Source organism: Algoriphagus chordae (genome assembly GCF_003254055.1).
Classification (GTDB): domain Bacteria; phylum Bacteroidota; class Bacteroidia; order Cytophagales; family Cyclobacteriaceae; genus Algoriphagus; species Algoriphagus chordae.
This window is the reverse complement of record NZ_QKZT01000007.1, coordinates 114,713-230,055: the sequence shown is the minus strand read 5'-3', so window position 1 is coordinate 230,055 and position 115,343 is coordinate 114,713. Positions and strand designations below refer to the sequence as shown.

The following is a 115,343-nucleotide window of genomic DNA, read 5'->3' as shown; positions in this document are numbered from 1 at the left end:
TGTGGTTGTCTAGCCACAATTTGTCTAATAAAATGAGCACGTTCAGGTCTAGGTCCCACCACGGACATATCACCTACCAAGACATTGAAGAACTGTGGAAGCTCATCCAAGTGTGTTTTTCGCATGAAATTACCCCATTCGGTAACTCTAGGATCATTATCCGTAGTTAATTGGGGACCATTTACCTCAGAGTCTACAATCATACTTCGGAACTTAACAATGTAAAATGGCTCCCCATTTCTACCTATTCTTTCTTGTTTATAGAAGACAGGGCCTTTAGAAGTAAGCTTTGTAATCAACATTAAGGTAAGGAAAAGCGGTAAACCGGCTAGGATTGCTACCGAAGAAAATAAGATGTCAAATGATCTCTTAATAAATCTTGTGGTCAATTCTATACCCTCATTCACAGTTTGTGAAACAGAGCTTCTTGAGATGTTAGTCAAAGAAAATAGATCAGGGATAATCCGCCCCGACTGGTAGCCTTTAAAAACAATCTCTTGTTGGTGTGATGAATTACGTGTCATTGGTCTAGTCTTTTAATCAAATAATGTGGTGCTAGGTAATATCCAATTGGAGTGCCAAGCGGAAATATGCCTATATGAACGGATAGGAGGCTTTTTAAGAAAATGTTAACATTAATTATGTGGAGGCAATCCACACATCGAGCGAATTTTTACCTAATGAGGAAGAATTAGGTGCGGCTCCAATAAGCTTTTGTCATAGAAAATGACTTGCGAAGTCCAACTGGGAGAGATAGGTAGTTTAGTCCCAATTTATAGCCAACCAATTTTGCCCCTGTTGCGATCAGGCATTTAGGGATTAATAAAGGGTTGTGCTTAAAAGTATAAGTGAGTTCTGATTTGAGATATTTGAATCCTTCACTTTCTGCTCTGCCGAAGTTTTCAAAAATCCATTGATTATTGACATGGAATACTCCGATGTCAAAATATCTTTTGAATTCCTCAGTGGCAGAATAGTCATGCGAGTGGTGTATTTTGGAGGCTGAAAGGTACGCCATTTTCCATCCATTTAGCAACATCTTCCCAGCAATTAATACATCTTCACCGAGAATAGATCCAACAGGAAATCCCCCCACTTCAAAAAAAGCGGTTTTGCGATAAGCTGCGAATGAGTTGGAGCAAGAAATAGTCTTGATTCCATAGCGGTCAGCATCTTCCAAACTCTTCACTTTGGACTCTGCTGGGTAGTTGAACAGCCTTGCATGCGTCTCTAAGACCTTTGCATTTTTATGCGGAAGTTGGCGGCCATAGACCATTCCAAGTTCTGAGTTTTCTTCTATGGCCTGCACCATCACCTCAATAGCATTTGGTTTCGCAAGGATCGCATCTTGGGTGAGAAAGACAAATATATCAGCGTCAGAATAACGCTCAGCAGCCATTTGTCTTGTGCCACCATGATCAAAATCTTTCTTGTCAATCTGAATCAAATCACAAGCTTTCTCATTGATCAAGTCTAGAGTGCCGTCCGTCGATCCTGAATCTATAATGACTAATCTCGAAATGGGATAGTTTTGCTTAGCCACGCCGTCAAGTACCTCTTTCCAGATAGGCCCAGCATTTAGCGTGGGAATGAAAAGATTGACTTTCATCTGATTGCTGATTTCATTCTTTTGTAGCTTAGTCATCTATTTCTACCTCCCCGTAATAAGCTTCCCCTAAGGTTATTTTCTCGTTTTTCACACTTGCTTTTCCCTTACCCACAAATAGTACTGCAGTAGAATTGGCAATCCCGATATGCTCATTTCCTTCCATTGTCAGATGATCAGGAAAGTGAGTGCGAAAAGTTTGATTTTCCTCTCCACCAGCAATAGATTTGAGGGTGTTATCCTTCACAGCGAGGTTTTTTGAGCTATCGTCAAAAATGGCTGTGTTGAAGGAATGGATTTGATTATGAATGATATGGACGTTTTTAGCAGTTTTTCTAAGGACAATCGCGGAAGCATGAAGACTTTCGATTTCGTTGTCTTCGATATATGCATCATCCGCATTCACAATTAGAATTGCCGGATTTGTTGAGGTATTCTTAATCTTATTTGCGCTTAGATGCATTTGGCCTTTCAGGTTGAAATTGAAGGAGCCATTAGAAAAACTATTGTTTTCTACTAGAAACTCATTCACTTGTATTCCATTAGGTAAGGATAACGACCCAAGTTCATTGTAACTAAGTTTGATCTTTTGAGCCTTAGTATTTGCGATCAAATTGATGCTGCTGAATCGGTTCTTTACTAAATGAAGCTCCTCTAGATCGAGAGTGATCTCTACCTGATTATCCGCCCAGTTTTCCTTTGCCATAATCAGCCCACAGCTCTCGATATAGATTGCAGGACGATTATTTCTATATGCTTCATTATTGTAGAGCAGGACATTCGACACGTTTATCAGTGTAGCTATACCCGATCCATCTGGTGTGGATTCTCCTTTCACAAAACCATTTCCACAGGTAATGTTCTCGATAATTATACATTCAATATCTTTTGCCTTTTCCTTGGATCGATTGTTAATATCAATCGCATCGGATGCATTCTCCTCCAATATATTATAGGAGAAAGTATAATCTTTTTCCTTTCCGGAATCCCCAAATGCAACCTGAATTGCGGACATTCCATTGTGGCGAATCACATTATTTATTACCTCTACTTTTCTGCTTCCATAAATAAAAATGCCATTTTCACCATTTTTATAGACCTCAGAGTCGTGAATCGAAATCGTGTTGCTGGACAAAATCCGAATGCCCGTACCTGGTTGATAGCTGTCAGTTTCCCTGCGAGGCATTCCGAAATGATGAATCCTAGTATTTGCAATTTCAACACCACTACACTGAAAAGTCATAATACCTGGATAAGCTCTCAGTTTGGTAGAATCGCCAGTTAGCTCAGTATTGTAAATCCTGATATTCTGACTTTTCAAAAGATAAATCCCCTCGTTTTTGGATTCTCCATTGAGCGAAATACTCAGGTTTGAGACTTCTTGTCCCAAAATCAAAGGATTGGGTGAGTTCTGCTTTTCTATCGAGAATTCACCGTCCTTTGCAGAATCATGATGATTGATTGTTCCTTGGGAAAGTAGATTTATTCCAGTTCTGAGAAGTATCGTTCGAATAAGGTATTGCCCTTCGGGAAAAAACACCGTATCTCCTTCACTAGCTTTATCTATGATTTGTTGTATGGCTTCCGTTTGGTCAGATGTTGCGTTAGCAGAAACACCCAATTCAATAACATTCAGTCGCTTTCCTTCCTTCAGAGAGTCAGCCTGACAAATCCCTATGACAGGTAAAGTCAGTAGGAGCATAAGGAATAAGGAAAGGGATTTTATCATGTTTTTATGAAAGAATGGTTTCCCAAGTTTGGGCAGCTGTTCTTTCCCAGCTAAAGTCTTGCGCTCGATCAAGTCCTTTGACAATACAGTCCACGTAGAAAGTCTGATCATTCACCAGTTTTTCTATGCCTGTCTGTATCGCAGAGATGTTGGTAGGATCCACACAAAGTGCAGCGCCGCCAGCGATCTCAGGTAGCGAACTTGTAGTCGAAGTCAGGACGGGAGTGCCTGAAGCCATCGATTCGATAACTGGCAATCCAAATCCTTCCATCAAGGAAGCAAATAAGGTAGCATGAGCACCTTTGTATAGCTTGGGTAAATCTGCTTCCTTGATAAAACCCAAAAACCGAACCCATTTCTTAATGCCTAGTTTTTTGATTAGCTCCTCGAGTTCGGGATCAGACTTCCCTGTGAGATAAAACATGAATTCGCCAGGTATTTTTGCTCGGGAAAAAGCGGTGAGCATGGCTGGGATATTCTTGTTTTTCCGTCTATTTCCTACATAAAGAAAATATGGTCTTGCACTGGTATATTCTTCCTCATTTAGTAGAAAATGGCTATCTACTCCATTATAAATCACTTTTATAAGCTCTTCTGGAATTCCTAGTAATTCTACTAACTGACCTTTGCTATACTCAGATACCGTGATGATTTTCTTCGCTTTTGGCGCCAGCCTAGCTATCACTTGCTCGTAATAGATTTTGTGAAGTTTCGAGTAGTAAAAAAGGTGCATTAAATCATGGACAGTAAAAATAAAAGGCGCCTTCGAGTAGGCAGGCGGCATAAAGGACGGACTGTAGAAAACATCCGCATTTGACTTCCTTATTTCCTCACCTAGCATTAAAGGGCTCAGCAAATTCCCCAAACCCATATTGCTTTGTACGTATTCACATGAAGCTGAGGTAGGACTATGTTTCATTACTTCCTGATAAAGTCTTCCTATTCCCGTATTTCCTGCCCAGCGACTGTCAATCAATACATTCTTTTGACTACTCATACGCTAAATTTTAGGTCTTTAAATTTGATGGATTGATAAGTGCCTATCAGAAAAATTAAGCAGAAATACATGATTATATCGTTGTCATAGCCAGTATAAAGAATCATCATAATTCCTTTGAGCGGAAGAGCAAGAGCAACCCAAAGTGTAGGATTATCGATTTTTTGCCAGCATTCTTTTAAAAACCAGGCAATAAATGCGGAGAATGAAAGGATACCAATGATACCTAATTCCAGGTAGGTGTTGAGAAATGTGTTGTGAATATGATGTTCTCCACGATAGAAATCTGCATTTTCCTGAAGGAATTCAGGAGAAGTCAAGAAGCCGTTTCCAAATGGGGAGATAGTTAAGAAGTTCTTGAAAAATGCTTCCCAATAGACAAGGCGAATTCCCATTCCGTCATTGGAAGAGGTCAGAGAATCTACCCGAATTACCTTTTGCAGAATAATTGGTAATGAAATTAAAAGCAGAGCGATCAGTATGTATTTCCATTTTTTGTCTGCTGCGCACCACAGGATAAAGAAAACGCCAAGAAATAATGCAATGATTGGGGTTCTGGATAAACTGAGAAAAGCGATAAGAAACACAAAGAGGATTCTACCAAAGGAGATCTGCTCTTTCCTGACGATTGGTACACATATATAGGCAAAACCAAAGAGAGCGATTCTGGCCCCGAACATATTTTTGTCAGAAAGCCCCCAGAAATACAATGAATGATTGTAAAGCGAACTTGCTTGGCCTGAGGTGTCGCTACCTGCGATCAGTTTGAAATCATAGGCTTGATGATAGATTAGAAGTTGTGCCAAGCTGAGTATCAATACTCCTAGCAGTACCCAATCAAGCATCTCTATAAGTGCATCATTGTTTCGGGTACTAAGCCAGTTTATGGCAAAAAATAAAAAGGTGAAATTGACTACCAGTTTTAAAATATTCAGGCGGGCTATATCAAGATGAAATGTGTGAATAAAAAAACTCACTACAGCATAGATGCTGAAAATAAGTAATGCCCATGTCCATTTGGTAAATCGAAGCTGAGGAGTCTCTCTGTAGAAAACAATAGAGCTGATTAGAAATATGATTGGATAAATCTTGACTGGCAAAAACATTGAAATCACAGAAATCAAAAACAAGGACTCTGCAAGAGAAATAGACTTCCAAAGGCTTCCGTCTACCACAGAAGCTTGAGTACCAAGAGTTATTTCGGGTGTGCTCATTCTAATTTTTTTGTTGAAGGATCTCTCAAAGCCTCTTTCAAAACTACTTCATACTCTTTAATCAAACGATCAGCGTCCAAAATAGAAGCTACGGACGCTCTCGCTGCTTGGCTAAACTGATTGTATAGCTCAGGATTTTTATACAATTCTCTCATAGTAGTACCCAAAGAATCTGGTTCGCTATCAAAACAATACAAGCCATTGATTCCATCTTTTACCGTTTCTTGTAACCCTCCTCTTTTATTGGCGATCACAGGAACATGGTTTGCCAAAGCTTCAATTGCCACCATTCCTAGCGGCTCCTCCCAGAGTGATGGTACAATCAAAACATCAATTTCAGCTAGAAATTCGGTAGAATTTACATAACCTACAAACTCTATATTCGCTCCGGAGGAAATTTCTTTCAGATGTTTCTCGTATTCCGGGTCGCCCTTACCCGCGATGCTCAAACTTGCCTCGAAATCCAGTTTTTTGAATTGCTCTATCATCCAATCCAATCCTTTAACTTTTGAAAGCGTGCCCAGGTAGCCAAATCGGATGGATTGTCCAGCTCTTCTAGCGGATTTGGGTGCAGGGTTTGAAATAGTTCTAGTGTTGTAAATGATGTTTTTAGAAGCGTTTGCAAAGTATCCAAAATGAATGAATCGCTGCAAAATACTATTGCTTATACCGACTACTGCCGACACTTGGGTTGACTTTTCAGCGTGATTGCTACGCAAAATCTTACAACTCAAACACTGATTTTCGCATGTTTGCTCATTCTTAAACATGTTACTATTCGGGCAAAGCAAATACAGATCATGCAATACCTGCACAATAGGAATTCCTGCCTGATGTATCGGATTCCATACGGCGGCTGACCAGCCAGCAAGGTTGTGACAGGAAACAATATCTGGCTTTTCGGTGAGCAAAATTTCTATCACGACTTCCACCATGGCTTCATTTGACTGGTCTCGGTAGTGCCAGGCCAGTCTAGAAAGCTTGTTCTTCTTAGCTTTGGAATAAGGCCAATACCTATTTTGCAATCCTGCTCGATAGACAGTAACTCCATCCACCAACTCCTTCTTCAACCCTTCCTCAGGCATCAAACTCAAGACCGCAACTTCATGACCCAGAGATTTCATTCCTTCTACGATCAGTTTCAAGGAAATCTCTGCGCCACCTTCGATCAGCGGGCTATAAAGAGAATTGATGTATAGTATTTTCATGTATTGAGTTTAGCTAAAAAAGGTGTTTCTGTTTAAATGAAATTTGACCTATTGGGGCGATGTCCGAAGTTCAAGTTTGGCAATTCCCCCTTTAAAAAGGGGACAAGGGGGATTTCTAAATAGTAAATCGACCCAAATAATACTTCGTGCAAATAAATTAATCTTCATAATAGGCCTTCATACAGCTTGATTAAGCCATCTGTCACGACTTGTTTATTGTTTTTCTTTAGAACTAACTCCCGCATTTTATAACCTTTTTCGATCAAGGAATCAGGATTATGCTGATGAAGAGTTATTACTTTTTGGATCTGTGTATCCAGCGCTTCAAGATGCTCTGATTCGCTTGTATAGCTATAATCAAATACATCTTCGCCTCCATCCAAGTCATCTATGGTGCCAATCCTTGGGCAGATGACCGTTCTCCCATAGGAAAACCCCAGAATAACTGTCCCTGAATTTAGACTGCTTTCCAGTGAATAGGGAAGAATAAGTAAATCTGACTGATGAATGTAGCTTGGCAATTCGGCGTCAGGAATGAATTTCAGTTCCAGGGAAATATTGGCAGCATTCTGAGCCAAGTTCTGCAATTCAGATCGGTAAGCTTCTGAATTTGGATTGCCGGCAATTGTCAGATGAACTTCCTTTGGAAATCTCTTTGCGACTTCGATCAGCAATTCGATGTTTTTATAAGGTTTGATCGCTCCGACGAATAGAAGCTTCAGCTGAGGTGCTCTTTGTTCCGAACTTTCAGGAAGCATAGCTCCATACACATCGACAAAATCAGGATGTGGAATGTGAACAATTTTAGCTCGTATTTTCGGGTATTGGCTGTGCAAAATATCTCTGGAAACCTCAGAATGAATCACAATAGCATCTGCCCGTGAGACGATTTTCTGGGCTAAAGCACGGCTTAATTTTCCCGACTTTTTCTCATGGGAAAGCCTGTTGTGCATAGTCCAAACGAGCTTTTTCTTTCCAAACTTAACAGCAGCGAGCACAACCAATTTGCGGAAATAGCTTTTCCACATGCTAGATGAACTGCTGTCATCGAGATTTTCAAACCAGTTCAGATGAAGTAGCTTGATAGATTGGTAATGCTTTTTTGAGGAAAGAAAATCATCCAATCTGCTTACACCATACCCGTGCATTTCCAGTCCATTGACCAGAATAGCGATGTATTGATTTTCCTTGTTTTCGCAGGGATTGAAGATGATTTTAGTACGTGAATCCATCGGCATCAAGAGCTGTTTGAATTCATGCTTTTTGCAAGAGCAACTCCTATATCCTTGATAGACAAACCGAATTTATCTCTTGTATTCATCCAGTTTTTGGCTTTTTCAAGTGGATTACTTCGCATGGAAAGCATCATCGTGTAAAGCTTTTTATCATGCATATATTTAGCCTTTTCCTTCAGTAAATGCTGGTACATCACCTTTTCCGAAGGATGCGGAGGATTGTTTTGCAGGAAATCTTCAAACCATTCAGAATAACTAACATCCGCCATCATTTTGTGAAGATCATTCCCTGTGGAGGTTATCGAGAGACGATTGCTTCTGTACTCGAAAACAGGTTTGTTGCTATGCGCTATGCCTTTTTTCGCAGAAGCGATAAATGCAGTGATATCGTCAGATCCCCAAGCCAACGGAAGTTTGTAGAAACCTCCCTGAGCTTTCAGCGCGGAAGTATTATAGACGTAATCAGAAATATAATTTGAGCGCAACTGACGCAGGCGATGCCAGATGGAGTCATACACGTATTCAAAAGCAGGAAGTGCTGGTGTGAGTACCACATCATTTCCATCGTCATCGATGATTTTGCTGCGGCAATGATAGACATGTAGGCTTGGGTAGTTTTGAATCAGATTTTCAAATTCAGCCAAATAATCCGGCGCTAACCGGTCATCATCACCCATTATGACGATATATTCCCCAGTGGACAGCTCCAGACATTTATTCCAATTGTCCACCAAATCATAAGCACCTACATTTTTTTCATTCTTGAAATAGCGGATTCTAGGATCTGGATTTTTCAAGACGATCTCCTCTACAGGCTCCGGCGAGCAATCATTCAAAATAATTAATTCAAAGTCCACAACGGTCTGTGCAAGTATGCTATCAATGCACTCTTGCAGGTATTTGCTCTTGTAAGCAGGAATACAAATCGAAAATTTATTCTTGCTCATGAGATGGTTTTCTTTTCAAAAGTTTGCTGCGTAGAAATTCAATATCCGCGGCTTTGATGATAAACAGAAAGTGGAATGCGGCAAAAACCGTAGTGAAAATCGCCGAATTGATTACGATTCCCAGAAAGCCTTCTGGTATTTCTACCAATTTACCCAAACCAAAAGACACCGCAAATGCAACCAAAGCACCTAAAACTGAAGGAGAAAATGCGCCAAAGAAAATCTTCTTGCTATCTAGCTTCAGTACTTTGGGAATATAATAAATATAGAAGAATCCGATCTGAATCAGCATATAAGCCAAGTAACCAATTACCGCCGCGCCTACATTCAGTGTAGGTGCAAGGATCACCGTGATCGGAAGTGATAGTATACAAGCAGTCGCCGAAGAGTAAATGAGGAAACGGGTTTTGCCTGAAGAAAGCACCAAACTAGCCACAGGAGTATTGTGCATATTGAGCAGCACCGTGAGCAGCCAGATGTTCAGCCAAATGGCCAAATGGAGGTAATCTTTCCCCATATAGAGGAGAAGGATAGCTTCAGAATTCAGAACCAGTAGGAATACAATGAAACTTAAAAAGATAGAAATGTAGCGAGTAGCAGTAAAAACCATCTTCTCCATTTTGGGGTGATTCCCCTCCTGGTAGACTTTAGAAGCAGAGGGCAGAAGCACCTGAAGAAATATCGTTCCGAAGGAAATAATCAGCATCGCAATCGTCTGAATCACACGGTAATCCGTCAGTACATCTATACCCGAAGCAAATTTTGCCAGCAAAATAGGACGCAATTCATTTGCAGTGAGTTGGAATAAACCCATCAGGAATATCGCAGAACTGTAGCCGATGATTTCTCTGAAAATCTTTCCATCCCACTTTGGTGTTAGCATTTGCCCTAGAGGAACAGGAAAAACCCGAAGACGTAGTATGTTCAGAGGGATAGGAACCAGTGTAGAAATCGTGTAGAATAGGAAGTATTGTGGCAATGACCACTTGAAATGAATGGCTGTGATTGCTACCACAAAATTCAAAACACTGCTCACTACCGTCACTCGGTTCACGTAGCCAAGCTCGTCCTTGGCACTGAGTAGCTGAATGATCACATTCGACAGCCAGTTCAACACTGTACTTGCCGAAAGTATGTACATCATAATCCTGTACGTAGGGATCTGATCTGGATTGAGATTGAAGAAAAGCTGGCCGTAATTTGCCATGAAGATGAAAATCAGGGCATTTACCAGTCCGATGGTACCGTAGAAAATAATGCTGGAACGTGAAGCTTTTCCGATGTTTTCCCAGTCAGCTTTGGCTTCCCACATCGAGAAAAAGCGCACAGAACCCACGTTCATCCCTAGATCCATAAGTCTCAAATAAGCATTTAGCGAAAAAGCCAAGGCGATCAATCCGTAGTCAGCTTTGCCATAATACCCAACCAATAATGGGATGGTCACGAACTTGGCGGCGGCATCGAGAATTTTGGCTAAAATCCCCCAGACTGAACCTGAAAAAATACGATGGACGGCAACGGGTTTGGTGCTCAAAATAGTCTTTTGATGATTTTGTACTGAATTTACGTCCTACTTACCAAAAATAGTTCCTCAGCTTAATTTCTCTGGATTTAAAATCAAGTATCTTTTTTGCAAGGAGTTCGTCGAACTTCTTCAAGAGACCTTGGGCAGATGAAAAATTCAATGCACCAAAGCGCTCGAGGTTCAGTTTTACCGGCAGTGGACTATGGTCTATGGTCCGTCGACTAAAAATAATACACATGACAAAAGTCTTAATTATAGGCGCCTTCGACCGATACAATTACGGAGATTTACTTTTTCCGTTGGTAATCGAACGGCAATTGAGCTCATACGGGAAAGATTTCGAATTTGAATATTTTGGTCTGGTGGAAAGCGATCTGACCAGCGTGGGAGGTTTGCCTACCAAAGGATTACAGAAGTTTTATAAAGCCTGTAGTGATCCAACTAATCCTGTGCATGTGATTATAGCGGGCGGTGAAGCGCTGGGCGTGACATGGAATTCACTGTATGCTGCACTGAATCCACTTTTCCAGCGAATCAATAAGAGGCATGTGCGAGTGAATAAAGTGTTGGATCTGAATGCCTGGACTAAAAAAATCCTGAAGGGTAAGACGACTCTCCCTTTTGTTTTTGATAAATCTGACTTCTCTGGCGTCCAATCTGTGACTTTGAATTCACTGGGAGGTTCTGGTCTTAGCCCTGCCACTTTTACGAAGTATGACTTCTTAAAAGAGAAGCTTGAGAATGCAGATTACTTTGCTGTCCGTGATCAGCTGACCGTGGATAATTTGAAGAAAAGCGGCCTAACTGCTGATCTTTGCCCCGACTCAGCCATTTTGATGTCAGAATTTTACCCGCTGAATTTTCTTCATAAGAACGTAACTCAGGACGTCGCCGGCTATGTGGCTGAGCATTCAAGAAAGTATGTTTTTGCTCAAATAAATAAGAAAACCACACGTGGTCACGAGCAAGTAATTGCCAGCGGACTGGATGAGATTTATGAAAAAGGAAAGACGGAAATCTGTCTTTGTCCTATAGGCAAGGCTTTGGACCATGACGATCATGAAGCTTTGCAGGAGATCGGATCACTTTTGAAAAGTCCATACACCTATTTTGATGCGGATAATATCTGGGACATCATGTACCTGATCGCCAATTCTAAATGCTATGTCGGGACGAGTTTGCATGGAGCGATTACGGCTTTGAGTTACGCCGTGCCGCATGTGGGCTTAAAAGTAGAAAAACTCGGTGCTTATTTAGCAACATGGGGATTGAAAGGCAATCAGCGCTCCATCGAATTCTCGGAAATCTATGAGCAATTCAAAGTGGCGACAAATGCCACTAAGGAAGAGCTGGAAGCATCCAGAGATCGGCAATTCACTGAAATCAAGAAGGGATTTGATAAGATGGTGAAAGTGTTGGAGTCAAATTAAGAGCAGTTAGTACTCATTTTACATTATTTCAAACTAAATCTTATCCGTGATTTTTGTGATTTGAATCACAAATAATAGCTATATTTTGTGATTTGAATCACAAAAGTTATATTAAATTTGTGATTCATATTCTTAACTATGTCACAAACTGCGATAATTAGAAACATTCTCCCTTCCATTAAAGAGCGTTTGTTCCGAAACAAAGCGATCCTGATTTTGGGGCCTAGGCAGGTTGGGAAAAGCACACTTTGTGAAAAGTTATTGGAGGGGACTGGCCATACTTGGCTGTATCTAAATGGAGATGAGGCGGATGTGAGGTCTGAACTAACAGAGACTACTGCCTCTAGGTTAAAAAATTTGTTGGGGGATCATAAGATCCTGTTTATTGATGAAGCACAGCGAATTCCCGGCATAGGTATAACACTGAAAATAGTCGTAGATCAGCTCAAAGATGTGCAAGTTATTGCTACAGGTTCATCTGCATTTGACTTGGTGAATTTGTCGAATGAGCCTTTGACCGGCAGAAAATTCGAATTCTTTCTATTCCCTCTAAGTTTTGGAGAAATGGTAAATCATCATGGCTTATTGGCTGAAAAGCGCCTGATCGAGCATCGTATGATTTATGGCTATTATCCAGAAATTGTGACCCATGCTGGTGAAGAAAAGGAGTTATTAAAACTTCTGGCGGGAAGCTATCTCTACAAAGATTTGTTGATGCTGGAACAAATCAAAAAGCCAATTTTGCTTGAGAAATTGCTTAAATCTCTAGCGCTTCAGCTTGGCAGTGAAGTTAATTACCATGAATTAGGGCAATTAGTAGAAGCGGATAAGACTACCGTAGAAAAATATATAGACCTGCTGGAAAAGGCCTATGTAATCTTTAGGGTTCCCGCGTACAATAGAAATATTAGAACTGAATTAAAGAAGGGGAAGAAAATTTACTTCTATGATTGCGGGATCAGAAATGCGATTTTAGGGAACTTCAATCCTTTTATAAACAGGACAGATGTGGGGGCACTTTGGGAAAATTACTATATCGTAGAACGGATGAAGTATCAGGCATATAATAACTCGGATGCTAACTATTATTTCTGGAGGACTACGGCACAGCAGGAAATTGATTTTATAGAAGAGTCAGAAGAAGGTATGAGAGCCATAGAATGTAAGTGGAGCGAAAAATCTAAAGCCAGATTTCCTTCTACATTTACAACTGCATATCCTGAGGCAACCCTGGGCCTAATTACTCCTAAGAATATTGAAGATATGTTAGGGTTTGATAGATAGGTTTTTACTGCAAACCTGCCAGCTTGTCACCCTTTTATACCAAAAATCCATTCGCCATTTGGCTTTTAAGAGTTTTACGTTTCACTATTCTAACAACATTTCCCTATTAGGCGAGATATCCTCTTTCGGTACGATGGTTGTTTAAATAGTAGCAGGTTAAATATGTTAAACCTGTATTTATCAAATTATCAACATTTAAAAGCTGTAATTCAATTCTGATTTGTTTCTATTTCTATCCCTCCACACGGGAGAGCCAGTTTTGGGAAAAATCAATTTTATATAAAGAAAAGCAAAATGTCTAAGCAAAGAATTCTCATCAAATATGGTGGGAATGCGATGATCAATCCCCAGTTGCAGCAAGAAATTGCCGCACAGATTTTTAAACTTCAAGAAGCGGGATTTGAAGTCATCATGGTACATGGAGGTGGACCATTTATAAACAAAGCACTAGAAAAAGCAGCCATCAAATCACAATTCGTGGATGGCCTCAGGGTGACGGAAGCCATTGCTTTCGCAGAAATCCAAAAAGCTCTGATCGGAGAAGTCAATGCTGATTTGATCTCCACGCTCAATCAAAATAAATTAAAAGCCATCGGCCTTTCTGGTAAAGACGCAGGAATGGTTCAGGCAGTAAAATATCAGCACAAATCAGCTGATGGTAGCATTGTCGATTTGGGTTTGGTCGGTGAAATCACACAAATCGACGATAGCCTGATCAATTTACTTTGCGAAGCAGGCTATGTGCCCGTGGTCGCATGTGTAGCAGATGGTGTGGATGGTACTTCCTATAATATCAACGCGGATACTTTTGCTGGGAAACTTGCAGCAGCTGTAAATGCTGATCAGCTTATTGTCCTTACGGACGTGGATGGACTTTTCCTCAACTATCCAGATCCTGCATCGATCATTCGTGAACTCAATGAAAGCGCAGTAAATGAACATATGGGGACGACGATTCAAGGCGGAATGATCCCCAAAATCCAATCCTGTATGCTGGCTTTGCAAGAAGGCGTGAAGAAAGCAATTATTCTAAATGGTACCAAGCCTGAGCAAATCGCAAAGTATGTGATTGACAATGAGAAAATTGGAACTACTTTGACACTACAATAGACTATGACAAATCAAGATTTATATACCAAAGACAAAGAGAATTACTTACCCACATTCAATCGCTTTCCTTTAGCTTTTATCAAAGGAAAAGGATCGCGTCTCTGGGATGCCGATGGTAAGGAATACATTGATTTATTGGCTGGAATAGCTGTCAATAATGTAGGGCATTGCCATCCGAAAGTCGTGAAAGCGATACAGGAGCAGGCAGCTCAATTGATGCATATTTCTAATTTCTTCGTAAGTCCACAGCAAGTTGCGTTAAGTGAATTGCTTGTGAAAATCTCAGGTTTAGATCGGGTTTTCTTGACAAATTCGGGTGCTGAATCTGTGGAGGGAGCGATTAAGATTGCTCGTAGATACGGACACAAGCATGAAAGAGGCGGCAAAATTATTTCCATGCAGAATTCATTTCACGGTAGAACTTTAGCGACTATCGCTACAGGTCAGGAGAAATACCAACAAGGATTTGGCCCAATCCCAACAGGTTTTGCTCAAGTTCCTTTTAATGATCTTGCAGCTGTGGCAGATGCCATTGACATTGAAACTGCAGCTGTAATCGTAGAGCCGATCCAGGGAGAAGGAGGAGTTGTGCCTGCGGAAAAGGCTTATCTGGAAGGATTGAGAGAATTATGTGACGAGAAGGGTATTTTGTTGATTTTTGACGAAATCCAATGTGGAATCGGCCGAACAGGAAAGTGGTTCGCAAAGGATCATTTCGGGGTACAACCAGACATCATGACTTTGGCCAAAGGCCTAGGTGGTGGAGCGCCAATCGGAGCTTTGCTGTGCAATGAGAAAGTTGCAAGTGCGATTGAATTTGGTGATCACGGTACGACTTTCGGAGGGAATCCACTGGTTGCAGCTTCGGCGATAGCGACGATAGAGGTGATCAACGATGAGCAGCTTTGCAAAAGAGCGAGTGAAACCAGCGAATGGTTGCAAGGGAAACTGGCTGAATTGATAACGAAGCATGATGAGCTTGAATCTGTAAGAGGATTAGGTCTCATGCTTGGCGTGAAAATGAAATCTGAAGCCAAGCCTTATGTTTTGAGATTACTCGAAGAAGGAATTGTGGCCAATGCAACTGCTGGAAATATTCTAAGACTCGTTCCGGCACTGAATATCAGTAGGGATGAACTGAATATATTCCTGGAAAAACTAGATGAAATTCTATCAGAAACCACAGTTACAGCCTAAGCATGAGCAATCAAAAATTAAAAGTAGCCATAGTCGGAGCATCTGGATTTACAGGTTCTGAGTTGGCGAGATTACTTCTCAATCACGAAGGAGTATCCATAGAAATGATCACTTCTGAGTCACATGTGGGTAAGCCTTTTTCTGACTTGCACCCGCAATTTGTAGATAGATTAGATATTCCTCTGGTAAGTGCTGAAGAGGTAAATAAGCAAAATCTAGATGTTATTTTCCTGGCTTTGCCTCATGGTGTTTCCATGGATTTTGTGGCAAAATGGAAAGATTCAGGAGCAAAAATTATTGACCTTTCGGGAGATTTTAGACTTTCCACCAAGGAAGTTTACGAAGAATGGTACAACAAAAAACATAGCTATCCAGAAGGATTTGCTATGGCTGTTTATGGTTTGCCAGAGCTTTTTGCAGATAAAATTAAGTCAGCAAGCCTCGTTGCAAATCCAGGCTGCTTTCCTACCGCATCCATTTTGAGCATGGCTCCGCTTTTTGCGAAGCAGCTAATAGAAGAAAAATCTCTGATCATTGATGCTAAGTCAGGTCTTACAGGAGCAGGAATTAAAGCGAGTGCCACTACGCATTTCTCTAATGTAAATGAGAATTTCAAAGCCTATGGTATAGCTGGCCACAGACATACGATTGAGATCGAGGAGCAACTAGGAGGCTTGGCAGGGAGTCATACCACCGTTCAGTTTACTCCGCATCTACTTCCTGTAGATAGGGGGATTCTGGTGACGGCTTATGCCAAAATCAAGGGTGAGATGAATCAGGAAAAATTAACTGAGATCTATCGGGAGTTTTATCAAGATAAGCCATTTGTAAGATTGAGAAATCAATCACCTGGAATCAAAGATGTTCGTGGAAGTCATTTTTGCGATGTGTTCCCTGTTTGGGATGCAAGAACCGAGCGTGTGATTGTTGTCTCAGCAATCGATAACTTGCTAAAAGGCGCCGCTAGTCAGGCGGTTCACAATATGAATTTAATGTTTGGTTTGTCAGAGGCAGAAGGGTTGAACCAAGTGCCATTAAAACCTTGATGTGATTTCCCATTGTGATTGATGCCAGTATCTTTATTTTCTTTGCTTATCAGGTCGGAAGACCGATAACAGATGACTGAAGTGGCCTCAATTCAAGTGTTTAGCATCTAACTAATCCACTCTATCATCTAATGATGTAATTGCGGATTTACCTTAAACTAAAAAAGAAAAAGATGATCAAAAATATTACGAACGTACGCGGCATTAAATGCTGGGGTGCGCATACAGGGGTAAAATCCATGAAACGGGATTTGGCAATTATATATTCTGAAGTTCCAGCAGCAGCTGCAGGCACTTTGACTCAGAATAAAGTTCGAGCTGAGCCTATCAAAATCACCGAGAAACATTTAGCAAACAACCGTGCCCAGGTAATTATCTGTAATGCGGGTAATGCAAATGCCTGTACAGGAGATCAAGGTCGAGAAGGCGCTGAGGCGATGGTTCGAACTGCAGCTGAGGCTTTGGGAATTCCTGAAGATGATGTGATTGTAGCTTCTACAGGTATAATCGGCGTGGAATTTCCTACCGACGATGTAGTTGAAGGCCTGAAGGTGAATATTCCAAAGCTTAGTGATGAGATCAAAGCAGGTTCATTTGTTGCCAATGCGATTTTGACAACAGATACTTTTGCCAAGGAAGGGTTTATTGATTTTGAGTACGATGGCGTGCGCATCAATATGGGTGGGGTTGCTAAAGGCTCGGGAATGATCCATCCAAATATGGCTACCATGTTGGCTTTTGTGGTAACCGACTTCAACATCGATGAGAAACTTCTCCAAGAAGCAGTTTCTTATTGCGTAGATCGTTCTTTCAACATGATCACCGTGGATGGAGATACTTCTACGAATGATATGGTGGCCGTAATGGCGAATGGATTGGCAGGCAACAGAAAAGTGAATAGCAAGGAAGATCCAGGCTATGCGGTTTTTCAAGAGAAATTGTTGGGGATCTTGACTCATCTGGCTAAGTTGATTGTTTCAGATGGAGAAGGAGCTTCCAAGTTTATAGAATATAAGGTGACTCACGCGAGGACTGAAGCTATCGCAAGAACTATAATTCGAGCGATTTCAGATTCTACATTAGTTAAAACGGCAATGTTTGGACGTGATCCAAACTGGGGAAGAATCATTGCTGCGGCTGGAAATGCAGGGGTTTCATTTAATTACAAAAAAGTGAATCTCTTCATCGGTGATCAAAACCATTTGGTGCAGGTGCTGGACAAGGGAAACCCTGTGCAGTTTGAGAAATCCTATATGAAAAAATTGCTTCGTGAATCTCATATCCGAGTGAAGCTTGAGCTTAACACGGGAGACGAAGAAGGTATTGGTTGGGGATCTGATTTGACGACGGATTATGTAATGTTCAACTCGGTTTATACGACTTGATAGATTGATCTTATAGCTAGTAACTAGTGATCCTGCTTCCGGTGAAGCAGGATTTTTTTATGTTTTTCTAATCTATCTTCTCAAAAAACTCTTCCAGATCAACATCAAATCCAGCGATACATTCAGATTTGACAATATCACCATGGGTAAAAAGTCGGGATGGTACGTATTTCCCATCAGTAAGTGTATAAATGAGTAAAGTCTCCTGGTCTGGCTGAATTACCCAGTATTCCTTAACACCTGACTCCTCATAAACTTCGTACTTGTTCCGTAATTCTTTCTTATTGTTTCCCGGAGAAAGTACTTCAACGATTAAATCTGGCGCGCCAATACATCCAGCATCATCCAATTTAGTCCGATCACAAACTACGCAGACATCTGGCTGAACCACTGTAAAAATCTCCTCGTTCTTTTTGGATTTGATGGGGAATCTCACGTCAAAAGGGGCGATAAATACCTTGCAATTTTTCTTATCAAGAAACTGTAAAAGCTCTGATCCTAATCGCAACACGATTTGCTGATGCTTCATGCTAGGCGCTGCCGCAGCAGAACGAAACACCTTTCCCTTGATGAGTTCAACCATTTCATCGATTTCCCAAGTCAGGTAGTCCGCATAAGAATACACTCCATATTCTGTAAACGGCTCATACACAAGATCTTTTTCCTCTGATTTCATTAAAGCAATTTAATCAAATGGCGGGAAAATTTCACCAATAATCGTGGTTACTCTTGCTTTCGAATAGTTCATGATATTCTATTTAAATCATTATGAATCGAAAGATTAATCTATCTGATATTCAGATAGATAAGGTTTAAAGGTGATTCGTTTAATATTTTTTTCTAAAATTGTAGAGTACTTTTTACTTAAAAAGCGGTGATCCTACTGTATGGCAAAAAATCAATATAATTCACATGTTTATGAGCTTTTGACGAATGAATTATTCGTCCAACATGTGTTTGATCCAAATGAAAATACAGACGCCTACTTTCAGAATGAAATTAGTAAGGGGCGTATTAATGAAGAGGTATTCAAAAGTGCATTAAGCATAGCGAAGAGCTGGAATAAGAATAATGAAGTGCCTCTAAAAATACCAGCCGAGGAAGGCTACTTAGATTTAGAAACTAGATTACAAAAGGAAAAAAAGTCTTTTACTAGTTGGAAACCATTGATTGGATTAGCAGCTAGTATTTCTATAATTATTCTGATAGTAATCGGAACACTTTATAACGATCCAGTTCAAGAGGCAACATTCATCACATTAGAAACAGGATTTGGAGAAACTAAAGACTATCATCTTAAAGACAATTCGGAGATAAAACTATTTCCAAATTCAAGAGTCCGAATTGACACCAGTGATATGAACAGCTCAAGAAAGGTCTACTTGGAGATGGGTAAGGCTTATTTTAATGTTGAGAAAATGGCCGATGCTTCTGATTTCCAGGTGTCATTGGATGATATGAATGTAAAAGTTCTAGGCACTCAATTTCTGGTAGAATCGCTTGAAGAGTCTGATAAAGTGGTCTTGCGGGAAGGTTCAGTAGAAGTTTCCACAGTGGTCGGAGGTGAAAAATTACTATTGACACCTGGACAATCTGCAGAATTATTGCCTGGTGCTAAGAAATTGATAGTAGATGATGTCAACCTATTGAGGGAGTTCGCTTGGTTGAATGGTAAGATATATCTGAAAGATGATTCGCTGAATAAGGTGGCAGATTTGATTAGTAGGTATTATAATATAGAAGTGAAATTCGAATCAGAAGACCTAAGAAATAAAACCTTGACTGGAGATTTTCCAATAGACGATATCCAGCTTTTGATAAACATTTTGGAGACAACCTTGAACTTGTCTATAGAATACGAACAAAACCTAATAACTATTAACCACCAATAAAATGAAAGATTTATGAAATACCTCTACAAACTATCTAGTTGGCCACGTAATGCTTTCGCAGTTTTTTTACTCGTAAGTATTTGTGAGTCTACTTTTGCAAGGCAGGTGGATCAAACTTCAAGCTTGGCCTTAGCGACAGGCAATGGGTCTTGGAGAAGTATCGAGCCCATGGCGAAATTGGCTGAGATCGAACAAAAATTTGGAGTGAACTTCTATTTTGAAAACGATGAGTGGATTAAGAATATTCGCTACGTCAATTCTCCAAATTACAAATTGAAGGATCTTTTCAATGAGTTGAACTCTCTGGGTTATTCAGCAACGAAAATATCAGCAGACAATTATGCTATTAAGAAGGTTGATACCGAAGCTTTTGGAGAATTCTCAGGGCAGGTTTTGGATTTTGATACAAATGAGCCTCTGATAGGAGCAACCATTTTAGTGAAAGGAACAACTTCTGGAGCGGTGACGGATTTAGATGGGAACTTCCAATTGGAAGCCTCTGGAGATGCAGTCAAATTGGTTGTCTCATATGCAGGGTATATCCCTAAAGAAATAGATGCAACTTCTTCGGAAAAGATCGTGGTTCTTTTAAAGCAAAGAATAAGTGATCTAGATGGAGTGGTAGTGACTGCGATAGGTTTGGAAGCAAATAAACGTGAGTTAGGTTATTCAATTGACAACCTAGATACAGATGCAATTACAAAATCCAATGAAACCAATCTAGTAAGTGCAATCTCTGGTAAAGTGGCTGGCGTGATGATTACCTCAGCGTCTGGTTCTCCTGGAGCATCTGCCAATATTAGAATCAGAGGGAATAAATCTTTGAGAGGGAATAATCAGCCACTTTTTGTGGTAGATGGGGTGCCTATTGATAATTCCTCTTCTGGGAATGGGACAGCTGGAGTTGATAATTCAAACCGTGCAATAGATATTAATCCTAATGACATAAAGGATATGAGTATTCTGAAAGGCCCGGCTGCTACTGCATTATATGGTATCAGAGCTGCTAACGGAGCGGTGATCATCACTACCAAAAGAGGCCAGGTGGGGAAAGCTTCTGTAGGGTTCAATACTACCTTCTCTGTAAATGAAGTAAATAAACTTCCGGAAGGACAGCGATTGTATAGCCAAGGAAGACCTTCAGGAGGTACTTTCAATTATAGAGGTCCAGAAACAGGCGAAGCGAATTCCTGGGGCCCTTTATTAAGTGATTTGGAATTTGACGGCGCAACTGATTATCCATATGATCAAAATGGACGTTTAGTCGCTAAAGGGACAGGCAATGGACAGGCAGCAAATTCTTATGATGCATATGATGCTCTATTTGTAAAGGGGATTACCACTGACAATAACCTCAATGTTTCAGGTGGAACTGAGGTTGTTACCTATTATTTTTCTGCTGGGAAATTATATCAGACAGGGATTGTGCCTAATGCTGACTTTCAGAGGACTTCTTTGAAGGGGAATTTCAATGCGAAGCTGACTGAAAAGCTTGAGTTAGGATTTTCGGCAAACTATATAAATTCAGGAGGCTATAGAATTCAACGTGGATCCAATATTGGGGGAGTGACCTCTGGGGTTTTTAGAAATCCTCCTTCCTTTGATATCGGAAATGGACTGACTGGTAGAGATGCTGCTAGTAACGAGAGCAGTTATATGCTACCAAACGGGGAACAGAGATCATATAGAGGTAATGGAAACTATGACAACCCTTTCTGGTCACTAAATAAAATTCCTTATGTAGATGATGTAAATCGAATCATTGGAAATACTAGTTTGAAATATGCTGTGAACGATTGGTTGACATTTTCATATAAACTAGGCTTGGATACCTATTCAGATGAACGGAATTTTGGATGGGATATCAACAGTTCTTCCAATCCCAACGGAAATGTGCAGCAGAGTATAGCCAAAAGCACCAATCTCAATTCTGACTTTTTGATTTTAATTGATAAAGAATTAGGTCAAAACTGGACCATGAATGCTACACTGGGGCATAATTATTTCTCAAGTGAATATCTATCACAATCAGCAGAAGGTATTGATTTGCTAGTACCGGATTTCCTCAATATCTCTAATGCTTCTACAATTTTTGCCTCTCAATATATAGATAGGAGAAAAGTATATGGTGTGTTTGGTGACTTTAGATTTAACTATAAAGGATTTTTATTCATTAATCTAACCGGTAGAAATGATTGGTCCTCTACATTGCCAGAGGATAATAACTCATTTTTCTACCCTACTATAAGCACGGGATTGGAGTTGATGGACGCGTTTCATATTAAAGAAAATCCATTCCTTTCCTATGCCAAATTAAGAGCTTCGTTTGGTTACGTGGGAAATGATGCCCCGATCTATTCTACAGGCACATATTATGTGAATGCTGAGGTAGGTGGAGATCCTTTGTTAGGGAGTAATAATTTCCCGGCTTTTGGTGTCAATGCATTTGAAAGAAGTGCTCAGATCGGAAACAAAGACCTAAAAGCCGAACTTACTTCTACCTTGGAGTTAGGAACGAATTTGCAGTTTTTTGATGGAATTGTAGATTTTGATTTCACTTGGTACAAATCCAATACGACTGATCAGGTAGTAGCGCTGACAATACCTGCTGCAACAGGATATGGGACTATCGTGAGAAATGCAGGTAGAATAGAAAACGAAGGTGTTGAGATTTCTCTTGGCCTTTCCTTAATAAATAGAAGTGATTTTCAGTGGAGTATAGATGGGACTTTCACCAAATACAAAACCCTAGTCGCAGAGCTCCCAGATGGAATTGACAATATCAATATTGCTAATTTCTCTGCAATTCAGTCACTCAACGTAGAGGGGCAGCCATTCGGAATATTGAATGGGACTCGATGGAAAAGAAATGATGAAGGGGAAAGAATCATTGGATCTGATGGATTCCCAATAATGGATGAAGATCAGGGAATAATCGGTGATCCAAACCCTGATTGGTTTGCGGGTATCAGAAACGTTGTGGCTTACAAAGGCCTTTCACTATCATTCTTGCTGGATATTAGACAAGGTGGGGATATATGGAATGGTACAAAAGGCAGCATGGACTACCTAGGTACATCAAAGCTAACAGGAGACATGAGAGATCTGGATAATTTTATTTTTGAAGGTGTAACAGAAAATGGTGAAGTAAATACTACTCCTGTGAGTTTGGCAGATCCTAGCAGTGGCTTGGCTGGAATATTTTGGAGAAAGTATGGATCCCTTGGTTTGGCAGAAGACCAAATAGAAGATGGATCTTGGTTTAGACTGCGTGAATTGACCTTAGGGTATGATTTGCCTCAATCTGTTTTAGAAAAAATTGGACTTCAAAGTGCTAATTTCTCTGTATACGGCAGGAACCTACTTCTTATCACCGATTATTCAGGTGTAGATCCAGAAACCAACCTTCGTGGAGATTCAAACGCCACGGGCTGGGATTATTACAATCTCCCAAACACTAGAAGTTATGGGGCGTCATTAAGTGTCAAATTTTAATCCAACAAAGTAATGAAGAAATATATAAGAACTCTATTCCTCGTTCCAATAGTCTTACTCGCTTTCGCTTGTGATTTTGGAGATACTAATATAGATCCAGCGAAATTGTCAGACGTGGATGTAGCGCTAATTCTGCCGTCGGCAGAAGCGCAAACAGCGAGAAACATTGGTGCCATAGCAGGTAGGATTTCTGGTGCTATTATGCAACACTATACCGGTGTTGATGCTCAGCCTGAAGGTTATTCCAATTACATCATTGATCAAAATACCATGGATACATTTTGGAGATTTGGTCTGTATGCCGGCGCAATGAAAGATTGTGACGACATCATTACTAGGGCTCAAAATGAAAATTTCCCACACTATGAAGGTGTAGCAAAAGTCCTTATGGCTCAAAACCTGGCTATGGCTACTAATTTTTGGGGAGATGTACCCTATACTCAGGGTTTTCAAGGAGCTGAGCTTATACAAGTGCCTTACGACAATCAGGAGGTAGTTTACAATCAGATTCTACAATTACTAGATGAAAGTATAACCTTACTCTCTGGACCAAATGGAGGTAGAGCTGTAGGAACTGATGATTTGATCTTTGCTGGTGATGTTTCTAAATGGATTAAAACTGCTAGATCATTAAAAATCAGGTATTTGGTTCAGTTGACCAAAAGATCTGGCTCCGATGCTTGGGATGAAATCAATGAATTGGCTAATACGGGTATTATAGAGACTATAGCTGATACGCCTACTTTCTACTTCGATCCGAATTTCAACAACTCCCATCCTATAGCCGGGTATGGACTTGATAGACCTGGACAACTAGTGGTTGGCCAGTATATGGTAGATTTAATGCTAGAATATGAAGATCCACGATTTGATAAGGTGACCAAACTGTCAAATGATCAATATTTATTCTATGACAGCAATGATCCAAACTTATTTTGGGCTCAATTTGACTCACCTCAGCCACTAATTACTCCTTCAGAGATTCAATTTGATTTGGCGGAAGCAGCTTTGGTAAAAGGAGACCATGAGGGTGCCAACATGAATTATCGAAAAGCAATTGTTTTAAGTATGGAATTTATGGGAATAGACCAGGAGGAAATTGATGTCTATTTGACTAATGTACCTACAATCTCAAGCGAAAATTCTCTGGAAGGTAACTTAGAAAACTTGATCACACAGAAATACATGTCGTTCTATGGAGTTTCATCTATCGAGGCTTGGAATGACTATAGAAGAACAGGATTTCCTGCTATTACCCCTCCTTCTACAGCTTCTTCTAGTCTCAACCCTTCACTGGTAATTCCTCGAAGAATAGTGTATACAATTACTGAGAAGAATACAAATTCAGAGGAAGTTAATGCGGCTATTGCAAATCAAAATGGCGAATTGATGGATGTTGATACTTGGATTTACAAATGAAAAATAACGCGCTAATAACCTGTGTAGTCCTTACACTCACCTTACTGTCGAGCTTTTCGTATAGTCAGCATATCATTTTGCCGACTAAAACCTTTGATTTTGACAGCATTCAATTTGTATCGGGTTACGCCACTTCAAGACTATCTGAAGTTGCGTATAATTCGAAAACCAAGGAATTTGAGTTGAGCATACACCCTGAATTTCCAGAGTTAAACTCTAGCCCTTGGTATGGATTTGAAATTCAGAAAGAAAATCAGTCCTCTATGAAACTGAGGCTGAGTTTTGAAGGATATAATGCTAGATATGCTCCTAAAATCAGCAGGGATAAAGTCAATTGGACTGCTTTTGAAGACTATAAGATGGAAGGAAAATTCTTGGAAATCACTCTTCCTCCAGGATCCGAAACTATATGGATAAGTGGAAACAACCCTGTGAGTTCTAAAATGGCCTATTCTTGGATGGATAGCGTAAACACTTCAGACAAGAGAGTTTCACTTGAAACAATTGGATTATCCTCTGAAGGAAATCCTATAAATAGAATGATAATAGGTAATCCCAAACTAGACAAAGTAATTATGATTCTGGGCAGGCAGCATCCTCCAGAAGTCACAGGTTATTTTGGGTTGAGAGCATTTATTGATGAGAATCTGAATGGGGACAAAAAATTCAAAAAGTTCCTTAAGGAGTATTCATTAGTTATTTACCCTTTGATGAATCCTGATGGAGTAGACCGTGGAAATTGGAGGTTTAACGCAAGTGATTCCGCGATGGATATGAACAGAGATTGGGGCATTTTCTCTCAGCCGGAAACCTCTCAGGTTTATGAGGACTTTGATAATTTGGTTAATACCCATGATTCTGAAATCGTATTCTCTTTGGATTTTCATTCTACCTTCTATGATATTCTCTACCTAGTCACGGAAGAGGAGGGTACTCTCTCGAAGCAGTTTTTAGACAAGTTCAACGAGGGAGCAGGTACATCGAAGTATTCCGTTAATTCGGTTGATAATGGAGTCTATAAAAATTGGTTCTATAATCATTATGACATAGAATCGATAACCTATGAAATGGGAGATGACACAAGCTTTGATTTGATTAATAAAAAAGGCCGCTTAACTGCTAATATCTTAAAAGAGATAATGCCATAATCACCCTGTAAAAGAGAAGCATACTAAACCAAGTGGAGAAATTCACTTGGTTTTTTTAGTTAACCAATTGGGTTGATATTGTATGAGAAAGTAAAAAAGGAAGAAGAATATAGGAAGAACCTAGATCGTCCTTGAGATTAGAAACTGATTTAAATAAACTGTTCTTCACGCTTTGGGTATTAATGCCTAATATTTGGGATATCTCCTCATTCTTTAATCCACGGTAATATTTCAGATAAAGAATTTCCTTTTGCCTTGCGCTGAGTTTAGCTATCGCATTTCTTAAATCTGCGGACTGGGATTCAAAGCGCTCATTTGCTATCAGTTCATCTTCAAAAGATTCTTTTGAATAATATACCTGATCTAATACTTCGAGAGATTCGTGATTTTTGCTAGCATTGATGAAATCGATAATTCCATTTCTATAGGCCTTGAAAAGATATGGCTTAATATGCAAGATGTTTTTAAACTTATCTTTTTGATAAATTTTCAGGAAAATCTCCTGTAGTATGTCGAAGGCTTCTTGCTCATTTTTTAAAAAATTTCTTCCATATTTTAAGAGGTCTTCATAGTTGTTCTTATAAATGGATTCAAAGGAATTATTCATTGTGGAGATATCCAGCGAGGTAATCTATAATTGGATCTTCGTCATTCAAAATCAATATTAAGTTAAAGATAATTCATCAACTATTCAATTTCTAGGCTGACTGAGCTAGTTGAAGTACGTTAGCGGTTTTTAAACCCTTTGAATTGGTGTCAAACTCAACTATACCTTCCCACTTCAAAACCTGTCAACTCCAAGGTTGTATCCTTCTGCTGATGCAGTTCGCTGATGATTTTGCCTGAGGCAGGAGCCAAGCTCACTCCCATCATGGAATGTCCACTATTCACCATCACATTGGAGTAGCCAGGTGCAAAACCTATGTAAGGAAGTCCATCTGGAGAGCAAGGCCTCAGACCTTTCCAGATTTTACTTTCTTCAGGGAATTTCGCATCGAATTCTGGGTAAAAGCGGTTGATGGATTCGAATATTCCCTTTACGCGATTGAGATTTACTTTTTGATTAGTGCCTGCGATTTCCATCGTGCCACCGAAGCGAATCTGCTCACCATATGGACTTACGGCAACTTTCGACTCCGTCAAAATCGAGGATTGCATAATTTCAGGCTTGTTTTCCTGAAGGAAAGAATAGCCTTTTCCTCCCATCATCGGGAGGTTGAAACCTAATAAATCTGCTAACTCACCAGACCAAGAACCTCCACAGAGAATTACTTTCTCAGTATCAATTTTTCCTTTGTCCGTAATGACAGATTTGACCATCTTTCCAGATTTCTCAAAAGATGTCACCTGCGTGTTGGTCAGGAATTTCACTCCTTTATCCTGCAAATAGCTCTTCAGAAATCCATACAATTTTCCTGGATCCAAATGTGCATCGCCCGGAAAGCGAACTGCTCCACGTGCTTTGACTTCTAAGTTTGGCTCCAAAGTACGAATGTCTTCAGGGGTCAAAATATCTGCCTGCAAACCATTCGCATTCGCAAGATTAGCAAACTCAATTTCTTCCTTCTCCACAGCCTCAGTCTGATAGATCATCATCAATCCCTTTTCCTGCAAGGCTATCTGAGAATCAGGATGCTCATCTCTGAATTCCTGATAGAGTGCCTTGCTGAGCAAACTCAGGTTTTTCAAAACAGGAACAGATCGCTCCACGTGGGCTGGACTTGCAGCTTTGTAGAATTGATAGCACCACTTCAAAAGTTTTGCGTCCAGACGTGGGTGGATGTAGAAAGGGCTTTTGGAGGAAAACATCCAAGAAATGCCCTTGCTGATCATCCCTGGAGCAGCCAAGGGAATAATATGGCTGGGTACGATCATACCAGCATTGCCTGTGGAGCAATTCACTTTCATATCGCCTTGATCGATAACCTGAACTTCAATGCCTTCCTTTTGAAGAAAATACGCGGTAAACAGGCCGATTATTCCGCCGCCGATGATGATGGTTGGTTTCATTTTTTATAGCACAACCTTTGAGGTTTATAAAACCTCGAAGGTTTAATTAATATATACTTTTCAGAAAAGACCTTCGAGGAGATTATTCGCTCCTTTGTCGCTCATAATGACACCTCAAAGGACTAAATCACTTGGAATCCATGCACATAAGGATCATCGTCATCCAGGATGATGGTGTTATATCCGTAAACCTTCGCCCAGCCTTCTATGCTTGGAATGATCGCTGGTTTGCCGGCAATGGTAGTTTCCTCCTCGATTCTACCAATGAATTTGGAGCCAATAAAGCTTTCGTGTATAAAGTCTTCCCCTGGTTTCAAAAGCCCTTTGGCGTACCACTGAGCCAATCTTGCAGAAGTTCCTGTTCCACACGGTGAACGGTCGATAGCTTTGTCTCCGTAGAAAACCGCATTTCTGGCAGTACTGGTAGGATCAAGGGTTTTTCCTGTCCAAAGCACATGTGAAAGCCCTTTGATCGCTGGATGCTCTGGATGGACAAACTCGTATTTTTCATTCATCTTTTGACGAAGCGAGCGAGCCATAGAGATCAATTGCTCGGCTTTGAAATGTTCTATGCCGGGGAAATTCTCCTGAGGATCTACGATGCAATAGAAGTTGCCTCCGTAAGAAACATCCACGATGAGTTTTCCTAACTCATCCGATTCTATTTCCAAACCTTCTGCTGCCAGAAAGCTTTTGACATTCGTCAGCTTCACAGATTTGACTTTTCTGCCTTCTTGCTTGTACTCCACCAGAACCAACCCAGCAGGAGTTTCTAGTCTAAGTTTTCCGGGAGTTTTAGGATAAATCAAACCTTCCTCAATCGCGATAGTCACTGTACCAATCGTGCCATGCCCACACATCGGAAGGCAGCCGCTAGTCTCTATGAAGAGCACCGCGACATCATTCTCCGGATCATGTGGAGGAAAAAGCATTGAACCAGACATCATGTCGTGACCTCGAGGCTCGAACATAAGTCCCGTCCGGATCCAGTCTAGATTATCCAAGAAATACTGGCGCTTTTCCAGCATATTACCCCCCTTCAAAAAGGGAACTCCGCCCGAAACTACCCGTACAGGATTGCCACAGGTATGTGCATCGATGCAGGAGAAAGTGTGTCGTATTGACATGAATTAATTCAAGATTGGAAAATTGAAATAACTTGTCCGCCGTGGCGGGTTGGAAAATTAAGTTGTAAAGCAGAAAGGTTGTAAGGTGTTTGGAATCGGGAGGTACCTTATCAATTATAATTGAGGTTCAATAAAAACTCGTAAATCCCAAATCGTATTTCGTAATTAGCTCTCGAATTTTCCGTTAACCTGTCTTGTAATCTTCAGTGGGTTTCCGTCTTTCAACGCATCCGGAAGCAAATCGGAAGGCATATCTTGGAAAGCAATTGGTCTAGCAAAACGCTTGATTGCATGTGCTCCAACTGAAGTGCTGTTTGCACTCGTTGTGGATGGGAAAGGCCCTCCATGCTGCATAGCATAACCAACTTCCACTCCTGTAGGAACTCCAGCGAATAGTAAACGACCACATTTTTCTTCCAAAAGGTTAATCAGTTCCCCGTTTGCTTTCAGTTCAGAGTTGTCCGCCCAAAGTGTAATTGTCAGCTGTCCGTGAAGTTTTTTGGCAACTTCGATAAGCTCACTTTCATTTTCATACACTACCATCAAGGCAAATGAACCGAAAACTTCTTGCTGAAACAGATCATCTGCGATCCAGTCAGAAGCCTTGATCTCTGCCAAAGCTGGGCTTACATTGATCAAATGTTTAGCATCCGGTACTTTCACCCATTTCAATTCTGAGCGAAGCTGAAGTTCAGTCAGTGCTTTGTAGTATGACTCAGCAATTCCTTCGTGAAGCATAGGCGATCCAGCGGCTCCTTGCAAAGCTTCGGAAACAGCATTTTCAAATCTTCCTGCCAATTCTTTTGGTACGAAAATCAGCCCTGGATTCGTGCAAAACTGCCCAGCTCCCAGTGTAAGTGAACCTACATAGCTTTGAGCCATAGGAACTAGCTCATTGCCTAAGCGCTGTGGGAAAGTGAAGATCGGGTTAACTGAGCCCATTTCTGCATATACAGGAATCGGTTCGTCACGATCACTCGCGATATTGAAAAGAGATTTTCCAGCTGCATAAGATCCTGTGAAGGCTACTGCTTTTGCCAAAGGATGTTTCACGAGATCTTGCCCCATTTTCACTCCTCCTTCTACATGTGTGAAAACTCCTTCTGGCAAACCAGATTTTTTGACCGCCTGAGAAATGCACTCAGCTACGAATTTCGAAGTTCCAGGATGTGCCGGATGGCCTTTATAGATCACCGGACAGCCTGCCGCCAAAGCGGAAATAGTATCTCCTCCTGCAGTGGAAAATGCTAGAGGGAAATTACTTGCTCCGAAAACGGCAACGGGTCCGATAGGAATAAGCATTCTACGAATGTCAGCTCTCGGCATCGGAGACCTTGTTGGATCCGCCGGATCAATAGTCGCTTCCACCCAAGAACCTTCTCTCAGTTGGTTTGCAAAAAGCTTTATCTGACCTGTAGTTCTACCTAATTCACCATTGATTCTACCTTCTGGTAGATTCGATTCTTTCACAGCTATTAGCACAATCGCGCTTCTATTTTCTTCCAGAATTTCAGCGATTTTTTCTAGAAAATCAGCCTTTTTATTTCCTGAGAGGTTTTTGTAGGATAAAAATGCTTCTTGTGCTGCGTTGAAAATTTGATCTAGGTTCATTGGTTTGAAAGATTGAAAGATTAGAAAATTGGAAAATTTCGGATGACCGGTGCCAGATGTTAGATGTCTGTGAGGGTTGAGTTCAAGGAAATATAACATCCAGCTTAAGGATCGTAACCAAAAATAAGGAATCTAAAACTTAGGTTCTGCTATTCGTAGTTTTGATTTATTAATACTAAGGTCTAGCTATTTGATACTTATAAGATTGGTCTTTTCGCCAAACCGTCTGTAATGATTTTCTCAACTCGTTCTCTTTCTTCACCGATCAAAGTCAATCTTGGAGCTCTCACGTGCTCAGATCCAATGCCACAGTGCTGCTCGGCAAGTTTGATGTATTGTACGAGTTTTGGATGAATGTCTAGCTCTAGAAGCGGTAAGAACCAGCGGTAGATTTCTCTAGCTTCATCGTATTTACCTTCGTTGACTAGGTTGAAAATCGTCACAGTTTCCTTCGGAAAAGCACAAACCAAACCAGCTACCCAGCCATCTGCACCCATCACCAATTCTTCCATGGCTAGGGTATCTACTCCGCAAAGCAATTTGAAGCGATCTCCAAATCTATTTCTCATACGGGTCACATTGGAAATGTCGCGGGTAGATTCTTTGATCGCCTCGATATTTTCGCATTCTACCAACTCAGCAAACATGTCCAAGGTCACCAAAGTCTTATAGTCAACCGGATTGTTATAGATCATGATCGGAAGATCAGTGCTATTTGCTACAGTTTTGAAATAGGCAACTACTTCTCTCGCGTCAGCTGCATATCTCATTGGAGGCAAAATCATCAAACCTGCAGCACCCAATTCTTTGGCTTTTACAGCCCAAAAAAGTGCATCTTGAGTCGCACCTTCGGCGATATTCAGGATCACAGGGACTTTGCCGTCAATATAGTTTACCGTCTCGCGGGTCAGTGTGATTTTTTCTTCTTGAGAAAGAACAGAGCTCTCTCCCAACGTACCACCAAGGATAATCCCGTGCACGCCGGATTCCAGTTGGAAGTCAATGTTTTTGAAAAATAGCTCCATATCCAAACTTCCGTCAGCATGGAATTTCGTCGTCACAGCGGGGAATACACCTTTCCAGTTCATATCGTTTTTTTCTTTCAAAATTAGAGGATCAGAGAAATCTTTGAAAGTGGTGATTTAGTAAATTATGGTTCTATATTGATCAATAAATGAGTATAATTGAATTTATATCGCAACCCAAGCCTATTTTTGCTTATGAGTAAGGTAATCTCCTTTCAGATCCCAAAGTCTGACAAAACGTTTATTCAGTACCAAGAAGATCGTGGAAAGCATTTTTACAATAACCTCCATCAACACCCTCAAGCCCAGTTAACACTCATTGTAGAAGGGCGTGGTCAGCTCCTAGTTGGTGATTATGTCGGGAGATTTGAACCTGGAGATGTGTATTTGCTACCCGAAAGTATCCCGCATGTTTTTCGGAGCGATGCAGATTATTTTCAGGCAGAGAACAACCTTGAGATCGCTGGAAATACTATTTTCTTCGATTTCAAAGCGATGAAGGGAGCTTTCTCGGAAGTGGAAGATTTTCTTGAGCTCACACATCTGAATGAGAAAATCACCGGTTGTTTCAAAATTACGGGAGAGACAAAAAATGAAGTGGCTGCCTTAGTTTCTCGATTTGGTGAATTTTCAGGTCTTACCCGGCTACAGCAATGCATCCACGTATTATCGCTGCTTGATTTCAATTCTGATGATTTGGTGGCCTTAAATCAGATCCCTGTTTCACGAAAGATGACAGAGCGAGATGGTAGACGAATGGATCAGGTGATGAGATTTATACTTGACAATAGCAGCAGGCAGATTAGTTTAAAGGAAGTCGCCGAGCAAGCATATATGAGCAAAGAAGCCTTCTGTAGATTTTTCAAACTGCGCACCCGAAAGACTTTTACTCAGTATGTCCAACAGTTGAGAATAACCGAGGCTAAAAAATTGCTTTTAGAAACAGACTTAAGCGTTTCTCAAATTTCTTACCAAGTAGGTTTTCAAACTTTATCTCACTTCAACAAAACTTTTAAAAGTCTGACCGAAATGACGCCGAAAGACTGGCGGAAACTGGAATAATTCAGACTTGAAATAAGTACTACTGAGAAGAATATTCCCCAAAGTAGGGTGATGATAATTGTTGTTTTTACCTCTGTGTCTTGTTGTATTAGGTTTGTGAAAAGCTGTTAATTGGTTAATTAAGAGTGGTTAAGAGCTTTTCGGTTTAGTGATTTTTGTTCATGGCATTCGCTTTGGCTATACAGTCGAAAACAAACCAACTATGAAGAAATTACTATTATCACTTACCTTAATGATGGCAGCCATTGCCACTTATGCACAGGCTACACGGGACATTGAAGATATTAACGAAGACAACTCTTGGCTGAAAGTAGGTCTTAATATGGGAGTTCCTGTGGGAGATATTGGAGATTATTCATCTTTCGCTCTCGGGCTTGATGTTGCTGGTCAATTTATGAGAACTGATAATTTTGGTCTTGGGGTAGCGACGGGTTACACAAATTACTTTAAGAAATCTGATGTAGCAGGAGCTCAGGATTTCGGCGCAATTCCACTAGGGCTAATGCTTAGATACTATCCTCAGCCTACTGGCTTTTTTGCTGGAACAGATATAGGATATACGTTTCTAACTGGTGATATTGCTACTGATGGTGGATTTTATATCCGTCCTCAGGTAGGTTATCACAATTACGACTGGAATATTTTTGCTTTTTATAATCAAGTCTTTACGTCCGATCCAGCTGCCGACATTCAGACTATAGGTGTAGCAGCGACATATAATATTAGATTCAAATAAACACTAACTAACCATGCAAAATCAAATCAAAAAGTACTCGCAAAGCGTATTTTTATTTCTAATGACTATGTTCTTTTCTGTCGCAGCTTTTGCGCAAGATGGTGGACTGGACATTGATATCAATGTTGGAAAAAAAGAATGGTACCAACAGCCTTGGGCTTGGGTAGTCGGAGGAGCGCTATTTGTATTAATACTAGTAGCTCTATTGAGAAAGAAGAAATAGTAAAAGAGGGTCGTTTCATATGAAGCGACCCTCTTTTTTACTCAATTTCTACAGAAATCGTATTGTCATCAGGAATCCGATCTATCAGCTTATTGTATGGATCGATACCTGCTTTGGCTGGCTCGCCTTTTACTCTGATCGTAAGGCTCGTCTCCCCAGGTTTGATCTTATATTTTTGTATAAAGAGTGGATTGACTCGGTCTTTTCCATTTTCATCCTGATCATCTGCAGCGAAGATACCTACATCAATGTAGTCACCTTCGTAGTCAGCATCTGATTCTTGTCCAGCCGAATCGGCATAGAGCTTCTGGGACTTTAATTTGAGAGTCACATCATATTCACCTTCAGAAACTTTGGTAGCAGTAACTTCTTCGGCCTTGTTGTCATACAAAGTGATTTTATTCCAAGTATCATCGAGATAGTATTTCAAACTATCTGGCGTGTGCGCATCTAGATGTCTGTATAAGTCCACACTTCCAGGAAATGGCGGCGTAAGCTTCAAGCCAAACTCAGCATTGAAATTATACAAGGCGCTGTCAATCGCCTCTGCGCCAATCAAATCACGCAAACCATATAAAATCAAACTTCCTTTTTGATACCATTGATAGGAGCGGTTTGTATTGATAAAGACATTCTCTTTTTTGCTTTCGTTGGATCGTCCACGCAGATAGCCGTCAAGTTCATCTTTCAGGAAACGCTTCATATTCTCTTTACCGTATTTTATTTCCGTAAGTACCAAGGCTGAATATTCGGCTAGGGCTTCTGAGATCAAATTGGATCCACGTGTATAATTTGGCGTGATCTGATGTCCCCACCACTGATGAGCAAGCTCATGGGCAGTTACATAATACACATAGTCAAAGCTGTTTGGGTCGGAGAAATCAGCTACCCAACCAAAGTCCTCGCTAAAAGGCACTGTATTGGGAAATGATTGCGCAAAACCTGCGTAGCGGGGGAATTCCAAGATTCGCATTTGCTTGTACTGAAATGGACCGTAGGTCTCTGAGTAATAGATAAGTCCATCTTTATATGATTCGACAAAGCGATCCAAATTGTACTCATGCCCCTTATTATAATAAATCTCTATATCGATTTTCTGCCCATCAGGTAATGAAGCCTCATCTTTGAGAATTTCATATTCGGCAGAAAGTACAGAGAAAAATGCCTGAATTGGAGTGTCTTGGATATAGTGAAAATATCGTCGATCTCCCTCCGTCCATTCTTTTTGGAGATAGCCAGGCGCTATTGCAATTTGGCTTGGGATGGTGCTAACCGTAGCCTCAAATTGAATGAAATCTGCTTCATCTGAGAACAACAAGGTACTTCTTCCGTATGGATCATCATGTGGAGGAAGATCTTCTGGCTTTTCCGGAAGGTCATATTCCCTGCGTTTTTCATCGCTACTCAATTCTCCATCCGAAGAATAACCGATTTCAGGCATGCCCCCAGCGATGAAGGAGCCGTTATATACGAGTTCTCTTCCAAATCCTGAATTTGGGAATTCCTCATTGATCACTTTGCTTTTGATAAGCAATTCCAGCGTGTCACCTGGCATCAATGTTTGAGGAAGTGCAGTGATCTTATACCATTCCCGATCTTCTTTTTTGCCAAAAATCTGAAATTTAGCTGGCTCATAAACTAATGGGAATCTGTAAGGCAATTCTGCATCCCTATACAAAACTTCGAATGATGTCAACCCCGTGCTATTGAAATGCACAGAATCAATTGGCACATCGGTTTTATTTACCAGTTCTATTTGAGCTTCGAAATAGGCATCTCTTTCCAGAGGATAGAGATCAGCTTTGAGATTGACTTTGGTGATTTTTGGTTGAGGCAAAAACTCATATTGCTTCAGCTGCTTTTCATAGGCTACCTGCCTTTTTTCTCCTTCGTCAGAGGTACGATAGCTATTCTTGTATACAGTGGAATTGTAAATAAAAGCACCTGTTAGAATCGCTACTAGTAAAAATGCATAAGAAACGAGCGTGGTCTTTTTGCCCAGTTTTTTCCGGGCAGTTTTGAATCTGCTCTTTATAGAATTCTCCGTTCCTCGGCTGAAGAAAATGCCGAAGAATAAGATCAGGAAAATCCCAAATGCTGTCCAGTACAAGTTAAACCAGAAAAGAGGCTCTCCAAAATGACCTAAGCCATTCATGTCGCTCCAGCGATAACCTGGTTTGTAGGAGAAAAAGAAGAGGTTGAAATTATAGTTGGCGAAGTCTCGCAGAACTATAATCAATACCCAGATTCCAATAGCCGTCGCATGTCCTGCGAATTTATTATTCACCAATAGATGCACAGCAAAAACGAGCATGACCATCTGCAAGTAATCCGGGAGTGAAATAAGGTAGCTGTCTACAAAATATACGCTGAGGTCATAGTTGAAATAGCCTTTCAATGTTTGGATAATGATGCCTACGATAATAGGAAGTGTAGTCAACAGCAAGCATACAAATGCCATCCCTGAGAATTTGGAGGCGATCACTGCTCCGTCTTTGACCGGGAAAGTATCATTGATGACTGAATAACCCGATGCTTTATCTCGATGGAGTGTTTCTCCAGTGAAAAAGACAATGATGATAAAGACGAAGAGGTTGTAATCAAAGGTCTTGTACTCCATCAGAAAAGAGGTGGAGGGGAAATTAGGTACACTATAAAGCGTGTTTCCTATCCAAAAATCCAGTATTAGAAAAACCATTCCGCCCAATAAAATAGACCTGAAGTAGATGTCTTTTGTGATATTTTGCACCTCAATCTTTGTGAGTGTCAAGAAGCTATTCCATTGATAATTACCTGCGAAACTGGCTTTGGAAATGACTTGAGAAAGATTGGGAACAAAAGCCTGCTCTTCCTCTTTCTTAGATTTTTTCTGGACTGTCTTAAAGAAATAGCTAAAGCTGAATCGGAAATAAGCTGCGATGAAAAACACTAGTCCAATTCCTGACCATAGCAGTCTGTTGAGAAGGAGGTTTCCTGTCAAAGGAAGAATAAAGTTATTCTGCTCAAAGGGTGTAAGGTACCGCGTTTGAAAGTCAAAGGTATTCAGTCCAAACGGATCCAATAGCTGGACAAGGTCTTTGTTTTCTATGTCGCTTGCGAGGAAATTGGCTAGCAAATAGACGATGAAAACTACGATTCCGCCTGAGTAGATCGATTTGATATTACGTGTGAAAACGATTAGCGCAAAGAACAGCGTTGCAGCAAACCAAAGGTTTGGTACTGTGAGGGTCAGCCACGGCTGAAGGTAGTTCATCAGTTCATTTGGCCCATATCTCAGCGCATCGGTCCCAAAGGTTGGGCCGAGTAAGCTTCCCAAAAAGATCCCAACCAAACTCCCCAAGGATATAAAGAGTAGCGTGACAAAAGAACCCCAAAATCTACCCATGAAATAGGCGAATTTGGTAATGGGATAACTGAATAGAAATGTCCCCGTCTTATGCTCCAAATCACGATAAAGCGGAACTCCCATCACCGCAGAGGCTATCAAAATCCCAAAAAGAGAAATCAGCAGCTGTAGATTCGCGATGACAATAGGGGCATTGTGAAATACTTTTTCGGAAGCAGGAGTATTTCCGAATCCGATCAGCAGCATGGTTACGACCAGCAATAGTCCAAAGTAGATGTATGTAGCCGGTCGACTAAACCGGTATCTCAGTTCAAAAATGAAGATGTCTAAAAACATACCTTAGATAGTAATAGGATCTACTTTCTTCGAAATATTGCTAAAGTAAACGTCTTCCAGATCCGCTGGCGTTGCCTCAAAACCATTCCCAGGATCAGTATCTGCTTGAATTCTCAGGCTAAGCCGTCCTTCGATCAGTTTGGTTGAGATCACCTGATAGTCATTTCTATAGCTGTCAAGCTCATCTTTATTGATGGCTTTTTTATAGATTTTTCCCTGAACAGTAGCAATTCCCTCCTTTGGTTTGCATTGCATCAGTACCTCGCCTTGACAGATTATTGCCATGTTGGAGCAAAGAGTATTGACATCCTCCACGATGTGTGTGGATAGAATTACGATGGTATTTTCCCCAATTTCTGAAAGGAGATTGTAGAATCTATTTCTTTCCGATGGATCGAGCCCGGCTGTAGGTTCATCCACAATAATCAGTGAAGGATTACCGACCAAGGCCTGAGCAATCCCAAAACGCTGACGCATCCCCCCAGAAAAAGTGCCGAGTCCTTTTTTACGGTCTTTGAAGAGATTTACTTTTTGCAAAAGACTTTCTACCAAGACCTTTCGCTCAGATTTTTTGCCGATTCCTTTCATTTGGGCAATGTGATCTAGCATCACTTCTGCATTGATCCGAGGATAAAGGCCAAAATCTTGCGGCAAATATCCTAGCCGTTCTCTGATGGTTTGTTTGTCTTCCAAGACATTGATATCATCGAGCATTATACTGCCGCTATCTGCATCTTGCAGTGTAGATATCGTACGCATGAGAGTGGATTTGCCTGCTCCGTTTGGTCCTAGCAAGCCGAACATTCCATGAGGAATGGTCAAAGAAATGTCATTCAAAGCTCTAACGCCGTTTGGATAGGTCTTTGAAAGGTTCTTAATAAGTAACTCCATTGAATATGTATTTTGAAGATGAAAAATTTAAAAATATAAAATCGAATTAGCCTGAGGATAAAAAGATAAAGGCTAGTTCTCAATGTCAAGTTAATAAATTGTTTTAGAACAGTTTATGAGAATTTAGTAGTTAAGAGTTAATCAAATTGAATGTAAACCATCCATAAGATCTAGCTCTCCGCTTCAAGTTATTTATGGTTTAATTAGTATTTTGGAACACAAACCACCAAGCTGTAATCAATTATGAAAAAAGCCCTCTTTGTAATCTTCTTTATCTTTACCAGCTTTTTAGCTCAGGCCACAGAGTTGGAATCAAGAATTCAAACCTATCAAGCAGATTATAGCACCTTGAGGAGATTGTATTCCAATGCTCTTACAGATGAGTATTTTTCCAGAATTCAAAAATTGAATCAAGACTATTTGACTGATCTAGGGAAGTTGAATTACGGTTCCCTCTCTGAAGATGGGAAAATCGACTATGTACTTTTCCGTAATTACCTAGAAAAAGAACTTGCTGAACTGGCTATAGAAAAAGCTTCTTTCGATGAGATTGCAGGGGTTTTGGCTTTTGCGAAGCCATTGGAAGAATTCTATCAGGGCAGACGCAGGGCAAAGAAACCGGAACCTCAAAAACTAGCTGCAAGCTGGAATGAGGTATCAAAACAGGTGGATTCGCAGTTGAAAAACTTAGCCTCTACGCCTAAATATACAAGTTGGCAGAAAGCAGATCTAGCGGCGTCGGCTGTAGAAAGCATGAGTAGAACTACTGGTGAAGCGTACAGGTATTACTTTGATTTCGACCCAATGTTCACTTGGTGGATGCCAGAACCTTGGGAGAAACTGGATGAGAGCATGAAAGCTTATGCCAGTGCCTTGCGTGAGCATTATACCAATTCAGTAAAGGACGATGGGTCTGGGATAATTGGCAGGCCTATAGGTAGAGATGCATTGGAAAAGCAATTGGCATTTGAGATGATAGCTTATAGCCCTGAGGATTTGATAGCGGAGGCAGAAAAGCAATTTGCCTGGTGTGAGAAAGAAATGCTCAAAGCATCCAATGAACTTGGTTTTGGTGACGATTGGAAAGCTGCCTTGGAAATGGTGAAGGAAACATACTTACCGGCTGGCGAATGGCCTGCAGAGGTAATTCGCTTGGCTGAGGAAGCTACGGCCTATGTGGAGGACAATGATCTGATTACAGTACCTCCTTTGGCCAAGGAATCTTGGAGAACGATCATGATTTCCGCAGAGCGTCAACGAGTTAGTCCTTTCTTCCTAGGGGGAGAGTCTATACAGATCGCTTACCCTACCTCGGAGATGAGCCATGAAGATAAGATGATGAGTATGCGCGGCAACAATCCACATTTTTCCAGAGCTACTATACAGCACGAACTTATCCCTGGTCACCATCTGCAGCAGTTTATGAATCAGCGGAACATGCCTTACCGTCGTATGTTCGGTACGCCATTTTGGACAGAAGGCTGGGCATTGTATTGGGAATTTGTTCTTTGGGACAAAGGCTTCCCAAGAGATGCTAAAGACAGAGTGGGGATGCTATTCTGGAGAATGCACAGATGTGCAAGGATCATTTTCTCCCTGAATTATCATCTGGAAAATATGACTCCGCAGGAATGCATTGACTTGCTAGTGGACAAAGTAGGGCATGAGCGAGCAAATGCTGAAGCGGAAGTTCGCAGATCTTTTGAGGGAAGTTATGGTCCTCTTTACCAGATTGCCTATATGATTGGCGCATTGGAGTTCTATGCAATGCGTGAGGAGATGGTGGATTCGGGCAAGATGACTGAGAAGGAATACCATGATTTGATCCTAAGCCAGAATGCGATGCCGGTGGAAATTCTTCGCGCCAAAGTCAGCGGTCAACCACTGAAAAAAGATCATAAAGCGAGTTGGAAGTTTTTGGAATAGATGAAACCCTAACTCATCAAGTAATTTCATTGCGGACTTAGGAGTTTGCATGAAAAAAGGAGCCCATTTCGGACTCCTTTTTTCATATAAACCATTGTGAAAATTACTTTTTCGAATCCTCCTTTAGCTTAATGATGATGACACCATTTTTACCTTTTTCGCCAAATAGATCAATTGCGGATTTGTCTTTGAGTACTTCTATACTTTCTATATCATCAGGCTTAATAAAGTCTAAGGTCTTCACTTCTTGCATTCCATCTTTGGTATTTAAAATATAGAGAGGAGCATTTTTCTGATTAGAGGCTGTAGACTGAACCACTATTTTCGGTGTGGACGAGGATAAAGATGTCGTTCCAGTTTTTATGGGTACTCCTGTTCTAATTAGGGGATAGCCAGTTACAATTTTTGAAGGGCTTACTGAATTCACACCATATCCCGTGACACTTACTCCATTCAAAGTTTGAACCCTAGGATTCTGCAAAATCCCCTGCTGCTCTGGGCTGAGTTCATTTTTGATGGAAACCATCGTGCTGAGTTGTTGTTTCTTCAGTGAGTTTTCCAAGGCTAACACCTTGTCCATTTGTTTTTGAACAGCTGCTTCATCGATTTTAGACTCATCCAAAAGCGCCTTCAGTTTAGCGGTTTCATCATCCAAGTCCCATTTCATGGTGCTGAATTTCCCTGCGTTTGCGCTATGGATATTTTTGATATTGATTGCTTGCTTGTCTGTAAGTTCGAGCTCATTTCGCATTTCCATTACTCTGTCTGCTGAGTAGAGATTTTTTTGAAAGATATCCTGAGCATTCGCTAAGCCTGCGAAAAGCAAAAGGTATAAGAAGAGTATTTTTTTCATTTTCAATTAGTTTAGTATTCTGTCAGCAATGAAGCAGTAGGCGATTCCCAGGTATCCAGAAATGTACTTTCTTCAATGGTGAACTGTTGATTTTGATGCTCGTCCTCCTGCAGGGTGATGATCACCACCTCAGGTGATACTGATTCTACAGGAGTAGGTTCTTGGACAAACAGGAAGGCAAGGCTCATGGATGCAGCTATTCCTGCTGGAATCCAAAATCCGAATTTTCGCGTTTTGACTTCTGGAAAAGCGGGGGTTTCTAACTGTTCATCCTGCTTTTTCATCTGGGCAAAAAACTTTTCTAATTGTTCGTCATTTTCCATATTCTTCCTGGATTTGAACTTTCGTAATTAATTCTTTGAGTTTCTTTTTCCCGCGATCGTAATGTGTTCTCGCAGTTCCTAGGCCGATTTGAAGGATTTCAGCACTTTGAGCGATGGTCATCTGATGATAAAAAACCATCAGAATCACTTCCCGCTGCATCTCCGGCAGCATCTTGATGATTTCCTCGTAGTTAGTTCCATCGATCTCTTCAATGATTTCTATAGGATCGTACGAATCCATGAGAGAAACCACTTTTCCTGCTTTGCGCAATTCATCTATGGCGGTGTATCGGATGATCGAGAAGAGCCAGGTTTTTGCTTTTGACTCATCTTTCAATTTCGCCTGGCCTTCCAATATCTTCAGGTACGTCTGCTGAAGTACATCCTTGGCCATTTCCTCATCAAACGAACAGCATTGTCTCGCCCATAGGTAAGCATCCCGATGATGGGTTTTTAAGATATGATCGAGCTTTCCGCTTTTCATTTACATAGGTTAGTCGGAGATTGACTTCAATATATGACAGAGAAGATTGAAAAATTTTGTGCAGGACACTTTCAACCTTTTATTCTTTCAATTTACCAACTTTGGATTCTCTAATTCTAAAAAGGTACGCTAAAGTAAACTCTAAGTTGGTGGAGTTCATGTCGAAAATACGATCTTCACTTTCAGGGTTGGTGAAGTCATAGGCAAAGCGAACTTCTGCAGTCAAAGTGCTTTTTCCAAAAAGTTTTGAAATCCCTGCAGCTCCAGTGAGGCCATACATTAGTTTTCTTGGATGATCATCTGTTCCTCCATAAGTAGGGATTTCAGGAGTCACTGAGTCAGAATATTCACGTTTGATATCTTTCGCTTGTAGCATATAGCCCAAATGGGGGCCTGCCTTGATCTGAAATCTACCGGATCTTCCGATGAAAAAACTCGAGAGGATAGGGATTTTCAAGTAGTCGAATTGAGTTTCATTGGAAAGGACAGGGTTTGCTTCCTCATCTTCCACTTGGATGAATCCTATTCTGAGAAATTGAAGATTCACTTCGATTCCTGCATTTTTCGAATTAAAATGTTCGAAAACTAAAGCAAACGTGGGTGCTCCAATTCCTTCTACAGATGCTGCTCTACTAGAAGGTGTAGCACGATAAGAATAACTCGAAGTAGTATATCCTCCACGGATTCCTACGCTGGTTTGTGCCAGCGATGCAAAAGATACTAAAATGAAAATGCCCGTGAGCAAAACTCTATTCATGTCCAAAAGTAACTAATTATAGTTTTTGTCAAGTTTTATTTAGAGATGTTTATGAATTTTGCTGTGGTCTGCTTTCGGTATTTGCAATCTATAATTCCTACTGTTGGATTTGCAATGCGAATTAGGAATCATGAGGGGCAAGCAAAAAAAATAGTCCCTGATTCGGAGGAATCAAGGACTATATATTTATTGAACCAGAAGTGGTTACTTATCCATTCATACTGATCAAGAACTCGGCATTATCACGTGTGCCTTTCATACGCTGAAGAAGGAACTCCATAGACTCCTGAGAGTTCATGTCACTCATTAGCTTACGAAGGATCCATACACGCTGCATTTCTTCCTTGTCCATCAATAGATCTTCACGACGAGTACCTGAGTTAAGCACATCGATGGAAGGATAAATTCTTCTGTTGGCTAGCTTACGGTCAAGAGCAAGTTCCATGTTGCCAGTCCCTTTGAATTCTTCAAAGATCACTTCATCCATTTTAGAACCTGTTTCTACCAATGCTGTAGCGATGATGGTCAAAGAGCCACCATTTTCCACGTTACGTGCTGCTCCGAAGAAACGCTTTGGCTTGTGAAGTGCATTTGCATCTACACCTCCAGAAAGGATTTTTCCTGAACTTGGTACAACTGTATTATGAGCTCGAGCAAGTCTAGTGATGGAATCCAATAGGATAACCACATCATGACCTACTTCTACCATACGCTTGGCTTTTTCCAACACGATATTAGACACTTTCACATGTCTGTCCGCTGTCTCGTCAAATGTGGAGGAAATTACCTCTGCATTTACCGAGCGAGCCATATCTGTCACTTCTTCAGGACGCTCATCGATCAGTAAGATCATCAAGTGAACCTCAGGGTGATTTCTTGTAATGGCATTTGCGATCTGCTGAAGCAATACTGTCTTACCAGTTTTAGGCTGAGCTACGATCATGCCACGTTGGCCTTTCCCGATAGGAGCAAATAGATCAACTACACGGGTAGAGAATTTGTCTCCAGAGGTAGATAGGTTTAATCTTTCTTCAGGGAAAAGTGGAGTTAGGTATTCGAAAGGAACACGATCTCTGATTTCGTCTGTAGTTTTACCATTGACAGTAGCGATCTTCAGGAGTGCAAAATACTTTTCACCTTCTTTTGGTGGGCGAATAGATCCTTTGATATGATCTCCGGTTTTCAAGCCGAAAAGTTTTACCTGGCTTGGAGATACATAAATATCATCTGGAGAAGCGAGGTAATTATAATCCAATGAGCGTAGGAAGCCGTAGCCTTCTTGCATCATTTCCAAAACACCTTCGTTATCGATTACTCCGTCGAATTCTCGAGGGTTTACGCCTGGACGTCTGCGATTGGAGTGCGGAACAGTTTCGGCAGATGGGGCCATTACCTCATCGGCTGACTTATAGTTTCTTCTTTTAGGAAGCTCTACTTCCTGCTCAGGCTTAGCTTGTGCAGGAGTATTGGCAGGCTTTTCAGTTTTAGCTTCAGCAGTTGTATCTGCCTCTTCAATAGCCTTTCTTCTTGGTCTGAAAGTCTTTGGTTCCTCGGCTGTAGCATCAGCTTGTGGCTGTGCTTTTCGTTCCGGACGATCTTGAAGCGTTTCTTTTTTTGCTTTCCAGTCTGGCTTAGGTTCTTTAGCTCTTGGCTCTGGTCCTTTTTTAGGCTCAGTGGCAGGAGTTTCCTCTGCTTTTGGAATTGCTGTTACGTTTTGTCTCTTGAATTTCGGTTTGTATTCCGGTTCTTCAGCTGGTTTGTTAGCAGCTGGTTTTGGGGCTTCAGAAGGTTTTTCTGATACTGTAGTAGGTTCTACTGCTGCTGAAGGCTTCTTTTTTGGCAAGGCTTGCTCTGGGGTGATTGCCTGCTGGTCGAGGATTGCATAGACGAGTTCGTCTTTCTTTAGAGATTTGCGGTTTTTGACACCTAATTCCTCAGCGATTTCCTTCAGTTCAGATAATAACCTGACTCTGAGTTCTTCTATGTTGTACATAAAGAGGGTATGAAATAAATAAAATGTAGTAAATGCGGTATTTGAGATCGTGGATGATTTTTCTGAGCAAAAAAGATCTGCAGGAAACACTCAAGTCAAAGTGGGCTGACTTGCTCATTCACGGTGATGTCACAATATTAACCTATGAGTTTGTATTAAGCAAATATTTGTTTGTGATAGACTGTTATTTCAATAAGATAGCGGCTTTTAGCTGTTTAATTGTCTCAGGATTATTAAAGACTTCCAATTTCCAGGATTGTCTAGGTGCTGACTATAGAAGTCTAGTAAGTGATCCAACAGCTTTTGTCGAAGGGATTTAGCGATCTTCGTTTCGTTGGCAAAGGAGTCTGTCATTAATGCTTTCAGGTAGTTTTCAGCCTGTATGAGTTCGGAAGGAGAAAAAGGCTGTGACCGGCTTTCTGATAAAAAACCTAGTGCCTCTTCTGGAGCAAAACCCAGAAAACTTGCCTTCTTAATCAAGAAAACCAAGGGGAATTGTCCTAGATGTGTGCCCTTGTTATCTAATTGAATGACACATTCCAAGAGAAAGTCAAACAGCGATTCGTTTTGATAATTCTCATAAATAGACTTACTGATTACCTCCGTAATGAATAGCGCAATTCCTGTCCGAGTAAAATCAAAAGGGATAAGTTGATGCGCTCTATATAGCTGTGCATCGGAAATTCGCTGCAAACCACTGGTGTCCTTATCATATACGACAAGATCTAACAGTGTTAGAGGTTGATATAGCGCAATTTTCGATTTGTTTCCCTGAGTCCGTACTCCATTGACCAAATAAGATTTTAAGCCAAGCTCCCGGGTAAAGATCTTCACGATGATACTCGTTTCCTTGTATCGAATGGCACTGAGTACAATCCCTTGGGTCTTTTTGAGCATTCTTTAAAATTTCCCGCAGATCAACGCAAAATAGTGCGTAGAACTCCAAAGATTTTAATTTCGATAATTCAATGTTGTGTTAGTTTTCCTTTAGTACTCACATCTTTCATCGATCACCTGACAACCGACATCTCCTTACTTCTTATCCTCATAGAAACACTTTCTGCATCGGGCTTCATAGCTCTCTTTCTCTCCAATCACCACCTTTTCTTTGGCATCCGAAAGTCGAAAAGAGAATGCGGCAAGATCCCCACATTTCATGCAAATGGCATTTACCTTGGTGACGTACTCTGCAACAGCCATCAGCTTGGGCATAGGTTCAAAAGGATTTCCTTCAAAATCCATATCCAAACCAGCAAGTATAACGCGCTTGCCTTGGAGCGCTAGTTTTTGAGCCACTCGTACGATTTGCTCATCGAAAAACTGCACCTCATCTATACCCACCACATCACAGTCTCCACTAAGTAAAAGGATATCATCTGCGAAATTTACTGGGGAAGAGCGAATGGAGTTCTCATTGTGAGAGACCACATCGTTTTCATCGTATCGCTTGTCAATGGAAGGCTTGAATATCTCCACCTTTTGCTTAGCTATCCTGGCACGATTCAGTCTACGAATCAATTCTTCTGTTTTTCCAGAAAACATGGAGCCACAAATCACCTCGATTTGTCCTTTGTTTCCTGAGGATTTCAGCCTACCAATTGAAGGTTCTATAAACATGCCTGCTATTATTCGCTATACTGTATGTGTGGGAATTTATTGAATTTGCCTACGCGGACAACTATCTCACCAGATGAGAGTTCTGCTTGACATGCTAGTCTTTCTCCAGCTCTCAATCTTCCCTGCTTCAGGAAATCAAGTTCGGGCTTACTTGGAGGGGAAAGATTTTCTTCACCAGATTTTAGGATGATTTTGCAGGTGGTACATCTTCCTTTTTTCCCACAAGCATGCATCCAGTCGATACCATTTTCATGAATAATTTCGATAACTTTACGATGAACGCTAGTAGAATTAATCCTCAGATTAAATAGATTTTCTATGACGATTTGGGGCATTTGTTCGTTGACTTTTGTAAACACCACTCTTCAATGACAACTCAAATTAACAGCAATTATTTAGAAAAATACGCTGAGGACTATGCCGCAATTGTTTGTGGGCAGTTTTTCTCTTCCAAACAGTACATGACGGGGCAGGATATTGTGAAGCTGACCAATTCTGCTCAGGTGAATTTCTTCATTATCAAAAGACTATTCGAATTGTGGCAGGAGGAGCTCGGCAAGCTGAAAAGCAATCCCTATTTTGATTATCGCGATATCACAGTGCATGAAGCCTTGACGGAGTTTATGAATGTGCTTTCTAGACGAATCAAGATAGAAAAAGAGCAATTACAGCCTCTGTTGCAAACTGCGGTACAACAGGCGGTTCAGTTGGCTACGGATCCAGTCACCTTTTACCAAAATGAGATTTCTAAAGCTCCTTCTGGACAGATCAATGAATACCTGAAGGAAAATAAGAAGTATTATAAATGGCATGATCAAGCAGTTGCTTTTCTGATAGACAAAGCGGGATTTGGTCATGATGATAGTGCCTATCTGCGTGCGATTGCCGCAAATTATCAGGCAATACAAGAATCATTAGAATCGGTGAATTTGCTATTGGCAACCTTAGGAGATATCAAACCATTTGACTTGGATGCTTATTTGGTTCAGGAATCCCTAGAGCCAAAACCTACACCTTCTCCTAGGCCTGAGCCAAACAAAGTGGAGGAATCCAAGAGCTCTTTTTTCGATCAGGTTGAAGTAGAAGCGGCTGAAAGCAAGAAGTCAAGCCCAGAACCTGAAAAGGTGAAAGAGCCAGAACCAGTAAAGACTGAAAAAGTAAACTATACCAATGGGACTTCGGGTGCTTTTGATTCAAATCATTTGAAAGCGCGGTTTGAAACGCTTTCATATAAGGGCATGAAAGGGATAATGGGTGAGCTAGCCGAGAGTCTTGCGATAAATCAGCGCTTTATGTTTACCAAAGAGCTTTTTGACGGAAATGCAGATTTGCTCAAGCATGCCTTAAAATCTATTGATAAGTGTGATTCCTTTGAAGAGGCTATTGGCTTGGTGAATGCTCGGTTTGCAGGAGAATTAAGCTGGGAGTCTGAGGCTGAGCCCGTACAGGAGTTTCTGCTGCTGGTGTATAGGAAATTTGAGGTTTAGTGACCTTCAATTAGTAGCTTAGAAAAGAGTTGGTTTTCAACTCTTTTTTTAATGTTAATGAAATCAAATCTCCTTAATTTATAGGAATTAGTTAATTCACAGATTATCTTGTTTTTACATGTTGATATTTTTGAATAATCCTTTTTTGATCAATGCGTAAGAAACTTAAAGACTTACCACCATTAGATCCAGGCATAGATGCTGTGGATAACTATTGGTACCTAATCATGTATTTGCGTGATTTAATCAAAGCCTCTGAGATCAAAGCTGGTTTGGTACTGTCATTTTATGGCTTATTGATGAATGTGTTCTTTCAGTTTTATGAACATTTGATCGAGTTAGCAACTTCCGACTTTCTCACCTATGGATTTATGGGATTGTGGTTTATGTTTAGCGTTATTTCTATTTTCTATAGTTTCAGATGCTTTATGCCTCAGATCGAAACTAATTTTGACAAGAGCGTATTCTTCTTTGGTAATATCATTTCATCCTATGGGCCTATCAAAGATTATGTCAAGGAGTTGGAAAAGGTTAGTACCGATAGACGCCCGCTTTTCGATCAGTTAGGAGAGCAGGTTTACATCAATGCCAAAATCACGGCTGAGAAGTTTAAGAATGTCAACCTTTCCGTTCGATACTTATCATTTAATATTGGCTTATTGTTTGTCTTTATATTGTATTACGCCATAAGGACGGCCTTTTAGTCATCAGCCTGTTTCATCTCATGCAAGGATATCGTACCCTTCGAAAACAAGTGTTGTCAAATCTTGCCGCTAATCTTCCCAAGTATCTGACATATCATGCCCTTGACCACACCCTGGACGTGCTGAATGTATGCAATCAATACATCAAGCGTGAAAAGCTTTCTGAAGAAGATCGCTACTTGCTTAGAACTGGGGCAATTGTACACGATATGGGTTTTCTCAAAGGCCCTGCAAATCACGAAGAAGTGGGAGCAGGAATGGCTGAGATTATTCTGAAGGATTTGGGAGTGAGTTCAAAAGAAATTGACAGAATAAAGGGCTTGGTGATGGCGACTAAAATCCCTCAAAGTCCAAAAACTCATCTTCAGCGGATAATCTGTGATGCTGATTTGGATTACTTAGGAAGACAAGATTATCCAGAGATCAGTCAGAAATTATTTGAGGAATTGAAGAATATGAATGTGATCTCTACTGCTCAGCAATGGAAGGATCTCCAAATTAATTTTTTGAAGGCTCATCATTATCATACGCCTTTTGCCATCAAGAATAGGGAGCCTAAGAAGCAATTCTGGCTAAAAAAACTACTAGATTCTTAACCCATTCTTCCCAGCTGAAGTGCTCTTGCACTATCCATTTTGAGGAAAATGAACAACAAAATGGTGAAGGACCAAAGTGAGGATCCACCATAGCTAAAGAATGGCAGTGGGATCCCGACTACAGGAAATAATCCGATGGTCATGGCGATGTTGATCATGAAGTGGAACATCAGAATTGAAACCACACAGTAGCCATATATTCTATTGAATCTATTCTTTTGGCGCTCTGCCAGAAAAACTAATCGCGTAAGTAATGTGACGAATAGCGCGATTACTACGAAACTTCCCAGCCAGCCGAATTCTTCTCCCAAGGTGCAGAAAATGAAATCTGTGTGCTGCTCAGGAACAAAGTCAAACTTGGTTTGTGTGCCCTGCAAATAGCCTTTTCCAGCTAGTCCTCCAGAACCGATAGCGATTTTGGATTGTGTGACATTCCATCCTACGCCTAGCGGGTCAAGGTCTGGATTGAAAAGTACCATAATCCTGTTTTGCTGGTGCTCAGGTAATTTGGACACCACAAAATCAAGACTATAAGTGAATGCGATTAACACAATGCCAATGACACTAAATCCTATTATTTGCTGTGGGGTCTTTTTCCCCATCAGGATTAGCGCGACTACGATCACCACAATCGCTCCTGCTAAATAGAGATTGTTTTCAATTCCCAGTGCCAATAAGGCTATTGCAATCAGGCCGATGCCTAGCACGTAGTATTTTTGCGGTAGCCCTTCTCTATAGAACATGACGAGCATGGAGAAATAGACCATGGCTGTTCCCGTATCTGGCTGCAGAATGATCAATATTATAGGCAGTAAGAGTACGCCAAAAGCTTGTAATTGATATTTGGTTTTGGAGAGATCAAAGGTGGGCCTTTCCATAAACTTCGCCAATGCTAGGGCAGTCGCAAACTTGGCAAACTCGCCAGGCTGAATTCGAAAGGATCCAATACCAATTGTGAGTATCTGTCCATTTACTTCTTTTCCCAGAAAGGGGGTGAGTAGCAGTAATACCAGCATGACCAGGTATATAGGAATAGCTAGATTTTCGAACAGACGGTAATCTGCCACCATGATTACGATGATGATGGCGATTGCTGTCCCTATCCAGACTAGCTGAATACCGGAGTTGATAGATGTATCGAAGATGCTTTTGTCTACTTGTCCATCGTAAACTGCAGCATAGATATTGAACCAGCCAATCATTACTAATACGGAATAGATCAAAATGGTGATCCAATCCACCCGATTTATGTTGATATCTGTTTCACGCATTAATTCATGAATTTTCCAGCGATGACATATTCTTCGAGCGCAGGTCTAGAGATACTGTCCCTGAGGTATTGTTCGATCATCAGGGAAGCGGTACTCGCGGCAGCTCTACCACCCCAGCCTGCATTTTCCACATAGACCGCTATTGCTATTTTAGGATCGTCCTTAGGTGCAAAAGCAATGAATACTGAGTGATCTTCTCCATGTGGGTTTTGGGCTGTTCCAGTTTTTCCGGCGATCTCAATATCTTTCATAAGTGCTCGCTGAGCTGTTCCATACAGTGCCTGGACCATCGCGTCCTGCACCATATCAAAATGATGTGAATCAACCCCCACTTCATGTTTGGTGAGGTATTCTTGAGGGATTTGACTCTTGTCTCCATCTATAGCTCTTACGAGGTGAGGCGTATAGAAATATCCCTTGTTTGCGAAGATTGCGGCCAAATTAGCCATTTGCAGCGGGGTAACTAGCAACTCCCCTTGACCAATAGAGAGTGAATAAATGGTGGAGTATTTCCAGCGGCCATTGCCGTAGTAATGATCATAATATGCAGAGTTTGGAACCAAGCCTTTCTTTTCATTTGGCATATCCACTCCCAGATTTCCTCCAAGTCCGAATTTCAACACCTGCTCACGCCAAGCATTCAAACCGATCTCAGTGTCTTTGTAGGTATTGCTAGAGACTTCCTGATTGATGATCTGACGGAATGCCTGATGATAGTAAGGATTACAAGAATTTCGAATTGCCCCAAATAGGTTTACTGGCGAAGGGTGATTGTGACAGGCTACCAAAGACTTATTGCAAGCAAAAGTCGTTTCGGGAGTTAGGATTCCTTCCTGAAGTCCTATAAGACTCTGCACAATTTTGAAAATAGACCCTGGAGGATAAGTAGCCATGATAGGCCGATTGAAAAGTGGCTTAGTCTCCATAGCATTCAATGCCGAATAGCTTTTGCCAAATTCTGAACCAGTCAGGCTATTAGGATCATAGAAAGGAGCAGAGATCATAGAAAGGATTTCTCCCGTCTTTGGCTCTATTGCTACCACAGAACCAGTTTTTCCCATCATTAACTTTTCCCCATATTTCTGCAAATCCATATCTATGGAAGAGTTGATATTGTGTCCTGCCACGGAAGCGGTATCATATTCCCCTTCTTTGAAAGGTCCTTTGTCCACTCCACGTACATTGACCATTTTGTATTTCACGCCTTTCTCACCTCGCATCTGATCCTCATAGAAACGCTCCATACCGCTGAGGCCAATATAGTCGCCTTGGACATAGTAGCCTGAGCTATCGCGTTCAAGTTGTCTTCCGCTGATTTCACCGATATATCCCAAGGCATGAGAAGCTACGGGCTCAGGATAAGATCGAACGGATCGGGTCATGATAAATAAGCCTGGGTAATCAATTAAGAAATCCTGAATTCTCGCAAATTCATTAGTGGATATCTGCTTAATAAAGGTGGATGGCTTAACCGAAGAATACTTTCTGGCAGCTTGATAAGACTCGATCAGATGCTCTTTGGAAATCTGGAAAAGTTCTAGGAAACGGGTAGTATCTCCCACCTCAAATTCCTTTGGAACGATCATCAAATCGAAGATGGGATTGTTATAAACCAGCAACTTACCTGTCCGATCATATACCAATCCACGATAGGGGTGATCTACCACTCGTTGAATGGCATTCCGCTCAGCTCTTTTGATAAAGCTGTCGTCCATCACTTGTATCATAAATAGCTTGATCAAAAGTACCAAACCTATCAAGAAAACGAAGATGACTATTACTACGGGCCGTTGGTCGTTCATCAGATTCCTCTCCTACGTTTGAAGAACAGTAGTTGTACAATTATAGCCATAATGACTGTAAAAATCGAGGAGAAAAGGCTTTTGTTTAGCACGCCAAATAATCCCCCAGTTCCCCACTGATCCGCAATGAAAAACAGCAGTGAAAAGGCAAAAACCAAGGGTAAAGAATAACTGATGTACCAGCCAATTCCCATGTCAGGTAGGGTAGGATTGTTGGAATCATCATATCCGCCATTTGGTCTGATAGCTTTGAGCCAATAGGGTCTCAAAAAAGCTAGAAATGTAGCTGCGGCGGCATGAAGTCCAAGTGTATCGTAAAAAACATCCACCAATAAGCCTAAGCCGAAACTGATCAAGATTAGGGGAAAGCTTCGCATGCTTATTGGAAAACTCAAGATAACCAATAGGTAAATAAAGCAGAAAGCCACTCCAAAAAGTGCTAGGTTTTTCAGCAGTAAAATCTGCACCAGACACAGACAAATCACTAAGAAGATGTAAGTGATCAGTTTTTTAAAATTCATTTTCTAATTCTGATTGCTTATTAAGACTGTCAAGCTCATCCAGCCGTGTGTTTTCTACTAAATAAACGTAGTGCGCCTTGCTGAAATCTACACTAAGGTTCACTACTACATCCAGATAGTTTGGGTCTTCACTTTGATCTACACTTTCGATGATGCCCACTAGAATGCCTTCGGGGAACACAGCGCTGTATCCAGTGGTGACGATCGTGTCTCCCGGGCTCGCAGTCACGTGACGCGGCACATATAGCAGTTTGGTTTTGGTAGCATCCTTCCCATCCCATTTAGCTGTTCCAAATGAATCATTGGCTTTGATTTTGGAAGAAAGGCTCATTTCGGTATTCAATAAAGAAATGGCTACTGCGTAATTTTCGGATACTGACTTCACTCTACCAATGACTCCTTGCTCATTGAAAACGCCCATTCCGGTCTTCACACCATCTTTGGATCCTTTATTTAGGGTAAGGTGATTTTGAGCAAAACGCAGGGAATTGCTAATGATACGAGCTCCTTTGAAATTAAATTGTGCCTCGAAGGCAGAATCCAATTGGATCGTCGCACTATCAGGGATCGCATTTATGGTTTTGAGATGCTGTAGTAATCCTGCATTTTCACTTAAGAGGGCCTCATTGGCCTCTGCTAGTGAAAAGAAATCCACGATATCCGAACGAGTCTTAAAGACCGATCCGGTTAAAGCATTGGAACTATTGAAGAAAGCTGCACCCTGAGGTGAATTATTGGAGACAATTAATCCTATCGCCAAAACTTCTAGCAAAACAAATAAGAGAAAAGACCTTAGGCTATAAAGGAATTGAAGGATGCGTAGCATTCGGGGTTTATGTCATCAATACTGTTCGGAAATTCTGTATGTTTTTCAAGGCAGTGCCTGTTCCTCTCACTACAGCTCTAAGAGGATCTTCTGCAATATGGATTGGAAGCTTGGTCTTTTGATGCAATCTCTTGTCAAGACCTTTCAGCAATGCTCCACCACCTGTAAGGTGAATACCGTTGTCATAGATATCAGCAGAAAGTTCTGGTGGAGAAATCTCCAATGCCTTCAGCACAGCTTCTTCGATTTTGGAAACAGATTTATCCAAGGAGAAAGCAATTTCAGAATACGAAACTTTGATCACCTTAGGAATACCAGTCATCAAGTCACGACCTCTGATCTCGTAATCCTCCGGTGGCTCGTCTAGCTCTGTCAAGGCAGAACCGATGGCGATTTTTACTTTTTCAGCAGATCTCTCACCGATTAGCAAGTTGTGCTGACGACGCATGTAGTCCAGAATATCTTTGGTGAAGGTGTCACCAGCAACTCTGATAGACTGATCTGCCACGATACCTGAGAGAGCGATCAAGGCAATCTCTGTGGTACCACCCCCGATATCCACGATCATGGATCCCATTGGTTTCTCGATGTCGATCCCGATACCGATTGCTGCAGCGATCGGTTCGAAAATCATATAGACTTCTTTGGCTCCAGCGTGTTCAGCGGAGTCACGTACAGCTCTTTTTTCTACCTCGGTGATTCCAGATGGAATACAGATCACCATGCGGTGGGACTGTGGGAATAAGCCTTTTTTCTGTCCTGGGATCATTTTGATCAAACCTCGGATCATTTGCTCGGCGGCGTAGAAATCAGCGATTACTCCATCTTTCAGGGGACGGATAGTTTTTATATTTTCATGCGTTTTCTCGTGCATGTTCATTGCTTCACGACCTACCGCCAATACGCGATTGGTGGTCTTGTCGATTGCGATAATCGAAGGTTCGTCAACTACAATTTTATCTTTATGAATGATCAGGGTATTTGCAGTACCGAGGTCAATTGCGATGTCACTAGAGAAAAAGTCAAATAATCCCATTGTTAGGTATTAATAGTATTTACTGGAGTTAAGAGTTTAATATACTACGCTAAGCACTCATATTAAACGGAGGTCGGCAAAATTATTATCTTAATGGGACAAATTTGATAGAATCGCGATATTTTTTGGTAACAAAATCAAATGATTCTTATGTTGCTTTAGTTTGAAGAAGTTTTTTAGTGAAAAAAAAGCTACTTATCTCTATCTCATGATTTAGGAGGCACATTGTTTTTACTGCAAAATTATTTTACCTTTGCGTCGTATTCGAAAGTTTCTGGAGGGGACACCATATGGTCCCCTCTTTCATTATGCATACTATGACTGAATTGAAACAAGCTATCGAAGAGATTGTAGAGAAGCATCTTCCGGATGAAAATCATTTCATTGTAGAGGTGAAAATATCTGAGAAATCAGGTAAAATGCTTCTCAACATCCTTCTAGACGCTGATGAGGGGGTTACTATCCAGGCTTGCGCTAAGCTAAGCAGGGCGGTATCGGAAGAGCTGGAGGCAAAAGACATGATGCCTGAAGCGTATATTCTGGAGGTTTCTTCTCCAGGACTAGACTTCCCGCTGAGTAGTAGGAGACAATTTCAGAAAAATATTGGCAGGGAGCTAAAGATTTCTTTGACTTCGGGAGAAGAAATTCAAGGTAAGCTGTTGGAAGTTTCAGAAACCGGTGTGAAAGTACTAGTGAAAAAGAAAAAAGAAAAAGGCAAAAAAGCCACAGAGGAGGAAGTTTCTCTTCCTTTCGAAGAGATGAAGAAATCAATTGTACAAGTATCTTTTAAATAAATCAAATGGATGCCAAAGTCTTAATAGAATCCTTCGCTGAATTTGCGAGATCTAAAAATGTGGATCGACCTACGATGATCCGTATCTTGGAAGATGTGTTCAGAGCGATGATTCGCAAGAAGTTTGAAAATGATGAAAACTTCGATGTGACCATTAACGCTGATCAAGGTGACCTTGAGATATTCCGTATCCGAGAAATTGTCGATGACGATTCTGAGGACATATGGGATTTTGATAAAATCAGCTTTGCGGAAGCCCGCAAAATAGAGCCAGATTTTGAAATAGGAGAAGAGGTTTACGAGAAAATTGAATTGGAAGCTTTTGGAAGACGTGCTGTGCAGATGGCTCGTCAGACATTGATCCAGCGAATCAAAGATCTCGAAAAAGATATTCTTTATAATAAGTATGAAGAGCTCGTAGGAGAGATCGTAAGTGCTGAGGTTTATCAGATTCTAGGAAGAGAGATTCTTCTGATGGATAATGATGGCAACGAATTGATTTTGCCAAAAGCAGAGCAGATATCTAAAGATCGCTTCAGAAAAGGAGATTCCGTAAAGGCAATTGTTCACCGAGTGGATATGTCTAATGGTAATCCTAAGATTATTCTTTCTAGAACTTCACCGATTTTCTTGGAGCGTTTATTTGAGAATGAAGTACCTGAGGTATATGATGGATTGATTACGATCATCAAGATAGTAAGAGAGCCAGGAGAAAGAGCAAAAGTTGCAGTTGAATCTTACGATGATCGTATAGATCCAGTTGGAGCTTGTGTGGGAATGAAGGGATCAAGAATTCACGCTGTGGTAAGAGAATTGCAGAATGAAAATATTGATGTGATCAATTTCACTGAAAACCTTGACTTATATGTCACACGTGCATTGAGTCCTGCTAAGGTTTCCTCGATCACTGCAAATGAAGAAACAAAGAGAATATCAGTATTCCTTAAGCCAGATCAAGTATCACTTGCTATCGGTAAAGGTGGATATAATATCAAGCTTGCGAGTAGATTGATTGGTTATGAGATCGATGTATTCCGTGAGTTGAATGAGCTCGAAGAAGAAGACGTTGATTTGAAAGAGTTTGTGGATGAGATCGACAGCTGGATTATCGACGAATTAAAAAAGACAGGTCTTGATACGGCTAAAAGTGTATTGAGCTTGACTAAAGAGGACCTGACACGTAGAACAGAACTTGAAGAAGAGACTGTTGACGAGATATTCAGGATTCTCGGACAAGAATTTGATCAATAAATCGGGAAATAACCCCCGTGTAATACCCTAATTATTTAAGATTTCGAAAGAAGTTTTTGCTTATGTCAGAAGAAAAAATGATGCGTTTAGGCCAGATAGCCAGAAAACTCAACGTGGGTACGGCAACCATAGTTGAGTCCTTGGCTAAAAAGGGCTATGAAGTGGAGAATAATCCGAATTCCAAAATCAACATGAGTCAAGTTGAAATGTTGAATAAGGAGTTCCAGTCTTCTGCCCTAGATAAAGAAGAGGCTTCACACCTCTCTATAGGGAAGCGCCATGAGCCTATCTCTATAGAGCCCGAAACTCCAAAAGAGGAGCCGAAGCCAGTAGAGCCAGCACCCGCTCCAGCACCTCCTGCCCCTAAGGCAGCAGAGGAGCCAAAGCCTGCTGCTCCAGCACCAAGCCCAGCGCCTGCGCCAAAGGCGGCTGAAGAGCCAAAGCCAGCGCCGACTTCTGCACCTACTCCGCCTGCCGAGCCGGAGAAAGTTTCTACCGAATCTCCAAAATTAGAGGGTATTAAGGTTTTGGGTAAAATCGACTTGAGCAAAAATGTTGCACCAACCCCTAAGCATAGGCATGGTCAGCATAAGCAAGGTCAAAAGCAAGGTGATGCGAAGAAGCCTCATGCTTCTCAGCAGTCTAAGCCTCAGCCAAAACCTGCTCAGGAAGCGAAGAAACCAAATGTTCCACCAGCTCCTCAGGCAGCCAAAGAACAGCCTAAGCCAGCGCCACAACAGCCTGCTGCACCAGTTCCACCCGCTCCTAAGGATCAGGTGATTGCTGCAAAAGCAGAATCCCTCAAAGGGCTTACTGTATTGGGTAAAATAGAACTCCCTGCAGATCGACCAAAGAAAAAAGGTGGGCCAGTTGCTTCTTCTGATGAAAGAGGAAGAGATAAAAAACGACCACGTAAGCGTATAGATAAACCAGGAGGACCAGGAAATCGCCCAGGCGGTCCAGGAAATAGACCTCAAAATGCTCAGCGTGGAGGTGCACGTGGAGGAAACCCTAGAGGAGGAGCTCCGAATAGAGTTCAGAAAGCTGAGCCTACTCAAAAGGAAATCCAAGATCAGATCAAACAAACTTTAGCACGTCTTCAAGGCAAAAGTGCTGGAGGAGGAAAAGGTAAGAGCCGTAGAGATAAGAAGGCTGAACGAGTGAGAGATGTAGATTTCGAAACTGATGAGGTGAAAATCTTAAAGGTTACTGAATTTATTTCCGCAAATGACCTAGCAGCATTAATGGATTTGTCTGTCAACCAGGTTATTTCAGCTTGTATGTCTTTGGGTATGTTTGTTTCTATCAACCAGCGACTAGATGCCGAAGCAATTACAATAATTGCAGACGAGTTTGGTTATGAGGTAGAATTCACCAAATCTATCGAAGATGAAATCGAGGTAGAGGAGGAAGATTCTCCAGATCAGTTAATAGAAAGAGCGCCGATCGTTACGATCATGGGTCACGTCGATCATGGTAAGACTTCCTTGCTAGATTACATCCGTATGTCCAAGGTGACTGCTGATGAAGCAGGTGGAATTACCCAGCACATTGGTGCTTATGATGTAATGACTAAGACTGGTCATAAGATTGCCTTCCTTGACACTCCAGGTCACGAAGCCTTTACGGCGATGCGTGCTCGTGGTGCCAAAATCACGGATGTCGCGATCATTGTGATTGCAGCAGATGATAATATCATGCCTCAGACAAAAGAGGCAATCAACCACGCACAAGTTGCTGGTGTACCAATGATTTTCGCTATCAACAAAATTGATAGACCAAATGCTAACCCTGCCAAGATCAAGGAAGAGCTAGCTAATATGAATCTCTTGATAGAAGAGTGGGGTGGTAAATTCCAATCTCAAGACATCTCAGCCAAAACAGGTGAAGGTATTGATGACTTATTGGAGAAAGTACTCCTTGAATCTGAAGTATTGGAGCTTACAGCCAATCCTGACAAAAATGCTGCAGGTACAGTAATCGAAGCTTCTTTGGATAAAGGACGTGGTTATGTCTCTACTATAATGGTTCAGGCAGGTACTTTGAGAGTAGGAGATATTATCCTTGCTGGTCAGCATCACGGTCGTGTGAAAGCGATGTTTGATCATAAAGGAAAGAAACTGAAAGAAGCTGGACCATCTACACCTGTTCAGGTGCTAGGTCTTGGTGGAGCTCCTCAGGCAGGTGATATCATCAAAGTTTACGATACAGAACGTGAAGCTAGAGATATCGCTAACTCAAGAGAGCAAATCCAGAGAGAGCAAAGTTTACGAACTAAGAAACATATTACTTTGGATGAAATCGGTCGTCGTTTGGCTATCGGTAGCTTCAAGGAATTGAATATCATCATCAAAGGTGATGTGGATGGATCAGTAGAAGCACTTTCTGATTCACTATTGAAACTTTCTAAAGATGAAGTAAGTGTGAGCATTATCCACAAAGGTGTGGGTCAGATCTCAGAATCTGATGTATTGCTAGCTTCTGCTTCTGATGCGATTATTCTTGGATTCCAGGTGAGACCTTCTCCTAATGCTAAGAAATTGGCAGAACAGGAAGAGATCGAAATCAGACATTACTCTATCATCTACGATGCGATCAACCAGATCAAAGATGCTATCGAGGGTATGCTTGAGCCTACATTTGAAGAAGTAATTACTGGTAATATCCAAGTAAGAGAGGTCTTCAAAATCACCAAAATTGGTACTGTTGCAGGTTCTTATGTTACTGATGGTTTCATCACCAGAAAGAACAAGATCCGTGTGATCAGAGACGGTATCGTGATTCACGAAGGAGAAATCGATCAATTGAAGCGATTCAAAGACGATGTAGCTGAAGTGAAAGCTGGATATGAGTGTGGTATCTCGATCAAGAATTTCAACAACATTGAAATTGATGATACAATTGAAGGTTACGAAATGAAAGAGATCAAGCGTAAGAAGTAATTCTCGCTTAGATATATAATTGAAAAGGAACAGCATTGCTGTTCCTTTTCTAGTTTTATGCTATGAAGACTGCCGTTCTGTATTTGATTTGGTTTCTATGCTGCTTTTCGGCAATCAGTCTAGTACTTGGACTGATTCGCCCTGTATTGGTCTTATGGTTTTTGGATAGGATGAATCGTCTGAAAGTCCTAAAGATCTATGGAACAGCCTGTCTTATTCTTTTGATGTTTTTATTTTTATCAAAATATTATTTCAGATAGTTTTAATTTATAGCTGATTATTTTGAATTAGTAGTATTCAATAATATATCTATACAAATATTCTAGGAAAGAGTTGGTTATTCAAATTGAATTTTAATACTTTTCAAATTGTAATAAACCCAGAATTGAAGAAAACCCTTTCCATATTCCTTTTTGCCTGCTTTGCCATTTATCATTTTGGCTACTATGCATTCTATTTTTCCTACGATCAGCATATTGAGAGTAAGTGGGAGGAAAAAATATATGGAGAGAATTCTGTGGAAGTTCAGGAGATGTTACTTGAAGTTCCTCTTTCTGCACCGTATATGGCCAATCAGGAAGATTTTCATACTACTAATACTTCATTTGAGAAAGACGGTCAATATTATCGGGCGATAAAGCAGCGCTATCAAAATGACACTTTACAAGTGATCGTCGTACCGGATACAGCGCGTGGCTTATTAGACAATACTGTGAAAAAGTGGATTTCCTTTTTGACAGACGATGAAACATCTCAAGATCATAATGGTAAGCAAACCATTAAGCTAATTGCCAAAGACTATATTCAGCCTATTAAAAATACCTTGGCATTCACGCAGGCTGCAAATTCGAATGATTCACCTGATTTTCAATTCCTTTCTTATACGAATCCATTTTTTCAACTTCATACTCCTCCGCCTAGGTTGGGATAATTCTTCATACAAAATGCTTAAAGACTAGCTGGGAAGTTTCTCAGCGTAGAGCTGGGGTACACCATTTAATCTGTATGGATGATATGGCTTACCTGCTATTTAAGCGGAATTAAAATTTTGTCTAATAATTACCCAACCTATCATGAAAAAAAATTCTATACTTATAATCTTACTTGTCCTCCTTCACTCCATCCCATCTGAATCACTCGCACAAGGCTGCGTAGCGATACGTCAATTTTCTGGACTCGGAAATGCTGTCGGTCAAGGAAATATCCTCAATAAGGGAGAGTGGAACATCAGCGCCAATTACCGCTATTTTAAGTCATTTAGACATTTCAGAGGAACTGAAGAGGAACACAATCGTCTGACAGATCACACGGAAGTGATCAATAAGCAACATGGTCTAGACATCAATATCAGTTACGCGTTCTCAGAGCGACTGTACGGAATTGTTTCCCTGCCCTTGCAATACAACGAAAGAAGTTCGCTTTACGAGCACAATAGAACCGAAAGACACACTTCCTATTCCAAAGGTTTCGGCGACATGAGAATCGGAGCCGGCTACTGGTTGCTTTCGGGAGAAAAGGCCAGTAAGGGAAATACTGCGATTGGACTTGGGATCAAGTTCCCAACTGGAGATTATGCGGCGACAAGCACTTTCTATAGAGGTGATGAAGGTACGCCTACTGAAATGACAGTGGATCAATCTATTCAATTAGGCGATGGTGGCACTGGCCTGATAGTAGATTTCCAAGGACTCTGGAACATTGGTGGTACTAATTTCTTGTACTATGATGGATTTTACATGTTCAATCCTAAGGAAACGAACGGTACTCCTACCAATAGAAGTCGGCCAAATGAGGCAATCATGAGTGTTCCAGACCAATTCGCCCTGAGAACTGGTGTCTTCCATTCCTTTGAAAAAGTCCATGGACTGGGTGCTTCTCTGGGTGGAAGAATAGAAGGGATTCCTGTTCACGATGTCTTTGGCGGAAGCGAAGGATTTCGAAGACCTGGCTATATCATTTCTGTAGAACCCGGTGTCAGCTATATGCTCGGAAATGTAACTGGGACGCTCAATGTACCAATTGCTTTATTTAGAAATAGAACCCAGAGTGTTACAGATATCGAGAATTCTACTCCAGACAATGAGGTTCATGGCGATGCAGCATTTGCAGATTACTTGATCAATTTCACACTAGCAGTAAGAATTCCTAAAAAAGCGAAAGAGGTATTCAATTCCTTATAATTGCACAAAAAGTCAAAGGGCCTTTGCGGGTTCTTTGACTTCTTTTTTCAAGCTTTTGGTAGCCAATACCATCAAGGAGATCGCCAGTATAAAAAGTAGCGCTGCTATAATCGAAAGCACATAAACTTCGTCTTTGAAGTTTTTCCAAGCAAAAAGTCCTAAAGATGCGAGCGTGACCGTGAACATGAAAAACATTGGAATGGTCACGAAGAGCGCATTAATATTTTTCTTGATTAGCCAGACCGCGATGGTCAATAGGGCAAGAGCAGCTAGCAGTTGATTAGCAGAGCCGAAGATTGGCCAAAGTGTGGTGAATTCACCCGAAAGCAATAAAAGGACAGAGAATACTACTACAATTCCTGTCGAAACATAGCGGTTTTTTGCCAGATATTGACCTGCAGCTTGAGGTACATCTTCGAAGTATTCTTGTAAGGTAAAACGAGCTAAGCGTGTGCAAGTATCTAAAGTAGTAAGCGCAAAGGCTGAAACGGTCAAGGCTACAAAACCCACGGCAAACTCTTCTGAAATACCTAAGGTAGCAATCATACCACCTAATCCTGTAGAGAAAAGTGCCACTGGTCCTTCACCAGAAAGTCGGTCAATGTATTCTGATCGTGATAAAATAACAACCGCTCCGACCGATATGATAGCTAGAAAGGACTCAATCAACATTCCTCCAAAGCCTACCAATTTGGCATCAGACTCCTTGTCCAATTGCTTAGAAGTAGTTCCTGACGCTACCAAAGAATGGAATCCAGAGATAGCACCACAGGCTATGGTAACGAAGAGCACAGGGAAAATATATCCGAGATTTTCATCTGAAACATGGATTTCATTACTCATCTGAATTTCTGGATTGGCAATGAACACACCTAAAACTGCTGCGATGATCAGTCCGTAGAGCAAAAAACTATTGAGGTAATCTCGGGGCTGCAGCAACATGCCCACTGGTGTCACAGATGCGATAAAAGCATAGCCTAAGAGCGCCAAAATCCAGATTTTGTAATCTAGCACAAATGGTATTTTCATACCCAGGTAAATAAAGAAGTACATCAATACCACTCCTATTATCGTGATTACTACGAAAGCGGCTTTTCTATTCCCTACCAGTTTATTCACTATGCCGAAGGCAATCGCTAGTAAAATAAATAGGATGGAGGCAGAAGCTACTCCAGGATTAGTGACAAATGTTTTGGCAATAATATCTGCGAATACCCCAATGACAAGAATTAAGGTGGAGAAGCTGAAAATAATAAACAGCTGCTTTCCTTTCATTCCGATTTGATTACGGATGATTACGCCGATTGATTTTCCATTAGTTTTGAGAGAAGTGGCCATGCTCCCAAGGTCATGAACTGCACCAAAGAATATCCCTCCGACCAGAATCCAGATTACTGCAGGGATCCAGCCGAAAGTCACTGCTATGATCGGCCCTACTATCGGGCCTGCTCCGGCAATGGATGCAAAATGATGCCCCAAAACAACAATAGGCTTACTAGGTTCGTAGTCTACTCCATCTCTGTGCGTATGTGATGGAGCTGGATTTTTGTCATTTAAGCCAAATTTCCGATACACGTACTTGCCGTATACCTTATAGGCTATAAATAATATGATCGCTGAAATCAGAAGAAGAACGGCAAGGTTCATGAGTAGTTATTTGGATATTGGGAGTCTATTCAAAAAGATATGCCAAGTGATTAATTTCAAAGTAAGGTAATTATCAATGATAGAAAAGAGATTTGTCATATAGAGCCAATTACTTGATAAAAAAACTGCCCTTTTCTTTAGTGGAAGAAAAGGGCAATAATAATTATTTGATTTGATCTTCCAGTTTCAAAACTTGTCCATCTGATATCAATTGTAATCTCAATTTTTCATAAGGTAAATCCTGAACACTTAAACCTTCATTTATAGCCATAACTGCTGCTGTAGCAGCAGATTGACCGAGGATCATGAATACCGGTTCCATGCGTATAGAGCCAAACGCTATATGGCTAGCTGAAACAGCCACAGGGACTACTAAATTTTTGATTTCTCCTTTTTTAGGTATTATTGAACCATAAGAAATCTCATAAGGCCCTGGTAATCCGACCCCAATATCCCCTTCATTCTGAACATGTCCATTCTCATCTACATATCGCTGTATATTATGAGAATCTATAGTATATGAGCCCATCCCAATTGATTCTGGAGTAGGCTTTTTTTGGAGCAGTTCATTTTCTGTCATCACATATTCTCCAACCATTCTTCTGGCTTCCCTCACATAAATCTGATGAGGCCAATTTCCATTATCGATAAATTCATCCTTTGCCAATCCCCAATTCTGAAATTCTTCTTGAGTTTCTTTTGGAACTCTAGGGTCATTTGCCACAAAATAAAGAAGTCCTTTTTGATAGTCTTCATGCTCCTTTATGATCTCCTTTCTTCGTTCATAATTTGCTTCAGGGTATTCATAGTTCATTCCAATGTTATCGGAACTAAATGGTCCATGGTTATTGGTGTCTGTTTTTCTATTTGGAATCATATCAAATTTTCCAAACCATTCTCTCCAGCCAGCATCGAAAATCCTAACCAATAATTCGTATTGAGAGGAATCGTAATTATCAGGTTTAGGAAAAGGCACTCTATTGTCAGGATGATTTGACATACAAGTTCTGAAGCAATAGGCTTGAATCTTATTGTCGCCTTCACCTTTAACTCCTGGGTTTTCTGAACTGATTTTTGGGATCAGCCCTGAGGAAGGGTCACCTGGAATCCAATAAGGATCAATTTGATTATCTAAGACTTGGAAATGGTGGCGATGATCATAGACCCCCGTTTGAATTCCATTCCACTCCTCGTTATAAACACTGCCTGCCTCTCTTCCAACATGATAGCTCACACCTGATGCTGCCATTAGATCTCCCTCATAGGTAGCGTCAATAAACATTTTCCCTTTGAACTCTTTCCCGCTCAAAGTCCTAATGGCAGTTATTTCTCCATTTTCTACTGTTACTCCGGATTCTCTATCCAACCACTCGTCGCGATAAAGCTCAATCCCCAATTCTTTTACCCAATCATCAAATACTTCCTCCGCGACATGCGGTTCAAAGATCCACATCGTACGGAATTCTCCATCTATTGCTGGTGTGCCCTGTCCTTTATTCCCAAAATCTGATTGGGATTCCCATTTCCACCCGCTTTCTGACTCATATTTATCGTATATCTTCTGATAGAATTCTCGAGAAAGTCCCCCTATCACCTCTTTTTTACCGGTATCTGTCCATCCTAATCCTCCAGCAGTAAGCCCTCCAAGATGCTTATCCGGGGAAACCATAATTACTGATTTACCCATTTTTTTGGCCTGAATAGCAGCGGTAATAGCTCCCGAAGTCCCGCCATATACAATTACATCTGTAATATTTTCCTGCTCTTCACCTGATTTACATGATCCAAGAGCAAAAATCATCATAAATGCCAATAGGCAAAATTTAAATTTATTTAAAACATTCATAAGTTATTCTTTGTATGTGGGATGATTTTTTGTGTAGATAAGAAAATTAAATGTCCATCAGTGATAGTTTATAATAAACTGGTTATTTAGTCATTATAATTTAATTGTTTAACCTTTGCTGATTCTTCAATAATTCAGATTTAAGTTTATCATACGGTAAATCTTGAACAGATATGTTTTCGTCTATGGATAAAGAAGCTGCAATAGCGGCAGATTGTCCTAGAACCATAAAAACAGGTTCCATTCTTATGGATCCGAATGCGATGTGAGTAGCACTTACACAAATAGGAACCAATAAATTATTCGCCTCTTCTTTTTTAGGAACTATAGATCTATAGCTGATTGGGTATGGGCCCTCAACATGAGCTTCTACATTGCCTTCATTCTGTACGTAACCATTATGATCTACATATCTCTGAATATTATGAGAATCCATTCCGTAAGCAGCAAGGCCTACTGCATCTTCAATGACTTCAATTCTTTCGCAGTGGAGCTGCGTCATAACAAGATCGCTCACCATACGTCTTGCCTCTCGGATATACAATTGATTTTGCCACCCGTCTTCATTTTCAAATTCATCTTTGCTGGTACCCCATTTCGAGTAGACGGTTCTTACATTCTCCGGAATCCGTGGATGGTTCGCGAGTGTCCACATCAACCCTTGTTGATAGGTTCGGTGTGCATCTACTATTTTTTCTCGTTCATCATAAGTCGCTTCCGGGTAGGCATGGTTTTGGCCTACGAAATCAGTAGAGAAACCTCGTCTATTATTGGTGTCCGTTTTTCGATTTGGCATAGAGGAATTGATCCAGGGTAATTGGTCTTCGCCTGCTTCAAAATTCCTAAAAAGCAATTCGTAGTTTATTTCATTATATCCATCAGGTTTTTTAAAGGGAATTCTATTGTCAGGATGATCTGTTAGACACATTCTAAAACCATATGCCTGAACTTTTTTATCGCCAGAACCATCTATTCCAGGACCACCTTCGATTATATAAGGAAGGAGGCCGCTATTGGGATTTCCTTTCTCTATATATGGATCTACTCCAGGAACGAAATTATGATTTCTGGCATTTCGGGATGCCTTGCCTCCAAGAGTCACACTCCAGTAGTTTGCCTGAACGCCGTTTAGAGACTCTTTATATTGGTCATTACTTTCCCTACCTACTGTATAACTTACGCCTGCAGTAGCTAAGAGATCACCTTCGTAGGTGGCGTCCATAAACATTTTCCCACTAAAAGTTTTTCCACTTTCCATCGTAATGGAATGGATTTTTCCGTCGGATTTTTTCACACCTGCATCAGTTCTTAAGAGTCTCTCTCCGTAAACTATATCTATCTTTTCTCCTTCAAGCATTTGATGATAAACTTTTAAGGCCGCCGACGGCTCAAATGTCCACATTGCATCTTCTCCTTCTTTGGTTCTGGTCTGTCCACTATCCATGTACTCACTTTTTTTCTGCCAAATCCAGTTTTCCGGTTGGTCATAATAGGCTTTGATTCCTTGGTAAAATTCTCTTGATATACCTCCAATCGCCTGCTTGTTGCCAATATCGGTTTGTCCAAGCCCTCCTGTAGTCAGTCCTCCTAGCCTATGAGAAGGCTCTATTAGCACTACAGATTTTTCCATTCTAGAAGCTTGGATTGCGGCAGCTATTCCGGCAGATGTACCTCCATAAATAACAATGTCATATTCTTGGGAAAAGGAATTTTGGGAAATAAGTGTGGTTATAAGAACACATAATGTGATTAGTATTTTTTTCATTTTTTTAAAGTTGAGATGTTTGATATCGGAAACATAGGCCTTCGATGATATGGAAAGGTTTGCTTCTAAGAAGAGTTACAAGCAAAGCCTTTCCATATAAGTAAATAGTTGCGGTGCTAAAATCAATACCCTGGATTCTGAGTCAACGCAGTATTGGTCTCTAATTCTATTCTTGGAATAGGCCATAAATAGTCTCTAGCTGGGTTAAAAGCTCGAGTCTCTATCACTACCATTTCATCAGCGTTACTGATATTGTCATAATTGGGCGTGCCCATAGGGTCAATTGTTGGAGGAGTATTCAGCCATCCGCCGGCCCCGTATCGATTGACACGTCCTCTGACAGGTCCCGGAATCACATTCTCTGCAATTCTCCACCTACGGATATCAAAGTAACGAAACCCTTCTATACCAAGCTCCGTTCTTCTTTCTTTTCGTACAATGTTCCTTAATTCATCTTGTGTTTTGCCGCTAGCAATAATTGGCATTTGCACAGATTCTCTTCCTCGAATATCATTGAGCACTTGGTATACAGTTTCATCAAGTTCGTTCATCTCTACCTTAGCTTCCGCATAATTGAGCATCACTTCTCCTAATCTAAAAATCGTAAGGTTTTGATCCGATGCTCCCACATTAGTTGGGTAATCAGCTACATCAACATGCTTTCTAAATAAATAACCAGTGAAAGAGGCGTAAGCATGTTGTGCTTCCACATTTGGAACTCGAATCATTTCATCACCCAGAAACTCCCATGTCTGTGTGCTGTCCTTATGGGTTTCAAATGTCCAATTTACTAGTCTAGATCCAGGAACGACGATATTATAATCCATTCGAGGATCCCTATTTTCAAACGGATTTTGCGGGTCATATAATGGAGATTTATCAATTGGCAATCCATCAATACAATCAAAGGTGTCGACAAAGTCCTGAGGAAGTTTTTTATTAGAGTGTCCCAGAGCCATTCTTGATAAAAAATCTCTTGGTGTGTTATGGGTTTGAACTCCTCTCAGGAATTGAATTCGCATAATAACTTCAGGCGAGTTGTCTCCTGCAAAAGTAAACATACCACTATAATCAGGGTCGATTTGATAGGTTCCGGAATCCATAAGCTCTTTGGCTGCAGATGCCGACTCCTCCCATCTTTCATTCCATAAAGCTACTCTTGAAATTAATGCTAAAACCGTTCCTTTGGTCACTCTGCCTTTTTCAGTAACATTCAATGGCAAATAATTCTTCACTTCATTCAATTCTGAAAGAACATAATCAATTACTTCACTTTTTGCCGTTCTAGGAGTTTGGGATTCGTCTAATGTTAGCGTGGATATTACAAGCGGCACATCTCCGTATAATTCTGCCAGGTAGGCATAGAAATATGCTCTTAGAAATCTCGCTTCACCTACTAAACGGTCATATTTTTCGGGATCCATTTTCTCTCTTAGTTCTTCCGAACCCGAGGTAATGTAATTCACCCGATTAATTGCTCTGTAGAACTCAGACCAGAATCCATTGGTATAACCATTGTCAGCATTTTGCTCTCCTCTTCCTAAAGCCTGTAAAGCACTACCATTTCTATCCCATCCATCATCTGATGCGAAATCAAAGGATAAGAACCAAACAGCACCTTGAGTTTTATACCATAATCGATTGTATACACCTGTAACAGCCATTTCTAACTCAGTTTCATTAGCAAAAAACGTTTCACTTGAAGGTGAGTCTAGAGGTAATCTTTCCAAATATTTGTCATCGCATGATTGGATAAAGATGAGTATAGATATAGTACAAATATATTTTATTAGCTTATTCATAGTTGTAGGGGTTTAGAAGTTGAGATTTAGTCCCATGGTATAAGTGGCCATTTGGGGATACCATCCACCATTACTCACTGGTGCTTCTGGATCATATCCCTCGTAAAAATTAGTAACCGTTAAGAGGTTACGTCCACTTAGGTAAACCCTTAAGTTTTGAATTTTAAGCCTTTCTAAAATCGGTTTAGGAAATGTATACCCTAGTTGTACGCTTTGAAGCCTTAAATAAGCTGCGTTGCTCATCCAAAAACTGGAGTTCTGCTGGTTGTTGGTTTGATTCCAAGCAAGTCTAGGATACCTCGCGTCTGTATTATCTGGAGTCCATCGATCTTTATGTTGTTCTTGGACTGTTCCTCCAAGATAAAAAGGCATAATTCCCTGGCCGAATAGATATCCATCTGCTTGACCAACTCCTTGGAAAAAAATAGATAAATCAATGCCTTTATAATCGGCATTAAGCTTTAATGCATACGTATACCTTGGGATATTACTACCAATCACTGCAAGATCTCTATCATTGATCATTCCATCTCCATCCAAATCCTTATATCTGATATCACCTGGCGCAACATTCCCAAATTGAGTTGCATGATTGTCTACCTCTTCCTGTGTCTGGAAAAAACCATCAGCAACGTAACCAAAAAAGGAACTTACCGGAGAACCTTCTCTATTGACAGTCAGTCCAGTATTTTCTATTCCTTTCATGTCAACAATTTCATTTTTCACATCAGAAAAGTTCACCATTACGCCATAATTGAAATCCCCAATTCTGTTTCGGTAGTTAAGCATGATTTCATAACCATTATTATGAACCACCCCGGCATTTTGATATGGAGCATTTAAACCGAGAGTCAAAGGAATGTTCAATGGTAAAAGTATGTCCTTGGTTTTTCGTTGGTAGTAGTCAAAGGTCACATCCAGTTTGCCCCAAAGATTGAATTCCAATCCAATATCTGTGGTTTCTGTAGTTTCCCATTTGATGTCATTGTTGGCCATGCTATTCAATGCAGCTCCAGGAGAATTTACTCCATCAAATGCATAATCTTGACCACTTCCTCCTAGAGATATAAATGCAGCATAGGGATACAATCCTATGTTTTGATTTCCTAATCGACCCCAAGATGCTCTAAGTTTAAGTTGATCAATCACATTGCTAGCGCCCTGCATAAAGGACTCTTCAGATATTCTCCATCCAGCAGAAAATGAAGGGAATAAACTTGAGCGATTTCCTTCAGCAAATCGAGAAGAGGCATCTTGTCTGAGATTTGCCTCTAATAGATATTTTTCGTTAAAATTATAAGTGACTCTTCCAAAAACTGATCTAAGTGCCCAATGATTTGCAGACCCACCAGTTTGTTCGTTTAATCGGTTTCCCGCATTGATCTGTTCATAATCAGGGAGGGGGAATACTTCTCTATAGACTGAAATCCATTGACTAGTTTGATCCTCCTGCTGGTAACCTCCTGTAAATCCTAAAGTATGAACCTCATTAAAAGTTTTGTCAATAGAGATTAAAGCACGAAAGTTATTGTACCATTCTCGGGTATAACTTTCCGATAAGGAATTGCGCTGTGGTACAAAGAAAGTAGGTGTTTCTCCATCCCGGGCATAGGTCTGTGTAATATTAGAGAAGCTTTTGACATGTGGGTTCCACAATTTTGGAGCATACATCACTTCTGCCGATAACCAATCAGTGAACTTGTAATTTAGCCTAAAGTTCAAAATAGCATCAAGGCTTTCTTCAGTTCTCAATCCACCGTCTTTTGCGCGTGCTAAAGGATGATCACCGTTCCATCCTTCTCCGTAGAGACCATTTGATAAAATCCCAACCTCATTAGAAGGTATCCTACGCATCCAGTGAAATACATAGCCTGTACCAGAAGAGGGTTCCATTTTGTCTGCCTTTCTTAGAAATATGTCCATAGAAAGCTTCAATCGATCAGTAACATTGATATCTGAGTTAAATCTCAAATTGTATCTCTTAAACCCCGTATTTGGAATAATCCCATCCTGATCCAAATAACTAAAAGAGCCTAAAACTTTTGCTTTTTCATTTCCAGCATTTACACTCACATTATGGCTTTGCATAAAAGCAGAATTACTCATGGTCAAATCTTGCCAATCGGTATCTGGATATTGGTCTGAAGGCATGCCGGCCACATAGTCAGAAATAAACTGATCGGAATACTGAGGGTCATTACCAATATTTGTAAATGCTTCGTTAGCTAGCATCATATGATCCAAAGCACCAACAATTTCTGGTGTTCGGGTGGGAACTTGAAAACCCGCGTACATATTATAGTTTACATTTACTCCATCTTTACCTCTTTTAGTAGTAATTAAAACCACACCATTTGCAGCTCTAGATCCATAAATAGCAGCTGAAGAAGCATCCTTTAGAATTGAAATACTTTCTATTTCATTAGGATCTACATTATTCATGTTAGTCTCTACCCCATCTACCATTATTAGTGGATTAGAATCTCCTAATGTCCCAACTCCTCTGATTCTTATATTTCCACCATCACTTCCTGGCTGTCCGCTGCGTTGTGTTACTGTTACTCCAGGAGCAAGACCTTGTAATACCATGGATGATTGACCTACTGGCTGGTTTACTATCTCATCAGAAGATATGGCGCTGACCGCTCCCGTTAGGTTAACTTTTTTCTGAGTACCATATCCTACTACAATCACCTCTTCTAAATCAGATAGGCTCTCGGCCATTGTTATGGTAATCTCACTTTGATTATTTACTACGATTATTTGTTCTTCGTATCCTATAAAGGAAAATACTAAGCTTTCTCCACTTGATACATCTATTGAAAATTTACCATCTACATCTGAAACAGTACCTTGGGTGGTTCCTTGGATAATTACTGTAACACCTGGGAGCGGAAAACCACTTTGATCTACTATTGTGCCTTTGATTTCTGCAAACTCATTAGGCTTTGAAATAGTCACATGAGGAAGTCTTGGATTTTTTTTGACATCTATCCCATTGTTCACCTGTCTAAATCTTAAGTTCGACTGAACGGATATCTGCCTCAAAAAATTTTCGACAGAGCCTACACGTTCTTGGATGATAATAATCTTCTCTGAATCAATCTTTTCATGATCATAAAGAAAGTTGAATGGAGTTTGTCCCTCTATTGACTTAAAAAATTGAATAAGTGTAATTTCCTCTTTGTCAATTGTTGCCTGAACCTTGTCGATCGACTTGTACTGGCCACTTACTTCGGTTGCTAACACAAAGTTAAAGAGGCCCATTTGTATTATAAAGCCATACAAGAAGTACTTGGACAACATATAGATTGTCTTTTGTAAGTTTAATTGCATAATTTTGATTGGTTTATTGATAATTTCTTTAGACTCGGTCTGCGGGTTTTTCTATTCCCCAATAGTTTTACCACCCAAAGACCTCCAATTTGAGCCAACTGATAATATCAGTTGGCTCTTTTTAAGAATCATTCACATAAGCTGGGCTCATCTTTAATTTTTTTAGTTAGTCGTTAAATTGAATTTTTACCTTTTTATCTTCTATTGTATAATTGAAATTTTCAATGTTGGAGATGCTCTTTAATACATTCTCAAGTGTTTGGTTTTCAAATTTTCCGTTAAACCGCCATTTATTTCTGGGATTTCCTGCAATATTGATTCTTACGCCATACCATTCTTCAAGTCCTTCCCTTACCTGTTTGAGAGTAGCACTTTTAAATATTAGTTTACCTGTTTTCCATCCTAATACATTCTCGGTATTGAATTCATTGACCTTTCCTTTATTTATTGCTGTTTCGTAAGTCAGCTCCTCTCCAGGGCTAAGGAAAAATTTTGAACTATCAATTTGATATTTAATAGCTACTTTTCCGGTTACTAATGAAACTCGTATTTCTTCGGTGTTTTTAGAATTAATGTTAAAAGACGTACCGACAGCAGTTGTAATTAGACTATCAGAAATAACAATAAATGGTTGTTCTGCATTTTCAGACACTTCGAAAAATCCTTCCCCCTTCAATTTGACGAGTCTCACTGTTGAATCAAAAGTTTCTGGGAATTCAAGGCTACTACCGGAGTTTAGCCAAACTACAGTTTGATCAGGTAGTCTAAAATTCAGTTTTTCACCAGGCTTGGTGGATTTGGAAATCCAATTAACATTACTCAAAATCTCCTCATTTTGAGTGTCATAATTGAGATTTAGCAATAGTATGGAGAGGAAAAATATCCCTGCTAGAATTGCAGCCACTTTTAAATATTGCCTTGATTCTCTTTGCTTACCTTTTTGAATTGGTTTGATCAATAGTGGCTGTTCTTCAGGATCTTTCCCCTTAGTGCGGAGTATTTTCGCAAGAACTTCTTTCTTGTATTCACTGGAAGCTGTTGGCGCTGGAAACTGAAAACCCAGAATAATTTCTTTTGCAAGCTTGACATCTTCAATTCGGTTAGGATTTGCATCTATCCAGCTTTTCCAATAGATGGTTAATTCATTGTCAGGATATTTTACCCATCTGATGAATTCAAGATCTTCTAAAAGGTCAGCTATCTCACTCATTCAATCTAGTATTAAAAGTCAAGTACACTAGGTAAAGAGTGAAAGGTGTAAAACAACGCCAAAAAAAATTACTTATTTTTCATGTAATTCAAAATAAGATATAAACTGTAGTTAAATAGACTAGGTTATTTTATTGTAAATCATAAAAAAGCAGTATATACGAATGGAATAAAGCCTAGGGAATCCCGTAAGCATCTTAATCCCTTATAAACCAAATCTCTGGCTGATTTAGAATCAGATAGGCCCATTAGTTCAGAAACTTGCTGGTAAGACATGCCTTCATAATACACGTAATAAATGGCTTCTCTTTTCCTTGGCGACAGGTTTTTGATGGCAGCATTGATTTTTTTGGTCATTTCAGAATCAATTTGCTTATTAATGAGAGTTTGTTCGTGTGAAAAAGTAATCTCAAAACAGTCTGTTGTCTCCATTTCCTCTTTGAGATTTGACCAGTTTTTCAATTCCTTGTAAATCCTTCGTTTTAGGCATTTGAACATATAAAATTTGATGGAATCAGTATCTCTTAAAGATTCACTGTTCTTTTTTAAGTCCAAAAAAACATCATGGATGGCATCTTTTACCAAATCCTCGTCACGATTAATTCGTAAACCATAGCTATACAAACTGTCAAAAAATCTCTCATAAATTAGGATAAAAGCGGAGTTATTTCCAGACTTAAATGCTTTCCAAATTTCAAGATCGGATGAAAAGTGTGACTTTACTTCTTCACAACTAGTTAATATTTCCGAGCCTTCGGAAATGGATTTTGGCAAATTGTTATTCATCTCAAAAGTGGATTTATTGTCCTTTAAAGAAAGTGATAATTTTCTTGAATTAAAATTCATTCCTTAAAGTCTTGTGTCCAAATTTCAAGCAATTTCATAATATTTACGAGGCTGTTAACATTGAAAAGGATCATTTAAAGTTCTTTTAGTACAAATTTGAAGCCTCTAAGGGGGATGTCCATTGTATGGGGATTCCTTCGGAATCAAAATTTGATTATTTGAAGATCTTGAACAGAAGGAACTCCTAATCTCCTGTAATTTATTAATCACTGAAAAAGTGATTTTCAATAAAGCGTTGTATTCCTTTATATAATTGAATTTCCCAGCAATTTCCGATGAGGTTTTATTTACGGGATTTAACGACTAAATTTGTAACCTTTGACTCGTCAAAAGACAACCTAAAAACTCAATATGGCTTGGTTTAAAAGAACTGACAAAGGCATCAAAACATCGACTGCTGAAAAGAAAGATGCACCTGATGGCCTTTGGTTTAAGACCCCAAATGGAAATATTATCCATACTAGAGAGCTCAAGAACAACGCTTATGTATGCCCTGATGATGATTTTCATGTTAAAATTGGTTCGAAGGAATATTTCGAAATTCTTTTTGATAACAACAAATTCAAGGAGCTTGATGCCAATATGACATCGGGAGATCCTTTGAAATTCACAGATACCAAACCTTACGTTTCCCGTATTGAAGCTTCGATCAAGAAAACGGAGCTGAATGATGCTGTTCGTTCTGCTGTAGGCAAAATGAACGGATTGGATATCGTGGTGGCATGTATGGATTTTAATTTTATCGGTGGATCTATGGGTTCTGTAGTGGGCGAGAAAATCGCTAGAGCTATAGATCACTCCCTGAAAAATAAAATTCCATTCCTGATGATTTCCAAATCAGGAGGAGCTCGTATGATGGAAGCTGGATTTTCGCTAATGCAAATGGCGAAGACTTCTGCCAAACTGGCCTTACTTGATCAGGCTGGTATTCCTTACATCTCTATGCTTACAGATCCTACTACTGGTGGTGTGACTGCTTCCTATGCGATGCTAGGTGATTTTAATATTGCTGAGCCTGAAGCATTGATTGGTTTTGCAGGTCCAAGAGTAATTCGTGAGACGATTGGTAAGGATCTTCCAAAAGGTTTCCAAAGTTCTGAGTTTGTGTTGGAGCATGGATTCCTTGATTTCATCGTAGATCGTCGCCAGTTGAAAGGCCGATTGTCCACCTTACTAAACCTTTTAAATAATTAATTGACAGACTGCTAAAAGGATTTAATTATTCGTGCCAAATTTGAACTGCGATTTGGCCTCTTTTAGTGATTTATAAATATATTTGTGCTCCCGTATTGGGCCAATCCATAAGAAAAATTAAACCGAAATTTCATGGGTTCAGTAATTATTACATCCATCGTAGCTTTTACAGTAATTATATTGCTACTGGTATTTATTCTCCTTTTTGCCCAATCTAAGTTGGTCAATTCTGGAGACGTCAACATTATTATCAATGGTGACGAAAGCTCTCCGATTGTAACTGCAGCAGGTACTACCTTGCTCTCTACACTAGGAGGCCAAAAAATCTTCCTTCCATCAGCATGTGGTGGTGGCGGAACTTGCGCTATGTGCAAATGTGTGGTCGAAGAAGGTGGAGGAGAAGTTCTTCCTACCGAAGTAGGTCACTTGAGCAGAGCAGAGCAGCAAAGTAACGTCCGTCTAGCATGTCAGGTGAAAGTGAAAAATGACATGAAGATCCGTGTTCCTGAAGAGATCTTCGGTATCAAGAAGTGGGATTGTGAAGTTATTTCTAACTACAATGTTTCTACTTTCATCAAAGAATTCAAAGTGAAACTTCCTGAGGGAGAGACGCTTGATTTCGAAGCTGGTGGATACATTCAGATCGATGTGCCGGAAATCACGGTTAACTTCAAAGGAATGGATATTACTCCACATCCTGATTTGGGTCACCCAGATGATGTGTACCAAAGTGATTGGGATAAATTCGGTCTTTGGGACTTGACCATGAAGAATGATGAGGAGCTATTCAGAGCTTACTCAATGGCCAATCACCCAGCTGAAGGTAACATTGTGATGCTTACTATTCGTATCGCTACTCCGCCATGGGATAGAGCTAATAACAAATGGATGGACGTAAATCCTGGTGTTTGTTCTTCTTACGTATTCTCTAGAGTTCCTGGAGATAAGGTTACGATCTCAGGCCCATACGGTGAATTCCATATTAATCCTACTCAGCGCGAGATGGTTTACATCGGTGGTGGTGCAGGTATGGCTCCATTGAGAGCACAGATTTTCCACCTTTTCCATACGGAGAAGACTAGTAGAAAAGTATCTTACTGGTACGGTGGTAGATCTAAAAAGGAGCTTTTCTATGTTCCTCAATTCAGAGACATCGAAAAAGACTTCCCGAACTTCCAGTTTAATATTGGTCTTTCTGAGCCACTTCCAGAAGATAACTGGAAGATTAAAAAATCAGAAGATGACAAAGAAGGTGACGGATACGTTGGTTTCATTCACCAGGTTCTTTATGATAATTACTTGAAAGATCACCCTGAGCCAGATGAGGTTGAGTACTACTTATGTGGACCTCCTTTGATGAACTCAGCAGTATTGAAGTTGCTGGATGATCTAGGAATTCCTGAGGAAAATATCCGATTTGATGACTTCGGAGGTTAATATAAAACAAAAGATCCCGCTCAGGCGGGATTTTTTATTTAAGTGCCTTTTTTGATTATTTTTACCAAAGACAATCACCCCTTATGAATATCCAATCCTACTTTGATCCCGTAGCCGAATACCTTTGGCAGAAAAAATACCCAGAAAACTCATTCTTCAAGCAAATCCACTTTTTCGGGGAGGAATTTCCGGATCTTAAAGGAGTCCAGATTGCGCTAGTAGGAATCAAAGAAAATCGTGGCCTTGGCAAAGTAGAAAGTGCAGATAGAGGAAGCAGTGAAATTCGTGAGAAGCTTTATGACCTCAAAAAGGGTTTTGGAGCCTATAGAGTAGCTGATTTAGGAGATTTGATTTCTGGCGAAAAGCTAAGTGATACTTATCAACGAATGCAGGAAGTAGGTGATTACCTGATGAAGCATCAGATATTGCCTATCTATTTTGGAGGATCACATGATCTGGATTATGGACAGTATTTGTCCTACCAGAAAATGAAAAAGCTGGTTAGCTTATTGACTGTTGACGCCAAATTGGATATGGAAGAAGAAGGTCCGCTTGCCGATCAGCATACCCAGGAAATCATCCTTCACCAACCTAATTTCCTTTTTTCATCTGCTCATTTAGCCTATCAGAGTTTTCTTGTGGATCCATCCTTAATCAATGTGGTGGAAAAACTTTACTTCGAACATGTGCGCTTGGGAGAATTGAGAAATGAATTTAAGGAGGTTGAGCCTTTGATCCGAAATGCGGATTTATTGAGTTTTGACCTATGTGCAATACAATCTGCAGATGCTCCTGGAGCAGTGAACGCTGAGCCATTTGGTTTGACTGCAGAAGAAGCTTGTCAGATTTGCTGGTTTGCTGGAACCAATGAGAAATTGAGCTCTCTTGGAATATATGGCTACGAACCATATTATGACGATACAGCAAATAAGACTGCGAAAGTCGTGTCCGTGATGATCTGGTATTTCTTGGAAGGATTTTATTCTCGCAAAGACAGCCTTTCCTTCAAAAGCAGTGATTATACCAAATACACTGTTTCATTGGATACTAAGCCAAATACCTTGGTTTTCTATAAAAGTAAGAGAAGTGGAAAATGGTGGATGGAAATCCCTCATAATGAAACAGAGAAATTTGACCGCGTAAGTACCGTGCCATGTAGCTATGCTGACTATCAGATGGCTCAAAAAGGCGAAATTCCTGAGCGATGGATCAATGCTCAGATCAAGTTGCTTTGATGAAGACGTATACTAAGCAGCAGCTGGCCTTGCGAAATGGTCAGGACAAACCGGAGATTTGGGTAGCTTACCAAGGTGTGATTTATGATGTGAGTAGTTCTAGGCTTTGGAAAAAGGGCATGCACTATGAACATTGGGCTGGGCAGGATCTTACAGAAGAGCTCCCTGATGCCCCGCACACCGAAAAAGTATTTGAAAAATTTCAAGCCATTGGGCAATTAGCATAAATGATTTTAATCGCAGATAGTGGATCTAGCAAGACGGACTGGAGAGTAATTCATTCTGACCATAGCATTAGTCAATACAGAGGTATAGGGTTCAATCCCTATTATCAAACCTCAGAAGAAATGGCTATTCAAATGCGGGAAGATTTTTTGATACAGCTAGCAAGTGAAATTGAAGAAATATATTTCTACGGTGCAGGATGCTCTACGCCAGATCGGAATAATGAGGTTTCTTCAGCATTGAGAACAATTTTCCCAAAAGCTAAAATCACAGTAGATCATGATCTGGCAGCTGCTGCCAAATCAACCTGTGGTCATCAGCCTGGAATAGCCTGCATTTTGGGCACTGGATCGAATAGCTGTGATTACGATGGTAAGGAAATCGTAGATAGACGACCTGCGCCAGGGTATATTTTTGGAGATGAGGGCGGCGGAGGCTACATTGGTAGGAAGTTGTTGAAAGATTTTATCAACGATGAAATGCCTGCACAGATCAAGCAAGAACTCAAAGATAGCTTCAATCTGACTACTGTTGCCATTCAGGAGCATGTGTATCAGAAGCCTTTTCCTAACCGATATATGGCTAGTTTTTGCAGGTTTATTACTGAGCATAAATCCAATCCTTACTGCTACATGCTTTATTATAATTCCTTTCAGGAGTTTTTCAAACAGCATGTGATGAAGTATAAAGATTACCAGGAGAAGCCCGTAAGTTTTGTAGGCTCTATTGCCTTTTACAACTCTGACATACTTCGCAAGGCAGCTTCAGACCTGCAGATCAACGTAAACCTAATTATTGAAAGCCCGATAGCTGGCTTGACACTTTATCACCAAGAAGCTTTATGAATATGAAGGTAACCGAAAGCACTTCTCTTTATGACAATCTGGAAAAGATGGATGTCATTTCTATTCTTCAAAATATTAACAGAGAAGATAAAAAAGTGCCCCTTGCAGTTGAGAAAGTCATTCCTGAAATATGTGCCTTGGTGGAGCAGATCGTTCCACGAATGGAAAAAGGAGGGAGGTTGATCTATATCGGTGCAGGTACCAGCGGCCGACTTGGTGTGCTAGATGCCTCTGAGTGCCCTCCTACTTATGGAGTGCCCTTTGATATGGTATTGGGATTAATAGCTGGTGGAGATACTGCGATCAGAAAGGCTGTGGAGAATGCCGAGGACAATCCAGATCAAGCTTGGAAAGATATTTTAGAATATGGATTCAATACTGAGGATACCGTCATAGGAATCGCAGCTTCGGGTACTACCCCGTACGTAATCGGCGGTGTGAAAACAGCCCGCTCGAAAGGTCTTCTGACCGGAAGTATTACCTGCAATCCTGATTCGCCGCTTTCCAAAGAAGTTGACCATGCGATAGAAGCTGTAGTCGGACCAGAATTTATCACGGGAAGTACCAGGATGAAGGCTGGTACAGCTCAGAAGCTAATTCTCAATATGATCTCCACCTCGGTAATGATCAAGCTAGGCAAGGTGAAAGGCAATAAAATGGTGGATATGCAGCTTTCCAATGCAAAGTTGGTACAACGAGGCACTAAGATGATCATGGAGGCAACGGGACTTGATGAAGGAACTGCGAAAGAATTATTGCTTTCTGAGGGCTCTGTCAGAAAGGCTACTGCATATTTTTACAAAAGCCAGAAATCGTAGATCAGGAATATTTTTGAAGGAGATGATTAGAATTGTCTAGATAGAACGTATCTTTGCAGCCCGATTAAGGGATTGGTTTTCAATCGCTTAATAATTTACAATCAATCCAGCAGGGATGCTGCAATTCTATGAAAGATAACAATTCAAAAAAGCCGTTTTTCGGCGAAGGAAAAAAAGATTCCAACTCTTCCAATTCAGGACAAAGAGGGGGTTACAAAGGGAAATCAGAGGGATTTAATAAATCCAAAGATTCAGGATTTTCTAAGTCTGGGGCAGGGAAGAAGCCTTTTAGCAACAGTGAAGATGATTTCTCAGAATTCAACAAAAAGCCAAGAAATAAGAAAGCAGGCTTCAAAAGCTTAGGTGAAAAGAAGTTTGGTTCCAAATCCAATTTTGCTTCCAAACCCAACTTTGGTCCTAAAAAAGAGCAAGGATCCTCTTTTGAAGATTCCCAAAAACCAAGTTTTGGGAAAAAGCAATTTTTTACCAAAAAGGATGATCAGGGCGCTCCAAAGCCATATAACAGGGATGCTAAATCTAGTAAACCCGGATCATCAGAAAAGCCAGGCGGACTTATTTATAAAGGACGTGGCAAGGATCAAAAACCAGTTTTCGCAGAAGGTAAGCCTACTTACAAGTCAGATAAGAAGGAAGCAAAAGGTTTCGGTAAAAAACGTTTTGTGGATCAGGATACTAACGTAGAAAGGCCTGATTATAATTTCGATGCTTTGCCTCAGAAAAAATCAAAACTGACGAATGACGAAACACTTATTCGGCTCAATAAATATATTGCCAACTCTGGTATATGTAGCCGAAGAGAAGCCGATTCGTTGATTTCTCAAGGTTTGGTTACCGTGAATGGACTTGTGTGTACTGAGATGGGCAAGCAGGTGAAGCGTACGGATAGAGTTGTCTACCAAGGGCGCAAAATCAATCCAGAGAAGCCAGTGTATGTGTTGTTGAACAAGCCGAAGGATTTTATCACCACTACTGATGATCCTATGGACCGTAAGACGGTGATGAACCTAGTAGGTAATGCCTGTGAAGAGCGGATATTCCCTGTCGGTAGGTTGGATAGAAACACTACTGGACTACTATTGTTTACCAACGATGGTGAGTTGGCAGCTAAGCTGTCTCATCCTTCCAATGAGATCAAGAAGATCTATCAGGTAACCTTGGATAAGCCATTAACCAAAAAGGACGAAGAAGCGATCATTGAAGGCTTGACGCTGGAAGATGGAAAAGCAGAAATAGATGATTTGCAGGTATTGTCTCTGGACCGGTCAATTCTTGGCCTAGAGATTCACATAGGAAGAAATAGAATTGTGCGTAGAATCTTTGCTCATCTGGGCTATGATGTGACTGCGTTGGATCGAGTTGTCTATGCGAAATTAGATAAAAAGGATTTGAAACGAGGGCATTATCGCTTCCTCTCTGAGCAAGAAGTGATTCGCTTGAAGTTCTTTATATAAATAGTAAAAGCTCCCGATTTGGGAGCTTTTTTCATTTTAGGTCAATCACTCTTAACCAAAGATGCTTTTGCGGTAACAGGTGATTAGACTACCTCTCTCGATTTATGAAATTTTGTTTTCTCAAACAAAGCCTTTCAATGCCTGATGTAAATCCCGCTTGGTAATCAATCCTCCCTTTCTCCAGAGGATTTTTCCTTTATTGAAAAGAATGTAATTAGGAATGGAGCGAACGGCGAATTGCTGGGCTAGCTGAGGGCTTTTGTCGATATTGATTTTTAGTAGCTTAATTTTTCCATCTAATTCTGTCAACACCTCATCTATAATTGGATCCATAGTCTGACAAGGGCCGCACCAGTCTGCGTAAAAATCCACTAGTACGGCGTCCTGACTTTTACTGATGATGTCTTTTGGATTTCGTTTTGGCATGGTTGAGATAGTGGTTGTGTTATGGTAGGTTATGTCAGTTCGAGTACCTGAAAGACGGGAGTGTAGAGGTTCGAGGATAATTATAGTAGAATTGACTTCGACTTCACTACCAGTGACAGATTGATTTGAGGACATCAAAAGCTGGTCAGTTCGAGCACCCGAGAGACGGGAGTCTTGAGGTTCGAGCACCTTTCGAATTCGAGACTCTCGTCTCTCAAGTGCTCAAGGTGACCATGGTTATGGTTCCAAACCAAATTACTGTCATTTCATTTTTGTATGTTCAAAGAATATTTAATACTCAGTCTGACACGAAATATGCTCTTTGTGATCCTGAAAATCCCATTAGGAGTCTGTGGACTGCCTGGTTAAAACTTTTCACAAAAAAAGCCGCTAGGTCGAGATCGACCTAACGGCTTTTGTTGAATTACTGTTTTATTAATTCGTCGCTGCTGGTGCAGCTGGCATCTCAAGACCCAACTTAGCTAGCACTAGCTCAGTGAACTTGTCTTCCTCTTTAGTGTAAAGAAGGATAGGAGCTTGTCCTGCAGACTCAGCAAAGATATGCGTGTAGTTATTTTCAGCAGCTACAGCATTGATCGCATTGATCACTTTATTCTGAACAGGCGTAAGAAGTTCACCTAATTTTCTCTGGTAGCTGATTTGAGTGTCAGATTCCATTTTCTGCAAGGTGCCTTGAAGGTCCGTTAATTCTTTCTCCTTAGCAGCTCTTGCTTCTTCAGTCATTGTCTGAGCAGCTTGCTGATAAGTCTGTACCTGGCGCTGGAAATCTTCAGCTTTTAATTGCATGGTAGTCTGAAGCTGAGTTTCGTAATCCTTCACATCAGCAGCTATTTGCTCCATTTCTGGCATCAAATCCATGATAAATTCCACATTGGTATAACCAATTTTTACATCTTGTGCCTGAGCCACGAATCCTACGCAAAGCAAGGCTACTGCGGAAAGGATAACTTTTACTTTCATCATTCTGTGTTTCTTTTTATTTGTTTTCTTCTATTCCCAATTCCTCCAGGATGAATTCCGAATAATCATGTCTGGGATCTGTATAGATAATTGCCGAAGGTTCGGCTGCCTTATCAAACAGCATAGCCAGATTGTTTTTCCGGGTTACTCGCTCAATGGCGTCATAGATTTTGGATTGTAAGGGCTGCATGAGTTCCGCTTGCTTTTGGAAGTACTGCCCATCAATTCCGAAAATCCGACTATTGAATTCCTGGGATTCTTTTTGTTTCAATTTAATTGCCTCCAGCCGTTGCTGGTACATTTCTTCTGTGAGGAGCACTTCCTCTGCTTTTAGCTGAACAGAAAGATCTTTGATCTCTTTGTCCAAATTTTGTGCCTCTTTCTTCCATTCGGAGCTGATATTATCAAGCTCTTGCTGGATGACTTTATAGTCTGGATGCTTATTTAGAATATATTCTGAATCAATGTATCCAATCTTTTGAGCTGCTAAAGGGCCTGCCTGAAGCACAATGAGCAGCAAAAGTACGATTTTCAGTGATTTATTCATGAGTTTGGGAAGTTAATAAGGCTTCGATTTGTTCCTCTTTTCCAAAGGTTAATTTTTGCATAAATTAACTAATACCAACTCTAAATCCATACTTATCTTATTTGTTGGCCAATTGTAAAGTGGAATTGAGATCCACTTGGTCTGATTGCTCCAGGGATTGGATCAAAACCATATCCCCAATCAATACCTAGGAGACCAAATGCTGGCATAAAGATTCTAGCGCCTGCACCTGCTGACTTCTTCAAGTCATATGGGTTGAAGTCTTGATAGGATCCCCAGTTATTTCCAGCCTCTGCAAAGGCTAACACAAAGATGGTTGCTGATGGATTTGGTGAAATAAGATATCTTACCTCCATCACATATTTATTATATACAATACCGCCGTATGGTTCTGGATCTGCTGATCCTCGAGAATCTCGTCCTGGAGTGATTGATTGATTTTCATACCCACGAAGACCAATGATTTCCTGACCTAAGGCAAAGTTGTTCATCGACATTCCGTCACCACCCATCACGAAACGCTCCAATGGAATCATGCCAATTTTCTTACTATAAGCACCTAAGAAACCCATGTGAGCTCTTGCGCTAGCTACCAGTTTATTAGAGCCAAATAATGGCGTGTAGATAGATGCATCAAACATCCACTTATTGTACTCAAGCCACTTATACTTTTCTTGATCAGTTGACTCTTCGTTTAAATTCTTGTTCAAACTCGCATATGGAGGAGTAAAAGAACCAGATAGAATAATATTAGAGCCAAATCTTGGGTAGGTAGGATTGTCAAGATTGTATCTGGCAATCGTAGTATTCCAGGTAAGACTGTTCGATGTTCCGGTAGGATAACTCAATCCAAATGAGGTGCCGTATTGGTCAAACTCATAAATCTGGAACTGTAAGGAATTACTAATACTAAAGTTGTCATCTGGCCAGGTTAATCGCTTGGCAAGTCCTAGCGTCAATCCTGTAATCTTGAAATAACCTAATTCATCGCCAAAGCTATCCTGATTGTAGAAATCGACCTGCCGCTGTACTGAGTGATTGAATGAGAAACTCAAAGCATTTGGTTTTTTGCCGCCAAACCAAGGTTCTGTCAAGGAAACGGAGTAGTTCTGGAATGAACGACCGTTGGCCTGTACTCTCAGTGAAAGCTTCTGCCCATCACCAACAGGTAGGGGATCCCACTTGGAGAAATCCTTAATGTTTCGGATGGAAAAGTTGTTGAATGAAAGTCCAACAGTACCTACGAAACCATAGAAACCGCCCCAACCACCTGAGAGCTCAATCTGGTCATTTGGTCTTTCTTCAAGTTCGAATGTGATATCGACTGTCGCTGCTTCGAAATTTGGTCTAAGATCTGGGTTGATTTTCTCTGGATCAAAATAACCTAAAGTTGAAAGTTCACGAATAGTACGAACGAGGAGCTCTCTATTGAATTTCTGACCTGGGAGGATACGTATTTCACGCATTACTACGTGATCCGAGGTACGCTCATTACCCTTGATATTGACCGAGTTTACAGTCACCTGAGGGCCTTCAAAAATTCTCATTTCAAGATCAATGGAATCTCCAGCTACATTTACTTCTACTGGATCAATCGAGAAGAACAGGTAACCGTCATTTTGATATAGAGAACTGACATCATCACCCTTGGTAGGATCGTAGTTTAGTCGCTTATCAAGTTTTTCTTTATCGTAAACATCACCTCGTTGAATACCCAGTTTAGCCAATAAGACTTGGTCTGGGTGGATAAAGTTTCCGTTGAAGGTGATATTTCTGTAGTAGTATTTCTGACCTTCTTCTAAGGCGATATCAATATTGATCTTGTCTTGCCCAAAGTTGTAAATAGAATCTGCCACGACTTTAGCGTCACGATAGCCTTTACTTTGGTAGAAGTTGATCACATTGTCCTTGTCGTTTCTAAATTCTTTAGGGATGTACTTGGATCCGTTGAAGAAGTTCAGTTTGAAGTTCTTGTTGATATAGTTCTTCACATCCTCATGCGAAGCAGAGTCTGTGTATAAGATGGTGTTCTTAATGTCTTCCGCAGTTGCGTCCGTCAAGCGTGAATACCCATCTTTGAACACACTTACACGAGCATGCTCCTTGGTTTTCTTCAGCTTACCTTTCAGTTTGGAGTCTGGAACTTCCTTATTGCCATAAAATTCTATAGCATTGATTCTGACTTTGGAATTCTGCTCTACATCAAAGATCAATTTTACTGAATTAGGCAGGGTAGTATCTCTCTCTTGTTTAATTCGTACTTCTGCATTCATAAAGCCTTTGTCCAAGTAATATTTCTCAATATTCCTCTTGGCATTATTTAGCACGTCGTCTCTTACTACACGACCCCTGATATTCACCTTATCTCGGAGTTCACTTTCCTGAGTTTTATTCATTCCAGTGAATTCTACTCTAGAGAATCGTGGTCTCTCAGTCAAATCGAGCAATAGCGAAATATCTTCGCCATCGATTTTGGTCACCAAGATTTTCACATCTCCGATGATTCCTTGACCCCAAAGTTTTTTCAGTGCATTGGATATAGCGTCTCCCGGCACCTCGATTTTATCATCCACTTTCAATCCAGACAAGGAAAGAATAGCGATTTCATCCAAGGTAGTTAGACCCACAGCTTTTATTTCTGCGATTCTAAAGGTTTGAGGCTTAGCGTAATTGAGCTCCAAAATATCGATTGGCTTGCTTGAGGCATAGCGACTTTGGCCCAAACGTATTTGCGCCATTGCTGAACTTGCCCAAACCAGACAAAACAGAATCAGTAAACTTCTTTTCATTAATTACTTAAGATTTAACTTGCTCACCCGTTTTGCCAAAGCGCCTTTCCCGTGATTGGAAATCGGAAACTGCAGCAAAGAGGTGCTCTCTTCTAAAATCCGGCCATAATACAGGAGTGAAATACATCTCTGTATAGGCCAATTGCCAAAGCAGAAAATTGCTAATTCGGTACTCACCACTAGTTCTGATCATTAATTCAGGATCAGGATAAGCTGTAGTAGCCAAATGATCAGCCATTACTTGTTCGGTAATGTCGGACACATTCAATTTTCCTTCTGAGACTTTTTGAGCAATGTGCTTCGCTGCTTGAGTGAGCTCCCAGTGACCGCTATAGCTTAATGCTAAGATCACCTTGAGTCCGGTATTTTTTGAGGTCATTTCCTTTACCTTCATCAGTGTGTTGTACGCTGATGGAGGTAAGCTCTCTACGTCCCCGATACTTTCTAATTTAAAGTTGCCATTCATTAGCATTGGAATCTCGTCGGACATGGTCTTCACTAGAAGCTCCATTAATCCATCTACTTCCGCTTTTGGTCTTGACCAATTCTCTGTAGAAAAAGAGAATAAAGTTAGATATTTCACTCCAAGACTGTCAGCGCCTTCTATGGCTTCCCTTACTGCCTTGGTAGCGTTTTTGTGCCCAAATATCCGCATAGCACCCTTTTTCATGGCCCAGCGTCCATTGCCGTCCATGATAATCGCAATATGCTTTGGGATGTTGATATTATCAGATACTTCCTTCATTCCAGCCGTCTCCGGTCCCTTACTTTTTTGGAGGTACAAAAATGCCATTTCTTTTCCGAATATTAGCCCTAGGGCTCGATTAATTAATATGCGTAGCATTTGGTAGTCATGAGGGTATAGCTAATCGTTACTCCTAAGAAGTAGTACCAATCCTTGTCATAGGCATTTCCAAAGTTGATTCCATAAGCTGCCGTAGGATTACTTGGATCCTGAAACCTAGGAATGATTGGCTCTGTACTGTCTATTTTGTCTAGGTAATCTGTAAAGGTTGGCCGAAAGCCTAATTCAGCTGCTAATGTCCAGCGTTCATCTAATTGGTATTTTACTCCCCCACCAAATGGAATTACTAATGTGCCCAAATCATATCTAGTGGATGGATTAAACGCATAGGTATTCCCTTTTGCAAAGGCGAAAGTATAGCCAATACCAAAGAAAGCGTAAGGTGAGAAGCGGAACTCGGAATTAGTAGTAAGGTAATCTAGAAAATTAAATTCCATGATTGCCGAAGCTTCCACTATCCCAGCTCTAAACCTACCGTCTCTGATCTTCGCCAGCTGATCAATAGGCTTAATGCTATCTGCTCCGTACAGGATCCCTGCCGATACTGCGACGCGTAGTGCCCACACATTGTCAAAATTTCTCCTGCCAAACAACGTGCCTTGAGGTCCTAGTTGACCCGGGTCAATTTTTCGGATGATATCACCTGAATAGGCAGCGACTCCTAAGCCTCCTCCTATATCGTATTTCTGCGCTCGTAATTCTGAAGAAATCCCCAGAAAAAGTAGCGAAAATACAAGTAAGTAGTTGAAAATCTGAAAATTGACCTTTTTCAAGACGATGCAAGATATGAAGTACCTAACGTTAAAAAAACGCATCTTAGTATTTAGCGGGTTAATAATTGTTAAGCTCAAATGGACTATGTCTTTTGGACTCTGATTCAATTTCTCATATCAAAACCCCAATTTAACTTCTGCCTAAGTGTATCGAAGAAATGATATTGAGGAAGCTTAACCAACATTGCAGAAAAGCTCTCCTTCTTCACACTTAGCTTCACTTCCGAAGAAATTGACGTAGATCGAGAATCCAAAGATATTAAGAATTTCTCTGCCCGTCCCTCTATTTCAAAACTGATCTCACTTTCATCTGAAACAATGATAGGCCGCACGTTCAAATTGTGTGGACTTACTGGGGTGATCACGAGGTTCTTGGCCTCTGGTGAAATCAATGGTCCACCGCAACTTAGTGAGTACCCAGTAGAGCCTGTAGGAGTGGAGACGATTAAGCCATCTGCCCAGTAACTGTTCAGGTATTTCCCGTCTATATAGGTATGAACCGTGATCATCGATGAGGTGTCACGCTTGTGTATGGTGAATTCGTTTAAACCGAAATTCAATCCGTTGAAGAGCTTTCGATGACTTTGAAGAGAGATCAAAGTTCTACTTTCTAGCTGATAGTTTTTGGAAGCTAAGTCTGCAATTGCATCTGAAATTTTTTCTGTCGCCACGGTTGCCAAAAAGCCAAGTCGGCCGGTATTGAGCCCTAGAATTGGGATCTCGAGTTCACCAACTAGACAAACAGCATCTAATAAGGTGCCGTCTCCTCCTATGGAAATCACAAAATCCATAGCTGCCATATCCACTCTACTTTCTAGGACCGAGTAGGACAGAGATTGTTTTCCATGCTTCCGAAGTTGCTTGTCAAATTGCTCCGTGACGAATATTTCGAATTGATGGGTAGTAAGTTCGTTGAAAAGTGACTTTACATCCGAAAGCAATTCTGCTTTCAGCGCTAAGCCATGCAGGGCGACTTTCATGTCCTAAATATCTAAAAATCTTAATAAGTTACCGATTCTGTCCTCCTCACTACTCACTCCAGATTCTTCCTGATAATGATCTATGACTTTGTATCCGAATCTTTCCAGCGTCGCTTTGATGTGGCGAAGTTCTGGCTGATCGAGTTTTAGGGTGAGTTTGATCTTCTTATCGTCTAAGGGATCAGTCGTAATAAATGAACTGAGAACTTTGGTGTTTTCTGTTTCGATGATTCTGGAAATCTCAGACAAGCTATAATCGGTCATGCCTAAGGAAAGTATCAGCACGCTGCCTTGAGATTTGATCGACAGACTATCGGCAAATGCTGCAATGGAATCCTCCATGGTCACGATGCCCAAATAATTTGATTCCCGATCCAAAACAGCGACTATATTCGAATTCTGCTCAGAGCTCACACGTAGCACATCATAAATATGCTTGTCAGAATACACCCAACACTGTGGATTGGCTGGTTCAATGTCGGCGATCAGAGTTTCTGGATCATTTACTTCGAAAATCCTTTCCTCTTTGATCAATCCTAAAAAATTCCCTTTGTCGATAATGGGAAGTACGTCAGTTCTGATTTCTTCCATCCATGTCAAAGCCATCCCCGTTTTGTCGGATAGCTTTAATGGTGGGATCAGATTGTTGATGTATTCGTAGGCGTGCATAGAAGAAAGATAGGGAATGAATTTAGATTTTAAAACGTCAGGAAGCCTAATCATGTTCCTTTTGGAGGAAATTATCCTATTTTCCTTCAGATTTACAACAGGAAATTGTTGTATAGAATCCCTAATACTACGCCGCCAGCGATGATTAAAGGGGATGAAATTTTAGTAAACTGAAGTAAAACATAAGTGGCGAGAATAAATAAAATATTCAAACCATTTGCTTCCATCGGCTCAAAGAGCAAATAAGCTGCCGCAATTAGCATTCCGCAGGAGACAGCATTTATTCCTTCCAAAGCTGCTCGGACAGGGCGGTATTTCTTTAATTGATCCCAGAATCTGATCACAAAGAAAATAAGGAAGATTCCAGGTAAAAATATTCCTGCAGCCGCAATAAAGCCACCCATAAAAAATCCTGCTGTACCAAACTCTTTCATGGAAAGTGCCCCCACATATGATGAGATACTAAAGGTAGGCCCAGGAATACCTTGTGAAATAGCATAGCCAGTCAGAAATTCTTCAGATGTCAGGAAGTGCTTGAAGTCAACAAACTCTGTATACAGATAGGGAACAAGTACTTGCCCGCCACCGAAGATCAAACTCCCATTTCGATAGAAGTTCTCAAACAGAATAATAGGCTGGTATTTGGTGATTGCACCCAGTGCTGCTGCTATAACTAATACCCCCGCCCAAAGATAGAAGTTGGCCCATTCGATTTTCAGAGGAGCATCCTTCTCTAATTTGGGCTGCTGCTTGTATTTGATAGAGGTGCTCAGCCCTCCGATGATCAATAAAACCGGGAAGATGTAGGGTGAGCTATAGAAGAATGAAACGAAAGCCGAAATCAATACCAGCACCATTGCTTCGGTGGTTTTGATGGTCTTACCAATTATTTTTTGCGCAGCAAAGATGATAAAGCCAATCGCCATGGGCTGAATAAACCGTGCAAAATCTAATGCTCCAGGGGTGTTTTCCTGCAGAAAATAGATGAGCATAGCCGCAAAAATCATGAGAAGTGTAGCCGGTAAAATCCACACGAGAAGGGCAAGGTAGGCGAGATTAGGGCCTCCTGCTCGATAAGCGATCGCACAGACTAACTGCGTGGAAGATGGGCCGGGCAGCATATTACATAGTGCATTCAGCTCCCAAAGTTCGTCTTCCTGAATGTAGGCCCGTCTTTTCACCATGCGCTCGAGTAGCATAGCAAGAAATGCCTGCGGACCACCAAAGGCCGTAAGAGAAAGCGTAATCGTGTCTTTCAAAAAGAGATAATATCGGACATGCTTTACCGACATCCCTTATTTTCTGAGTCCTAATTCCCGCAGTCGTTCTTCCAGGAATTCACCGGCAGTGGAGTCATCAAATTGTTTTGGATGTGTCGTATCTATGCAGCTTTCAAGGCAGGTAAGATCCATTTCAGAGCGAGGATGCATAAAGAATGGAATAGAGTATCTACTGGTATTCATCTTCTCTCGCGGGGGATTGACCACACGGTGGATAGTGGATTTCAACTTCTTATTCGTCAGTCTCTCCAGCATATCGCCTACGTTCACCACCAATTGGTCTGGAAGGGCAGTGATTGGGATCCACTTACCATCTTTTCTCAGAACCTGAAGCCCGTCTGCGCTTGCGCCCATTAGCAAAGTTATCAAATTGATATCTCCATGCTCCGCTGCACGTACAGCATCTGCCGGTACTTCCTCAGGGTTTGTAATCGGGAAATAATGAATTTGTCTTAAAATAGAATTGCCATGTGCGACTTTGTCCTCGAAGTAGTTTTCATCAAGATCCAATGAAAGTGCGATCGCTTGAAGCATGGATTTGCCGGCACTTTCTAAAGTGCGATAGGCTTCATTTGCATCATTTTGAAACTCAGGTAGCTCTGCAGGCCAAATATTTGGCGGGTATTCTGATTTGATCGGATCACTATCAGGAATGCGGCTGAGTTCTTGTCCTACATGATAAAATTCCTTTAAATCACCAGTATTTCTGCCTTTGGCATGCTCTTTTCCCTTACCCGTGTATCCGCGTTGAAACCCGATTTCAGGTTTCTCGTACTTGGATTTGATTTCATCTGGAAGTGCAAAAAAATCTTTGATTGAGCTGTAAAGTCTATCTTGTAGATCTTGGGATAGGCCATGGTTTTTGATCGCCACAAAACCTATGTTTTGGTAGGCTTCTCCAAGCTTTTGTACAAATGCTGCCTTTTGGCTAGGACTGCCAGCTGTGAAATCAGCTAAATCTAAACTTGGGATTTCATCAAATAGGATTTCCATGTGTGGATGTATTATGGTACGTGGTCTAATTTATCTTTAAAATTAAATATCTTTAATCTCAATTTACATGCTGCATGAATAAAAACCTGACTTTACTCTCTTTGATTTGCCTTTTCTCAGCTTGTTCTGCCGAAAAGCAGCGTGTGAATGAGGAAGTAGTAGAAATGCCTACCACTATTGATGCTGCGCAGACAGATACTCCAAAAGTGAAATTCTTCCAATATGAGGATCAGGCGGCTTATCCAGATGCGATTCTTGAATTGTACACGCCATTAGGAAATCAGATTTTCAAGCCTGGAAAGGTGCCATTTGAGTTTAATGTTAAGAATTTCCCTTTTGAGTTAAATGAAACCAAGGATTTTAAGCTGTTTAACATTTTAAATGGTGGAGATCCGGCAGGTTTTTATGCGCCAATATTCCAGCGTGACCTTACGGAAGGAAGCTACCGTGTAGTTGCATACTTGGTGGATGAGGAAGGTTTGGCATTAAAAAACTTCGGGAATTATGTGGATAGGGATTTTCAGGTTGGAGAGTCTAGGCCATTCCCTTATTCTGCAGAGCCTTACCTAGCCTTGAATTTCCCTCGTTCGGAGCAAGTATATGATGCTGGATCTGAGGTGATTATTGACTTTTTGGTGGTAGGCGGAGATATGAAGTTAGATGGGCTCAAAGTGGCTATAGAACTGAATGACTTAAAATATGAGATTGACCACATGGCCCCTGTCAGAGTAGAAAATTTACCAGTAGGGACTTATCAAGTGAAAGTGCGCTTGCTTCGTTCAGATGGAAAAGAGCTCGATGGACCATTTTCAACTGTGAGTAAAGACATCATTGTTCGCTAACATGCTTATCTTTGAGGCTTCAATTTCAAAGATTTTAAGATGCTTTTAGTTAATCAAATTCGAGAAAACTACGCCGGTGTACTTGCCGGACTTCAAAAAAGAAATTTCCCAAATGCGGAAGCTGTACTGAATCAGGCAGTTGAGCTGGACGAGTTGAGAAAGTCCAGCCAGTCAGAGCGTGACCAATTACAAAGCGAATCGAATGCAATTTCCAAGGAAATCGGGATGTTGATGCGTGAGGGAAGAGCTGAAGAAGCAGTTAAAATCAAAGAGAAAACAGCCGAGCTTAAAATTCAGGTCAAAGACTTGGAGGAGCAAAATTCTAAAGCTGAAGCCGATTTGCTCGCTATACTCTATACCATTCCTAATATTCCTCATGTCTCTGTTCCTGCCGGAAAAGCAGCTGAGGACAATGAAGTAGTGTTGGAAAATGGCAGAATACCTGATCTATATGAAGAGAAGCTTCCTCACTGGGACTTGATCAAGAAATACGATATTATCGATTTTGACCTTGGGGTGAAAATCACAGGAGCTGGATTTCCTATTTATAAAGGCAAGGGAGCTAGACTTCAGCGTGCCCTGATAAACTTCTTCTTAGACGAGGCTTTGGCGCAAGGTTATGATGAGATTCAGCCACCGATTTTGGTGAATGAGGATTCAGGCTATGGCACAGGGCAACTTCCAGACAAGGAAGGGCAGATGTATTATGCTGATGCGGATAACTTGTATTTGATCCCAACTGGTGAAGTGCCAATCACAAATATCTATCGTGATGTGATACTTTCTGAATCTGATCTTCCAATAAAAAATGTGGGTCATTCTCCTTGTTTCCGTAGAGAAGCAGGTAGCTGGGGTGCACATGTAAGAGGGCTGAACAGACTTCATCAATTTGACAAGGTGGAGATCGTGCAGATCACTCATCCTGACAAATCCTATGAGACCTTGGAAAGCATGTGCTCTTATGTGCAAGTACTTTTGCAAAAGCTGGAATTACCTTATCGCGTATTGAGACTTTGTGGAGGAGATATGGGCTTTACTTCTGCGCTGACTTATGATATGGAAGTGTATTCTGCTGCTCAAGAGAGATGGTTGGAAGTAAGTTCTGTTTCCAACTTTGAGACCTACCAATCCAACAGATTGAAATTGCGTTTCAGAGGAGCAGACAAGAAAACTCAATTAGCACATTCTCTAAACGGATCAGCATTGGCTTTGCCAAGAATCGTCGCTGCTATCTTGGAAAATAATCAGACCCCTGAAGGAATTAAGATGCCAAAAGTGCTTCATTCCTATTTAGGATTTGATATGATTTCTTAATTATTGGCAGTCGGGAGACGGCAATGATATAGGTCTAGGTCTGAAGTCAGAACCATAGTATATAGAAGCAAAAAAGCGTGAAGAATTGATCTTCACGCTTTTTTTTATCTCATATCTAGACTGTGTCTTAAGTCTAGCTCAGGCTACATTTTCTTCAAAGAGTCTTTCCAGTGTTTTCTCCAAATCTTCTGCATAGCCTGAGTGTGGCCTCGAAGTTTGTATGACGGAGCTTCTTACGGCAGTTAGCCAACGAAATCTAGAAGCTAAATCCAACGTGGCTATATTGCCTCCATTGATAGCTCCTGTGCATATTTTTTCGAATGAAGCCAGATTCAGGGCTATCATTTCTACATCGGCCAGAGGATCTAGCATCAGGAGTTTCTTAGCGTCCAGCTGAATTTTACATCCTAGAAAATCTCTTTTCCAATGACAAATTACTACTCCTACATTGATAAATTCTTCCCTTTCCACCCGCGGTACTACGCGAATGATGGCGTATTCATATAAGTGCTGTTCTTGCATCTTGAGCTTCTTTTATGAATTGATCAGAATAGGAAAGGCGGAGAGTAAGGAAGTCATGGTAAACTTGTCTGCTCTCCTCGGGATCTTCGGAATCACCACCAGCAAGCAGCCATTCGTCTGGAATTGTATTTACAATTGCTTGAATTTTATCAGGTGTCAAAATCTGTTTAAAGGCTTCATTCACTGTATCTAATTCTGTTGCAACTGGAAGCAGTACATGGTTTTTGATGATGGGGAATGGGCCTTCTGCATTTCTTCTCCAATTGACCCAGGCATGCTGAAACAAAAATGAAGCACCATGATCGATCAACCAAAGCTCTCGATTCCAAATCAGCATGTTTGTATTTCTAAATGTTCTATCCACATTTGTGATGAACATATCTAACCAGACTATTTGCGAAGCCAAATAGGGGTCCGTACTCATCGCAACAGGATCGTAATTAATAGCAGACGAAAGGAAATGTAAGGCAAGGTTAAGACCCTGGCTTCCTTTGAGGAGGTCTTGGATCTCTTCATCTCCTTCAGATCTGCCAAAAGCAGGATCTAAATTCGCGAATACAAGTTCTGGAACTTTCAATCCCAAAGTCCTCGCGATTTCCCCTCCCAGCAATTCAGCAATGAGCGCTTTTTCCCGCTGACCCGCTCCACGGAATTTCAATACATATTTGAATCCGTCATCCGCATCCGCGAGTGCAGGCAAGGAGCCTCCCTCTCGTAGAGGCAAGATGTATCGAGTCACGTTCACCGTGCGAAGAGTTAAGGTTTCTTCCATTTTAGGCTATCAGGTAGAGCTTTGTATCCAAAGTTAAAGAATCTGATCTATATCAGTTCTTCCACATGCTTTTGGATGTTTTCAGATAATTTCCTCATCGGCAAATCATTCGCATCATTGCCAAAGGGTTCTTCGATTTCTTCAGCAACTAATTCCAAACTGGCTAGCACGTAAAAAATAAAGGTCACGATGGGAGCAGCATAGTATCCTAGCGAAAATACATAGCCTAACGGCAAAGTGAGGACATAGGCTAGGATAAATTTTTTGATAAAAGAGCTATAGGAATATGGGATTGGCGTGTTTTTAATTCGTTCGCAGGCACCACAGATATCAGTGAAAGACATCAGCTCATTGTTCAGAATGATCAATTGATCACCTGTGATTTTTTTGGCTTTATAGAGATCATTTACCTTAGCAAACATCAATTTGGCTACTTGATTTGGGACGTGCTTATCCGTGTCTATCTCGGGCTTAATCTCTACATCTATCTTATCATCCAGCATATACAAGGTCACCTTGTTTTGGAGATGTTCCTTCAGTGCAAATGCATATATCGGGATAGTTCTTCTGAAGAATAGCCTGTAATCCTCATCAGTATTGTCTAGAATTCCTGCAAGTTTGAGCGCTAGATTTCTACTGTTGTTCACCAGTTGACCCCAAAGTTTACGGCCTTCCCACCATCTATCATAAGCGGTGTTTGTACGGAAAACTAGCAACAGTGAGATGACAAAACTTAGTAAGCTGTGCATAATAGGGATATTCTGCACCCAGCTATTTTCCCCGATTTTCATGTAATCTATTTCCAGCCAAGCAATACCTATCGAGTACATGAAAATAATGACCATGAATGGGCCAAGCTTGACTAGCGTATCAGATTTTTGGACTAAAAATAGAATTTTGAACCAGTCTTTAGGATTGTATCCTTTCATACCTTATTCGAAAAGTGAGTTTTTGCTGTGAGAAGGAAATTAAGAATTTAGCTGCTTTTATCACAAAGGACAAGCATCTAATTCTCAGAAATCAGTTGTTGATGAATTTTCAGAACCTGTGGAATCAAGAGTTTATTGTCTGTATTCTTGATCACAAAATCAGCTAGCTCGTTTTTTTGCTCGTCAGGAAGTTGCTGATTGATGATTTGATTTACCTGCTCTTCGGAGCGAAATGGATCTCTCATAAGGGTCCTCGAGATGCGGACTTTCAGTGGAGAGCTTACATTGATCACATGATCCAGAGATTTTTCACTTCCTGTTTCGAAGATCAAAGCAGCTTCTTTGAGTACGTAAGGACTGTTTTGCGAGGATGCCCAGGCAGCGAAGTCTCTTCCAACTGCAGGGTGCACAAGAGAATTAATTGTCTTTACCTTCTCGGGATCGGAGAAGACTGTTTTTGCGATAAATCCTCTGTCTAATTTTTCGTCTGAATCATAGGATTCAGCGCCAAAAGCTTCTTTAATTTGGGCTTTGAGCAGTGTGTCATTTGCCATTAGCCATTTGGCGCGATCATCGGCAGAATAAATCGGTATACCGAGGATAGTAAAAATTTTGGCGACCGTGGATTTTCCTGATCCAATACCACCTGTAATACCTACTAAAATGGGGCTGTATTTATTCATATTTCAGCCTTAGGATTGGAGGGTCGATCTGAACTTGATCAAGGTAATCTGGCATTGGTTTCACTTGGACGGTAATGGTGCTGTCTTCTTTATTCCTTTGGTAATAATTCAATACGGCTTCAAATTCCAGTTCTTTTAAATCAGATGTTTTTCGCTCATCTACGAGGTATGTCATCATTATTACCAGCTCTTCATCTTCTAAGCTGACAGATTTAGGGAAGTTTAATTTTTTAATTTTCAGTCGTTTATTTCCTTCCAGAAATTCAATCACCTCGAATTGTACTCTGACTTTCTCCTCTTGTACTTGTACCAAGTCACTCAGATCTTTAGGCACTTCAAGGCTAATTTCCTTGTCGACGGATTGGTTTATGCGATTTTCGTCCAGTACAACAGGGAACTCAGTGGATAGACTATCTAGGATAGAACTAGGGCCTGTGAGCGTAATTGTTTCCGGACTAAAAGTAATTTCGTCGATAATCCGAAAGTTATTACCCATAGAGAAACTTGTGGAATCTAAAATAGGCTTGACTTTGATCGATTCGATTTTGTTGATATTGAATTTCAGTGTATCGTCAAGTACGGAGACCAACTGAGTAGGGGAGAGGAATTCTCCCAGAGATCTTTTTAGATCATTGGTGAGAATGTAATTGGTAGCGGCGGGATTATTGAGCTCAAGTGGAAAAGCATCATTATTGAAATTGAAGTACTTTCTTAACAGATCCCAGCCATTTCCAGAAATTTCTATTTCCAGAGTTTTTGGTAGGCCGGCTACGGCTACAAACTCATTTTGATCGTAAAGGATGTCAACTGGAAAATCGACAATAGTATTGTAATCGTCCTTATTCAGGGCGTTTAAAATCCAAAAAGTGGTAGCTGCTGCAATGCAGAGGACTACCACTTTTAGATTAGAGAGTTTTTTGGGAGAAATCCTTTGTGAGGATTTGTTAGTTTCCGGCAAAATTCAATTTATTTTTTTGTTTCTGGCTTCCTAGAGAAATCTAAGGAGATTGCAGATTTTTCAACAGTGACTTTAAGGCCTCGATCAAGTTCAAGTACTACGGTATCACCTTCTACCGAGCTTACTTTACCATGAAGACCACCGATGGTCACTACTTCATCACCTCTTTTTATTTCTTCAATGAATTTCTTACTGTCCTTTTGTTTCTTTTGCTGTGGTCTGATCATAAAGAAATACATGATCAAAATGATAGAACCGAATAGGAATACTTGTCCTAAAATCCCGCTGCCACCTGCTGCGGCTTGTGCTAATACTGTAGAAATCATAATTATCTTTTAACCGGGCCTACTGGTGCGGCCGCGCCTGCAATTTTTGGAGTTACTGTGCCTTTCAGTTTCAATCGAGTAACTGTTGGGCTTGTATTAGCTTGGATGCTAACTGTAGGTGCTTGTGCGCCTGATTTTGCTGCTGAGTTAAATACAACTTTCACAAATCCTTCATCACCTGGTTTTACAGGAGCTTTGGACCAGTCTGGGCTAGTACAACCACAAGAAGCAGTGATATTAGAAATAACTAATGGAGCCTGTCCATTATTTGTAAACTTAAAGATGTGCTCTACTACTTGACCTTCGTTGATCGCGCCGAAGTTATATTCCATTTCAGGGAAGTCAAACTGACCTAAAGTAGCTGGATCAGCTGCCTGAGTTGCTTGTGCATTCACTGGAGTCACAGCAGTGTTACTTACTTCTAGTTGAGCGATCTTATCTTCAAGAGCCTGAATCTTGGCATCTTGATCACTTTTTTGGCTGCATGAAGCTCCCAGAGTAATCATGACAGCAAAAGCCGCCACATTCAAAACGTTGATTTTCATTTGTCTATGGTTTGTTTTTAAATGGTCATCCCGTCCCGTTAAGTATCAGGAGCATCGGGAGGAAACTCGTTTAATCGAATAACATTCCTTGATGTAAGGATACGGCTAGCTCGATTTCACAACGATTAATTATTTCCTTGGTTGATTTGGTCGATTAATTTATTAACATCGCTCAATAGGTTCTCAGCTTTGTCTTTAGCTTCAGAAATTACACGCTTACCTTCGGTTTTAGCCTCGTTTAAGTGCATTTCTTTCCCGTCTACTAAGTCGTCGATTAATTCTTCTAGTTCTTTCTTGTATTTAGAAAGTTTGAAAGAAAGGCGATCGCGTGTATTTGTTCCTGCATCTGGTGCAAAAAGTACCCCAAGTGCTGCGCCTGCGCCAGCGCCAATTAGGAATGCGATGAGTGAATTACTGCTCTTGCTCATAGTTATATTATTTATTGTCCAAAAGACCTCTACCACTCTTACGGATTTCTCCACTATCGGTTAACTCTTTTGCCATCACATCCAATAAGCCATTGACAAACTGCTTGCTCTTGGGCGTGCTGTAGGTTTTAGAGATATCGATGTACTCATTTATACTTACTTTGACTGGAATGCTTGGGAAATTTTTCATTTCCGCTATTGCCATTGAGATGATCACTTTGTCTGTAAAAGCGAGTCTATCAATGTCCCAGTTTTTAGTTTTTTGGGTGATCAGAGCCTTACTATTAACATCATTCTCGATGGTGAAGTTAAAGATATTTTGAAAAAATTCCTTATCCTCATCCCAGTTCATAGCAATCTCAGGCATTTGGCTTTCATTTTCCTCATGGAGATTGGCCGCATTTTTCAATACCTTGGATGCTAAACTTCTTACTACGGATTTATCTTCCGTCCAGTTCAAATCTTTTTCAGAGAAGAAATTTAAGATCACTTCATTTTTGAAAATGACTTTTTTCAGTAAATCATCTACGATGCTGAAATCCTGCTCTAAGCTAGGACTCTCTAGTTGAAGATAGGCCTGATATTGCTCAGATGGCTTCACATAGTCTCTAAACCACTCTTTGATCTCTAGCTCTATATCGTCCAGATTGACATTGTTTCTAGCAATAGCAGCTTTGTAACTGTCAGACTCACGAAGCGAAGCTAGGATTTGATTGTTTGGAAAATTCAATTCATTCCCAAACCCAACAGGATTATCAGGTGAGAACCTTTTCTTTTTCTCAATTTCTTTTTCTACATGCTTTGCAAAAGCTTGCAAAAGCTCAATAGCTAGCAAATACAACTGTGGAATTCGCTCTGCAGATACGACCATATTCTTTAGCAGAAACTGGTGATCCTTCTCGTTTGCCTCATGAAATTTCTTCAAAGCCTCCAGCACCACTTTTTTCACCTTTGGGCTAGCGTCACTTGCTTTCAATAAATCTTTGGAAGTCAAGTTTTGATCCAATAGCTTAATTGCATCCTCAGCATCTTTGTTGAGTGCAGTTTTATCTTGCACTTCCATGCTGTTCAGATCCGGCATAAATGAGGATCGGATAAAATCTTTGGCCAGGTTGAGGTTGGAACCCTTGCACTGCTCGTATGCATATAGGTTTTGAAAAGCCTTTACTCGGAGTATTCTTCTGTTTAGCATGTCTTCGAAATGAGTTGCAAATATAGACAATTTGGCCTGCCTATCATCTAGTTGTATGAGACAAAAAAACCACCGGAATCTAGGTCCGGTGGTTTTGTTACTTAATGTTGGTTTTCTTAGAAAGTAAGCTTCACTCTTCCGATCGCTTCAATTCTAGCTTTTGCTGTCTCGATAGCAGCTTGCTGAGCTGGGATATTCTCCTCCTCAGATTTATGTAAAATACCTAAACAGGTATCGTAAATTTTCTCTGTGTGCTTGTAAACTGTCTCCCTATTGTAGCCGCCAAAGTATTCTGCGCCTACGTTGATTACACCACCAGCATTGATCAAGAAGTCAGGAGCATATACTATCCCTTTGTCTACTAGGATTCGTCCATGCTTAGCCTCGTCTTTCAATTGGTTGTTGGCGCCACCTGCGATCACAGCACATTTTAGGCGATCGATAGTCTGATCATTGATTGTAGCTCCTAGAGCACATGGAGAATAGATATCCATTTCCAAGTCGTAGATCACATTGGGATCAACCACCTGAGCTCCTGTGGCTTTGGCTACAGCCTTAAGCTTGTCTTCGAAAATATCGGTAACCATGACATGAGCTCCTTCTTTTACCAAGTGCTCAATCAGGTATTTACCTACTTGGCCTACGCCTTGTACGCCGATTCTTTTACCTTCCAATGATTCTAGTCCAAAAGCTTTTTTGGCAGCAGCCTTGATTCCCATGTACACGCCGTAGGCAGTTACTGGAGAGGGGTCACCGCCACCACCTTTGATCTCAGGAAGACCAGTTACATGGCGAGTTTCCATTCCGATGAATTCCATGTCAGAAGTGTTCATGTTTACATCTTCTGCAGTCACGTATCTACCACCGAGGCTTTCGACAAATCTGCCAAAACGCCTGAGGTAAGCTTCGTTTTTCAAGGATGGATCGCCCAAAATCACAGCTTTGCCTCCGCCGAGATTAAGACCCGCAAGGGCATTTTTGAATGTCATTCCTCGGGAAAGTCGAAGAACATCTGTAATCGCCTCCTCTTCAGAAGCATAAGGCCACATTCGGGTTCCTCCTAATGCAGGGCCCAAAGTGGTGTTGTGAATTCCGATCAATGCCTTAAGGCCGGTTACTTCATCATGACATATCACCAATTGCTCGTGATCCATCGTGCTGATTTGGCCAAAGATTGAACCTTCACTTACTGTTTCGGTTGCTTTAATCTCTAACATGTGAACTTAGCTTTTTAGAATGTGTTATATTTGGGTACTCCTTACGATACTAGCCGATACAAAATTAAATACTTTTATTGGCCTTCAAAGGATTAATATGCCCAGTATTCCTAATCTATTTCCCTCATTTTAAAATTTTTATTTGGTGAAACCACTTTGGCGACTCAATAAGTATTTGTACAAGTACAAGGGCTTGATCCTTTTGGGGATAGTTTTTACGGTGATTTCTAATATTTTCGTAATTATTCCCGCGCAACTAGTCAGACTTGCAATAGATTATGTGGTTGAAAGTTTTTCTATTTATCGCCCTTTAGAGCAGGGTGGAATGGGGGATCAGGCACAGGATATTTTTCTAAAATTCGTTTTGGTCTTTGGTGTTTTGATCCTTGTGATGGCTTTGCTACGCGGGATTTTCTTGTTTTTCATTCGCCAGACGCTCATTATCATGTCCAGAAAAGTGGAATATGATATCAAGAATGAGATCTACGAACACTACCAAAAACTCCCATTGAGTTTCTATAGAAAGAATAGCACGGGAGATCTGATGGCTCGGATCACAGAAGATGTGAGTCGTGTCCGCATGTATCTAGGACCGGCGATCATGTATGGTCTGAATTTGTTGATACTCTTTCCACTCGTGATTACCTACATGATCACTGTCAATCCGATGCTGACGTTTTATGCGCTATTACCACTGCCGGTGCTTTCCTTGAGTATCTATTATGTGAATAATATGATCAACGAGAGATCGGAGAAGATACAGCGTAGCTTGAGTGGTCTGAGTACATTTGTTCAAGAGGCTTTTTCAGGAATTCGTGTATTGAAAGCATTCGTACGAGAATCTGATAGTGTCAATGATTTTGCGAATGCTAGTGAAGATTACAAGATAAAGTCCATTCGACTGACAAGAGTCAATGCACTTTTCTTTCCAATCATCATGGCGTTGGTAGGAGTGTCCACCATCATCACTGTTTATGCGGGAGGCTTACAGGTCATCAGCGGAGAAATTGGCTATGGCGTGATAGCCGAGTTTATCCTTTATGTGAATATGCTTACTTGGCCAGTAACTTCCTTGGGATGGGTGACGAGTATTGTGCAGCGTGCAGCAGCTTCTCAGACACGGATCAATGAGTTTTTGGATGAGAAGAATGATGTCTTGAGTACTGATAATATCAAGGCTGATATTCATGGAACAGTGGAGGTAGAAAATGTATCCTTCGTGTATCCTGACTCAGGAATTAAAGCATTGAAGAATGTTAGTTTCCAGATCAAAGAAGGACAGACGCTCGGAATCATAGGTACTACAGGTTCTGGGAAATCTACTATTGCTAATCTTCTGATGCGCATGTATGATCCTACCACTGGAGTGATCAAAGTGGATGGCAAGTCTATTGACTCTTATGATGTTTCTGATCTTCGTAGACAGATAGGATATGTGCCGCAGGATGTTTTCTTATTTTCAGATAGTATTGGGTCCAACATTGCTTTTGGAATAGAAGAATCAGACCCTAAGATCATCGAACAGGCAGCCAAAGATGCTGATGTGTATCAAAACATCGTGGAATTTCCAAAGGGATTTGAGACGATGCTGGGCGAACGAGGGATTACACTTTCTGGTGGACAGAAGCAGCGTGTATCTATCGCCAGAGCCATCGCTAAGGAGCCTAAGATTCTTATTTTGGATGATTGCCTATCTGCAGTCGATACCAAAACTGAGAATGTGATTTTGACTGCGCTAAAGCATATTATGAAGAATCGTACTTCTATTATTATTTCCCACCGAGTGTCTTCAGCTAAACTTGCTGATCAGATCATCGTATTGGATGATGGTGAGGTTATCGAGCGTGGAAATCATGAATCGCTGATGAAGCAGAAAGGGGTTTATGCTGAGTTATACGAAAAGCAAACTCAGGCAGGAGAATCCGTTGATAATTAGGGGTTTCTATCCGTAATCTTATCTAGAAAAAGCAGCATTCAAGAAAAAGTATATATCTTGAAGTAAATCAGTTCATTTAAACCTTCTTAATCATGGAAGAAAAGAAATCCACTACTCAAGATATAGAGAAAGTGCTCCAAGAAATCGGAGATAAGATCGAGGAACTCGTCAAAAAGGGAGCTGATGCTGGAATGGATGCCAAAGAGGACATCGAGAAAAAGATCAAAGACTTGAAAGAGAATAAGACTACGCTCGAAGCGGAGTTTAAAAAAGGTAAAGATATTTTAGAACGGGAGTTTAAAGAACGCTCGGAGGATTTCAAACCCAAGCTAGAGGAATCTAAGGGCTTGTTCAAAGAAGGTTTGAAGCAAATTGGCTTGGCTTTTAAGGCGCTATTTGGCAAAAAATAAGTAGCTGTATACTATTCAACTAACAAAAAATGCCCGAGGATAACCTCGGGCATTTTTTATTACTTCCCTGAGAGTGCATCGCATCGATCGTATGCAGGATCAAGATCAATAAAAATATCCTCCTTGGCCGTTATAAACCACTTACTAAGCAGATCATCTTCTTTTTTGCGAAGGGCAGCTGCCTTAAGCTTTTCGTAGTCATCCTCCATATTGGCGCGGTGTGCAGGGTATTTTGCCTTGTAATACAAGATTCTTACTTTTTTTCCATCTCGAGGATCATCAAACAGCATTGGTTTGGTAATGTCGCCTACTTGCATCGTATCGATAGTGAAGAAAAGAAGTGGATCTTCAAGAGTTCTTAAGGATAGTCGATTTGAATTATTGGAAGGGTCTGTAAAGAAGCCACCTGCATCGGAGGTAGTTCTATCATCAGAGAAGTCTTTGGCTGCTTTCGCAAAATCCAATCTTCCAGCTAAAATCTCAGTTCTTAGACTATCGAGGTACCTTTCAGATTTTGCTACATCCGCCTCAGTCGCTTTTGGAGACATCAAGATGTGACGAGTATTGTAGGTGTTACCTTTTATTTCTAACAGTTGAATCAAGTGAAATCCAAAATCACTTTCGATAGGATCAGAAATCTCACCTTGTTTTAGACTTAAAGCAGCACTTTCATACTGAGGAACCATTTGCCCTTTTGACGAAAAACCAAGATCTCCACCATTAGTAGCGGACCCTGGATCTTCGGAAAATTTTCTCGCAAGATCTGCGAAATCAGCATTTCCTTCGCCAATGTCTTTCTTGAATTGCAGCATCTGATCGTAGATGTCCTGCTTTGTTTGTGGGTTTACTTCTGGCTTCACCACGATCTGTCCTACGGTAGCCTCTGAAGTGAACAAAGGCAATGAATCTTGTGGGATACTATTGTAAAACTGTCTTACATCATTGGGAGAAACAGTCAAACCTTCTGTGATTTGAGTTCTCATACGCTGTACGATTAGTTGCTCTTTGATCACATCCTCGATTTCAGCCTTGAGCTGATCAGAGGTTTTTCCATAGGCTTCTACCAAGGTGCTTTCATCTCCGCCAAATTGCTGCATGACCATGCTGAAGCGCTGTTCAGTTTGGATCATTACTTCTGCATCCGTGACGATTACCGAATCGACTTCAGCCTTGGCTACCATCAATTTATTAATCATCAAGGATTCAAATATCTGGCATCTGGAAGGAGTTTCTTGCCCCTGTTGCATTTGGGAAAGCGTTTCTATATATGCTTTCTGTACATCTGATTCTAACAAGATATAGTTGTCCACTTTAGCCACAATTTTGTCAAGAACCTGGCCTGTTTGAGGGTCTTCTTGCGCAAATGATGCGGTAATCAGCAAGCTGGCAACTAGAGTGAATGTAAGTCGGTTTAGCAATTTCATGGGTGTTTTTCCATCTCCGGTACTTAGGAGACAGGTTTGTTTTGTGAATTATTATTGATTCAAAGCTATGAAAGTTTCCTCTTTAGCTTTTGGATTGATACTGATTGGATACTTTTTGCGTAAAGATTCCACAAGACTTTCATCCAAATATTCCTGATAATCTCGTATGACCAAGCCACGTGTTTCTTCGAATTTCTTTGGCCCAGCTGGACTGATTTCTCCCATAAGCACAATGTGAAGATGACCGTTAGTTTCGAGCTCTTGGTAGGACTCGTTCAAATCTACTTTAGACAAAACTGGGTGCTCGCTGTGTTCTATCAGCCCTGTTTCTGTTTGATAGGCCAAAGAATTACTGCTTTGGTAACTACTCTCAAAAGAAGCAATAAGCTCCTCTGAAAGTGGTTTGTCTTTAAGCGCTTTTCGTGCAGCATCCAACTGAGTCAAGTCAAGCACTTTGACGATATAGGCATTTGATCTGCCTTTCCACTGATAATTTTGAATGTTTTTTTCGAAATAGGCTCTTTGAGCTGTCGAGTCCAGAAGGCCTTTTTGCCAAACTTCTTCGTTCATCAGCGAGAATAGCAAAATGCCATCTCGATACTCTTTCAACAGCATGCGATACTCTTTATTGTTGGCCGCCAAATCAGACTCTTCAGCCTCGTTGAGAACTGCCGCCACAAATCGATCATACCAAGCATCGAAAACACTGGATTTACTTGGCAGGCTGATTTCTACTTCAAGCATATAATCTGCAAGATCTTCGGCAATGTAGCTTTTGCCCTGAAGCAAAAAGAGTTGATCGCTTGTCAGACCTTTAGCTGTCAATGCCTGTGAAAATCCAGCTTTAGTCGTGTTGGCTAATTCTGCTCTCAGTTTGGCTACATTCTCTTCATTCTCGTCGAAATTGTATCGAGACTTCTGAATAGCCATCACCTGAGACTGTATCATAGTGGATCGCGAATCTCTTAAGATTCTAGAGCGGATGCTCTCTTCCAGAGCTTCAAAACTTTCAACAGGTCTCTTGTCTTCTAATCTCAGAATGTGATAACCATAGCGAGTTCTTACAGGAGGAGAGACTTCACCAACTTCCGTCAGGGAAAATGCTGCCATTTCAAACTCAGGGATCATAGATCCAACGCTGAACCAAGGTAGAATTCCTCCCTTTTGGCTACTTGCAGGATCTTCAGAATAATTTTTTACAATATCCTCCCAGATGGTATTTTCTTTCTGGATCTCATTATAGATATCAGCCACTTTGCGCTTCGCGATGTCTTCGCCTGTTGGAGCATTTTCATCTATACGCACTAGGATATGTGATACGTGTACTTGGCCAGGGTTGGGTTGGCGATCCTGCACTTTGATGATGTGATAACCAAAGTTGGTCAATACAGGGTCTGAAACTTGGCCTGCTTGAAGTGCATAAGCTGCATCTTCGAAGGGCTGAACCATCTGAAGAGCAGTGAAATAACCTAGATCTCCTTTGTTTACTTGAGCTGATGGATCATCTGAATATTCTACAGCAAGATCGTTGATGCTACTACCATTTTTTATTTCATCTTCTATCTTCAATGCCATGCGCAGGACGATCAAACTGTCTTCCTTGCTGGCATTTGGAGGGAATTTGAGCAGAATGTGGCTGGCACGAATAATCTCCTGCATTCTAGAATATGCTTTTCTCAGTTCCCCCTCTTCTAAAGAATTTCGAATCAGGAAAGGAGCTTTAAGGTTTTCTCGGAAGGATTCAAATTCTCTGAGAAATTCCTCCGTCTGATCAAGGCCTTGAGCCTCTGCTTCCCTTACTTTTAATTTGTAATTGATAAAAAGGTCAAGGTTCTCATCAAATTCGTCTCTGGACATTCCTGTAGTGCCAGGCTCAGATTTGGTGCCTTTAGAAAGCATATAGATCAGCTCGTCTTTATCCACAGACTTGCCTCCTATAGTCAATAGGGGGTCATCCTGCCCCGAAGCTTGTACTATAGCCATCGCCGGTAAGGAGGACTCAAACACTAGGAGGAGGGTGAATATAAGTGCCGAAAGGGTTCGGTTTGTCATGTATTAAATGGCAGAATTGGAATGCAATTTTACAAATTTATTAGGATTTCAAGTCAAATGTCCCGAATACTAAGCAATTAACAAGAATTAGGACTGAAACCATTTGATCAGGCGGCAGGTGTTTGTGCCTTTGCTAGACTCAAATTCGATTTCATCCATGATCTTCTTGACCAAAATTATGCCTAAACCTCCTTTTCGCTTTTCTCCTTTTACTTTATCGAGGTCGGGAACCTCATAATCGAGCATATTGAAGGCCTTGCCTTCGTCGGTTATTTCAAAAATTAATTTGCCTGGGTTTTGTTTGATCTTGAGTTGAATGTAGTCCAGCGCATTGCACTTATGTGAATGGATGATCAGATTGGCGCATACCTCTTCCACTGCCAGGGTGATCTGGTGCTGGTCGATGTCAGACATATTCATCTCTCCTAGCGCTTTTTTCAAAAAAACACGCAGCTGAGAGAGTGCTGTAGTTTGACAAGATATTTTCATCTGATGTTTCATATCAGGAACTCAAGGCTGTTTTTTTGTCAGGATATATGCGGATAAGCTGGTCTAAGCCCAGTATTCTGAACACTTCAAATACTCGATCGGAAAGTGAGTAGATCTTCAAGTCGATTTCTTTTTCCTGGAAATCCTCCAAGTAAGACATGAAAACCCCCAATCCTGCTGAAGAAATGTATTCCAATCCTGAGCCATCTACTAAAATAGAACGGCATCCATCGGTTACCATTTTGGTAATTGCCTCATCCAGAATTACTGAGTTGCTGGCATCCACCTCGCCTTGGAGAAGTAATATATCGTGACCGTTTTCTTGTTGGGTTTCTATTTTTAGCATTATTAGCTGTCTTTATTTTGGTTGGCAAATTTCACCACCATAATCGAATAATCATCATCTATCAATCGATCTCCGCCTACAAAAGCATGCAAGGAATCAATAATCTTGGTCTGAATTTCAAGTGGGTTTAGTTCGTGATAAACTTCTAATAAGGTTCTGATACGCTCATAACCGAACTGTTGGGATTTTTCATTTTTGGCTTCTACTATACCATCTGTGAATAGTAGCAGTACATCGCCAGCTTGATAGGTAAATGTCTTTTCCTCTACGTGTTTTTCATATTGCATGTTTCTTAAAATTCCCAAGCCCAAGCCATCTATTTCTAAAAACGCAGATTTATGCAGTTTTTCCTGATGAAATAGTGTTGGTACATGGCCAGCACGTGAGTGACAGATACTTTGTTTTGCGGTATTGATGACAAAAATCGATGCCGTGATAAAATGGTTCCTTTCTAGGCATCTACTCAGAGCTGAGTTGGCTTTGACCATAAAATCCGATGGGCTCAAATTGAGCTGAATGAGACTTTGGAAAATGCCTTTCATCTCCGACATGTGAAATGCTGCTGAGGTTCCCTTGCCAGACACATCCCCAATAATCAAGACAAAGCGATCTTCGTCCAGCTGATAGGTGTCGTAATAATCACCCCCCACTTCATCCGCTGCATTGGAAAAAGCGCAAATATCAAAAGATTGATTGTGATCCAATTTAGTTGGTAGCAGTGATTTCTGAACACGCTGGGCGATTTTCAATTCCTCTTGATAGCGTTCATTCAGGATTGCTTGATTGAGCAGTCTATGATTTTCTACCGCAATACAGGCCTGACGTGCAAAGGTGCTGATGATGTTCAGCATTTCTTTGTTGAACCCATCTCGAACCTCTTTACACAGCACAATTTTCCCAATCACCGATTTGTTAATGACCAAAGGAACCAATAGCACAGATTCGAATTTCGAGTGATTGATGCGAAGACTGATAGGATTGAGGTTGTCTGTAGGCTTTTCTGCAGCCCATTCTTGCGCAGGTTTCTGCTGCTGGATCAATTCCAAGACCTCTTTTCTTGTTTTTCTATCTATAAAACGCTCTTGGATTACGCCATCCGGAAACTCTTCATTGCTCATCGCTAGCCAAGCTGCATCTGCGTAGGCAGCACTCATACAGGAATCCATAAGGATGTCCAGCACTTGTTCCTCATTTTCCTCTGGCTTAATAGACTGGCTTAAGCGTTGGAAATTGATGGCTTCGGTCAATTTTTGCTCGAAAACCGAAGAGGTAGGAAGGTTGAATAGTGTGACAAGAAAGCTGAGAACGGCATAAACTAGAACAAACCAAAAAAGAGAAGTCAGAAATAAATAGCCTGTCAGTATAATAGGATAATTCCTTTCGAACTCACGTGAGAATGAATACCAAAGGAGATAGCCTATACAGCTGATAATAATAGCAAGGAATAGCAGGGATTTCCATTTTTCCTTGAAAGTCAGGTAAGGGATCCACTTCAGATTTGTAGAAAGGATTACGGATAGTATTCCCAAGAGTGCAAAACCAAAGAAGAAAGGATAGTCATAATCGCCTCTATCAAAGAACACCAAGAACATACCTATTAGCATGGTTATTTCAAAAGCCTGCCATTGCTTTACTACCCGCTTGGTTTTTTGATACAAAATGAGGTGTTGCCATAAAAGAGCAGTGGAAATCAGAAAAATGGTCAGTAGACCAAAGCGAACATGATGGAAGAATATTCCAAGAAATGGATCTCTAGCAAGTTTACTTTCTCCAAGAGAACCAATAAATAAGTCAATGATAATATAGACCGCTACCGCAAAAATACCGGTGGAAGCTCCTCTCCAAATCAGATTGAGGAAATCATTTTGCGTGTTTTTAGCTATCGAATACTTATAAAAACCATAGACTGTTAAATAGAATGCCGTTTGCAAAATCCAGGTGAATTCGATGGCTATACCAGAATTCATTTCATTGATTGAGCCGAATAGTCTCACCAAATTCACAAATAGCATAGCAAGCCATACCAAGATGGCAAGTAACAGGCTAAGCTTTCCGATATGGATTTGTGGTAGTTTGATCATAAATGCGACGCCACAATAATACTCATTCGGATTGGAAAATGATGAAAGTCGTTTGGATACGGAAGGTAGTCAGTTGTTAAAAAATTCTAATTTTTTAGACTCAAAAAATCTTAACCTCATTACATACAAACCAAATCGTCGATGACATCTGCCCCGTATTTCTCCTCGATTAAGAGTAGGACCTTACTTTTGTTCATCAGCAATTCCTTCTTAATTGGTCCAGAACTCAATTTCACAAAGAGTTTTTTGTCCTTTATAAAAACCGAACTGGTTCGATCTGCAATGGTTTTTCCGACGATTAAGGGCCAATCGTGAACCAGAGATTTTTCCCTGAATTTCCCTTCCAAGCGATAGGCTTTGAGTAGATCATTGAATGCTGACTCCAGTGGAGCCACTTCTTTTTTTCTGCTAAAATATCCGTTTCCCGCCATAATTGAATTCCTGTCAGATGAAAAGTGCTGCAGCGATGCTATCGGCTAACAGTTTTCCACTTTTGCTCAAAGATAGCTTTTTATCCTTCCAAAGGAGCCAGCCTTCCGAATCCATTTGAGATAATATACCCTTTTTGGAAATCAAGAGATCATGCCCGAAATCTCTGTGTATATAGTCAAAATCAATTCCCCAAAGCGTACGCAGTCCTGTAAGAATGTATTCATTCAAACGCTCTTCATCTGATAAGTTATCCACAATAAATGGAGGGCTGCTGCTCTCCATACTTTTCAGGTAACTGGAATTGTTGGATGGGTTAGCTCCTCTGTTTTTCCCATCAAAAGAATGTGCACTTGGGCCTAGGCCTAGGTAAGGCACCCCTTTCCAATAATTGGTGTTGTGTAAAGCGAATTGATCAGGCTTGCCAAAGTTGGAAACCTCATATTGTATATACCCTGCTTTATCAGTTTGCTCTTGTAGGATTTCAAATTGCTCAGCCACAAAATCATCCTCTGCAGGCTGGAACATTCCTTTTTTAGTCCAGTTTCCGAGTGCAGTTTTAGGTTCTACCGTAAGTGCATAGCTTGAGATATGGCCAGGGTTTTGGCTGATGGCTTCTGATAAATCCCGCTTCCAAAGTTTATGATTTGGCTGTGGATAACCATAGATTAGGTCCAAGCTGAATTTCTCAAACCCTACTTTTCGTGCCTTGGCTATCGCAGATTTAGATTCTTCTGCAGAGTGTGCGCGATTGTAGAATTTCAACACTTCCTCATCAAAACTCTGAATTCCCAAACTCAAACGATCTATCCCAAGAGCCTTCCATGCGCTAAGTTTATCCACAGTCAAATCATCTGGATTTGCTTCCAGTGTTACTTCCTTCCAATCAGCGTGGTAGGTTTTGGAAATCTGATCTAGGATTTTCTCGATTAATTGTGGCTCAAGCAGGGATGGAGTTCCTCCTCCAAAGTAGATGGTTTCCAACTGCTTGCTAGGGAGGTAGTCGGCTCTCAGTTCTAGTTCCCGACAAATCATTTCAGTCATCTGGTCAATTCTATCGAGATTGGTGCTGAAGTGAAAATCGCAATAATGGCATGCCTGCCTGCAAAAAGGAATGTGTATGTATATGCCTGCCAATGTGAATTCTATTATTTTGCGAATATAATCAATCCCCGTCAGCCCTTTGAAAACCTCCCTTTTGGCATGCATCCTTTTTTTCCTTGCCGGAGGATTGATTTGTGAAGCGCAAAATAGCTATTGGCTCAAATGGTCAAGCGATGATCCTCAACAGGTTGGGGATTGGAGAGGCTTTGTCACTAAGCCTGAAGGCAGGAAGTACTTAGACTCAATTCAGAATTCTTTTCAAAACGAAGGGTATCTAAGTCTTTACTCGGAAGAGGAAGAAATAGGCAAAGATTCTTTGCAGGTGAAAATATTCCTGGGAACGAAATATCTCTGGGAATCAATTTCCCAGGGAAATGTGCCAAGGGAGTTTACCGAGGATATTGAACCTGTGAGCGATGAGTATGCATCTGCTTCACAATGGATGCGGCATGTGATTACTGAAGCGGAGAACAGAGGGTTTCCTTTTGCCGAAATAAAACTCGATAGTATTGAGCGAAAAGGAGATAAGCTTTCTGCAGTTTTTCACTATGATTCTGGTCCACTTATTCTTTGGGATAGCATAAAAGTAGCTGGAGACACGAAAACTCAGGAGAGGTACATTCAGCATATTACGGGAATTCGACCTGGGGCTCCCTTTTCCCAAAAGCAATTGGAAGAGGCTAAAATAGTGCTCAACCGCTCCCCTTATTTTGTGCAGACGCAATCGGCCACAGTTGATTTTCAGATCAAAAAAGCACAGCCCGTATTCACTTTACGAGACAGAAATACGAATGTGCTAGATGGGATAATAGGATTGCTACCCAATACCAATGAGCCCGGTAAAATGCTTATTACAGGGCAGTTAGATCTGGAATTGTATCATCTGGGAGGCAAGGGCAGGGACATAGCGGTGCATTGGCAGCGGGTGAATATTGCAACGCAGTCTTTGGACATCTATGCAAAAGAGTCATTTGTTCTGAACTCTCCTCTTGATGTCAGTCTGGGATTCAATCTGCTAAAGCAAGACTCTTCATTTTTGACTAGGAACCTAAGTTTGGATTTTGGCTATCACATGACCTCCAATAGCTACCTGCGGTTTTTTACTCGAAGGCAGGCTAGTGATGTCCTAGAAACAGAAGCTTATGACAATGCTACAGAACTCCCTGATGTAGCCGATTATCGATGGAATCAGTATGGCTTGGGTTGGGATTGGGATAAGTTGGATTCTCCCTATTTCCCTCGAAGAGGTTTCTTGATCAATAGCGAATTAGCGATGGGGAATAAGCGAATTATAGAAAACACGGGATTCCCACCGGAAGTCTATGTGGGAGTAGATATGAGTAGTCCGCAGTATTTCGGTCAAGTGGAGGTGGAGAAGCATTTTTTCTTTCGGCCAGGATGGGGAATGTGGCTGAAAGGGAATGGTGGTTTTATTCAAAATCAAAACCTGCTTTTGAACGATCTATTCCGACTGGGAGGACTGAAAAGCATTCGTGGCTTCAATGAGAACTTCTTTTTTGCGCGATCTTATGGTTATTTGAATATGGAGCAGCGACTTTTTTTTGGAGAAAACTCATTTCTCATGGTTTTTGCTGACTTTGGGATTCTGGAAAACCCGTACTTTGCACCTTCGATTGACAAACCTGTTTCTTTTGGCGCAGGAATCAATCTGGATACAGGCTCTGGAGTATTTCGATTTATTTACGGAGTTGGGAAATCAAATTTGCAACCTTTACAATTCTCCTATTCTAGGATACATTTTGGCTACTTAGCCAGGTTTTGAGTATGAAAAAATTGATCAGCAAGTCAATACTTATATGTCTACTGTTTTTTGCAGTGGGTCAACAAGCATTTTCTCAAGTTTTGGAGGATTATAATCCAAACTGGCAAGAAGGTGAGCGCGAGACTTGGTTTAGTTCAAATGACCGATTGATCTTGGATTTGGATTTAGAGACATTTCCATTAGCCTATTTTTCATTCGAATTCCCTGATCATTCTGTGGTATTTGTGGGAGAGAAACTGTGGTTTTTTACGGATCAAGACACTGCATTCACAGAGCAGGTGGGAGAGCTTAGAAAAGAATTTCCTGCAGATCAGGTAAATCTTACGGTTTTCAAAAGTGGAATTTCTTCAGATCAAGCAAGTGTACAGAAAATTTTGAAAGCTGCGCCCGTAGAATCCAGTTCGGGAGTAGTAGCAATGGCTACATTAAAAAGAGAGGTAGATAGACAAAGTATTCGTGATTTTTTTATAGTCGGATTGCTGGTTTCCCTGGTTTTAATTACGTTTTATAAGTTGGCTTACCCCTTCATTTTCGAGATGATGATTAAACCGATCTCATTGGTGAACGCAGAAGATTTTTCTGAAAGTGGGAGTTTACAAAAGTTTTTTTCAATAGATATTCTGTTTTATGTCTTAATAGTGAATATGCTTTTGTCACTTGCAATGGTGACAGGCATGGTGATTTTCCGACAGGAATGGTTAGAAGCCAGAATAGCCTTGAGTTTCGGCACACTTATTTTGCTTTGGCTAGGAGGAGCTGTTCTGCTATTAGTACTCACAGTTCTCAAGTTTACAGCCATCAAAATTTTAGCCTATCTATTTGATTTGGGGAAATTAGAATTTCCGCATTTCTTCTATTTGCTACGTTTGGTTGTGATTTCAACTATAGGTTTGTTATTGGTATGTGCATTTTTTTTATTGAACGAGTTTTCATCCATCAAAATGGCTCTAGAGCTCTCATTTACAGGGTTTTTCTGGATATACATCTTAGGTATAATGGGTTTGTTTCTAATTATGGGTAATAGGCTGGGTTTTAAGAAATACCATTTATTTACTTACCTTTGCATCGCAGAATTAGTGCCCTTTTTAATCTTGGCCAAATTGGTGCTTGATTTGGGTCATTAATCTCTGTAATCACCAAAAGGAATAATAGAAGCATGAGCGCAGTTACCAAAGACAGGTTCAGATCGGTAAAAAGTATTCTAGTATCTCAACCAGCCCCAGCGGGTGCAAATTCTCCCTACGTACAACTAGCAGAAAAATATAACTTGAAGATTGACTTTCGTCAGTTTATCAAAGTAGAGCCTGTGGTATCAAAGGAATTCCGTAAGCAGAAGATTGATATTTTAAAGCATACAGCTGTGATTTTCACCAGCCGGAATGCTATAGATCATTTCTTTGCAATCTGCAAAGATTTTAAAATCGAGATGCCAGCAGATATGAAGTATTTCTGTATCTCAGATCAGACTGCTCACTACCTTCAGAAATATATAGTAATCCGAAAGCGTAAATTATTCGTAGGTCAAAAGACTGCACAGGATTTATTTGATTATTTCAAAAAGCATAAATCAGAAAAATATTTATTTCCTTGTTCAGATATCCGTAAAGATGATATTCCAGAATACATGGAAAAGAATGGGATTGCCTTTACAGAAGCCATCATCTACCATACTCTGGAGGCAGATTTGTCTGATCTGGCTGATGTGAAATATGACATCCTTGCTTTTTTCAGCCCATCGGGAATTAAATCTCTAAAAATTAATTTCCCTGATTTTGAGCAGGGTAATACCAGGATTGCTGCTTTTGGGCCTACTACTTCGCAGGCAGTGAGGGATTTAGGTTTGATTTTGGATATTGAAGCACCGATGCCAAATGCTCCAAGTATGACTGGTGCACTGGAGCTTTATATTAAAAAGGTGAATAATTTGTAAAACATAGAATCAAAATCTGTGGTTATTCAGTTTAAATTCTTACAATAGTTCTTACGTTGGACGAAACCGCTATACAATGATTCAAAGAGGCCATGGAAAATACTTTTTGAGATAC

The 115,343-nt window shown here is 40.7% G+C and carries 101 protein-coding genes (2 of these 101 running past the window's edge); 37 read left to right on the top strand and 64 right to left on the bottom strand.

Annotation, left to right across the window (positions count from 1 at the left end):
* The 9 genes from LV85_RS09920 to LV85_RS09880 form a co-directional block, all read right to left on the bottom strand.
* Positions 1-524, bottom strand: partial view of a sugar transferase gene (locus LV85_RS09920; protein WP_111318863.1) — the 5' portion only. Its footprint begins 196 nt before the window's first position; the window shows 524 of its 720 coding nt (coding positions 1-524); the start codon lies at positions 522-524; its stop codon lies off the left edge, out of view.
* A 167-nt stretch (positions 525-691) separates the two neighbouring features.
* A complete protein-coding gene (locus tag LV85_RS09915; RefSeq protein WP_245942244.1) occupies positions 692-1,645 on the bottom strand; it encodes a glycosyltransferase family 2 protein in 954 nt (317 codons plus the stop codon).
* Complete coding sequence (locus LV85_RS09910; RefSeq protein ID WP_158531166.1) at positions 1,638-3,335, bottom strand: right-handed parallel beta-helix repeat-containing protein; 1,698 nt, start codon at positions 3,333-3,335, stop codon at positions 1,638-1,640. Before LV85_RS09910 ends, LV85_RS09915 begins: the two co-directional genes overlap by 8 nt.
* Positions 3,336-3,339: 4 nt before the next feature.
* Complete coding sequence (locus tag LV85_RS09905) at positions 3,340-4,332, bottom strand: glycosyltransferase family 4 protein (RefSeq protein WP_111318859.1); 993 nt, start codon at positions 4,330-4,332, stop codon at positions 3,340-3,342.
* Positions 4,329-5,546, bottom strand: coding sequence for an O-antigen ligase family protein (locus LV85_RS09900; RefSeq protein WP_111318857.1), 1,218 nt, complete (start codon positions 5,544-5,546; stop codon positions 4,329-4,331). The genes LV85_RS09905 and LV85_RS09900 overlap by 4 nt, the downstream gene beginning before the upstream one ends.
* Positions 5,543-6,754 (bottom strand): glycosyltransferase family 4 protein, encoded by a 1,212-nt coding sequence (locus LV85_RS09895; RefSeq protein WP_111318855.1) that lies wholly within the window; start codon positions 6,752-6,754, stop codon positions 5,543-5,545. The genes LV85_RS09900 and LV85_RS09895 overlap by 4 nt, the downstream gene beginning before the upstream one ends.
* A gap of 164 nt (positions 6,755-6,918) precedes the next feature.
* Positions 6,919-7,986 carry a glycosyltransferase family 4 protein gene (locus tag LV85_RS09890; protein WP_158531165.1) on the bottom strand — a complete coding sequence of 356 codons (1,068 nt, stop codon included), beginning with the start codon at positions 7,984-7,986 and terminating at the stop codon, positions 6,919-6,921.
* A gap of 5 nt (positions 7,987-7,991) precedes the next feature.
* Complete coding sequence (locus LV85_RS09885) at positions 7,992-8,936, bottom strand: glycosyltransferase family 2 protein (RefSeq protein WP_111318851.1); 945 nt, start codon at positions 8,934-8,936, stop codon at positions 7,992-7,994.
* Entirely contained in the window at positions 8,923-10,470 is a 1,548-nt protein-coding gene (locus LV85_RS09880) for a lipopolysaccharide biosynthesis protein (protein ID WP_111318849.1), read from the bottom strand. The genes LV85_RS09885 and LV85_RS09880 overlap by 14 nt, the downstream gene beginning before the upstream one ends.
* A 227-nt stretch (positions 10,471-10,697) precedes the next feature.
* Between LV85_RS09880 and LV85_RS09870 the strand changes: the two genes are divergently transcribed.
* The 6 genes from LV85_RS09870 to argJ all read left to right on the top strand — a co-directional run bounded on the left by LV85_RS09870 (position 10,698) and on the right by argJ (position 17,913).
* A complete protein-coding gene (locus LV85_RS09870) occupies positions 10,698-11,891 on the top strand; it encodes a polysaccharide pyruvyl transferase family protein (RefSeq protein WP_111318845.1) in 1,194 nt (397 codons plus the stop codon).
* Between the two features lie 138 nt (positions 11,892-12,029).
* Complete coding sequence (locus tag LV85_RS09865) at positions 12,030-13,175, top strand: ATP-binding protein (protein ID WP_111318843.1); 1,146 nt, start codon at positions 12,030-12,032, stop codon at positions 13,173-13,175.
* Between the two features lie 294 nt (positions 13,176-13,469).
* A complete protein-coding gene (gene argB, locus LV85_RS09860; RefSeq protein ID WP_111318841.1) occupies positions 13,470-14,285 on the top strand; it encodes an acetylglutamate kinase in 816 nt (271 codons plus the stop codon).
* Positions 14,286-14,288: 3 nt separating this feature from the next.
* On the top strand, positions 14,289-15,482 hold the full coding sequence (locus tag LV85_RS09855) for an aspartate aminotransferase family protein (protein ID WP_111318839.1): 1,194 nt from the start codon (positions 14,289-14,291) through the stop codon (positions 15,480-15,482).
* Between the two features lie 2 nt (positions 15,483-15,484).
* Positions 15,485-16,528, top strand: coding sequence for an N-acetyl-gamma-glutamyl-phosphate reductase (argC, locus tag LV85_RS09850; RefSeq protein ID WP_111318837.1), 1,044 nt, complete (start codon positions 15,485-15,487; stop codon positions 16,526-16,528).
* Between the two features lie 173 nt (positions 16,529-16,701).
* On the top strand, positions 16,702-17,913 hold the full coding sequence (gene argJ / locus LV85_RS09845) for a bifunctional glutamate N-acetyltransferase/amino-acid acetyltransferase ArgJ (protein ID WP_111318835.1): 1,212 nt from the start codon (positions 16,702-16,704) through the stop codon (positions 17,911-17,913).
* 67 nt (positions 17,914-17,980) lie between these two features.
* Here the strand turns inward: argJ and LV85_RS09840 are convergent, their stop codons facing one another.
* Entirely contained in the window at positions 17,981-18,589 is a 609-nt protein-coding gene (locus tag LV85_RS09840; RefSeq protein WP_111318833.1) for a Uma2 family endonuclease, read from the bottom strand.
* A gap of 211 nt (positions 18,590-18,800) precedes the next feature.
* On the opposite strand from LV85_RS09840, the gene LV85_RS09835 reads away from it, so the two are divergent.
* Genes LV85_RS09835 through LV85_RS09820 form a run of 4 tightly spaced genes read left to right on the top strand, consistent with a single transcriptional unit; the run spans position 18,801 to position 25,867 of the window.
* Positions 18,801-19,805, top strand: coding sequence for a FecR family protein (locus LV85_RS09835; protein ID WP_111318831.1), 1,005 nt, complete (start codon positions 18,801-18,803; stop codon positions 19,803-19,805).
* Positions 19,806-19,817: 12 nt separating this feature from the next.
* Positions 19,818-23,300, top strand: a complete 3,483-nt coding sequence (locus tag LV85_RS09830) for a SusC/RagA family TonB-linked outer membrane protein (RefSeq protein ID WP_111318829.1) — start codon at positions 19,818-19,820, stop codon at positions 23,298-23,300.
* A 12-nt stretch (positions 23,301-23,312) separates the two neighbouring features.
* The gene (locus tag LV85_RS09825) at positions 23,313-24,719 is read left to right on the top strand and encodes a SusD/RagB family nutrient-binding outer membrane lipoprotein (protein WP_111318827.1); all 1,407 of its coding nucleotides are present in this window, start codon (positions 23,313-23,315) and stop codon (positions 24,717-24,719) included.
* Positions 24,716-25,867: a M14 family metallopeptidase gene (locus LV85_RS09820; protein WP_111318825.1), complete on the top strand. Its 1,152-nt coding sequence runs from the start codon at positions 24,716-24,718 to the stop codon at positions 25,865-25,867. The genes LV85_RS09825 and LV85_RS09820 overlap by 4 nt, the downstream gene beginning before the upstream one ends.
* Positions 25,868-25,922: 55 nt before the next feature.
* On the opposite strand, the gene LV85_RS09815 is transcribed toward LV85_RS09820, so the two are convergent.
* The 5 genes from LV85_RS09815 to LV85_RS09795 form a co-directional block, all read right to left on the bottom strand.
* Complete coding sequence (locus tag LV85_RS09815; protein WP_111318823.1) at positions 25,923-26,474, bottom strand: RNA polymerase sigma factor; 552 nt, start codon at positions 26,472-26,474, stop codon at positions 25,923-25,925.
* 155 nt (positions 26,475-26,629) lie between these two features.
* Positions 26,630-27,877 carry an NAD(P)/FAD-dependent oxidoreductase gene (locus LV85_RS09810; RefSeq protein WP_111318821.1) on the bottom strand — a complete coding sequence of 416 codons (1,248 nt, stop codon included), beginning with the start codon at positions 27,875-27,877 and terminating at the stop codon, positions 26,630-26,632.
* Between the two features lie 122 nt (positions 27,878-27,999).
* The gene (locus tag LV85_RS09805; protein WP_111318959.1) at positions 28,000-28,998 is read right to left on the bottom strand and encodes a 4-hydroxyproline epimerase; all 999 of its coding nucleotides are present in this window, start codon (positions 28,996-28,998) and stop codon (positions 28,000-28,002) included.
* Between the two features lie 171 nt (positions 28,999-29,169).
* Positions 29,170-30,615: an aldehyde dehydrogenase (NADP(+)) gene (locus tag LV85_RS09800; RefSeq protein ID WP_111318957.1), complete on the bottom strand. Its 1,446-nt coding sequence runs from the start codon at positions 30,613-30,615 to the stop codon at positions 29,170-29,172.
* Between the two features lie 197 nt (positions 30,616-30,812).
* Positions 30,813-31,703 (bottom strand): dihydrodipicolinate synthase family protein, encoded by an 891-nt coding sequence (locus LV85_RS09795; protein WP_111318819.1) that lies wholly within the window; start codon positions 31,701-31,703, stop codon positions 30,813-30,815.
* A gap of 132 nt (positions 31,704-31,835) precedes the next feature.
* Here LV85_RS09795 and LV85_RS09790 point away from each other — a divergent pair, with 132 nt between their 5' ends.
* From LV85_RS09790 to LV85_RS09780, 3 genes are all read left to right on the top strand, one after another.
* Complete coding sequence (locus tag LV85_RS09790; RefSeq protein ID WP_111318817.1) at positions 31,836-32,702, top strand: AraC family transcriptional regulator; 867 nt, start codon at positions 31,836-31,838, stop codon at positions 32,700-32,702.
* A 202-nt stretch (positions 32,703-32,904) separates the two neighbouring features.
* Positions 32,905-33,438 (top strand): hypothetical protein, encoded by a 534-nt coding sequence (locus LV85_RS09785; RefSeq protein WP_111318815.1) that lies wholly within the window; start codon positions 32,905-32,907, stop codon positions 33,436-33,438.
* A 13-nt stretch (positions 33,439-33,451) separates the two neighbouring features.
* Positions 33,452-33,661: a hypothetical protein gene (locus tag LV85_RS09780; RefSeq protein WP_111318813.1), complete on the top strand. Its 210-nt coding sequence runs from the start codon at positions 33,452-33,454 to the stop codon at positions 33,659-33,661.
* Between the two features lie 37 nt (positions 33,662-33,698).
* Here LV85_RS09780 and LV85_RS09775 read toward each other — a convergent pair whose 3' ends face one another.
* Together LV85_RS09775 and LV85_RS09770 are read right to left on the bottom strand one after the other, a co-directional pair.
* Complete coding sequence (locus LV85_RS09775) at positions 33,699-37,343, bottom strand: ABC transporter permease/M1 family aminopeptidase (protein WP_111318811.1); 3,645 nt, start codon at positions 37,341-37,343, stop codon at positions 33,699-33,701.
* A gap of 3 nt (positions 37,344-37,346) precedes the next feature.
* A complete protein-coding gene (locus LV85_RS09770; protein WP_111318809.1) occupies positions 37,347-38,234 on the bottom strand; it encodes an ABC transporter ATP-binding protein in 888 nt (295 codons plus the stop codon).
* Positions 38,235-38,477: 243 nt separating this feature from the next.
* Between LV85_RS09770 and LV85_RS09765 the strand changes: the two genes are divergently transcribed.
* The gene (locus LV85_RS09765; RefSeq protein ID WP_111318807.1) at positions 38,478-40,160 is read left to right on the top strand and encodes a DUF885 family protein; all 1,683 of its coding nucleotides are present in this window, start codon (positions 38,478-38,480) and stop codon (positions 40,158-40,160) included.
* A gap of 103 nt (positions 40,161-40,263) precedes the next feature.
* On the opposite strand, the gene LV85_RS09760 is transcribed toward LV85_RS09765, so the two are convergent.
* The 8 genes from LV85_RS09760 to LV85_RS09725 form a co-directional block, all read right to left on the bottom strand.
* On the bottom strand, positions 40,264-41,013 hold the full coding sequence (locus LV85_RS09760) for a Spy/CpxP family protein refolding chaperone (protein ID WP_111318805.1): 750 nt from the start codon (positions 41,011-41,013) through the stop codon (positions 40,264-40,266).
* 11 nt (positions 41,014-41,024) lie between these two features.
* Positions 41,025-41,336, bottom strand: a complete 312-nt coding sequence (locus tag LV85_RS09755) for a hypothetical protein (RefSeq protein WP_111318803.1) — start codon at positions 41,334-41,336, stop codon at positions 41,025-41,027.
* Positions 41,326-41,820, bottom strand: a complete 495-nt coding sequence (locus LV85_RS09750; protein ID WP_111318801.1) for an RNA polymerase sigma factor — start codon at positions 41,818-41,820, stop codon at positions 41,326-41,328. Before LV85_RS09750 ends, LV85_RS09755 begins: the two co-directional genes overlap by 11 nt.
* Positions 41,821-41,899: 79 nt before the next feature.
* Positions 41,900-42,577 carry an outer membrane beta-barrel protein gene (locus LV85_RS09745; protein ID WP_111318799.1) on the bottom strand — a complete coding sequence of 226 codons (678 nt, stop codon included), beginning with the start codon at positions 42,575-42,577 and terminating at the stop codon, positions 41,900-41,902.
* Between the two features lie 208 nt (positions 42,578-42,785).
* On the bottom strand, positions 42,786-44,570 hold the full coding sequence (gene rho / locus LV85_RS09740; RefSeq protein ID WP_111318797.1) for a transcription termination factor Rho: 1,785 nt from the start codon (positions 44,568-44,570) through the stop codon (positions 42,786-42,788).
* A gap of 207 nt (positions 44,571-44,777) precedes the next feature.
* Positions 44,778-45,467, bottom strand: coding sequence for a DNA repair protein RecO (gene recO, locus LV85_RS09735; protein WP_111318795.1), 690 nt, complete (start codon positions 45,465-45,467; stop codon positions 44,778-44,780).
* Positions 45,468-45,602: 135 nt separating this feature from the next.
* Entirely contained in the window at positions 45,603-46,187 is a 585-nt protein-coding gene (locus LV85_RS09730; RefSeq protein ID WP_111318793.1) for a thymidine kinase, read from the bottom strand.
* 8 nt (positions 46,188-46,195) lie between these two features.
* Positions 46,196-46,522 carry a 2Fe-2S iron-sulfur cluster-binding protein gene (locus tag LV85_RS09725; RefSeq protein ID WP_111318955.1) on the bottom strand — a complete coding sequence of 109 codons (327 nt, stop codon included), beginning with the start codon at positions 46,520-46,522 and terminating at the stop codon, positions 46,196-46,198.
* A 33-nt stretch (positions 46,523-46,555) separates the two neighbouring features.
* Here LV85_RS09725 and LV85_RS09720 point away from each other — a divergent pair, with 33 nt between their 5' ends.
* The 3 genes from LV85_RS09720 (at position 46,556) to LV85_RS09710 (ending at position 48,974) form a co-directional block, all read left to right on the top strand.
* Positions 46,556-47,674 (top strand): hypothetical protein, encoded by a 1,119-nt coding sequence (locus LV85_RS09720; protein WP_111318791.1) that lies wholly within the window; start codon positions 46,556-46,558, stop codon positions 47,672-47,674.
* A 152-nt stretch (positions 47,675-47,826) separates the two neighbouring features.
* On the top strand, positions 47,827-48,378 hold the full coding sequence (locus tag LV85_RS09715) for a Pycsar system effector family protein (RefSeq protein WP_111318789.1): 552 nt from the start codon (positions 47,827-47,829) through the stop codon (positions 48,376-48,378).
* Positions 48,379-48,398: 20 nt separating this feature from the next.
* The gene (locus LV85_RS09710) at positions 48,399-48,974 is read left to right on the top strand and encodes an HD domain-containing protein (protein ID WP_111318787.1); all 576 of its coding nucleotides are present in this window, start codon (positions 48,399-48,401) and stop codon (positions 48,972-48,974) included.
* Here the strand turns inward: LV85_RS09710 and rodA are convergent.
* Genes rodA through LV85_RS09685 form a run of 5 tightly spaced genes read right to left on the bottom strand, consistent with a single transcriptional unit; the run spans position 48,971 to position 54,430 of the window.
* Positions 48,971-50,245, bottom strand: coding sequence for a rod shape-determining protein RodA (rodA, locus tag LV85_RS09705; protein ID WP_111318785.1), 1,275 nt, complete (start codon positions 50,243-50,245; stop codon positions 48,971-48,973). The genes LV85_RS09710 and rodA overlap by 4 nt on opposite strands.
* Positions 50,245-52,047 carry a penicillin-binding protein 2 gene (gene mrdA / locus LV85_RS09700; RefSeq protein WP_111318783.1) on the bottom strand — a complete coding sequence of 601 codons (1,803 nt, stop codon included), beginning with the start codon at positions 52,045-52,047 and terminating at the stop codon, positions 50,245-50,247. Before mrdA ends, rodA begins: the two co-directional genes overlap by 1 nt.
* Positions 52,047-52,568 carry a rod shape-determining protein MreD gene (locus LV85_RS09695; RefSeq protein ID WP_111318781.1) on the bottom strand — a complete coding sequence of 174 codons (522 nt, stop codon included), beginning with the start codon at positions 52,566-52,568 and terminating at the stop codon, positions 52,047-52,049. Before LV85_RS09695 ends, mrdA begins: the two co-directional genes overlap by 1 nt.
* On the bottom strand, positions 52,558-53,394 hold the full coding sequence (mreC, locus tag LV85_RS09690) for a rod shape-determining protein MreC (RefSeq protein ID WP_111318779.1): 837 nt from the start codon (positions 53,392-53,394) through the stop codon (positions 52,558-52,560). The genes LV85_RS09695 and mreC overlap by 11 nt, the downstream gene beginning before the upstream one ends.
* A gap of 7 nt (positions 53,395-53,401) precedes the next feature.
* On the bottom strand, positions 53,402-54,430 hold the full coding sequence (locus tag LV85_RS09685; RefSeq protein ID WP_111318777.1) for a rod shape-determining protein: 1,029 nt from the start codon (positions 54,428-54,430) through the stop codon (positions 53,402-53,404).
* Between the two features lie 317 nt (positions 54,431-54,747).
* Here LV85_RS09685 and LV85_RS09680 point away from each other — a divergent pair, with 317 nt between their 5' ends.
* The 5 genes from LV85_RS09680 to LV85_RS09655 all read left to right on the top strand — a co-directional run bounded on the left by LV85_RS09680 (position 54,748) and on the right by LV85_RS09655 (position 61,596).
* The gene (locus LV85_RS09680) at positions 54,748-55,224 is read left to right on the top strand and encodes a ribosome maturation factor RimP (RefSeq protein WP_111318953.1); all 477 of its coding nucleotides are present in this window, start codon (positions 54,748-54,750) and stop codon (positions 55,222-55,224) included.
* 5 nt (positions 55,225-55,229) lie between these two features.
* Complete coding sequence (nusA, locus tag LV85_RS09675) at positions 55,230-56,474, top strand: transcription termination factor NusA (RefSeq protein ID WP_111318775.1); 1,245 nt, start codon at positions 55,230-55,232, stop codon at positions 56,472-56,474.
* Positions 56,475-56,536: 62 nt separating this feature from the next.
* On the top strand, positions 56,537-59,416 hold the full coding sequence (infB, locus tag LV85_RS09670; protein WP_111318773.1) for a translation initiation factor IF-2: 2,880 nt from the start codon (positions 56,537-56,539) through the stop codon (positions 59,414-59,416).
* A gap of 385 nt (positions 59,417-59,801) precedes the next feature.
* The gene (locus LV85_RS09660; RefSeq protein ID WP_245942242.1) at positions 59,802-60,347 is read left to right on the top strand and encodes a hypothetical protein; all 546 of its coding nucleotides are present in this window, start codon (positions 59,802-59,804) and stop codon (positions 60,345-60,347) included.
* 142 nt (positions 60,348-60,489) lie between these two features.
* Complete coding sequence (locus tag LV85_RS09655) at positions 60,490-61,596, top strand: hypothetical protein (RefSeq protein WP_111318769.1); 1,107 nt, start codon at positions 60,490-60,492, stop codon at positions 61,594-61,596.
* 12 nt (positions 61,597-61,608) lie between these two features.
* On the opposite strand, the gene LV85_RS09650 is transcribed toward LV85_RS09655, so the two are convergent.
* From LV85_RS09650 to LV85_RS09620, 7 genes are all read right to left on the bottom strand, one after another.
* Positions 61,609-63,243: a carbon starvation CstA family protein gene (locus LV85_RS09650; RefSeq protein WP_111318767.1), complete on the bottom strand. Its 1,635-nt coding sequence runs from the start codon at positions 63,241-63,243 to the stop codon at positions 61,609-61,611.
* A gap of 163 nt (positions 63,244-63,406) precedes the next feature.
* A complete protein-coding gene (locus tag LV85_RS09645) occupies positions 63,407-65,047 on the bottom strand; it encodes an FAD-dependent oxidoreductase (protein WP_245942240.1) in 1,641 nt (546 codons plus the stop codon).
* A gap of 142 nt (positions 65,048-65,189) precedes the next feature.
* Positions 65,190-66,854 (bottom strand): FAD-dependent oxidoreductase, encoded by a 1,665-nt coding sequence (locus LV85_RS09640; protein WP_111318763.1) that lies wholly within the window; start codon positions 66,852-66,854, stop codon positions 65,190-65,192.
* A 122-nt stretch (positions 66,855-66,976) separates the two neighbouring features.
* A complete protein-coding gene (locus LV85_RS09635; RefSeq protein WP_111318761.1) occupies positions 66,977-68,656 on the bottom strand; it encodes a RagB/SusD family nutrient uptake outer membrane protein in 1,680 nt (559 codons plus the stop codon).
* Positions 68,657-68,668: 12 nt separating this feature from the next.
* Complete coding sequence (locus LV85_RS09630) at positions 68,669-71,992, bottom strand: SusC/RagA family TonB-linked outer membrane protein (RefSeq protein WP_111318759.1); 3,324 nt, start codon at positions 71,990-71,992, stop codon at positions 68,669-68,671.
* A 166-nt stretch (positions 71,993-72,158) separates the two neighbouring features.
* Positions 72,159-73,202: a FecR family protein gene (locus LV85_RS09625; RefSeq protein ID WP_111318757.1), complete on the bottom strand. Its 1,044-nt coding sequence runs from the start codon at positions 73,200-73,202 to the stop codon at positions 72,159-72,161.
* 140 nt (positions 73,203-73,342) lie between these two features.
* A complete protein-coding gene (locus LV85_RS09620) occupies positions 73,343-73,987 on the bottom strand; it encodes an RNA polymerase sigma factor (RefSeq protein ID WP_111318949.1) in 645 nt (214 codons plus the stop codon).
* 411 nt (positions 73,988-74,398) lie between these two features.
* On the opposite strand from LV85_RS09620, the gene accD reads away from it, so the two are divergent.
* The 7 genes from accD (at position 74,399) to LV85_RS09585 (ending at position 81,273) form a co-directional block, all read left to right on the top strand.
* On the top strand, positions 74,399-75,241 hold the full coding sequence (accD, locus tag LV85_RS09615) for an acetyl-CoA carboxylase, carboxyltransferase subunit beta (protein WP_111318755.1): 843 nt from the start codon (positions 74,399-74,401) through the stop codon (positions 75,239-75,241).
* 132 nt (positions 75,242-75,373) lie between these two features.
* On the top strand, positions 75,374-76,678 hold the full coding sequence (gene nqrF / locus LV85_RS09610) for an NADH:ubiquinone reductase (Na(+)-transporting) subunit F (RefSeq protein WP_111318753.1): 1,305 nt from the start codon (positions 75,374-75,376) through the stop codon (positions 76,676-76,678).
* An 83-nt stretch (positions 76,679-76,761) separates the two neighbouring features.
* Complete coding sequence (locus tag LV85_RS09605; RefSeq protein ID WP_111318751.1) at positions 76,762-77,913, top strand: formimidoylglutamase; 1,152 nt, start codon at positions 76,762-76,764, stop codon at positions 77,911-77,913.
* Positions 77,913-78,140, top strand: coding sequence for a cytochrome b5 domain-containing protein (locus LV85_RS09600; RefSeq protein ID WP_111318947.1), 228 nt, complete (start codon positions 77,913-77,915; stop codon positions 78,138-78,140). Before LV85_RS09605 ends, LV85_RS09600 begins: the two co-directional genes overlap by 1 nt.
* The gene (locus LV85_RS09595; protein WP_111318749.1) at positions 78,141-78,983 is read left to right on the top strand and encodes an N-acetylglucosamine kinase; all 843 of its coding nucleotides are present in this window, start codon (positions 78,141-78,143) and stop codon (positions 78,981-78,983) included.
* A 2-nt stretch (positions 78,984-78,985) separates the two neighbouring features.
* Entirely contained in the window at positions 78,986-79,801 is an 816-nt protein-coding gene (murQ, locus tag LV85_RS09590) for an N-acetylmuramic acid 6-phosphate etherase (protein WP_111318945.1), read from the top strand.
* Between the two features lie 128 nt (positions 79,802-79,929).
* The gene (locus tag LV85_RS09585; RefSeq protein ID WP_111318746.1) at positions 79,930-81,273 is read left to right on the top strand and encodes a pseudouridine synthase; all 1,344 of its coding nucleotides are present in this window, start codon (positions 79,930-79,932) and stop codon (positions 81,271-81,273) included.
* 120 nt (positions 81,274-81,393) lie between these two features.
* Here LV85_RS09585 and trxA read toward each other — a convergent pair whose 3' ends face one another.
* The 10 genes from trxA to LV85_RS09530 all read right to left on the bottom strand — a co-directional run bounded on the left by trxA (position 81,394) and on the right by LV85_RS09530 (position 91,516).
* Positions 81,394-81,699, bottom strand: a complete 306-nt coding sequence (trxA, locus tag LV85_RS09580; protein WP_111318943.1) for a thioredoxin — start codon at positions 81,697-81,699, stop codon at positions 81,394-81,396.
* 435 nt (positions 81,700-82,134) lie between these two features.
* Positions 82,135-82,683, bottom strand: coding sequence for an OmpH family outer membrane protein (locus tag LV85_RS09570; protein ID WP_111318741.1), 549 nt, complete (start codon positions 82,681-82,683; stop codon positions 82,135-82,137).
* A gap of 13 nt (positions 82,684-82,696) precedes the next feature.
* Positions 82,697-83,227, bottom strand: a complete 531-nt coding sequence (locus LV85_RS09565; RefSeq protein ID WP_111318739.1) for an OmpH family outer membrane protein — start codon at positions 83,225-83,227, stop codon at positions 82,697-82,699.
* A gap of 92 nt (positions 83,228-83,319) precedes the next feature.
* Complete coding sequence (locus tag LV85_RS09560; protein ID WP_111318737.1) at positions 83,320-86,016, bottom strand: BamA/OMP85 family outer membrane protein; 2,697 nt, start codon at positions 86,014-86,016, stop codon at positions 83,320-83,322.
* Between the two features lie 7 nt (positions 86,017-86,023).
* Positions 86,024-86,761: an isoprenyl transferase gene (locus LV85_RS09555; RefSeq protein WP_111318941.1), complete on the bottom strand. Its 738-nt coding sequence runs from the start codon at positions 86,759-86,761 to the stop codon at positions 86,024-86,026.
* A gap of 83 nt (positions 86,762-86,844) precedes the next feature.
* Positions 86,845-87,636 carry a type IX secretion system protein PorG gene (gene porG, locus LV85_RS09550; RefSeq protein ID WP_245942238.1) on the bottom strand — a complete coding sequence of 264 codons (792 nt, stop codon included), beginning with the start codon at positions 87,634-87,636 and terminating at the stop codon, positions 86,845-86,847.
* 62 nt (positions 87,637-87,698) lie between these two features.
* Complete coding sequence (locus tag LV85_RS09545; RefSeq protein ID WP_111318733.1) at positions 87,699-88,574, bottom strand: NAD kinase; 876 nt, start codon at positions 88,572-88,574, stop codon at positions 87,699-87,701.
* A gap of 3 nt (positions 88,575-88,577) precedes the next feature.
* Positions 88,578-89,243 (bottom strand): CBS domain-containing protein, encoded by a 666-nt coding sequence (locus LV85_RS09540; RefSeq protein ID WP_111318939.1) that lies wholly within the window; start codon positions 89,241-89,243, stop codon positions 88,578-88,580.
* Between the two features lie 92 nt (positions 89,244-89,335).
* On the bottom strand, positions 89,336-90,535 hold the full coding sequence (gene chrA, locus LV85_RS09535; RefSeq protein ID WP_111318731.1) for a chromate efflux transporter: 1,200 nt from the start codon (positions 90,533-90,535) through the stop codon (positions 89,336-89,338).
* Positions 90,536-90,538: 3 nt separating this feature from the next.
* Entirely contained in the window at positions 90,539-91,516 is a 978-nt protein-coding gene (locus LV85_RS09530) for an isopenicillin N synthase family dioxygenase (protein ID WP_111318729.1), read from the bottom strand.
* A gap of 74 nt (positions 91,517-91,590) precedes the next feature.
* Between LV85_RS09530 and LV85_RS09525 the strand changes: the two genes are divergently transcribed.
* Positions 91,591-92,358 (top strand): hypothetical protein, encoded by a 768-nt coding sequence (locus LV85_RS09525; RefSeq protein ID WP_111318727.1) that lies wholly within the window; start codon positions 91,591-91,593, stop codon positions 92,356-92,358.
* A gap of 39 nt (positions 92,359-92,397) precedes the next feature.
* The gene (gene serS, locus LV85_RS09520) at positions 92,398-93,672 is read left to right on the top strand and encodes a serine--tRNA ligase (RefSeq protein WP_111318725.1); all 1,275 of its coding nucleotides are present in this window, start codon (positions 92,398-92,400) and stop codon (positions 93,670-93,672) included.
* A 138-nt stretch (positions 93,673-93,810) separates the two neighbouring features.
* Here serS and LV85_RS09515 read toward each other — a convergent pair whose 3' ends face one another.
* The 10 genes from LV85_RS09515 to LV85_RS09470 all read right to left on the bottom strand — a co-directional run bounded on the left by LV85_RS09515 (position 93,811) and on the right by LV85_RS09470 (position 101,244).
* A complete protein-coding gene (locus LV85_RS09515; RefSeq protein WP_111318723.1) occupies positions 93,811-94,194 on the bottom strand; it encodes a DUF3037 domain-containing protein in 384 nt (127 codons plus the stop codon).
* Entirely contained in the window at positions 94,172-94,966 is a 795-nt protein-coding gene (locus tag LV85_RS09510) for a HipA family kinase (RefSeq protein ID WP_111318721.1), read from the bottom strand. Before LV85_RS09510 ends, LV85_RS09515 begins: the two co-directional genes overlap by 23 nt.
* Positions 94,967-95,013: 47 nt before the next feature.
* A complete protein-coding gene (locus LV85_RS09505; RefSeq protein ID WP_111318719.1) occupies positions 95,014-95,895 on the bottom strand; it encodes a bestrophin family protein in 882 nt (293 codons plus the stop codon).
* A 77-nt stretch (positions 95,896-95,972) separates the two neighbouring features.
* A complete protein-coding gene (coaE, locus tag LV85_RS09500) occupies positions 95,973-96,578 on the bottom strand; it encodes a dephospho-CoA kinase (RefSeq protein WP_111318717.1) in 606 nt (201 codons plus the stop codon).
* Positions 96,571-97,536, bottom strand: a complete 966-nt coding sequence (locus LV85_RS09495) for a CdaR family protein (protein ID WP_111318715.1) — start codon at positions 97,534-97,536, stop codon at positions 96,571-96,573. Before LV85_RS09495 ends, coaE begins: the two co-directional genes overlap by 8 nt.
* Before the next feature lie 8 nt (positions 97,537-97,544).
* Complete coding sequence (gene yajC / locus LV85_RS09490) at positions 97,545-97,862, bottom strand: preprotein translocase subunit YajC (RefSeq protein WP_111318713.1); 318 nt, start codon at positions 97,860-97,862, stop codon at positions 97,545-97,547.
* A 2-nt stretch (positions 97,863-97,864) separates the two neighbouring features.
* Complete coding sequence (locus tag LV85_RS09485) at positions 97,865-98,407, bottom strand: DUF1573 domain-containing protein (RefSeq protein ID WP_111318711.1); 543 nt, start codon at positions 98,405-98,407, stop codon at positions 97,865-97,867.
* Between the two features lie 125 nt (positions 98,408-98,532).
* The gene (locus LV85_RS09480; RefSeq protein ID WP_111318709.1) at positions 98,533-98,835 is read right to left on the bottom strand and encodes a YtxH domain-containing protein; all 303 of its coding nucleotides are present in this window, start codon (positions 98,833-98,835) and stop codon (positions 98,533-98,535) included.
* Positions 98,836-98,842: 7 nt separating this feature from the next.
* Positions 98,843-100,027 (bottom strand): transcription antitermination factor NusB, encoded by a 1,185-nt coding sequence (gene nusB, locus LV85_RS09475; protein ID WP_111318707.1) that lies wholly within the window; start codon positions 100,025-100,027, stop codon positions 98,843-98,845.
* A 116-nt stretch (positions 100,028-100,143) separates the two neighbouring features.
* A complete protein-coding gene (locus LV85_RS09470) occupies positions 100,144-101,244 on the bottom strand; it encodes a Glu/Leu/Phe/Val dehydrogenase dimerization domain-containing protein (protein WP_111318705.1) in 1,101 nt (366 codons plus the stop codon).
* Between the two features lie 145 nt (positions 101,245-101,389).
* Between LV85_RS09470 and LV85_RS09465 the strand changes: the two genes are divergently transcribed.
* Positions 101,390-103,180 carry an ABC transporter ATP-binding protein gene (locus LV85_RS09465; RefSeq protein ID WP_111318937.1) on the top strand — a complete coding sequence of 597 codons (1,791 nt, stop codon included), beginning with the start codon at positions 101,390-101,392 and terminating at the stop codon, positions 103,178-103,180.
* 92 nt (positions 103,181-103,272) lie between these two features.
* A complete protein-coding gene (locus LV85_RS09460) occupies positions 103,273-103,590 on the top strand; it encodes a hypothetical protein (protein WP_111318703.1) in 318 nt (105 codons plus the stop codon).
* A 59-nt stretch (positions 103,591-103,649) separates the two neighbouring features.
* Here the strand turns inward: LV85_RS09460 and LV85_RS09455 are convergent, their stop codons facing one another.
* The 7 genes from LV85_RS09455 to hemW all read right to left on the bottom strand — a co-directional run bounded on the left by LV85_RS09455 (position 103,650) and on the right by hemW (position 111,620).
* The gene (locus LV85_RS09455; protein ID WP_111318701.1) at positions 103,650-105,014 is read right to left on the bottom strand and encodes a peptidylprolyl isomerase; all 1,365 of its coding nucleotides are present in this window, start codon (positions 105,012-105,014) and stop codon (positions 103,650-103,652) included.
* Positions 105,015-105,065: 51 nt separating this feature from the next.
* Positions 105,066-107,066: a peptidylprolyl isomerase gene (locus LV85_RS09450; protein WP_111318699.1), complete on the bottom strand. Its 2,001-nt coding sequence runs from the start codon at positions 107,064-107,066 to the stop codon at positions 105,066-105,068.
* A gap of 87 nt (positions 107,067-107,153) precedes the next feature.
* Complete coding sequence (locus LV85_RS09445; RefSeq protein WP_245942236.1) at positions 107,154-107,555, bottom strand: ATP-binding protein; 402 nt, start codon at positions 107,553-107,555, stop codon at positions 107,154-107,156.
* Between the two features lie 13 nt (positions 107,556-107,568).
* Positions 107,569-107,901 (bottom strand): STAS domain-containing protein, encoded by a 333-nt coding sequence (locus LV85_RS09440; protein ID WP_111318695.1) that lies wholly within the window; start codon positions 107,899-107,901, stop codon positions 107,569-107,571.
* A gap of 2 nt (positions 107,902-107,903) precedes the next feature.
* Positions 107,904-109,982: a SpoIIE family protein phosphatase gene (locus LV85_RS09435; RefSeq protein ID WP_111318693.1), complete on the bottom strand. Its 2,079-nt coding sequence runs from the start codon at positions 109,980-109,982 to the stop codon at positions 107,904-107,906.
* Between the two features lie 119 nt (positions 109,983-110,101).
* Positions 110,102-110,413, bottom strand: a complete 312-nt coding sequence (locus LV85_RS09430) for a DUF721 domain-containing protein (RefSeq protein WP_111318691.1) — start codon at positions 110,411-110,413, stop codon at positions 110,102-110,104.
* Between the two features lie 13 nt (positions 110,414-110,426).
* Positions 110,427-111,620, bottom strand: a complete 1,194-nt coding sequence (hemW, locus tag LV85_RS09425) for a radical SAM family heme chaperone HemW (protein WP_211318398.1) — start codon at positions 111,618-111,620, stop codon at positions 110,427-110,429.
* On the opposite strand from hemW, the gene LV85_RS09420 reads away from it, so the two are divergent.
* The 4 genes from LV85_RS09420 to LV85_RS09405 all read left to right on the top strand — a co-directional run.
* Positions 111,610-113,298 (top strand): BamA/TamA family outer membrane protein, encoded by a 1,689-nt coding sequence (locus tag LV85_RS09420; RefSeq protein WP_146260461.1) that lies wholly within the window; start codon positions 111,610-111,612, stop codon positions 113,296-113,298. The two genes, hemW and LV85_RS09420, sit on opposite strands and share 11 nt — an antisense overlap.
* A 2-nt stretch (positions 113,299-113,300) precedes the next feature.
* Positions 113,301-114,422: a DUF4271 domain-containing protein gene (locus LV85_RS09415; RefSeq protein ID WP_111318687.1), complete on the top strand. Its 1,122-nt coding sequence runs from the start codon at positions 113,301-113,303 to the stop codon at positions 114,420-114,422.
* A gap of 32 nt (positions 114,423-114,454) precedes the next feature.
* Entirely contained in the window at positions 114,455-115,228 is a 774-nt protein-coding gene (locus tag LV85_RS09410) for a uroporphyrinogen-III synthase (protein ID WP_111318685.1), read from the top strand.
* Positions 115,229-115,304: 76 nt separating this feature from the next.
* Positions 115,305-115,343: the 5' end (the start) of a PorP/SprF family type IX secretion system membrane protein gene (locus LV85_RS09405; RefSeq protein ID WP_111318683.1), read on the top strand. Its footprint extends 942 nt past the window's final position; 39 of the gene's 981 nt are visible here — the first part of the coding sequence; its start codon is at positions 115,305-115,307; its stop codon lies beyond the right edge, outside the window.

Coding starts and splice junctions, on each gene's coding strand:
- LV85_RS09915 (WP_245942244.1), bottom strand. CDS start 1,645: ATGACTAAGCTACAAAAGAATGAAATCAGCAATCAGATGAAAGTCAAT.
- LV85_RS09910 (WP_158531166.1), bottom strand. CDS start 3,335: ATGATAAAATCCCTTTCCTTATTCCTTATGCTCCTACTGACTTTACCT.
- LV85_RS09905 (WP_111318859.1), bottom strand. CDS start 4,332: ATGAGTAGTCAAAAGAATGTATTGATTGACAGTCGCTGGGCAGGAAAT.
- LV85_RS09900 (WP_111318857.1), bottom strand. CDS start 5,546: ATGAGCACACCCGAAATAACTCTTGGTACTCAAGCTTCTGTGGTAGAC.
- LV85_RS09895 (WP_111318855.1), bottom strand. CDS start 6,754: ATGAAAATACTATACATCAATTCTCTTTATAGCCCGCTGATCGAAGGT.
- LV85_RS09890 (WP_158531165.1), bottom strand. CDS start 7,986: ATGGATTCACGTACTAAAATCATCTTCAATCCCTGCGAAAACAAGGAA.
- LV85_RS09885 (WP_111318851.1), bottom strand. CDS start 8,936: ATGAGCAAGAATAAATTTTCGATTTGTATTCCTGCTTACAAGAGCAAA.
- LV85_RS09870 (WP_111318845.1), top strand. CDS start 10,698: ATGACAAAAGTCTTAATTATAGGCGCCTTCGACCGATACAATTACGGA.
- LV85_RS09865 (WP_111318843.1), top strand. CDS start 12,030: ATGTCACAAACTGCGATAATTAGAAACATTCTCCCTTCCATTAAAGAG.
- argB (WP_111318841.1), top strand. CDS start 13,470: ATGTCTAAGCAAAGAATTCTCATCAAATATGGTGGGAATGCGATGATC.
- LV85_RS09855 (WP_111318839.1), top strand. CDS start 14,289: ATGACAAATCAAGATTTATATACCAAAGACAAAGAGAATTACTTACCC.
- argC (WP_111318837.1), top strand. CDS start 15,485: ATGAGCAATCAAAAATTAAAAGTAGCCATAGTCGGAGCATCTGGATTT.
- argJ (WP_111318835.1), top strand. CDS start 16,702: ATGATCAAAAATATTACGAACGTACGCGGCATTAAATGCTGGGGTGCG.
- LV85_RS09840 (WP_111318833.1), bottom strand. CDS start 18,589: ATGAAATCAGAGGAAAAAGATCTTGTGTATGAGCCGTTTACAGAATAT.
- LV85_RS09835 (WP_111318831.1), top strand. CDS start 18,801: ATGGCAAAAAATCAATATAATTCACATGTTTATGAGCTTTTGACGAAT.
- LV85_RS09830 (WP_111318829.1), top strand. CDS start 19,818: ATGAAATACCTCTACAAACTATCTAGTTGGCCACGTAATGCTTTCGCA.
- LV85_RS09825 (WP_111318827.1), top strand. CDS start 23,313: ATGAAGAAATATATAAGAACTCTATTCCTCGTTCCAATAGTCTTACTC.
- LV85_RS09820 (WP_111318825.1), top strand. CDS start 24,716: ATGAAAAATAACGCGCTAATAACCTGTGTAGTCCTTACACTCACCTTA.
- LV85_RS09815 (WP_111318823.1), bottom strand. CDS start 26,474: ATGAATAATTCCTTTGAATCCATTTATAAGAACAACTATGAAGACCTC.
- LV85_RS09810 (WP_111318821.1), bottom strand. CDS start 27,877: ATGAAACCAACCATCATCATCGGCGGCGGAATAATCGGCCTGTTTACC.
- LV85_RS09800 (WP_111318957.1), bottom strand. CDS start 30,615: ATGAACCTAGATCAAATTTTCAACGCAGCACAAGAAGCATTTTTATCC.
- LV85_RS09795 (WP_111318819.1), bottom strand. CDS start 31,703: ATGAACTGGAAAGGTGTATTCCCCGCTGTGACGACGAAATTCCATGCT.
- LV85_RS09790 (WP_111318817.1), top strand. CDS start 31,836: ATGAGTAAGGTAATCTCCTTTCAGATCCCAAAGTCTGACAAAACGTTT.
- LV85_RS09785 (WP_111318815.1), top strand. CDS start 32,905: ATGAAGAAATTACTATTATCACTTACCTTAATGATGGCAGCCATTGCC.
- LV85_RS09780 (WP_111318813.1), top strand. CDS start 33,452: ATGCAAAATCAAATCAAAAAGTACTCGCAAAGCGTATTTTTATTTCTA.
- LV85_RS09775 (WP_111318811.1), bottom strand. CDS start 37,343: ATGTTTTTAGACATCTTCATTTTTGAACTGAGATACCGGTTTAGTCGA.
- LV85_RS09770 (WP_111318809.1), bottom strand. CDS start 38,234: ATGGAGTTACTTATTAAGAACCTTTCAAAGACCTATCCAAACGGCGTT.
- LV85_RS09765 (WP_111318807.1), top strand. CDS start 38,478: ATGAAAAAAGCCCTCTTTGTAATCTTCTTTATCTTTACCAGCTTTTTA.
- LV85_RS09760 (WP_111318805.1), bottom strand. CDS start 41,013: ATGAAAAAAATACTCTTCTTATACCTTTTGCTTTTCGCAGGCTTAGCG.
- LV85_RS09755 (WP_111318803.1), bottom strand. CDS start 41,336: ATGGAAAATGACGAACAATTAGAAAAGTTTTTTGCCCAGATGAAAAAG.
- LV85_RS09750 (WP_111318801.1), bottom strand. CDS start 41,820: ATGAAAAGCGGAAAGCTCGATCATATCTTAAAAACCCATCATCGGGAT.
- LV85_RS09745 (WP_111318799.1), bottom strand. CDS start 42,577: ATGAATAGAGTTTTGCTCACGGGCATTTTCATTTTAGTATCTTTTGCA.
- rho (WP_111318797.1), bottom strand. CDS start 44,570: ATGTACAACATAGAAGAACTCAGAGTCAGGTTATTATCTGAACTGAAG.
- recO (WP_111318795.1), bottom strand. CDS start 45,467: ATGCTCAAAAAGACCCAAGGGATTGTACTCAGTGCCATTCGATACAAG.
- LV85_RS09730 (WP_111318793.1), bottom strand. CDS start 46,187: ATGTTTATAGAACCTTCAATTGGTAGGCTGAAATCCTCAGGAAACAAA.
- LV85_RS09725 (WP_111318955.1), bottom strand. CDS start 46,522: ATGCCCCAAATCGTCATAGAAAATCTATTTAATCTGAGGATTAATTCT.
- LV85_RS09720 (WP_111318791.1), top strand. CDS start 46,556: ATGACAACTCAAATTAACAGCAATTATTTAGAAAAATACGCTGAGGAC.
- LV85_RS09715 (WP_111318789.1), top strand. CDS start 47,827: ATGCGTAAGAAACTTAAAGACTTACCACCATTAGATCCAGGCATAGAT.
- LV85_RS09710 (WP_111318787.1), top strand. CDS start 48,399: ATGCAAGGATATCGTACCCTTCGAAAACAAGTGTTGTCAAATCTTGCC.
- rodA (WP_111318785.1), bottom strand. CDS start 50,245: ATGCGTGAAACAGATATCAACATAAATCGGGTGGATTGGATCACCATT.
- mrdA (WP_111318783.1), bottom strand. CDS start 52,047: ATGAACGACCAACGGCCCGTAGTAATAGTCATCTTCGTTTTCTTGATA.
- LV85_RS09695 (WP_111318781.1), bottom strand. CDS start 52,568: ATGAATTTTAAAAAACTGATCACTTACATCTTCTTAGTGATTTGTCTG.
- mreC (WP_111318779.1), bottom strand. CDS start 53,394: ATGCTACGCATCCTTCAATTCCTTTATAGCCTAAGGTCTTTTCTCTTA.
- LV85_RS09685 (WP_111318777.1), bottom strand. CDS start 54,430: ATGGGATTATTTGACTTTTTCTCTAGTGACATCGCAATTGACCTCGGT.
- LV85_RS09680 (WP_111318953.1), top strand. CDS start 54,748: ATGACTGAATTGAAACAAGCTATCGAAGAGATTGTAGAGAAGCATCTT.
- nusA (WP_111318775.1), top strand. CDS start 55,230: ATGGATGCCAAAGTCTTAATAGAATCCTTCGCTGAATTTGCGAGATCT.
- infB (WP_111318773.1), top strand. CDS start 56,537: ATGTCAGAAGAAAAAATGATGCGTTTAGGCCAGATAGCCAGAAAACTC.
- LV85_RS09655 (WP_111318769.1), top strand. CDS start 60,490: ATGAAAAAAAATTCTATACTTATAATCTTACTTGTCCTCCTTCACTCC.
- LV85_RS09650 (WP_111318767.1), bottom strand. CDS start 63,243: ATGAACCTTGCCGTTCTTCTTCTGATTTCAGCGATCATATTATTTATA.
- LV85_RS09645 (WP_245942240.1), bottom strand. CDS start 65,047: ATGATGATTTTTGCTCTTGGATCATGTAAATCAGGTGAAGAGCAGGAA.
- LV85_RS09640 (WP_111318763.1), bottom strand. CDS start 66,854: ATGAAAAAAATACTAATCACATTATGTGTTCTTATAACCACACTTATT.
- LV85_RS09635 (WP_111318761.1), bottom strand. CDS start 68,656: ATGAATAAGCTAATAAAATATATTTGTACTATATCTATACTCATCTTT.
- LV85_RS09630 (WP_111318759.1), bottom strand. CDS start 71,992: ATGCAATTAAACTTACAAAAGACAATCTATATGTTGTCCAAGTACTTC.
- LV85_RS09625 (WP_111318757.1), bottom strand. CDS start 73,202: ATGAGTGAGATAGCTGACCTTTTAGAAGATCTTGAATTCATCAGATGG.
- LV85_RS09620 (WP_111318949.1), bottom strand. CDS start 73,987: ATGAATAACAATTTGCCAAAATCCATTTCCGAAGGCTCGGAAATATTA.
- accD (WP_111318755.1), top strand. CDS start 74,399: ATGGCTTGGTTTAAAAGAACTGACAAAGGCATCAAAACATCGACTGCT.
- nqrF (WP_111318753.1), top strand. CDS start 75,374: ATGGGTTCAGTAATTATTACATCCATCGTAGCTTTTACAGTAATTATA.
- LV85_RS09605 (WP_111318751.1), top strand. CDS start 76,762: ATGAATATCCAATCCTACTTTGATCCCGTAGCCGAATACCTTTGGCAG.
- LV85_RS09600 (WP_111318947.1), top strand. CDS start 77,913: ATGAAGACGTATACTAAGCAGCAGCTGGCCTTGCGAAATGGTCAGGAC.
- LV85_RS09595 (WP_111318749.1), top strand. CDS start 78,141: ATGATTTTAATCGCAGATAGTGGATCTAGCAAGACGGACTGGAGAGTA.
- murQ (WP_111318945.1), top strand. CDS start 78,986: ATGAAGGTAACCGAAAGCACTTCTCTTTATGACAATCTGGAAAAGATG.
- LV85_RS09585 (WP_111318746.1), top strand. CDS start 79,930: ATGAAAGATAACAATTCAAAAAAGCCGTTTTTCGGCGAAGGAAAAAAA.
- trxA (WP_111318943.1), bottom strand. CDS start 81,699: ATGCCAAAACGAAATCCAAAAGACATCATCAGTAAAAGTCAGGACGCC.
- LV85_RS09570 (WP_111318741.1), bottom strand. CDS start 82,683: ATGATGAAAGTAAAAGTTATCCTTTCCGCAGTAGCCTTGCTTTGCGTA.
- LV85_RS09565 (WP_111318739.1), bottom strand. CDS start 83,227: ATGAATAAATCACTGAAAATCGTACTTTTGCTGCTCATTGTGCTTCAG.
- LV85_RS09560 (WP_111318737.1), bottom strand. CDS start 86,016: ATGAAAAGAAGTTTACTGATTCTGTTTTGTCTGGTTTGGGCAAGTTCA.
- LV85_RS09555 (WP_111318941.1), bottom strand. CDS start 86,761: ATGAAGGAAGTATCTGATAATATCAACATCCCAAAGCATATTGCGATT.
- porG (WP_245942238.1), bottom strand. CDS start 87,636: ATGCGTTTTTTTAACGTTAGGTACTTCATATCTTGCATCGTCTTGAAA.
- LV85_RS09545 (WP_111318733.1), bottom strand. CDS start 88,574: ATGAAAGTCGCCCTGCATGGCTTAGCGCTGAAAGCAGAATTGCTTTCG.
- LV85_RS09540 (WP_111318939.1), bottom strand. CDS start 89,243: ATGCACGCCTACGAATACATCAACAATCTGATCCCACCATTAAAGCTA.
- chrA (WP_111318731.1), bottom strand. CDS start 90,535: ATGTCGGTAAAGCATGTCCGATATTATCTCTTTTTGAAAGACACGATT.
- LV85_RS09530 (WP_111318729.1), bottom strand. CDS start 91,516: ATGGAAATCCTATTTGATGAAATCCCAAGTTTAGATTTAGCTGATTTC.
- LV85_RS09525 (WP_111318727.1), top strand. CDS start 91,591: ATGAATAAAAACCTGACTTTACTCTCTTTGATTTGCCTTTTCTCAGCT.
- serS (WP_111318725.1), top strand. CDS start 92,398: ATGCTTTTAGTTAATCAAATTCGAGAAAACTACGCCGGTGTACTTGCC.
- LV85_RS09515 (WP_111318723.1), bottom strand. CDS start 94,194: ATGCAAGAACAGCACTTATATGAATACGCCATCATTCGCGTAGTACCG.
- LV85_RS09510 (WP_111318721.1), bottom strand. CDS start 94,966: ATGGAAGAAACCTTAACTCTTCGCACGGTGAACGTGACTCGATACATC.
- LV85_RS09505 (WP_111318719.1), bottom strand. CDS start 95,895: ATGAAAGGATACAATCCTAAAGACTGGTTCAAAATTCTATTTTTAGTC.
- coaE (WP_111318717.1), bottom strand. CDS start 96,578: ATGAATAAATACAGCCCCATTTTAGTAGGTATTACAGGTGGTATTGGA.
- yajC (WP_111318713.1), bottom strand. CDS start 97,862: ATGATTTCTACAGTATTAGCACAAGCCGCAGCAGGTGGCAGCGGGATT.
- LV85_RS09485 (WP_111318711.1), bottom strand. CDS start 98,407: ATGAAAATCAACGTTTTGAATGTGGCGGCTTTTGCTGTCATGATTACT.
- LV85_RS09480 (WP_111318709.1), bottom strand. CDS start 98,835: ATGAGCAAGAGCAGTAATTCACTCATCGCATTCCTAATTGGCGCTGGC.
- nusB (WP_111318707.1), bottom strand. CDS start 100,027: ATGCTAAACAGAAGAATACTCCGAGTAAAGGCTTTTCAAAACCTATAT.
- LV85_RS09470 (WP_111318705.1), bottom strand. CDS start 101,244: ATGTTAGAGATTAAAGCAACCGAAACAGTAAGTGAAGGTTCAATCTTT.
- LV85_RS09460 (WP_111318703.1), top strand. CDS start 103,273: ATGGAAGAAAAGAAATCCACTACTCAAGATATAGAGAAAGTGCTCCAA.
- LV85_RS09455 (WP_111318701.1), bottom strand. CDS start 105,014: ATGAAATTGCTAAACCGACTTACATTCACTCTAGTTGCCAGCTTGCTG.
- LV85_RS09450 (WP_111318699.1), bottom strand. CDS start 107,066: ATGACAAACCGAACCCTTTCGGCACTTATATTCACCCTCCTCCTAGTG.
- LV85_RS09445 (WP_245942236.1), bottom strand. CDS start 107,555: ATGAAAATATCTTGTCAAACTACAGCACTCTCTCAGCTGCGTGTTTTT.
- LV85_RS09440 (WP_111318695.1), bottom strand. CDS start 107,901: ATGCTAAAAATAGAAACCCAACAAGAAAACGGTCACGATATATTACTT.
- LV85_RS09435 (WP_111318693.1), bottom strand. CDS start 109,982: ATGATCAAACTACCACAAATCCATATCGGAAAGCTTAGCCTGTTACTT.
- LV85_RS09430 (WP_111318691.1), bottom strand. CDS start 110,413: ATGGCGGGAAACGGATATTTTAGCAGAAAAAAAGAAGTGGCTCCACTG.
- hemW (WP_211318398.1), bottom strand. CDS start 111,620: ATGCATGCCAAAAGGGAGGTTTTCAAAGGGCTGACGGGGATTGATTAT.
- LV85_RS09415 (WP_111318687.1), top strand. CDS start 113,301: ATGAAAAAATTGATCAGCAAGTCAATACTTATATGTCTACTGTTTTTT.
- LV85_RS09410 (WP_111318685.1), top strand. CDS start 114,455: ATGAGCGCAGTTACCAAAGACAGGTTCAGATCGGTAAAAAGTATTCTA.